Raw genomic sequence first — 82,000 nt, 5'->3', positions numbered from 1 at the left:
CAAGAAGCTGATCTGCAAGGTATTTCTTGAGATCGACAGGAAGGCTAGCCAGTGTTCGCTTGAGGGCTTCGAGGTCTGCTTGTTTCATGGCGTGCACCAGAGGCAAACTGGATATACAGTAGTTTATACAGTACCTTTGGAACACGCCAACAGCAGATACCAACATAGCCATATAAAGACAGCTTTCGGAGGCGTCATGTCACTTCCTGCCCGCCCGTGGTCGGCCATCGTGCGTGCCGCGCCCCTGTCGGGGAACGGTGCCCGCCCCCTGTTGGGCTGCCGGGTGCGGGCCGGCTTACCTAGTCCCGCCGACGATCACCTGGATGTCGACCTCAACCTCCACGACCATGTGGTGCGCCGTCCGGCGTCCACCTACTTCGTGCGCGCCGAGGGCGATTCGATGCAGGGCGACGGTATCCACGACGGCGACCTGCTGGTGGTGGACCGTAGCCTGGAGCCGCTGCCCGGCCGGGTGGTGGTGATCGCCGTGGACGGCGAGCCCACCGTCAAGCGCCTGGCGCAGGAGGGGGGACGAACCCTGCTGGTGGCCAGCAACCCGCGCTTCGCGCCCATTCCGCTGGCGGGGCGCGAATGCCACGTGTGGGGAGTGGTCACCCATGTGGTGCACGCCCTGCCGGGGTTGCCGGGAGCGGGCCCATGATCGCCCTGGTCGATGCCAACAGCTTCTACGTCAGCTGCGAGCGCGTCTTCGCGCCGCACCTGGAGGGGCGGCCGGTGGGGGTGCTCTCCAACAACGGCTGCATCGTCGCCCGCAGTCCCGAACTCAAGGCGCTGGGGGTGGCCATGGGAGCGCCGCTGCACCTGCTGCCGCCAGGCATCCGCCGTCAGGCGGTGCTGCTTTCCAGCAACTACGCGCTGTATGGCGACATGTCGCGACGCGTGAATGCGATCCTCGCCGAGTTCTCGCCGGACGTGGAGGTCTACTCCATCGACGAGAGCTTCGTCGGCCTCGACGGTTTCGACCCGGCGGACATGGAGGCGTATTGCCAGCGGTTGCGCGAGACGGTGCGCCGCGACACCGGCATTCCGGTCGGCGTGGGTCTTGCCCCCACCCGCGTGCTGGCCAAGGTGGCCAACCGCGCCGCCAAGCAGATTCCCGCCTATGAGGGGGTGTGCCGGCTGGACGCCGAGGGGGCGGTCACCCGGGCGCTGCTCGCGCAGCTGCCGGTCACCGAGGTGTGGGGCGTGGCCCGGCGCACCGGCGAGCGGCTGGCGCTGATGGGCATTCACACCGCTTGGCAGCTGCGCGAGGCCGATCCCAAACGCATTCGCCGCGCCTTCTCGGTGGTGCTCGAACGGATCGTATGGGAGCTGCGCGGGTGCCCCGCCATCGAACTCGAGGACCTGGGCGAGTCGCGCCAGCGCCTCATGGTCTCGCGTTCCTTCGGCCGGCTGACCGGCGAGTACGACGAGCTCGCCGCGGCGTTGCGCCAGCACGGCGCCCGGGCGGCCGAGAAGCTGCGTGGCCAGGGCAGCCTCGCCCGGGCGGTGATGGTGTTTCTGCGCACCAACCCCTTCCTGACCCATGAGCCTCAGTACAGCAGCCGCCTGGTGGTGCCCCTGGCGCGACCCAGCGACGATACCCCGAAACTGCTGCGCGTGGTCCGTCGCGCCCTGGCGGCCCTGTATCGCGAGGGGTACCGCTATCAGAAGTGTGGAGTCATGCTGCTCGACCTGGTCGACCGCGAGCGGCGCCAGCTCTCCTTGCTGGAGGTGGCACAGAGCGAGGCGCAGCGACAGCGCAGCACGCGCCTCATGGCGGTGGTGGACCGGCTCAATCGCGAGATGGGGCGCGATACCGTGCGCTTCGGCCTGCCCCGCGACGACAGCGCCTGGCGACTGCGCTGCGAGCGGCTTTCGTCGCGGTATACGACGCGCTGGAACGAGTTGATGCGGGTCAAGGCAAGGTGAAAAGTCACTGAGGGAGCGGCGGGGCTGGTCTACCGCGGTCCGGTGGCCGGCTACACTGGGAGCGACGTATCCCAGCTACCCCTACCCGAGGAGATCGGTCATGCGAATGGAAGGCAAGGTTGTCATCGTTACCGGGGGCGCCAGCGGCATCGGCCTGGCCAGCGTGGAGCGCTGCCTGGCGGAAGGCGCCCGGGTGGTCATCGCCGATATCGAGGCAAGCGACGGGGCCGAGCGGGCCGCCGAGCTCGACGTGCGCTATCCCGGGCGCTGCCGTTTCGAGGCCTGCGATGTGACCGACACCGCCCAGGTGGATCGCCTCTTCGAGGAGACGCTGGCGGCGTTCGGCAGCGTCGATGCGGTCTTCAACAACGCCGGTATCGGGGGTATCGCCCCCTCCGATGAACTGAGCGACGAGGAGTACCTGAAGGTCATCGATATCAACCTCAACGGGGTCTTCCGGGTGGCCCGGGCGGCGCTGCGGGTGATGTATCGCCAGGGGCAGGGCAGCATCGTCAACTGCGCCTCGATTCTCGGCGTCTTCGGCCAGTCGCAGACCGCGGCCTACACCGCGGCCAAGGGCGGGGTGGTCAATCTCACCCGCACCCTGGCCATCGAGGCGGCGCCGAAAGGGGTGCGGGTCAACGCCATCGGCCCGGGCTACATCGACACGCCGCTGCTCGCGGCCCTGGACGACGAGCTGCTCCAAGGGCTGATCGACCTGCACCCGCTGGCGCGCCTGGGGCGCCCCGAGGAGGTGGCCAACGCCTTCCTGTTCCTGGCCAGCGACGAGGCGAGCTTCGTCACCGGTACCCATCTGATGGTCGATGGCGGCTTCACGGCCGGCAAGTCGTGAGGCCTTGCCGACCGTGAATGGCGGGGAATGGCTGCGGCTGCCATCCTGAAGGAACCCCGTCGCGTATAGCGACCGGCATGACTCGTCGCTGCCAAGGAGGTTCCCATGTCACGGTATTGGCGGTCTCGGCGATGGTGCCGGGGAGTGGCCTGGCTTGGCCTGGCGACTCTGGCGATGGCGTTGAGCGGTGCGGCGGCCGCTCGCGAGCTGGCCGTCGACCCCGAGGCGATGGTCGAGGTGGAGGTGGCCACGGTGGGCATGGCCGGGATGAGCGGCCTGCCCGTGGTGCTGCTGCGTGAGCCGGGCGCCCGCGAGGTGGTGCCCATCTTCATTGGCCCCCACGAGGCGGGCGCCATTCTGCGCGGTCTGCACGGTGAACGCTCCCGCCGCCCCCGGACCCACGAACTGCTGGGCGACGTGCTGGCCGGCATCGAGGTCAGCCTGGAGCGCGTCTATGTCGACGCCATCGTCGACAGCACTTTCCTGGGAATGCTGGAGCTGCGCCTGGAGGGTCGCAGCGAGCCGGTGCGCATTGACAGTCGCCCCAGCGACGCCATCGCCCTGGCGCTGAATGCCGGTGCCTCCATCCATGTGGCGCCGCAGGTGCTGGAGGCCGCCCGCGAGATCGAGTATCAGGGGCTGGAGGATCAGGTGGTGGCCGCCCTGGGCATCACCGTGACGCCGCTCGATGAGGACCTGCGCGAGGCGCTGGAGCTGCCCGATGACGAGGGCGTGCTGGTCAGCGAGGCGCGGGGCGCAGCGGCAGAGGCCGGCCTCGCGCCCGGGGCGCTGCTGCTTGAGGTCAACGGCGAGGTGCCCACCACGCCCCTGCGCTTTCTCGAGCTGGTGCGTGACACGCCACGCGGCGAGAAGGCCCGGCTGCGCTACTGGCAGGAGGGCGAGACCCACGACCTGGAGCTCTCCACTGACGTGCCCGACCCGCGTCCCCGGCAGGACCCGAGCGATGAGCCGTCGAGCGGGATTCGCACCTGAGGCGACGCGCGCTCGGGTGGCGTTTGCCGAGTCGTAGAGCCTGCCGGACCGGCGGGCCGAAAAGGAGCGTCGATGATCCAATGCCATGCGGAGAACCGTCACGGCCGGGATTTCGTCGTCGGCGACATCCACGGCGAGTACCGCCTGCTCGAGCAGGCACTGTGCCGGGTCGACTTCCAGGCTGCGCGTGACCGGCTCTTCGCGGTGGGCGATCTGATCGACCGGGGACCGGACTCCTTCGCTTGCCTGGCGCTGGCCCTGGAGCCCTGGTTCTGCGGGGTGCGGGGCAATCACGAGGAGCTCGCGCAAGCGGCCCTGGGCAGCGGAGGCGGCGGCGACTGGGGCCTGTGGTTGATGAACGGGGGCACCTGGGTGCGCCGGCACGACGCGGAGGTGGTGCGACGGCGGCTCGAGGCGGCGCTGGCGCGGTTGCCCCTCGCGCGGGAGGTGGTCGTCGCGGGCAAGCGCCTCGGCATCGTGCATGCCGAACCGCCATCTGACTGGGCGCAGGTCGAGACGGCCGATGCCGACGAGGCGCTGGCGCACCAGTTGGTGTGGGGGCGCCGGCGCATCGCTCGCCAGGACACCACGCCGGTGACCGGGATCGATGCCGTGGCGGTGGGACACACCATCGTCCCGGTGCCGGTGCAGCTGGGAAACGTGCACTACCTCGATACCGGGGCCTTCAACACCGGCCGGCTCACGCTGGTAGAGGCCCGGGAGTTGGTGGAGTGACTGTCTCGAGCCCGCTCGGGCATGCACTGCCGGGGTCATGACGCAAAACCGCCACCCGGCCTCGGCCATGGGTGGCGGTTTCGTGTGTTGGTGCCGCAAAGTGGACTCGAACCACCGACCTACGCATTACGAATGCGTTGCTCTACCAACTGAGCTATTGCGGCAGTGGCGGCATGATAGCGCCGCCGTGGCGGCGCTGCCAAGTTCACTCGCGCATTCGCGTCAGCCCTTCCTGGGCGGTGGAGGCGACCAGGCGCCCCTCGCGGTCGAAGAGACTGCCGCGGGCAAAGCCCCGCGCGCCGCCGGCCCAGGGGCTGTCCATGTCGTAGAGCAGCCAGTCGTTGACGCGCACGTCGCCATGGAACCACAGCGCGTGGTCGAGGCTGGCGATCTGCAGTTTGGAGTCGCCGTAGGTGATGCCGTGGGGGACCAGCGCCGTGGTGAGCAGGTTGAAGTCGGAGCTGTAGGCGAGCAGGTAGCGATGCAGCGCGGGGTCGTCGGGCAGATCGCCGGTGAAGCGGAACCACAGCCGCTTGTGGGCGGGCTGGCCCGGCTCGGCCTCGTCGCCCAGGTGCAGGAACTCGATCGGGTGGCCGGGAAAGCGCTCCAGGCGCGCCTCGGGCGCGTCGATCAGCGCTTCCGGCTGTGTGACATCGGGCATTGCGGCCTGGTGCGAGAGGCTTGTCTCCACGCCGTGGAAGGAGGCGCTGCAGAAGAAGATGGGGCGCCCCTTCTGGATGGCGGTGACCCGGCGCGTGGTGAAGCTGCCGCCGTCGCGTACCGCATCGACCTGATAGACTACCGGGCGGTGCGGGTCGCCGGGGCGCAGGAAGTAGCCGTGCAGTGAGTGGGCGCGGCGCGCCGGGTCCACCGTGTGGGTGGCGGCGGAGAGCGCCTGGCCGAGCACCTGGCCGCCGAACAGCTGGGGCAGGCCGAGGTCCTGGCTGGCGCCGCGAAACAGGTTCTCCTCCAGCTCCTCGAGGCCCAGCAGGGCGACGAGGGCGTTCAGGGCGTCGGTCATGGGGGCTCCTCAGGGAGATCTCATACGGTTGTTTTATATTGATCAGGATACACGGAGTCGGCGCCGATGCGCAGCGACGAATTCTACATGCACCGGGCGCTGGATCAGGCCCGCGAGGGGCTGGCCGCCGGTGAGGTGCCGGTGGGGGCGGTGGTGGTGGACGCCGCCGGCGAGATTCTCGGCGCCGCCTACAACGCCCCGGTGTCGGGCCACGACCCCAGCGCCCATGCGGAGATCCGGGCGCTGCGCGAGGCCGGCCGGCGCCTGGGCAACTACCGCCTGGACGGCTGCACCCTCTACGTGACCCTGGAACCCTGCCTGATGTGCACCGGGGCGGTCATCCACGCGCGCCTCGCCCGGGTGGTCTATGGCGCCGCCGAGCCGCGTACCGGCATGGTGGAGTCGAAAGCCAACCTCTTCGCCCAGCCCTGGTACAACCACCGGGTGGTCGTCGAGGGTGGCGTGCTGGCCGCGCGCACCTCGCGCCTGCTCAGGGCGTTCTTCGCAGACCGGCGAGGTGACTCGGGGCCGGCGACATCCTGAGTCGGCTTGCGGGGTGGGCGGCTACAGAATGGGTGGCACGATCTCGAACTGCTCGGCGCTCACGTTGCCATCCGCGTCGCCGTCGAGATGCAGGAACTGCTGCTGGCTGCGGTCCACGTAGCTGAGGATCTCGTAGTAGCGGCGGATGTTGCGCACGTAGATCACCGGCTCGCCGCCGCGCGCATAGCCGTGGCGAGTCTGGCTGTGCCACTCGCGCTGCTGGAGCAGCGGCAGGGCTTCGCGCACGTGCGCCCAGCGATCGGGATCGCCGCCGCGCATCTCGGCGATGCGGCGCGCATCGTAGAGATGGCCGAGCCCCACGTTGTAGGCGGCCATGGCCATGTACAGCCGGTCTTCTCCCTGTATCGACTCCGGTAGGCGAGACTTTAGCGATAGCAGGTAGCGGGCCCCGCCGTCGATGCTCTGGGCTGGGTCGAGGCGGTCGTCGACGCCCAGCTCGCCGGCGGTGGGCAGGGTGAGCATCATCAATCCACGCACCCCAGTGGGAGAAGTCGCCTCGGGGTCCCAGTGCGACTCCTGGTAGCCCACCGCGGCCAGCAGCTTCCAGTCGAAGCCGGTGTCGCGGGCGGCCTCGCGGAACAGCGCCTCGTACTCGGGCAGCCGTTCGCGGGCGTGCTGAATGAAGGTGCGCGCCCCGACGTACTCGAGGTAGTCGTCGTGGCCGAAGTGGCGCGCGACCAGCTGGTCGAGCAGGCCTTCCTTGCGCATCCGCTCGAGGAAGCGGTTGGCTTCCTGCTGGAGCCCCAGGCCGCCCTCGGCGGGGAAGGCCCAGGCCAGGGAGAGCGGCTTGCCCAGGGGGAAGCCGTCCTCGACGCCGGGAAAGAAGAGGCGATTGATGCGGAACTGGTGCTCGTAGACCACCGCGGCATCCAGGCTGCCGCTCTCCACCTGGCTGAGCAGCTCGGCGACCTCGACCTCCGCGGATTCCCACCAGCTCAGGCCGGGGTGCTCGGCCTGCAGCTCGCGCAGTACGCGATCGGCGCCGGAGCCGCGAATGGTGCCGATCTCCAGACCTTCGAGATCATCCAGCCCGGTGACCGGGGGCAGGTCGCGGCGATAGACGACCAGCGGCTGCAGGTCGAGGATGGGGCGGCTGAAGACCACCCCCTCGCGGTCGAGGTCCAGCGGTAGCGCGGCCGCACCCAGGTCGCCCTCGCCGCGCACCGCCTCGAAGACGCTGTCGATGTGGTGGTCGGCCTCCAGGGTCAGGCTGACGCCGAGGTGGTCGGCGAAGCGCCGCACCAGGTCGTATTCGAAGCCGGTAGGGCCGTGGCGCCCCTCGTAGTAGGTGGTGGGCGTGTTGCGGGTGTGCACGCTGAGGAAATCACGGCTGAGCACCGCCTCCAACTGGCCATCGGGGGGCGAGAGGTGGCGATAGGGGATCAGGCACAGCGCCACGCCCGCCAGCAGGCATGCGGCGCGGCGCAGGCGGCCCGGGGTGACACGGCTCGAGAGTCCAGGCATGCAGGTGATGGTCAGCGATGAGAGCCTCACCTTAACGGCCGCCGCGGCGGCTGTCACCTGCCGCATTTCGCCCGCCCCCCGCTTTCCAGTATCATGTCGGCTTTCCCCGCCGCCTGCGGCGGCCCCCTCCCCTTCGCTTGCTTCAGAGGCTTCAAGACATGCTCGAACTTCGAGGCGCGCCCGCCCTTTCCGCCTTTCGTCACGCCAAGCTGTTGGCTGCCCTGCGCGCGCGAGTTCCCGAGGTTGAGTCGCTGAGTGCCGACTATGTGCACTTCGTGGACCATGACGGCGAGCTGTCGGACGATGCCCGGCACCTGCTCGACCAGCTGCTCGACTATGGTGCCCGCCGCGAGAGCGCCGACGGCGAGGCCCGGGCGCGTCCCGAAGGTCATCTGCTGCTGGTGGTGCCGCGCATCGGCACCCAGTCGCCGTGGTCTTCCAAGGCCACCGACATCGCTCACAACTGCGGCCTGGCCGAGGTGCAGCGCATCGAGCGCGGCATCGCCTACCGGGTGGGGCTCAAGGCGCCGATGTCGGAGGCCGCCTTCACGGCCATCGTGGCCACCCTGCACGACCGCATGACCGAGACGGTCCTCACCGACGCGAGCGACGCGGCGAAGCTCTTCGCCCACCACGCGCCGGCGCCGCTGGGCAGCGTAGAAATCCTCGAGGGTGGCCGCGAGGCGCTGGCGACCGCCAACGGCGAGCTGGGTTTGGCGCTGGCCGACGACGAGATCGACTACCTGTGCGAGGCCTTCCGCGAGCTCGGCCGCAATCCCACCGACGTCGAGCTGATGATGTTCGCGCAGGCGAACTCCGAGCACTGCCGCCACAAGATATTCAACGCCGACTGGGTCATCGACGGCGAGGCGCAGCCGCACTCGCTGTTCGCGATGATCAAGAACACGTATCAAGCCTCGCCCGACGCCATCCTGTCCGCCTACCGCGACAACGCCGCGGTGATCGAGGGCGCCACGGCGCCGCGCTTCTTCCCGGTGCCGCTGACCGGGAAGGCCGGCGAGCGCGCGGCCTACGGCAGCCATCAGGAGCCGATCCACATCCTGATGAAGGTGGAGACCCACAATCACCCCACTGCCATCGCCCCGCACCCCGGGGCGGCCACCGGCGCCGGCGGCGAGATCCGCGACGAAGGCGCCACCGGCATCGGCGGCAAGCCCAAGGCGGGGCTGACCGGTTTCGCCGTCTCCAACCTGCGCATCCCCGAGTTCGTGCAGCCCTGGGAGGCCTTCGACTACGGCAAGCCCGAGCGCATCGAAAGCGCGCTCGACATCATGCTCGCCGGCCCCATCGGCGGTGCCGCTTTCAATAACGAGTTCGGCCGCCCCAACCTGGCCGGCGTCTTCCGCACTTACGAGCAGGACGCCCTGGGCGCGGGCGGCATCGAGCGGCGCGGCTACCACAAGCCGATCATGCTCGCCGGCGGCTACGGCAACATCCGCGCGGGCCACGTGCAGAAGGGCGAGATCCCGGTGGGTGGTCAGCTGATCGTGATGGGCGGCCCGGCCATGCTGATCGGCCTGGGCGGTGGCGCGGCCTCCTCCATGGCCTCGGGTGCGTCGAGCGCCGACCTCGACTTCGCCTCGGTGCAGCGCGACAACCCCGAGCTCGAGCGCCGCGCCCAGGAGGTGGTCGACCGCTGCTGGGCGCTGGGCGAGGCCAACCCCATCCGCTTTATCCACGACGTGGGCGCCGGCGGGCTCTCCAACGCCCTTCCCGAGCTGGTCAAGGATGGCGGCCGGGGCGGGCGCTTCGAACTGCGCGCCGTGCCCAACGCCGAGCCGGGCATGAGCCCGCTGGAGATCTGGTGCAACGAGGCCCAGGAGCGCTACGTGCTGGCCGTGGCCGCCGAGGACCTCGCTACCTTCGACGCCCTCTGCGCCCGCGAGCGCTGCCCCTATGCCGTGGTGGGCGAGGCTACGGAGTCTCACCACCTGGAGGTCCGCGACGGCCACTTCACGAGCCGCCCCGTCGACCTGCCGATGAGCGTGCTGTTCGGCAAGCCGCCCAAGATGACCCGCGAGTTCGAGCGCGAGGAGCGCCTGCTGCCCGGGGTGATGCTCGACAACCTCGACCTGCGCGAGGCCATGGAGCGGGTGCTGCGCCTGCCCGCCGTGGCCTCCAAGAGCTTTCTGATCACCATCGGCGACCGCTCCATCACCGGCCAGGTGGCCCGCGACCAGATGGTCGGCCCCTGGCAGGTACCGGTGGCCGACGTCGCCGTGACCACGGCGAGCTTCGACACCCACGCCGGCGAGGCCATGGCCATGGGCGAGCGGCCGCCGGTGGCGCTGATCGACCCGGCGGCGAGCGCTCGCCTCGCCGTGGCCGAGGCGATCACCAACCTGGCCGCCGCGCCCATCGAGAAGATCGAAGACATCAAGCTCTCCGCCAACTGGATGAGCGCCGCCGACCACCCCGGCGAGAACCAGGCGCTCTTTGATGCCGTGCACGCCGTGGGCATGGAGCTCTGCCCGGCACTGGGTATCGCCATCCCGGTGGGCAAGGACTCCATGTCCATGCGCACCGCCTGGCAGGCGGAAACCGGCTCTGGTGAAAGGCAGGGCGAGGCCGAGGAGAAGAGCGTTACCGCGCCGCTCACGCTGGCGGTCACCGGCTTCGCCCCGGTCAGCGACGCGATGCGCACCCTCACGCCGCAGATCAATCTGGAGCAGGACGAGTCCGACCTGATCCTCATCGACCTGGGCGGTGGCCAGAACCGCCTGGGCGGCTCGGCGCTGGCCCAGGTCTACGGCCAGGTGGGCGATGCCTGCCCCGACCTCGACGACCCGGAGGACCTCAAGGCGTTCTTCGCGGTCATCCAGGGACTCAACGCCGAGGGCCAGCTGCTCGCCTACCACGACCGCAGTGACGGCGGCCTGCTGGTGACCCTGCTGGAGATGGCCTTCGCTGCCCACGCCGGCCTCGAGATCAAGCTCGACTGGCTGATCGACGAGCCGGTGGAGGCGGTGGATGCACTGTTTGCCGAGGAGCTGGGGGCGGTGATCCAGGTCAGCCGCCAGCACACCGAAGCGGTGCTGGCGCAGTTCGCTGCCGCCGGTATCGAGACCTGCGGCGTGATCGCCCGCCCGCGCTACGACGACCAGGTGCGCGTCACGCTGTTCGAGGAGCCGCTGCTCGAGACCACGCGGCTGCTCACCCAGCGCACCTGGGCCGAGACCAGCTACCGGATGCAGGCGCTGCGCGACAATCCCGACTGCGCCAAGAACGAGTTCGACAACCTGCTCGACGACCGCGACCCGGGACTCTCGGCCGCGCCCACCTTCGACGTCGACGAGGACATCGCCGCGCCCTATATCCAGGCACCCCAGCTCAACAAGACCCGCCCGGCGGTGGCGGTGCTGCGCGAGCAGGGCGTCAATGGCCAGGTGGAGATGGCCTGGGCCTTCGACCGCGCCGGCTTCGAGGCCGTGGACGTCCACATGAGCGACCTGCTGCAAGGGCGGGTGTCGCTGTCAGCCTTTCAGGGTCTGGTAGCCTGCGGCGGCTTCTCCTATGGCGATGTCCTGGGCGCCGGCGGCGGCTGGGCCAAGTCGGTGCTCTTCAACTCCCGCGCCCGCGAGCAGTTCGCGGCCTTCTTCGACCGCGACGACAGCTTTGCCCTGGGGGTGTGCAACGGCTGCCAGATGCTCGCCCAGCTGCGCGATCTCATCCCCGGCGCCGAGGCGTGGCCGCGCTTCGTGCGCAACGAGTCGGAGCAGTTCGAGGCGCGCGTGGCCATGGTGCAGGTGGAGAAGAGCCCCTCGATCCTGCTCGCCGGCATGGAGGGCTCGCGCCTGCCGATTGCCGTGGCCCACGGCGAGGGGCGCACCGAGTTCCGCGACAGCGCCCATCTGCGGCGCATGCAGGGCAGTGGCCAGGTGGCCCTGCGCTACGTGGACAACCACGGCCAGGTGACCACGCGCTATCCGGCGAACCCCAACGGCTCGCCCTCCGGCATCACCGGGCTGACTACGCCGGACGGGCGCGTGACCATCATGATGCCGCACCCCGAGCGCGTGGTGCGGGCGGTGACCAACTCCTGGCGTCCGGCCGGCTGGGCCCAGGACGGCGCCTGGCTGCGCCTGTTCCGCAACGCCCGGGTCTGGCTCGGCTGAACGCACGACGCGCCACGGACGGCGGACCGTCCGTGGCGCTCGGCAGCCCCGCTTCAGACCGCCAGCGAGTGGCAGCCGAGCTCGCCGCGCGAGGTGAGCTGCTCCTGCAGCACGGCGTGTTCGCTGCCCTTCTGGCGGAGAATCTTCGCCAGCAGCGAATCCAGCGCGGGCACGGCGCTGGCGGTGCGCAGCTGCGCATAGAAGCGCTGCGAATAGTCGGCGTCGGCCAATGCCTGGTGCAGGCTGTCGAGGGCCATGGCGTGATGGGTGACCAGGCCGAGGGGCAGGTGGTGCTGCCAGGGGCGATAGCGCTCCGTGTGCTCGCCCACAACCTGGGCGACTCCATGCCGTTCGGCCGCTTCACGCAGCGCCTGGAGACGCCGTTCGCACTCGATGCCCAGCGACGCCATCAGGCGGCTGAGGGCCGTGTCGTAGGTGAGAAAACCGAAGGCGAGGCGGCGATAGCGCGCCAGCTCCGCGCGTTCGTGGGTGGCGGCGAGCGTCAACAGCTCGTCCGGCGCCAAGACAAGCCGGGCCGTGGTTGTGGTTGTGGTTGGTGTCGGCATGGCGGCGTCCTCCGTCATGGTGGCGATCGTGGGGGCGGTCAGCTCCGCTGACAGGCGCATCGTGCCCGGCAGGCGATGGCATTTTCATGACGTCGGTCAGATTTCTCCAGCGTTTTATCTTTCATATCAGTGAATTAATGCTTACAGCATGATGAATCTCAGTCGTTCTGAGGTGAGCTTCCCCAGCCTGCGTCCCTATCAGCGGGCCGCGGTGGAGCGTGTGGTGGCCCACTTCCGCGGCTCGAGCGAGCCGGCGGTGGTGGTGCTGCCCACCGGCAGCGGCAAGTCGCTGGTGATCGCCGAGCTGGCTCGCCTGGCCCGTGGCCGCGTGCTGGTGCTGGCTCACGTCCGCGAGCTGGTGGAGCAGAACCACGCCAAGTACCTGGCCTATGGCCTGGAAGCGGATATCTTCAGCGCCGGCCTGGGGCGCAAGGAGAGCGCGCGCCAGGTGGTGTTCGGCTCGGTGCAGTCGGTGGTGAGACACCTCGCGCGCTTCGACGATGACGCCTTCACCTTGCTGGTGATCGACGAGTGCCATCGGGTGTCACCCCAGGAGGACGCCAGCTATCGGCAGGTGATCGACCGGCTGCGCGCGGCCAACCCGCGCCTCAAGGTGCTGGGGCTCACCGCCACCCCCTATCGCCTGGGGCAGGGCTTCATCTATCACCGCCACCATCACGGCATGGTGCGCGGCGACGACGACTGCTTCTTTCGTGACTGCGTCTTCGAGCAGCCGTTGCGACTGATGGTCAAGCAGGGCTACCTCGCCGAGCCGCGGCGCATCGATGCCGCCGTCGCACGCTACGACTTCGCGGCGCTCACCCCGGCCGCGAGCGGGTGGTTTCGCGAGGCGGAGCTCGATCAAGTGGTGGCGGGCAATCGGGCGACGCCGGGCATCGTCGCCGAGGTGGTGGCGCGTGCGCGCGACCGCCAGGGGGTGATGCTCTTCGCCGCCACGGTGGCCCACGCCGAGGAGGTGCTCGCCTGCCTGCCCGCCGGCGAGGCGGCGCTGGTGACCGGCGAGACGCCCGGCCCTAAGCGCGAGCGGCTCATCGCCGCCTTCAAGGCGCGCGAGATCAAGTACCTGGTCAACGTGGCGGTGCTCACCACCGGTTTCGACGCGCCCCACGTCGACCTGATCGCCATCCTGCGGCCCACCGAGTCGGTGAGCCTCTATCAGCAAATCGTCGGCCGCGGCCTGCGCCTCTCGCCGGGCAAGCGCGACTGCCTGATCCTCGACTACGCAGGCAACCCCTGGGACCTCTATGCCCCCGAGGTGGGTTCGCCCCGGCCGGCGGCCGACACCGAACCGGTGCAGGTGGAGTGCCCGGCCTGCGGCCACGCCAACCTCTTCTGGGGGCGGCGCAACGGCGAACTGGTCATCGAGCACTTCGGTCGCCGCTGCCAGGGGCTGGTGGATGCCGAGACCGCTGAGTCGGCCCTGCCCGGCAAGGGAGGGCGTGGCGCGGGGTCGGGCGCCTGTGGACGGCAGCAGTGCGACTTCCGCTTTCGCTTCAAGGTCTGCGACGACTGCGGCGCCGAGAACGACATCGCCGCACGGCGCTGCCACGGCTGCGCACGCCTGCTGGTGGATGCCGACGACAAGCTCAAGGAAGCCCTGCGCCTGCGCGACGCCCGAGTGCTGCGGGTCAGTGGCATGCAGCTCGAGGCGACCGTCAACGGCCGCGGCCTGCCACGGCTCAAGGTCACCTACCATGACGAGGACGGTGTCGCGCTCGCCGAATGGTTCGCCCTGGAGACGCCGGCCCAGCGGCGCGCCTTCGCCGCGGCCTTTCTGCGCGACCATCTGCGTGCGCCGGGTGTGCCGTTCGAGGCCAACACGCCCGAGGCCGTGATTTGCCAGCAGCATCGCCTGCGCCACCCCGACTTCGTGGTGGGCCGCCAGGTGGGCCGCCACTGGCAGGTGCGCGAGAAGCTGTTCGACTACCGCGGGCGCTACCGCCGGGCGGACGCGGCGGGGTAACCATGGGCGGTCTCAGCGAGAGATGCTGGATCAGCCTCGAACGGGCTTTGAGCGCAGCCGCTGGCCTCGGTGCTGTCTCCCCGGGCACCATCTTGCTAGACTGGCCCGTTGATTCCGCCTATCCGGAGAGGCCCGCCGCGTGAGCGCTACGTCCGATACCGCCAGCCCCGAGCCGGCCGCGGCCCAGCAGGCCGAGGCGCTGGGGCGGCTGTTCGACGAGCCGATCACCCAGCTGCCGGAGGATCTATACATTCCCCCGGAGGCGCTCAGGGTGTTCCTCGAGGCCTTCGAGGGGCCGCTGGACCTGCTGCTCTATCTGATCCGGCGCCAGAACTTGGATATCCTGGCCATCGACGTCGCGGCCATCACGCACCAGTACATCGAGTACGTGGAGCTGATGAAGGCGCTGGAGATCGAGCTGGCCGGCGAGTACCTGCTGATGGCGGCGATGCTGGCTGAGATCAAGTCGCGCACCCTCTTGCCGCGCCCGCCCAAGGAGGGGGGCGACGACGAGGAGGAAGACCCGCGCGCCGAGCTGATCCGCCGCCTGCAGGAGTACGAGCAGTTGAAGAGCGCCGCCGAGGCGCTGGCCGAGCTGCCGCGCCTGGGCCGTGACTGGTTCCCGGCCCGCGCTGCCTTGCCGCCGCTGGAGGCGCGGGTGATCCACCCCGAGGTCGAGCTCGGTGAGCTGCTCGGTGCGCTGGCGGGGATTCTCAAGCGCGCCGAGCTCAACCAGGCGCACCAGGTCAGCCGCGAGGTGCTCTCCACCCGCGAGCGCATGCTGGCGGTCATGGAGCGGCTTTCCCATGAGCGCTTCACGCCCTTCGAAGCGCTGTTCACCCTGGAGGAGGGGCGCGCCGGGGTGATCGTCACCTTCATGGCGATCCTCGAGCTGGCCAAGGAGGCGATGATCGAGATCGTGCAGAACTCGCCGCTTTCGCCGATCCATGTGCGGGCGCGGGCGACCACAGAGGCGTCGGAAGACGCCTTCGACACTGAGGCGGCGGAAGAAACTGAGCGTGACGGCGAGAGCCCCTTTGCCGATGATGAGGAAGAGGCGTCGCCATGACGGCCATGGAGTTTCCCGAGGCGCTGGACGAGATCGTCGAGGCGGCCCTGCTCGCCGCTGGTGAGCCGCTCGGTCTCGAGCGGCTCGAGGCGCTCTTCGACGACCACGAGCGCCCACCGCGCCGTGCCCTGCGCGAGGCGCTGTCGCGGCTCTCCCTGCGCCACGAGCGCGGCGCCATGGAGCTGCTGGAGACCGCCTCGGGCTACCAGCTGCGCATCCGGCCGCGGCTCGCCGCCTGGGTGTCACGGCTGTGGGACGAGCGGCCCCAACGCTACTCCCGGGCGCTGCTCGAGACCCTGGCGCTGATCGCCTACCGCCAGCCGGTGACCCGCGGCGACATCGAGGAAGTGCGTGGCGTGACGGTGAGCAGCTCGATCATGCGCACCCTCGCCGAGCGCGGCTGGATTCGCGTGGTGGGTCACCGCGACGTGCCCGGCCGCCCGGCGGTCTATGCCACCACCCGCGCCTTTCTCGACGACTTCGGCTTGAAGACCCTCGACGAGTTGCCACCGATGCATGCGCTCAAGGACTTCGACGACTCGCCCGCTGCCTGGGAGGAGACGCCGCCCCCGCCGCAGAGCGAGCTGCTGGCCCAGGCCGACATAGCGCCGGAAGAGGCTGAGGCGGCTCCCCGGCGTGAGCGAGAGAACGACGAGACCCCGGAGGCGGCGGCCGACGCCGACGCCTCCCCCGCGACGGCCGGGACGGCCGACGCTGACCACGCCGGGAAGGCGTCCAACCGGCCCGGGCTGAGCTTCGCCGATCTCGAGGCTCGCCTGGCCGAACGTGCCCGCTCCAGCGTCGATGAGGACGGCGGAGCGGGGGCGGAATCCACCTCCGATGAGACAAGCAACGACTCATGAGCACCACCACGGAAAAACTGCAGAAGGTCCTGGCTCGCGCCGGACTGGGTTCGCGGCGCGAGATGGAAGCCGCCATCGCCGACGGCCGCGTCAAGGTCAACGGCAAGGTGGCGACCCTGGGCGACCGCATCGCCATGAACGACAAGGTGGCCGTCGACGAGCGACCGGTGACCCTGCGCGGCGCCGAAGAGACGCCGCGTCGCGTGATCATGTACAACAAGCCCGAGGGCGAGCTGTGCACGCGCAAGGACCCGGAGGGGCGGCGCACCGTCTTCGACCGCCTGCCGCGCCTCAAGGGCGAGCGCTGGATCGCCATCGGCCGGCTCGACATCAACACCAGCGGCCTGCTGCTCTTCACCACCGACGGCGAGCTGGCCAACCGCCTGATGCACCCCTCCACCCAGGTCGAGCGCGAGTACGCGGTGCGCGTCATGGGCGAAGTGGCCAAGGAGCAGGTGGTGGCCATGGTCGAGGGGGTGATGCTCGAGGATGGTCCGGCGCGCTTCACCGACGTCCAGGAGTTCGGCGGCGAGGGCATCAACACCTGGTTCCACGTGGTGATCATGGAGGGGCGCAACCGCGAGGTGCGCCGCCTGTGGGAATCCCAGGGGCTCACGGTGAGCCGCCTCAAGCGGGTGCGCTACGGCAACATCTTTCTCGACAAACGCGCCAAGGCCGGCGAGTGGGTGGAACTCACCCAAGAGGAGGTCGACGACCTGGCGGAGGCCGCCGGCCTGGCGCCGCGCAAGGTGCCGGAACTGACCCCCGACGAGAAGAACCGCTGGAGCCGCGACAAGCACAAGCGCAAGCCGGTGCAGACCATGCGCAAGCCGAAAGGGCGCCCGCGGCGCTGACGCCACTGCGACGAAAGGCAAAAAGCGCTTGCCATCACGGGGGTAGATCAGTAGTATCTGCACCCGTTCGGACGGGTCGTTAGCTCAGTTGGTAGAGCAGTTGGCTTTTAACCAATTGGTCGTAGGTTCGAATCCTACACGACCCACCATCCGGACCTGAGCCATGGCCGCTGCGCCATGGGTTACGGGTCGTTAGCTCAGTTGGTAGAGCAGTTGGCTTTTAACCAATTGGTCGTAGGTTCGAATCCTACACGACCCACCAGTCACGATGAAAAGCGCCGTTGCTTCCCGAGAAGCGACGGCGCTTTTTTCGTTGTACTTGGCGTCTCAGAGAGTCGCTAAGACAGGGAGCATCCCCACGAGGAGCCTTGATGCGAGGGATCAGCGATCTTGGAGCCGCACCCGGCCCAAGGTGTAGTCGCCCCCCTGATTGGCCAGCATGAAGCCCTGGAAGCGATCGGGGAGTCCAGCGTCTCTTGCCTGAAGAAGGTGCTGGTCATCCACGTGGACCTGCATCGTTCCGTTCGCGTCGCGGGTCCAGACGATGCGGTGGAACCAGCCGTCCTCGAGGTCCAGCCTGCTCTCGGAGCGGGCAACCACCTCGACGTTTCCGGAGGTCAGTCTGACCAGGCTGAGTCCCGGGCGTGATCCGGGAGAGTAGACCAGTCGATATCCGGTGCCATTGGGCCGGTTGCCCTTGAAGAGTCCCAGTTCCAGACTGCCTGGCCGCTGCTGGGAGGCGAGTTCAAGCTCCAGCCTGAAGGCATTGTCGACGGGAGCATTGACGAAGATGCGTGCCGGTTCCACCGGGGTGGACACCTGGCCCTGCCGGGTGTCACCCGTCTGATCGAGGATCAGCAGGCCAATCTCCTCCGGCCGCTCGGCGCTGAGCGTGCGTGCCTCGCGATCGGTCGTGCGTTGTGTCTCCACGATGCTGCGCAGGCCGCCTTCCTCGACCGTGAAGTTGCCGCTGAGCACCGTCCAGGGAGGATTGCCACGGAAATCGCCGTCGCCGAAGTCGTCCTGCAGGGCGACCCGAGATGCGGCAGTCGGTTCCGGCTCGGAGGGCGCCACGACTTCTTGTTCTTGTCTCCTCGTCTGGCGCAGGCGTGTCAGCAGGCCGGACGTTGCGTGGCCGTCCTGAGCCATGTCCATGTCGGCCTGATAGTCGCGTATCGCATTGCGGGTCCGGCGCCCCATGGTTCCATCCACCGGGCCGGCGTCATAGCCGAGTCGATTGAGCTCGCGCTGTATTTCGGCCACGCCTTGCCGATCCGACAAGGACTCGATGTGGGGCCGCGATGCAGGTTTCGCCCGGGAAGAGGATGCCGCTTTCGGCTGCCAGCCACGCGTTGCCTGCTGCGCCTCGGCGATCTGCCCGGACGTCATGAGATCGGCCAGAGAATCGCGAGCCTCGGCAGCGTTGCGATGACCGCGGGCCGCGGCCAGGTTGTACCACTTGTGGGCCTGCACGAAGTCCTGTGGCGTCCCGTTGCCAGTCTCGTACAGGCGTCCCAGCATGTACTGAGCATCGGCATCACCGGTAGTGGCAAGCCGATCAAACATCTGAAAGGCTTGGCGGTACTCCTGCCGCTCGTAGGTCCGCAGGGCGTCGGCGTAGGTGTCAACGGCACTGGCCTGTGCGATGTGACCGAGCAGGAGGAGCAGGAACACGAATCCTTTGGTGATGATCACGGGGCGTCTCCAGTGAACATGGGCGTCATTCTCAACCTGCCGTTCTGTATCGCACCGTGTTGCCTTGCCGATCGGCTACTTCGCGTGGCGTGGTTCGTTTCAACGAAGACCGAGGACGGAGAGAATCACCAGCACGATGACGATTGCGCCGACGATATAGACGATGTTGTTCATGAAGCTTTCCTCTGCGGCGCATGTTCTGTTTCAAGAATGCTGCGGGATGGTTCGTGTCGTGGTGGCGCCGAAATCCGTGCGACGCCTAGCGTAACTCCCTGTACAGGCGGTTCCCTTTTCCTTGCCAAGCTCATGTTGAATATATGTCATGGCTGTCCTACCGTCTGTGCGCTGTCGTACATAAAGATCATCGTCCCTGGAAGCTGGGTGACACCGTGCGTTGTCAGCGCTTTGCCATGACTCAGAAGTTGTAACCCAGCCCCACCGTATAGGCCCAGGCCCCGTCGTCCTGGAATGCATCGGAAGCATCACTAGTGCTGCTGAAAAAGAATTGGTATTCGGCACGGGCAAGGAAATAAGTGTTCGTCTGCACGTAGTACTTCATACCCGTTTCCACGCCGGCGAAGGCACTGTCCTTGACGCCGTCGCCGTAGATGCCGCCGAGGCTGCCGCCGATGAAAGGCCGCGCGCGATCTTTTAGGAATTGATAGTTGAAATATCCACGGGTCGAGCCGTTCCAGAAATCATCCTTGATATTTTCGCCTTCGATACTAGCGTAATTGATGCTTTGCCGGATGCCGGAAACCATGTCATCGCGCAAGTACCATCCCAGGTCGCCGGTCACGCCGAAGCTGCTGCTATCGAAATTCCGGTCGCTACTGCCGGTTCCGGAGAGGGAGAACTCCCGGCCGCCCTGTTGAGGGCCGAACTCGGAGGATTGTGCGGATGCTGTCATCGGTAGTGCGCCGAGAATACAGATGGCGATTGCCGCAGCGTTGATCGTGTTCATGAGAGGTTCCTTGCTTGCATTCATGCAGATTGCATTTGCGAACTGCGCCATTACCAACTAGGCGCAGACCGTGCTGCGGCGGTAGAGGCCAAGGCAGTCAGCCGGCGTATACGCCCGCTTCAGGATCGTTGTCCGACCGTTCGGCCGTCTGTGCGTAAGCGTACGCAAGACGATGAAAAGGGATTCAGGCGTGGATGCCGGAGCGATGGGAGAGTGGTATAGCGCACGGCTGGGCGGAAGAAGCACGCTTGCGTGCGATAACCAACAGACGCGACTCGACATAAGGGCCAAGATGTGGAGGTGATGGACCGAAGTCTTGCGCCAATGTGTGTCCGTCCCACGGCTCCATGAGTCGGCAGACAAGGCCGAAGGAGAGACAGGTGAACAAAGATACTATCGAAGGTAATTGGAAAGAATTAAAGGGTAGAGTGAAAGAGCATTGGGGCAAGCTGACCGATGATCGACTCGATGAAATCGCTGGAAGACAAGACCAGCTGGCAGGCGAAATTCAGCAGGCCTACGGTATTTCGAGAGAAGAGGCTGAAAAGCAGGTCAGAGAGTTTGAAAAGGCCTCCAAGCACTGATCTTCGCTAGTTTTCGGGGTTCGTCACCTATTGCATACTGCCGGCGACGCTATGTCGCCGGCATTTCATATCGGGTATGGATTGCCTCAAGCCTTGCCTGCCAAGAGCGATACCAGCACCAGCAGGACTACTCCCGTAACACTGCCAGGCATATAACCCCAGTCCATGCTGTGTGGCCATGCGGAAATGGCCTCCACCGTCGCTCGACGATCTCGGGCTCGGCAGTGGAGGTATGCCGTCGGCCCAAGGCGTGAGTCGTCGCCCTGGGACGGATACGGCTACTGATGCGTCATGACAGTGCCTCAGGGGCGGTCGCATTGATGTCATTGCTCATCAGGTCGTCGTCGCCTTCGGCAGCGCGCTTGGGGGGCTCGTCGAGTTTCTCGCCGGGAAGTGTCGCAAGTGGTGCTTCGGGCAAGCGTTGCGGTTTGAAGGGATAGCCATGCTGCTGTTCACTCGTCTCACGGTTGGGCAGGCGCGTGAATTGCTCGAATGCAGGTGAGGGAAGAGTGTCGTGCTGGAGGGAGGATGACATGGTGACCTCGCGTCACTGTCCGGCCTTCACGAGTTCGTGAAGCATCGGTAGCACGATCATGGTGGATCGGTAGGCCGGCGTCGGTGCGCTAGCGTACGTAGAGCGCCGCCAAGCCTCTATACTGGTGACAGCTTGCCGGGAGGACGCGAGTGCCATCCGTTTGGTGACCCACATAGTCCACAGTCCCTGGCGCTGAAGCCCACAAAGGAGAGCTAGGGATGTCGGCACCGCCGTATGACCCTCGGAACCAGCTGCTGGCGCTATTGCCGGAGAACGAACGAGCGCGGCTGCTACCCCACCTCGAGCGAGTGGCCTTGCCGTTGGGGAAGTCGCTGTGCGAATCCGGCGGCGTGATGCAGCACGTCTATTTCCCCCTGGATGCCATCGTGTCGCTGCTCTGCGTGATGGAGAACGGGGCCTCCACGGAAATTGCGGTGGTGGGCAATGAAGGGATCGTGGGCGTGTCATTGTTCATGGGCGGTGAGACGACGCCGAGCCGGGCCATCGTGCAGAGTGCCGGCGAGGCCTATCGCCTCAAGGGGCAGCGCCTCAAGGATGAATTCTATCGTGCCGGTGCGATGCAGCGGCTGCTGCTTCGCTATACCCAGGCGCTGCTGACGCAAATGGCGCAGACGGCGGTCTGCAACCGCCACCACACCGTCGACCAGCAGCTGTGTCGCTGGCTGCTGCTGAGCCTCGACCGCTTGCCGGGTGATCGGTTGATCATGACCCAGGAATTGATCGCGAACATGCTCGGGGTGCGCCGGGAAGGCGTGACCGAATCGGCAGGCAAGCTCCAACGGGCGGGGCTGATCGCCTATCATCGTGGACACATCACCGTGCTCGACCGGCCGGGTCTCGAAGCCAGGGTCTGCGAGTGCTATGCGGTGGTCAAAAGCGAGTACGACCGTCTGCTGGATGGTCGAACGAAGATGTGAGCCCGCATCCCATCCATCCTATGTACGCTAGCGTGCCGACGCGTGTTTTGCCGCATGCTAGTCTGCACCCATATCGCCTGATTGAAGTCTCTCAGGATCTCGGTCTGCAGTCGACATCGAAATCATTCAGTATGTATCCATGCCGCTTGCCAGGTACGTCGACGCCGGAGCAGCCATGCACCCCCGCCCCGCTTTTCCCGCCGCCAACCGGCTGCTTCATGCGCTGCCGGCGACTGAACATGCCGCCTTCATGGCCGCTTGCGAGCCTGCAAGCCTGGTGTTTGGGGAGATTCTGGTCGAGCCGGGCGCGCTCATCGAGCAGGTCTACTTTCCCCTCGACGGTTTCATTTCGCTGATCGTCAGCTTCGATGACGGCGAACGGCTGGAAGTGGCAATGGCGGGGCGCGAGGGCATGATGGGAGTATCGTTGCTCCTCGGCGTCGAGCAATCGCCGCTGTGTGCACTGGTACAAGGCGCCGGCATGGCGCTGCGCATGGATGCCGCTCGGTTTCGCAGTCTGCTGCCCAGTTGTCCCGTGCTGCAACAGCGGCTGCAACGCTACCTTTATGTGGTCATCGGTCAGCTTGCCCGAACGGCTGCCTGCACGCACTTTCACCAGGTCGAGGCCCGGCTGGCGCGCTGGCTACTGATGACCCAGGATCGCGCCGGTTCCGACAGGCTACAGCTGACCCACGAATTTCTGGCGGCGATGCTGGGTGTCCGGCGTGCTGGCATCACTCAGGCGGCAACGGCGCTGCAAGAGCGAGCGTTGATCAGCTATCGTCGCGGTAACATCATCGTGCTCGACCGGGCCGGCCTGATCGAAGCGTCCTGTGGCTGCTATCGTGCCGACCGTTCGCTATACTCGCAGGTGCTGGACGACCACTGCTGATGCATCTTCACGGGTTCGTGAAGCCCGGGGGAGCAATTACGGTGCATCGTGGTCTAGAATGAAGACGGTTGCTGCATTGAGCAGCAGCCAGCGGAGCCCAACCGCGAGAGACGCCACGGGCTCCTTGGCGCATCGCCCGCGCGGAGCGCGCGGTGGCGATGTTCCCGGTCCATGCAGGGGGAGCCCCTGCCGGTCACAGTGGTAGACACGATGACGATCATGACTTCCCGTGCCGATCTGCGTGAGCAGCTCGCACGTACCTACTGCCCCACCCGGATTCCCGCCGAGGACGAGGCGCGCGTTGCCGAGATCAAGCGCCTGCTCGAGGCTCACAACGCCGTCCTGGTGGCCCACTACTACACCGACGACGCCATCCAGCAGCTCGCCGAGGAGACCGGCGGTTGCGTAGCCGACTCCCTGGAGATGGCACGCTTCGGCGCCCGCCACGAGGCCGAGACCCTGGTGGTGGCCGGGGTGCGCTTCATGGGCGAGACGGCCAAGATCCTCTCGCCGGAGAAGCGCGTGCTGATGCCCACCCTGGAGGCCACCTGCTCACTGGACGTGGGCTGCCCGGCCGAGGAATTCAGCGCCTTCTGCGACGCCCATCCCGACCGTACCGTGGTGGTCTACGCCAACACCTCCGCGGCGGTGAAGGCGCGCGCCGACTGGGTGGTGACCTCCTCCATTGCCGTGGACGTGATCGAGCACCTCCAGGCACGCGGCGAGAAGATCCTCTGGGCCCCCGACAAGCACCTGGGCGGTTACATCCAGAAGCAGACCGGTGCCGACATGCTGCTGTGGGACGGCGCCTGCATCGTCCACGAGGAGTTCAAGGCACAGGGCGTCGAGGACCTCAAGGCGCTCTACCCGGAAGCCGCGGTGCTGGTGCACCCCGAGTCGCCGGCTCCGGTGGTGGAACTCGCTGACGTGGCGGGTTCCACCTCGCAGCTGATCAAGGCCGCCAAGTCGCTGCCCAACGACAAGCTGATCGTGGCCACCGACCGCGGCATCTTCTTCAAGATGCAGCAGGCGGTGCCGGACAAGACGCTGTTCGAGGCGCCCACCGCCGGCAACGGCGCCACCTGCAAGAGCTGCGCCCACTGCCCCTGGATGGCAATGAATGCCCTGGACAACCTGGCGGCGAGCCTTCGCGAGCAATCCGGGGAGGTCTTCGTGGATGCCGCGCTGCGCCAGGCGGCGCTCAAGCCCTTGGAGCGGATGCTGAACTTCCAGGCATAAGGTTCGAGGGGCGCGGCTCGAGGCGCTCTTCATCGCGCCTCGCCCCTTGTTCCTCGTTCCTGATCAGAACTTCTCCATCGTCTCCCTATAGTCGATGAAGTCTTCTCGGCGCGTTTCGATGCGGCTGGCGGCGGAGCGGTCACCGTCGCGTTCGGCAACGTCGCTGGCGACGTCGAGCTGGCGGACGGCGCGGTCTATCTCTCCGCTGAGCTGCAGCTGCTCGGCACGTGCCAGGTGACCCCAGGCTTCACGGCCGCTGCGGCCGGCGGCTTCGGCGAGCAGGGCGAAGGCCTGGGGGTGTTCCGGACGGCTTTCGGTGAGCTCGCGCAGCACGCGGTAGGCCTCGTCGGGGTCGCGCTGCAGCAGCGCCTCGCCGAGGATCAGGCGGGTCGGCACATGGCCCGGCATCAGGCGTAGCAGCCGCCGGCTGCGCTGGATGGCCTCGTCGTAACGGCCGGCCTGGAAGGCAGCCTCGGCGGCACTGGCTGGCAGTATCGCCAGGTCGGGAAGGGCGTCGGCCAGCCGGTCGAGTTCGCTCAGGGCCTGGTCGATGTTGCCGCCCTCGGCCGCGATCAGGGCATCCAGGTAGCGCCGGGCGGTGTCGGGGGCCTCGCCCTGGGCGAGCCGGGTGACGGCCTGCTGGGGGGTGCGCTCATGCAGCGCCAGCAGCGCCCGGGCACGTATCAGGTGGTAGGTCGGCGCTTCCCGCTCGGATTTTGCCGCTTCCAGCTGGCTGGCGCGGGAGGCGATGTCGCTGAGTCGTGACTCGGTGAGCGGGTGGGTGAGCAGGAACTCCGGCGGGTTGCCGCCCTGCAGGCTTACCTGGCGCTGCATGGCGCGGAACATGCGCACCATGGCCTGGGGGTCGAAGCCGGCCTGGGTCATGGCCTGCAGGCCGATGCGGTCGGCTTCCTGTTCGAAGCGTCGCGAGTAGGTGAGCTGGTCCTGCAGCAGTGCCGCCTGGGAGCCCATGGCCGCAGCAATGCCGGCATTGCCGGCGCCGCTGGCGGCAATCAGCATGCCGGCCAGCATCGCAGCCATGGCGGGGAGTTGGGTCTGCTCGGCGCGTTCCATGCCGCGGGCATAGTGGCGCTGCGAGAGGTGGCCGAGTTCGTGGGCCACCACCGAGGCGGCAGCGTCTTCCTCCTCGGCGAAGGCGAAGAGCCCGGCGTTGAGCCCGACCACCCCGCCGGGTACGGCAAAGGCGTTGAGGGTGCGGCTCTCCACCAGGGTAACCACCGTGCGCATATCGGTCAGGGCGCTGTGTGGGGTGAGTCTTGCCACCAGCGATTCCACGTATTCCTGGGCGAAAGGATCCTGCCAGAGGGGGGCCTGGGCACGGAACTGGCGCAGCCAGGCACGGCCCAGGCGATACTCCTCGTCGCTGGCGGCCTGGCTGGCACCGGCCAGGCTGGGCAGGCCATAGTCTTCCGTAGCCGCGACCTGGGCGGGCAGCAGGGCAAGCGCCGCGATCAGAGGGCCGGCGGCGAGGCCGGAGCGGAGGTTGCGCAGCATGGCCTTCCTCGTGGTGACGGGGTGGACGAGTCTCCTTCCGACATTGCTTCGACCTGCAAAGTGCCTTTAAATCGCAAGGAATTCGATGGCGCTGGCAAGCGGCATCGCCGTTCATTTTCCCGGGAGACACCATGGCTGTGCAACCAGACGACGTGCTCGATGCCCGTGGCCTTCCCTGCCCGCTGCCGCTACTCAAGGCCAAGCAGGCCCTGTCGCGCCTGGACGCAGGGCAACTGCTCGAGGTGATGGCCACCGATGCCGGCTCGTGGCGCGACTTCGAGACCTTCACCGCGCAGAGCGTGCATGAACTGGTGGCGCGCGAGACGCGCGGAGAAACCTACCACTACTGGCTGCGCAAGGGCGGGGAGCCGACGCCATGACGCTGCGTGCCGTCTTCAAGAGCTGGATTGACCACTACTTCTCCAACGAGGAAGCGGTGATCCTGCTGGTGCTGCTGGCACTGGGGGTCGCCGTGGTGGTGCTGCTTGGCCGCATGCTGGCGCCCTTTCTCACCGCCCTGGTGATCGCCTTTTTGCTGCAGGGCGTCGTGAGTTGGCTGGAGCGGCAGGGCGCCCCGCACCTGCTGGCGGTATTGATGGTGTTCCTGGCCTTCATCGGTGTGCTGCTGGCGATGGCCTTCATTCTGATGCCGCTGATCTGGAATCAGCTGGTGGGGCTGGTGCAGGAGACGCCACGCATGTTCGCCAGCGGCCAGCAACTGCTCGATGACCTGCAGGCGCGCTACCCCAACCTGATCACTCCCGACCAGATCCAGAACTGGATCGCCGCCGCCGGGCGCGAGATGACCCAGTTCGGCCAGCGTGCCCTGACGTTGTCGCTGGCCTCGCTGGGCAACGTCGTGGCGCTGATCGTCTACCTCGTGCTGGTGCCGATCCTGGTCTTCTTCATGCTCAAGGATCGCGATCGGCTGGTGGGCTTCACGCTGTCGCTGCTGCCCCAGCAGCGCGGCCTGATGACGCGCATCTGGCAGGAGATGGACGACCAGATCGCCAACTTCGTGCGTGGCAAGTTCATCGAGATCGTCATCGTCGGCACCGTGTCCTTTCTCACCTTCGCCTTCTTCGGGCTGCCCTATGCGGCGCTGCTCGCCGTGCTGGTGGGCCTCTCGGTGCTGGTGCCCTACATCGGTGCGGCCGTGGCCACACTGCCCGTGGCGGCGGTGGCCGGCTTCCACTTCGGCATGACCGACGAGTTCGTCTACGTGCTGATCGCCTACGGCATCATCCAGGCGCTCGACGGCAACGTTCTAGTGCCGATCCTATTTTCCGAGGCGGTCAACCTGCACCCGGTGTCGATCATCTTGGCGGTGCTCTTCTTCGGTGGTATCTGGGGCTTCTGGGGAATTTTCTTCGCCATTCCGCTGGCCACGCTGATCAAGGCGCTGGTCTACGCCTGGCCGCGGGGCATCCAGTCCCGCCAGGCCGAAGCGGCGCAGCGGGAGCTGGTCGAGGAGTGAGGGCGCGGCCGCGTTAGCGGCCCCCGTGCAGCGCCTCAGCGGCCTCCAGCACTTCCTGGGCATGGCCCTTGATCTTGACCCCGCGCCACTCGCGCGCCAGCTTGCCCTCGGCGTCGATCAGGAAGGTGCTGCGCTCGATGCCCAGGTGCTCCTTGCCGTAGAGCTTCTTGAGTTTGATAACGTCGAACAGCTGGCAGAGGGCTTCGTCCTTGTCGGAGATGAGGTCGAAGTTGAAGCCCTGCTTGGCCTTGAAGTTCTCCTGGGCGCGGATGCCGTCGCGGGAGACGCCGAGGATCACGGTGTTGGCGGCGTCGAAGTCCGCCTTGCGGTCGCGGAAGTCGCCCCCCTCGGTGGTGCAGCCCGGGGTGCTCGCCTTGGGGTAGAAGTAGACGACCACCTGCCGCCCGCGCAGGTCGGCAAGACTGACGGCGGCATCGCCGGTGGCGGTGGCGGTGAAGTCGGGAACGGGCTGGCCGATGGCAAGGGTCATAAAGGCTCCTGGTCTGTGCTGGCGGGGTCAGGGTCAGTGCTGATTACACGCAACTGCCGTGGCGCTGTCAAAAGCCGCGGCCGGCGCGCTGTACAGCCCTCGGCCGCCTGAGTAACATTGACCCTTTGGCAGCTGGCTACAGCGGCAGCCCCGGGACGCAAGCGCGGCTAGAGCAAGAGGTAGGACATGATCACAGGCAGCATCGTCGCCCTGGCGACACCCATGAAGGTCAATGGCGACATCGACTGGGAGGCCCTGCGTCGCCTGGTGAATTTCCATCTCGACAACGGCACCGATGCCATCGTCGCCGCCGGGACCACCGGCGAGCCCACCACCATGTCGTTCGCCGAGCATTTCGACGTCATCCGTGCGGTGGTGGAGGAGGTGGCCGGTCGCATCCCGGTCATCGCCGGCACCGGGGCCAACGCCACCTCCGAGGCGGTGGAACTGGCGCGCTATGCCAGCGAGGTGGGCGCCGACTACTGTCTCTCGGTGTGCCCCTACTATAACAAGCCCACCCAGGAGGGGCTCTACCAGCACTTCAAGGCAGTGGCCGAGGGCAGCCGCCTACCGGTGATCCTCTACAACGTGCCGGGTCGCACCTGCTCGGACCTCTACAACGAGACCGTGCTGCGCCTCGCCGAGGTCGACAACATCATCGGCCTCAAGGACGCCACCGGGAACCTGGAGCGCGCCGAGGACCTCATCGCGCGTCTCAAGGGCAGCGGCTTCATGCTCTACTCCGGCGACGACGGCACGGCCTGCGACTTCATGCTGATGGGCGGCCACGGTGACATCTCGGTGACCGCCAACGTGGCGCCCCGGGCCATGCACGACCTGTGCGCCGCCGCCGTGGCCGGCGACACCGAGCGCGCGCACCAGATCAATACGCGCCTGATGCCGCTGCACACCAACCTGGGAATCGAGGCGAACCCGATTCCCGTCAAGTGGGCCCTCAATCGCATGGGTCTGATCGAGCCGGGCATTCGCCTACCGCTGACCTGGCTCTCTGACAAGTACCACGCGACCGTGGACGAGGCCCTGCAGCTGGCCGGCGTGATCGACGACTGAGCGGTGCACGCCCGAACCCGGTGACCGCTGCCCCGACAACCCGATGCAAGGTGGATGCATGAATTCTGCGCTGAAATGGATGCCGCTGGTGGCGGTCGCTGCCCTGGCCACTGCCGGCTGTGCCCGTGAGGGCTTCTACGACGACCGCAATCTCGACTACGTGGAGGCCCAGCGCAGCGCCCCGCTCGTGCTGCCGGAAAGTCGCAACCCGCAGCGCTACCAGGATGCCATGCCGGTGCCCCGTGCCGCCGGCTCGCGTCCCAATCGTGGTGAGCCCGCCGAGACGCCGATGCCGTCGCGTCTCGCCGCCGGGCGTGCCGTGGAGCGCGACTTCGTCGAGCGCCGCGAGATCGCCGACGACCGCTGGCTGGTGGTGGGCGCCGACCCGGGCATGGTGTGGCCGCAGCTGCAGGATTTCGTCAACTCGCGCGGCCTGGCCGTGCAGCGCATGGACAACGAGCGCGGCGAGATCGTCACCGCCCAGGGGCGCCTGAGCGTGCGCCAGGGCCTGCGCGCCGGCGACAGCGAGGTGCGCTGCGAACAGGGCGGGCGCCCGGTGGCGAACTGCCTGGACGCCCTCGAGCAGCATTTCAGCGCGCGCAGCGCCACGGCCAGCGCCGCCTCGTTGAGTGGCCAGCGCCTGGCCAGCGAGGATCGCCTGCGCTTCACCCAGCGTGACAGCGGCGAGTGGGTGGTCGAGATTCCGCTTGAGGTCGACCGCGTCTGGGCCGAGCTCAGCCATCAGCTGGAAGCCGACTTCACCGTGGAGGGGCGTCGCCAGCTGCTCGAGCAGAATCCCGCGAGCCACGACTTCCTGATCGAGTACATGACCGCCTCGGAGCGCGAGCGCGGCTTCGTCTCCATCGTGCTCAGCCCCGACGTGCGCCAGATGCCGCAGACCATTCGCCTGGCTCTGGAGCCGGCCGGGGCCGAGCGCACGGTGCTGCGCGCCATCAACGAGAGCGAGCGGCGCTTCACCGAGGCGGATGCCCGTGAGCTGCTGGAGCGGGTGGCGGGCCTGCTGCGCTGATGGCGGGCGGGCGGCTCGCCGCGGCAGCGCCGCCGGGACGGCTGCGCTTCGCCTCCCTGGGCAGCGGCAGCAAGGGCAATGCCACCCTGGTCAGCGACGGCGAGACCTGGCTGCTGGTCGATTGCGGCTTCGGCCTGCGCGAGACGGAGCGGCGCCTGGCGCGGCTTGGTGTGCACCCTCGCCAGCTCGACGCCGTGCTGGTCACCCATGAACACGGTGACCACCTGCGCGGGGTGGGGCCGCTGGCGCGTCGCTACGGCGTGCCGGTCCATCTCACGCCGGGCACCTGGCTCGCCGGCCGCCTGGGGGAGGTGCCATGCCACCACTGGATCACGCCGCAGTCGCCCTTTGCCATCGGCGGTATTCGCGTCGCACCGGTCACCGTGCCCCACGATGCCCGCGAGCCGGTGCAGTTCCGTTTCACCGCCGGCGCGCGTTGCCTGGGCGTGCTCACCGACCTTGGCCATGCGAGCGATCACGTGGCGGAGGCCTTTGCCGGCTGCGATGCGCTGGTGCTGGAGTGCAACCACGACGTGCAGATGCTCGCTGAAGGACCCTACCCGCCGCGGCTCAAGCGCCGCGTGGGCGGCCGCTGGGGCCATCTGGCCAACGCTCAGGCGGCGGGCCTCTTGCCGCGGCTCGGGCTCGACCGTCTGCAGCGCATCGTCTGCTCGCACCTCTCCGAACACAACAACCGTCCCGAGCGGGTGCTGGAGACCCTGGTCCCGCTCCTCGACGGCGATGACTCGCGGCTGATCGTGGCCGCCCAGGCCGATGGCATGGCCTGGCAGTGCATCGACTGACCCCTTTTCTTCTCGTATCCGCGCCCGGAGGCACCCATGGAACAGCGTCAAGAACTCTATGCCGGCAAGGCGAAGTCGGTCTTTGCCACCGACGACCCCGACCACCTGATCCTGCACTTTCGCGACGACACCAGCGCCTTCGACGGCGAGCGCATGGAGTCGCTGGCGCGCAAGGGCAAGGTCAACAACTGCTTCAACGCCTACATCATGGAGCAGCTCGCCGCGGCGGGCATTCCCACCCATTTCGTGCAGCGTCTCTCCGATACCGAGAGCGTGGTCAAGAAGCTCGACATGATCCCGGTGGAGTGCGTGGTACGTAATCTCGCCGCCGGCGGGCTGGTCAAGCGCCTCGGCGTGGAGGAGGGCCAGGCGCTCAACCCGCCCACCTTCGAGCTGTTCCTCAAGAACGACGCCCTGCACGACCCCATGATCAACGAGTCGCTGGCCGAGACCTTCGGCTGGGCAACCCCCGCACAGCTCGCCGAGATGAAGGCGCTGACGTTCCGCGTCAACGACGTCCTGAAGCAGCTGTTCGCCGACGGCGGGCTGCTGCTGGTGGACTACAAGCTGGAATTCGGCCTCTTCCAGGGTGAGATCGTGCTGGGCGACGAGTTCTCGCCGGACGGCTGCCGGCTGTGGGACGCCAAGACTCGCGAGAAGCTCGACAAGGATCGCTTCCGCCAGGGGCTCGGCGGGGTGATCGAGGCCTATGAGGAAGTGGGACGGCGCATCGGCGTGCGTTTCGACTGACGGCTGCTGGACCGCTCACGAAGGGCCCTGCGGGGCCCTTCGGCGTATTCGGGAGGGAATCAGGCCGGCACGATCTCGACCACGCGCAGCAGGGGCATCCCCGTCTCGTCATCCGGGGCGTGAAAGCGCACGTCCACGTCGCGCAGCCTGACGCCGTAGATCCGTGCCTCGCTCCCATTGCGGTAGGCGGGGCGCGGGTCCTGGGCCAGCACCTGTTCGATCAGGGCGCGCAGCGAATCGCCATCGGAGCGGGCGGTCAGGGTCGCATTCGCGGCGGCCGAGAAGCCGACGGCCAGATGCTGAGGCGCCGCACTGGCATAGCCGCTGCGCGCGTCGGGGTGCGACTCCGTCCAGGGCAGGTAGGGCTTGATGTCGAGCACCGGCGTGCCGCTCACCAGGTCGGCGCCGCCCAGCAGCAGACGAACCCCGCGCCGGGTGTCGATCTCCAGCAGTTCCACCAGCGACAGCCCCAGGCGATTGGGGCGGTGGGTGCTGCGACTGGCGAAGACCCCCACCTTAGCGTTGCCGCCCAGGCGCGGCGGGCGCACCAGCGGCGTCCAGCGTGGCGGGCTCTGGTGAAAGACAAAGGTCAGCCAGAGGTGGCTGAAGGCGTCCAGGCCGCGCACGGCCAGCGGGTCGGCGTAGGGCGGGGCGAGCCTCAGCACCGCCCGCGCGGCCGGGGCCAGGCCCGGCTGGCGGGGAATGCCGAACTTGTCGGGAAAGTCGCTCTCGATGTGGCCGATGGCCTCCATCGCGAAGCGCTCTGGGTGTGTCTCCGTCATGGCGCCGATTATGCCCGGCCGGGCGGGTGCGAGCGAGCCCATTGGCGCCCGGGGCCGGGCTTGTGTACTCTCCTCGCAGGTTTCTTGGCGCAGGGCATGACATGACGCAACCGGTGAGTCCCGGCGCGGCGCGGGCGACGCCGCGCATCCTCTATCGGCTGGCGAAGGCTAAGGATGCCGCCGACCAGGCCGAGGTCTTCCACCATGCCGTGATGCAGGGCGCCGCCGCGCACTACAGCGTCATCCAGCGCGAGGCCTGGGCCAGCGTGCTGCCGCGCGAAGCCAGCGCCTGGATGGCGCGCCAGGCGCTCTACACCACGCTGGTCGCGACCTGCGACGGGCGCTGCGTGGGCTTTGCCGAGCTGGACATACCTGCCGGCCGCATCGTCACCCTCTATGTCTGGCCCTCGCTGGCCCGGCGCGGCATCGGCAGCACCCTGCTGGTGCATGCCGAGCGGCTGTTTCTGGAGCACGGCGTCAGCCGGGTGACCATCGAGGCCAGCCTGATGCTCGCCGACGCCCTGGTGCGCCGGGGCTGGCAGGACCACGGCGAGGAGTGGGTGGAGCGTGGCGGCGAACGGCTGTGCCGCCGGCGCCTGGAGAAGCGCCTGGTCGCCGTAGAGACCTAGGCGGTGCTGCCGTTTCTTCTCGTCGTTCAGCCCTGCTCGATGAAGCGCATCGACAGGTCGACGGCCCGGACGTCCTTGGTCAAGGCGCCGCTGGAGATGCAGTCCACGCCGGTCTCGGCGATGGCGCGCAGGGTCGACTCGTCGACGTTGCCGGAAGCCTCGAGGGTGGCGCGACCGGCCGTGCGCCGTACCGCCTCGCGCATGTCGTCGAGCGAGAAGTTGTCGAGCATCACCACATCGGCGCCGGCATCGAGGGCCTGATCCAGTTCGTCGAAGGTCTCCACTTCCACCTCCACCGGCGCGTCCCTGGCGATCTTGCGTGCTTCCTTCACGGCCGCGGCGATGCCGCCGCAGGCCGCGATGTGGTTCTCCTTGATCAGGAAGGCGTCGTACAGTCCGATGCGGTGGTTGTAGCCGCCGCCGCAGGTGACGGCGTACTTCTGGGCGAGGCGCAGGCCGGGCAGCGTCTTGCGGGTGTCGAGCAGGCGCACGCCGGTGCCCTCGAGCAGGTCGAGGTAGTGGCGGGTGCGCGTGGCGGTCGCCGACAGGGTCTGCAGCAGATTCAGCGCCGCGCGCTCGCCGGTCAGCAGGCTGCGTGCCGGCCCCTCGAGCTCGAGCAGGGTGGCACCCGCTTCGAGGCGGTCGCCGTCGGCGGCGGCCCAGCGCAGCACCACGCTGGCATCGAGGCGGCGGAAGAGTTCGTCGACCCAGGCCACGCCGCACAGCACCGACGGCTCGCGGGTGATGACCCGGGCCCGCGCCCACTGCGCATCGGGGATCAACTGGGCGGTGATGTCGCCGGGGCCGACGTCCTCGGCCAGCAAGTGGGCGGCGCTGGCGCGAATCTCCTCGGCAAGGGCGTCCTGATAGTGCATGGTGGCTCCGGTGCAGTGGGTGTAGCGACTGGGCCATCATTATAGAGGAAAGCCCGTGTACGGCGTCAGGGGAGTGAGATGGAGATCGACAACGACTGGCTCAAGGGAGTGCGGCGCGTGCCGTCGCCGAATCAGGACGCGCGCCCGACAGACGAGGTCTCGGCCGTGGTGCTGCACTCGATCAGTCTGCCCCCCGGGGTTTTCGGCGGCGATGCCGTGGAGCGGCTGTTCACCAACCACCTCGACCCTGAGGCGCACCCCTTCTTTGCCGCGATCGCCGACCTGCGCGTCTCAGCGCACCTTCTGATTCGCCGCGACGGCGAGTGCGTGCAGTTCGTGCCCTTCCATCGGCGGGCCTGGCATGCCGGGCGCTCGCGCTGGCAGGACGGCAACCGGCTTCGTTGCGCCCTCAACGACTTTACCCTGGGAATCGAGCTCGAGGGCGACGAGGTGTCGCCCTATCGCGACGCCCAGTACCGTGCCCTGGCTGCCGTGTTGAAGGGGCTGATGGCGGCCTATCCGGCCATCACGCCGGCGCGTATCACCAGTCATGCCCGGGTGGCGCCGCTGCGCAAGACGGACCCGGGCCCCGCCTTCGACTGGGCCTACCTTCGCGCCTGCCTGGCCAAGCGGGAGGGGCATCGTTAATCATACGGTAGTTTTATTACATCCCGTGCGGACCCCTGTCAGCGGTTGACCAATGGTTGCGTAAGAGCTTGTGTTGCAATGCAATGTAGCTTTGATGGAAAAAGATTCCATTATGTTTGAATTGGCAGGGCGTGCGCTTTACGGTATGTTCTGCGACATTGGTGGTATGTGCCGCTGTCCCGTTATGTAAAACCACTACAACATTGCCGCCTGGCGGCCCGGTTTCCCCTGATTGTCAGCAACGACAAGGCCCCGTCGCAAAGAAGCGGGGCATACTGACATCAAATTGTCACTCGGAGAGACGTCTATGAGTCTGGAGGCAAGAGAAGATCTCGATCCGGTCGAAACCACGGAATGGATGGAATCCCTGGAATCGGTTCTGGATCGTGAGGGCGAGGATCGTGCCCGGTACCTGCTGACCCGCCTGGCCGATCGGCTGCGCCGCGATGGCATGCAGGCCCCCTTCTCGGTGACGACCCCGCATCGCAACACCATTCCGGTGCATCGCGAAGCCCCGATGCCGGGTGATCTGTTCATGGAGCGGCGCATTCGCTCGCTGGTCCGCTACAACGCCATTGCCCAGGTGATCCGCAACAACCGCGCCAACCCGGGGCTGGGCGGTCACATTGCCAGCTTCATGTCCGCGGCGACCCTCTACGACGTGGGCTTCAACCACTTCTTCCGCGCCGCCAACGGCGACTTCGAGGGTGACCTGGTCTACATCCAGGGGCATGTGGCGCCGGGCGTCTATGCGCGCGCCTACCTGGAAGGGCGTCTCACCGAGGCGCAGATGGACAGCTATCGCCAGGAGGTGGACGGCAACGGGCTCTCCTCCTACCCCCACCCTTGGCTGATGCCGGAGTTCTGGCAGTTCCCCACGGTTTCCATGGGGCTGGGGCCGATCCAGGCCATCTACCAGGCCCATGTGATGAAGTACCTCGACTCGCGCGAGCTCAAGGAGATGCAGGATCGCAAGATCTGGTGCTTTTTGGGCGACGGCGAGTGCGACGAGCCGGAGTCGCTGGGCGCCATCCACCTGGCCAGCCGCGAGAAGCTCGACAACCTGATCTTCGTGATCAACTGTAACCTGCAGCGCCTCGACGGCCCCGTGCGCGGCAACTCGCGCATCATCGACGAGCTCGAGGGCGTCTTCCGCGGTGCGGGCTGGAACGTGCTCAAGGTGGTCTGGGGCCGCCTGTGGGACCCGCTGTTCGAGAAGGACACCAAGGGCATCCTGCAGAAGCGCATGGACGAGGCGGTCGACGGCGAGTACCAGAACTACAAGGCGCTCGGCGGCGCCTATACCCGCGAGCACTTCTTCGGCAAGTACCCGGAGACCGCCGAGCTGGTCAAGGACATGTCCGACGAGGACATCTGGAAGCTCAACCGCGGCGGCCACGACCCCTTCAAGGTCTATGCGGCCTACCACGAGGCGACCAACAACGCCAACGGCCGGCCCACCGTGATCCTGGCGCACACCGTCAAGGGCTACGGCATGGGCAGCGGCGAGGGCGAGGCGGCCATGGAGGCCCACCAGGTCAAGACCATGGAATACGAGGCGCTGCGCAAGTTCCGCGACCGCTTCGGCATTCCGCTCACCGACGAGCAGCTCAAGGAGGTGCCGTACTACAAGCCGGAGGACGACTCCCCCGAGCTCAAGTACATGCACCTGCAGCGCGAGCGCCTGGGCGGTTACCTGCCGAACCGGCGCAGCGACTTCGAGGCGCTGCCGATCCCCGATCTCGACGACAAGACCTTCGCCTCCCAGACCGGCGGTTCCAAGGGCCGCGAGGTGTCCACCACCATGGCCTTCGTGCGCATCCTGACCGGCCTGGTCAAGGACAAGCAGATCGGCAAGCGGGTGGTGCCCATCGTGCCTGACGAGGCGCGCACCTTCGGCATGGAGGGGATGTTCCGCCAGCTCGGCATCTACACCTCCGGGGGGCAGAAGTACGAGCCCGTCGACAAGGGCCAGATCATGTTCTATCGCGAGGACAAGCAGGGCCAGATCCTCGAGGAGGGCATCTCGGAGGCGGGCGCCATGTCGGCGTGGATCGCCGCGGCCACCTCCTACAGCAACAACAACACCACGCTTCTGCCGTTCTACATCTACTATTCGATGTTCGGCTTCCAGCGCATCGGCGATCTGGCCTGGGCAGCCGGTGACATGCAGGCGCGGGGCTTTCTGGTCGGCGGCACCGCCGGTCGCACCACGCTCAACGGCGAGGGCCTGCAGCACCAGGACGGCCACAGCCACCTGCAAGCCTCGATGATTCCCAACTGCCGTAGCTACGATCCCACCTACGCCCACGAGGTGGCGGTGATCGTTCAGGACGGCCTGAAGCGCATGTTCGCCGACAAGGAGAACTGCTTCTACTACCTGACGGTGATGAACGAGAACTACGAGCACCCGGCGCTCGAGGAGATTCCCGCCGAGGACATCATCAAGGGCATGTATCGCCTCAGCGGCACCCAGGGCCAGAAGGGCCACGTCCAGCTGCTGGGCTGCGGCACCATCCTGCGCGAGGTGGAGCAGGCCGCCGAGCTGCTCAAGGCCGACTGGGACGTGGGCGCCGACATCTGGAGCGTGACCAGCTTCAACGAGCTGCGCCGCGAGGCGCTGGAGATCGACCGTCAGGCCTTCCTGCACCCCGAGGACGAGCGCGGCAAGCCGCACGTCACGGCCTCCCTGGAGGGCATGAAGGGTCCGGCCATCGCCTCCACCGACTACATGAAGCTGTTCGCCGACCAGGTCCGCGCCTGGGTGCCGACCGACTACCATGTACTGGGGACCGATGGCTTTGGCCGCTCGGATACCCGCGAGAAGCTGCGCCACTTCTTCGAGGTGGATCGCTACTACGTGACCGTGGCCGCGCTCAAGGCGCTGGCCGACCGTGGCGAGCTGGATCGCAAGGTCGTCTCCGAGGCGATCGCGAAGTACGGCATCGATCCCAACAAGCCCAATCCGCTGACCAGCTGATCCCGGTGGCCGGGCGGGGCGACCCGCCCGTTCCAGGCACGATTTGGAAGGAGCGCGACCTTGAGTAGCGAAATCATCAAAGTTCCCGACATCGGCGGCAGCGAAGATGTCGAAATCATCGAAGTGGCGGTGACGGAAGGTGACGTCATCGACGCCGAAGACACCCTGATCACCCTGGAGTCCGACAAGGCGAGCATGGACGTCCCCGCGCCCAAGGGCGGCAAGGTCGTCCGCGTGCTGGTGAAGGAGGGCGACACCGTCTCCGAGGGCGACGACATCCTCGAACTGGAGGCGGAAGGCGGCGGCGATGCCTCGGCGGACGACAAGGCCGAAGCGCCCGCACCGGCCGAACAGGCGCCGGCCGAGCCGGAGAAGCCCGCGGCTCGGTCCGGCGGTGGCGGCAAGCGCACCGTCGAGGTCAAGGTGCCCGACCTGGGCGGCTCGGAGGACGTCGAGATCATCGAGGTAGCGGTGTCCGAGGGCGACGAGGTCGCCGAGGAGGACACCCTGATCACCCTGGAGTCGGACAAGGCCAGCATGGACGTGCCGAGCCCTCATGCCGGCAAGCTGGTGTCCCTGGCCGTCAAGGAGGGCGACACCGTCTCCGAGGGCGATGTCATCGGCACCATGGAGATCGCCGACGCGAGTAGCGGGGAAGGCAGTGACGAGGCGCCGGCAGAGGCGCCCGCGGCCTCCAGCGAGCCCGCCGCCGAGCCCGAGCCACAGCAGGAGACCGCAGCGGCCGCGGGTGAGCCGCAGCGCCAGGAGATCCGCGTGCCCGACCTCTCCGGCTCGTCCGACGTGCCGATCATCGAGATCGCCGTCAGCGCCGGTGACGAGGTCGACGAGGAGGACCCGCTGATCACCCTGGAGTCCGACAAGGCCTCCATGGACGTGCCGAGTCCCTACAAGGGCAAACTGCTCGAGCTCACCGTCCAGGAGGGCGACACCGTCTCCGAGGGCGACCTGATCGGCTATATCGAGGTGGCCGGCGCTCCGGCGGCCGCCAAGCCCGCGCCGGCGAAGCAGCCCGAGCAGCCGGCCGAGGCGCCCAAGGCCGAGAAGGCCGCGCCCACCCCGGCCGGCCGCCCCAGCCCCGAGGCGCAGATGGCTGCCGAGAAGCCGCGCTCCGGCAAGCTGGTGCACGCCGGGCCGGCGGTGCGCATGCTGGCGCGCGAGCTGGGCGTCGACCTGGCCCTGGTCACGCCGTCCGGCCCCAAGGAGCGCGTGCTCAAGGAGGACGTCCACGCCTACGTCAAGCAGGTGATGGCGGGCAAGGCGCAGGCCCCTGCCCAGGCCGCCGCTCCCGCCGCAGGTGGCAGCGGCATTCCGCCGATCCCCGACCAGGACTTCAGCCAGTTCGGCGAGGTGGAAGAGAAGCCCATGGGGCGCCTGATGAAGATGGGCGCCACCAACCTGCACCGCAGCTGGGTCAACCTGCCCCACGTCACCCAGTTCGACGAGGCGGACATCACCGAACTGGAGGCCTTCCGCAAGTCCATGAAGGCGGAGGCCGAGGCCCAGGGCGCCAAGCTCACGCCGCTGCCCTTCCTGATCAAGGCGTGCGCTTTTGCGCTGAGGAAGTTCCCGCAGTTCAACGTCAGCCTCAAGGCCGACGGCGAGACGGTGGTGTGGAAGAAGTACGTCCACATCGGCGTGGCCGTGGACACCCCGGACGGCCTGATGGTGCCGGTGATCCGCGATGCCGACAAGAAGTCGCTGATCGAGCTGGCCAAGGAGAGCGTGGAGCTGGCCGGCAAGGCCCAGGCCAAGAAGCTCAAGCGCGAGGAAATGAGCGGCGGCTGCTTCACCATCTCGAGCCTGGGCTCCATCGGCGGCACCGCCTTCACGCCCATCGTCAACGCCCCGGAGGTCGCCATCCTCGGTATCTCCAAGGCGCAGATGAAGCCGGTGTGGGACGGGGCCGACTTCGCCCCGCGGTTGATGATGCCGCTGTGCCTCTCCTACGACCACCGGGCGGTCAACGGGGCCGATGCGGCGCGCTTCACGGCCTTCCTGGCTGCCGCGCTCAGCGACATTCGGCGGCTGTTGATGTAAGCGCCGCCCGAGCCGCGTGCGTCGACGGCGTCCCTGCCCGGGGCGCCGTCCGCATTTGTGGCCGTGGGGAATACCAAAGTGCAACTGGCCGGTTAATTGCCTGAAAACCGGTCATCTTTGGGCGGTTGGGCCGTGCCGGCCGTGACGCTTCTAGTTGTCTGGCCGACACGCCGCGGGTAAGGTTTCCTGCCAACGCTTTTCCATCAAGAATTTCAACCATAAGTTTCACCACTCATTCAAGGAGCACACCGATGCGTTTGATCCTGTTGGGCGCCCCGGGGGCCGGCAAGGGTACCCAGGCCCAGTTCATCTGCGAGCGGTTCAACATCCCGCAGATTTCCACCGGCGACATGCTGCGCGCCGCGGTCAAGGAGGGCAGCGAGCTCGGCCTCAAGGTCCAGGAGATCATGACCACCGGCGGGCTGGTTTCCGACGACATCATCATCGCCCTGGTCAAGGAGCGCATCAGCCAGCCCGACTGCGAGAACGGCTTCCTGTTCGACGGCTTTCCGCGCACCATTCCCCAGGCCGAGGCGATGAAGGAAGCGGGCGTGAAGATCGACCACGTGCTGGAGATCGCCGTGGACGACGAGGAGATCGTCAAGCGCCTGGCCGGCCGTCGTGTGCACCCCGGCTCCGGCCGCGTCTATCACGTCGAGTACAATCCGCCCAAGGAGCCCGGCAAGGACGACGTCACCGGTGAGGCGCTGATCCAGCGCGACGACGACCGCGAGTCCACGGTGCGCAACCGCCTCTCGGTCTACCATGAGCAGACCGCGCCGCTGGTCGACTACTACCAGCAGTGGGCCAAGGAAGACCCCGAGGCGGCGCCGGTCTATCACCGGGTGAAAGGCGTGGGCAGCGTCGACGAGATTACCGCACAGGTGCTCAAGGCCCTGGAAGGCTGAGGCCCGCTCCCACTCGGCGCATGAAGGCCCGCGCAAGCGGGCCTTCGTCGTTGTGGGCCGGGTTGCGTATAATGCGCCCCTACACTGACCTGCGATGACCCGAGACCATGCCGACCCTGCTGGCCCTGGATGCCTCCTCGCGCGCCTGCTCCGCCGCCCTGCTGATCCGCCGCCCCGGCGAGGCGGACACCCTGATCGCGCGCTTTGCCCACACCCCCCGCGAGCACACCTACCGCCTGTTGCCCATGATCGATGAGGTGCTGGCCGAGGCGGGCCTCGCCCCCGCGGCCCTGGACGCCGTGGCCTACGGTCGCGGCCCCGGTTCCTTCACCGGCCTGCGCATCGCCGCGGGCGTCGCCCAGGGGCTCGCCTTCGGCCTGGATCGGCCGCTGCTTGGCGTTTCCACCCTGGAGGCACTGGCGCTGGGCGCCCACCGACGTCATCACTTCCGGCACATCGTCACGGCGTTGGATGCGCGCATGGGAGAGATCTACGTGGCGGCCTGGCGCTGTCGTGACGGGGTTGTCGAAGCGCTCAGCGCGGAGGCGGTGCTGCCGCCCGAGCGCCTGCGTCTGCCAGAGGAGAGCGACCAGTTCGACTGGGTGGGCGTGGGCTCCGGCTGGGCGCTGTGGGAGGCCATGCCCGCCACGGTTCAGGCGAGTCTCGGCCAGTGCCTGGTCGAGCCGGAACCCGCCGCCGAAGAGATGGCGTTGCTCGCCGCGCGTGACCTGGCGGCGGGGGGCGGACAGCCGGCCCAGGCGGTGCAGCCGGTCTACCTGCGCGACCGGGTCGCCTGGCAGAAGGGGCGATGAACGAGTCCGGGTCGACGGTCGTGGTGCCGGATGCCGCCCTGGCGCAGCGGCTGGGGCTGCCCCGGGGCGCGCCCGACGAGGGGGAGCTGGTACTGCGCCGCGAAGGGGGCCGCCTGGTGCTGGCCGGCGACCCGCGACGCTTCGGCGCCCCCCTGGCGGTGGATTTCGTCGCCGGCCGCAGCGCTCATCGGCGGCGCTTCGGCGGCGGGCGCGGCCAGCTGATCGCCCGCGCCTGCGGCCTGACCGGCGGCGTCACGCCGAGCGTGGTCGATGCCACGGCGGGGCTCGGGCGCGACGCCTTCGTGCTGGCGAGCCTGGGCGCCGAGGTGCTGCTGGTCGAGCGGGTGGCGGCGATCGCCGCGCTGCTCGAGGATGGCCTGGCCCGGGCGCTGGCCGACCCGGACACCGCGGCGATCGCTGCGCGCATGACGCTCGCCCGCGGTGATGCCACCCGCGAGCTCGACGCCCTGGTGGCGGGCAGCGGCGTGGCGCCCGAGGTGATCCACCTCGACCCCATGTTTCCCCACCGCACCAAGTCGGCGCTGGTCAAGAAGGAGATGCGCCTTTTCCGCGCCCTGGCCGGTGACGACATGGATGCGCCGCGCCTGCTCGAGGCAGCGCTGGACGTGGCCAGCCATCGGGTGGCGGTCAAGCGGCCGCGCCAGGCGGCCCCCCTGGCCGGGCCGCCGCCGCGCCATGTCCTCGAAGGCAAGACCAGTCGCTATGACCTCTACGTCCATCGCTCCCTGAAAGGATGAGCCGTGGCTCAGTCGCGGGTGACCAGCTGCAGGCGGTGGCGCAGCGCCGGGTCGAAGAGCGCCCGGGTGCGCTGCGCCGCTTCCGGTAAGGCTGTCGTGTAGCACAGGCGGTCCTCTTGCCGATAAATCCAGCCTTCGGCTTCCAGGCTGTCGATCAGCCGGGCGAACAGGCTGCGGTCGAAGAATTCCGGGGCGTCGCGGCCCGAGAGCAGGGCCAGGCGCTCGGCCATCTGCTGGCTGTGCGACACCAGGCCCTCGCGGTCGTGGCTGCCGGATGGCGCCGCCAGCAGCAGCGACAGCAGCAGGTAGCCGCGCTCCAGCGAAGGCTGCATCAACCGGCCCAGCAGGCGCAGCTGCTCGCTCGCCTCCAGCGCCTCGGCGCGTTGCCAGCCGTCGCCGTCGGCGACCAGCAGCCCGGCATTGCTCAGGGCCTCGAGCAGGGTGGGCAGCGCCCGGTCGAGCGCCGTATTCGGCAGGAAGAACTCCCGGGCCAGTATCGGCCAGGCCGGGTCGAGGCGCTCGTGCAGGCTCGCCAGGCTGTGGCGTGGCTCGTGCTGGAAGGCGAAGGCGACCAGCCCCGCCGCGGCGAAGAGGTGCAGGACGTTGTTGCGGTACCAGGCGAGCAGCTCGGTCTGCTCCGGCGTGGCGACCAGGATGTCGCCCAGGGCATGGGCGCGACGCCGGATCATGCCCAGCGCGAGGGTGTGGGCGATCCAGTCGCGCGGCTCGCCGGCAGGCAGGCTGGCGTCCACGCCGCCGGGACAGCGCCGCTGCAGGGCGGCGAGCAGCGCCAGCTGGCGTGCCATCAGGCTCTCCTCGATGGCGTGGTGGGGCGTGGCGAGTAGCACCAGGGCGACCAGGTTGACCGGATTGAGCGCCGCCGCGGCGTTGATGCGCTGGGCCAGCTCACGCCCCAGCCGGGGCAGTGCGGTTGCCAGCCAGGCGGCGCGCGGCGTCGCCTCGCTTTCGCGCCAGCCCGGTACGCGGGCGTCGAGGAAGGGCCCCAGGACAAGCGGTTCGCCGATGTTCACGGCCACCCGGCCGAAGGGCTGGCGCAGTCGCCCGAGCACGCGCAGCAGCGTCAGCGGTGTCTCCCGGCGCTTGCCCGCACCGCGCAGCTCGCGCTGGTAGCTGCCCCCCTCGAGGATGCGCTCGTAGCCGATGTACACCGGCACGAAGGCGAGTCGGTGGCGTTCGTCGTCGGTGGCCAGGCGGTGGAAGGAGCGCAGCGTCATCGCCAGCATTCCGGGGCGCGGGGTGAGCATCCGCCCGCTGCGCGAGCGGCCGCCCTCCATGAAGTATTCCAGGGGGTGGCCAGCGGCCAGCAGGCGGTGCAGGTACTCGGTGAACACGGCCGTGTAGAGCGGGTTGCCGCGGAAGCTGCGGCGCAGGAAGAAGGCGCCGCCGCGACGCAGCAGGGGGCCGATCAGCGGCATGTCGAGGTTGCGCCCGGCGGCGACGTGCGGCGGCATCAGGCCGTCGCGGTAGAGTACGTAGGAGAGCAGCAGGTAGTCGATGTGGCTGCGGTGGCAGGGCACATAGACCAGAGTGTGGTCGCCGGCCAGCGCCTTGACCCGCTCGAGGCCGCGCACGTCGACCCCGTCGTAGAGTCGGTTCCACAGCCGGCGCAGCATGCCGTCGAGGAAGCGCAGCACCGGGTAGGTCATGTTGGAGGCGATCTCGTGACCGTAGCGCCGTGCGCGGCGGGCCAGGCGGGCCCGCGGCCGCCCCTCGATGTCGGCCTGTTCGGCAATGGCCTGGCGCACTCTGGAGCTGGCCACCAGGCCCTGGATCAGCGTGCGGCGATGGGAGAGATCGGGTCCCAGCACCCGGGTGCGCATGCGGCGGAAGTGCACGCGCAGTAGGCGCGCCGCCTTGCGCTCCGCCACGGCCGGGCCGCGCTCGTCGAGCAGCTCGCGCAGGCGCAGCGGGGCGCCGAGGTGCACTTCCACGCTGCGCCCGTTGACCAGCACCGACAGCGCCCGGCGCAGGCGACCGGTGAGCGGCCAGCTGTCGGCGGCCAGCAGGCGCCACAGCCCGAAGCGCTTGCCGGGGGCACGGCCCCAGAAGATGCTCACCGGGACCAGCTGGATCTCGCGGTCGGGATGCGCGGCGAGCAGGGCAACGGCGTCGTGCAGGGCGTGGCGGCGGTAGCGCCGTCGTGGCCGGGGCAGGGCGAGGGTGGCCGGCAGGCGCTGCCCGGCCACCCGGTGGCGACCGGTGGCGGCCGGCAGGCCGTGGCGGCGGCACAGGCACTCCAGCAGCAGGGCGTCGGAGAGCGCGGGGCGCGGTAGCACGTAGAGGGTGAGCGCCTGGGGGTCCAGGGCCAGCGAGGCCGGGTCGGGCTCCAGGTGGCGTACCGACACCCAGCCGCTGAGCAGGCGCTTCAGCAGGGCGCGCAGGGGGTGGGGCAGGGAGCGTGCAGCGGCCATCCGTTTGCCTGTCCGGTAAGCGAGGGCCCAGTATAGCCCGCGACGCGGCATGGGTCAGGCGAGCGGCTTTTCCTTGTGTCGTAATCGTGCGTCAATCCACCAGAGTCGAGGCGCGTCAACAAAGGAGAGGGGCCATGCATGGCGTTTGGCGGGAGGGCAATCGCTTTCGACTGCTGGCGGAGTCGTCGCGGTTTCTGCCGGCGGTGTTCGAGGCCATCGACGCGGCGCGCCACTCGGTGCTGGTGGAGCTGTACCTGATGGAGTCGGGCCGCCTGGCCACGGCGCTGATCGATGCCCTGACGCGGGCCGCGGGGCGCGGCGTGACGGTGGCGCTGATGCTGGACGGTTACGGCGCTATGGGACTTTCGGCGGCGGATCGGCGGCGCCTGGAAGAGGGAGGCGTGGCGCTGCGTCTGTTCAATCCGCTGGGATTTCACTCGCTGGCGCGCAACCTTACCCGCGACCATCGCAAGCTGGTGGTGGTGGACGGTCGACGCGCTTTCACCGGCGGCTTCGGGGCCGTGGACGAGTTCCTCGAGGCCTGGTACGAGGTGGCAGTGGCCATCGAAGGGCCGGTGGTGGCGGACTGGGTGCGTCTCTTCTGCCGGTTGTGGGACTCGCCTATGACGCGCGGTGCCGGTACCCCGGCGCTGGTCCACCGGCTCGCCGTGGCCGAGCAGCGCCGCGAGGACTACCACGGCATGCGCGGTCGCGTGGTGTGGGGGCAGGGCTACCGCTACCAGGCCATCCGCCACTCGCTGCATGGGCGCGTTTCCACCGCCCAGCAGCGCATCTGGCTGTGCACGCCCTATTTCGTGCCGACGCTGACGCTGCGGATGCGGCTGGCCCGGGCGGCGCGGCGCGGCGTCGATGTCCGCCTGCTGCTGCCGGGCAAGAACCATGACGTGCCCGGGGTGCGCTACGCGGGGCAGCGCTTCTACCGGCGCCTGCTGCGCTCGGGGGTGCGCATCTACGAGTTCCAGCCGAGTTTCATCCACGCCAAGTTCGCCCTGGTGGACCGCTGGACGAGCCTCGGGTCGTGCAACTTCGACCACTGGAGCCTGCACTGGAACCTGGAGGCCAACCAGGAGGTGGACGACGCCCGCTTCGCCGGCGAAGTGGCGGCGCTGTTCGAGCGCAATTTCGCCGCCAGTCGCGAGATTCAGTACCGTGAGTGGGTGCAGCGCCCCTGGTGGCATCGCGCCCGGGAGTGGTGCTTCGGCACGCTGGATGCCTGGCTGACGCGGCTGCGTTAGCGGTCGCGTTTGCCGCGGCCCGCCGGCTTCTTCCTGCGGGGGCTGGGCTTGGGTGTCTCCGGCGGCACGCGAAAATGCAGGTAGAGGTCGAGCACCAGCTCGGGCAGTTGGCTGACCAGCGACTCGAGGCGGGCGGTGTCGGCGGTGAGCTCGGCCATGTCCGGCTCGTCGTCGAACAGTCCGGAGAGCGCCATGAAGGGCAGCAGCAGGGTGGCGATGCGCTCTTCATCCTCGGCGAACCAAGCCGCCTCGTCGAGGAAGACGCCTTCCATGAACCCCGCGCACCAGTCGCCGATGGGCGTCTCCTCCGGGGGCAGGCCGTCCAGCGTCGCCTCGAAGGGCAGCTCGGGCAGCCCGCCCTGCTCCAGGATCTCGATGGCGTTGCTGCGCAGCCGCTCGAGCAGGCCGAGGATCTCGCCGCGTTCCGCGGCATCGGCGAAAGACGGCTCGCCGTGGAAGAGCTCGGCAACCCATACCGCCGGTGCCACGTCGCGGGGGGCGACGGCCAGCGCTACCAGAAAGCCGTGGGCGGCGATCAGGTCGAGGGCATCGGGGTCCACTTGCTCGGAGTCGAGAAAGTCGTCGAGGCGCTCGAGTTCGTCGTCGTCGAGCAGCGGCTGGGGCAGGGGCGTATCGGACATCGGTGCTCTCGCAAGGGTTCGTGCTCAAGGGGTCGTGAGCGGACAGCCGTCAGCCTGGGCTGGACGCCGCCGTGACGGAGCGTCATTCTAGCACCCCATGAACCGTCCAGCCCTTCCCGAGCCCGGTGCCGAATGGCTCAACGCCCTCGACGAGTCGGCGCTACACGCTGCCCTGCGCGAGCGGGTAGCGGCGGCCTTCCAGCTGTGTCGCGAGATGCATCCCGGCCTGCCGAGCCCGGCGGTCTGGCTCGACCTGCGTGGCCAGTGCGCCGGTCAGGCCCACTTCGGGCGTGGCGGGCTGCGCTTCAATCCGGTGCTGCTGGCCGAGAACCGCCGCGAGTTTTTCGTCGAGGTGGTACCCCACGAGATGGCGCACTGGCTGGTTCATCACCTCGAGGAGGGCCACCGGATACGCCCCCACGGCCACGAATGGCGTACCGTGATGCGGCGCCTGTTCGGCCTGGCGCCGCGCGTCACCCACCGTTTCGACACCGCCCGGGCGAGTCCGGCGCCCCACCGCTACCGCTGCGCCTGCCGCGAGCACGCCTTCACTTCTCGCCGCCATGCCCTGGCAAGCCAGGGGCGCGTCTATCGCTGTCGCCACTGCGCTGAGACCTTGGTCTATCAGCCTTTTGCAGGGGATGAAAATCCAACACAAGTTCATGAAATTAAAAAGAAAATAGCTGATACCAATGTCTAAGTGGAAGGCTGCACCCTGGGGTATATGCTGAAGGGTACATCCCGGTTCCGGCCCACCAACAACAAGGGGTCGGTGACATACACTGAGAGGGTGCATCTCCTGGAAGAGGCCAATCAATGACCGAACAGCATAAAGACGTCTATCCGGTACGCGACGATTTTGCCGCCAATGCCTGGGCCGACAAGGCCAAGTATGAGGCCATGTACCAGCAGTCCGTGGATGACCCCGAGGGCTTCTGGGCCGAGCAAGCCAAGCGCCTCGACTGGTTCAAGGCACCGACGAAGATCAAGCATACCTCCTTCGATTCCCACAACGTCGACATCCGCTGGTTCGAGGATGGCAGCCTCAATGCCAGCGTGAACTGCCTCGACCGCCACCTCGAGACCCGCGGCGACCAGACCGCCATCGTCTGGGAAGGCGACGACCCCAAGGATTCCAAGCGCATCACCTATCGCGAGCTCTTCGAGCGCACCTGCCAGTTGGCCAACGGCCTCAAGGAGCTGGGCGTCAAGAAGGGCGACGTGGTCACGCTCTACATGCCGATGATTCCCGAGGCCGCCATGGCCATGCTGGCCTGCGCACGCATCGGCGCCGTGCACTCGGTGGTGTTCGGTGGATTCTCCCCGGATGCCTTGGCCCAGCGCGTGGTCAATGCCGACTCCAAACTGGTGATCACCGCCGACGAGTCCGTGCGTGGCGGCAAGCAGGTGCCGCTCAAGGACAACGTCGACGCCGCCCTGACTCGCGACGGCACCGAGGTGTGCGAGAAGGTGCTGGTGGTCAAGCGCACCGGTGGCGAGATCGACTGGAAGGAGGGGCGCGACGTCTGGTACCACGAGCTGGTCGATAAGCAGGCCACCGACTGCCCGGCCGAGGAGATGAATGCCGAGGACCCGCTGTTCATCCTCTACACCTCCGGCTCCACCGGGGCGCCCAAGGGCCTCAAGCACACCACCGGCGGCTACCTGCTGCACGCCGCCATGACCCACCAGTACGTCTTCGACTACCAGGACGGCGAGGTCTACTGGTGCACCGCTGACGTGGGCTGGGTCACCGGTCACAGCTACATCGTCTACGGACCGCTGGCCAACGGCGCCATCACCCTGATGTTCGAGGGCGTGCCGAGCTACCCCACCAGCGGGCGCATGGGCGAGATCGTCGACAAGCACCAGGTCAACATCCTCTACACCGCGCCCACCGCGGTGCGCGCCCTGATGGCCCATGGCGACAGCGTCATGGATTCCAGCCAGCGCGACAGCCTGCGTCTGCTCGGCTCCGTGGGCGAGCCCATCAACCCCGAGGCCTGGGAGTGGTTCTACCGGGTGATCGGCAACGAGAAGTGCCCCATCGTCGACACCTGGTGGCAGACCGAGACCGGCGGCATCATGATCGCGCCGCTGCCGGGCGCCATCGATCTCAAACCGGGCTCCGCCACCCTGCCGTTCTTCGGGGTGATGCCGGCGCTGGTGGACAACGAAGGCAACCTGTTGGAGGGCGCCACCGACGGCAATCTGGTGATCCTCGACTCCTGGCCGGGGCAGGCGCGCTCCATCTGGGGCAACCACGAGCGCTTCGTCCAGACCTACTTCTCCGCCTATCAGGGCATGTACTTCACCGGTGACGGCTGCCGTCGCGACGAGGACGGCTACTACTGGATCACCGGTCGCGTCGACGACGTGCTCAACGTCTCCGGCCACCGCATGGGTACCGCGGAGATCGAATCCTCGCTGGTCGCCCACGATGCCGTGGCCGAGGCCGCCGTGGTGGGCTTCCCTCACGACATCAAGGGGCAGGGCATCTACATCTACGTGACCCTCGCCGATGGTGTGGAAGCCACCGACGCGCTCAAGAAGGAACTCACCCAGTGGGTGCGCAAGGACATCGGGCCGATCGCCTCGCCGGACGTCATCCAGTGGGCGCCGGGGCTGCCCAAGACCCGCTCGGGCAAGATCATGCGCCGCATCCTGCGCAAGATCGCTGCCAACGAGACGGAGGGGCTCGGTGACACCAGTACCCTGGCCGACCCCAGCGTGGTCGAGGAGCTCATCGAGCATCGCGCCAATCGCTGAGGGGCTGTCCCCCTTCCACTTGACCTCTTTGCCGGCCCTCGGGCCGGCTTTTTGCGGGCCCTAGTCAAGGAAAGGCGCGATGCCGGTGTGAGCGCTTGGGAAACGCTTTGGCCATGGGGTAACATGCCGTGATTGAATGTCTTGATCGATGGTCCTGATCGACCCTGCAGATCGAAAGTGCCAGCGCCGTGGCAGTCGGCTCGCCACTGCTCGAGGAACCGGAGGAGAATCCATGGCCTTTGCCCAGAAATTCATCGTCGCCGATGATCATCCGCTGTTCCGTGCAGCCCTGACCCAGGCGCTGCGTCAGCTGGCGCCCCAGGCCGAAATCGTCGAGTCCGACACCATGGAGGCCACCACCGAGGTGGTCACCCGCCACCCCGATGCCGATCTGATCCTGCTCGACCTGCACATGCCGGGCGCGCACGGCTTCTCCGGGCTGATCCAGCTGCGCGGCCAGACACCCGACATTCCCGTGGCAGTGGTGTCGGGCAGCGATGAGCCGCATGTGGTGCGCCGGGCCATCGATTACGGTGCCTCGGGGTTCATTCCCAAGTCGTCGTCGCTGGCGCTGATCGCCGAGGCGGTGGGCGAGATTCTCGACGGCGAGGTGTGGCTGCCCCAGGAGCTGGCCGACACCTTGGGCGATGCCGACGAGGAGGAGTCGCGTTTCGCCGAGGCCATCGCCTCGCTCACCCCGCAGCAGTTCCGCGTGCTCAACATGCTCACCGAAGGGCTGCTCAACAAGCAGATCGCCTACGAGCTCAACGTCAGCGAGGCGACCATCAAGGCCCACGTCACCGCCATCCTGCGCAAGCTCGGCGTGCACTCGCGCACCCAGGCAGTGATTGCCGCCCAGAAGCTCGAGGTGGAGCCGCCGAAGGTGGAGTCTTAGGTTCGAGGTTCGAGGTTCGAGGTTCGAGGTTCGAGGTTCGAGGTTCGAGGTTCGAGGTTCAAGCGAAAAGCCCGTGACCAAGGTCACGGGCTTTTCGCTTTCGAGCCTCCAATTGCCTGCAGCTCGCCGTTAGGCCTTGGCCGCGCGGCTGGCCTGCAGGGTCCGGGTGAGTAGGGCGCGCAGGGCGGCGGGGCGGACCGGCTTCTGCAGGAGGTGGTAGCCGGCACGCTTCACCTCCTCGGCGACCTCCTCGGTGCGGTCGGCAGTGATCACGATGCCCGGTACCGCATCCTCGTGGCGCTCGGCCAGCGCTTCCAGGGCCATCAGGCCGGTGACCTCGTTGTCCAGGTGGTAGTCGGCAAGAATCGCGTCGGGGTCGCCGTCCAGGTGGCGCAGCACCGACTTGGCGCCGCCGATGCTGGTGGCGGTGAACACCTCGCAGCCCCAGCCGGAGAGCATCGCCTTCATTCCCTCGAGGATCAGCGTCTCGTTGTCGATGCACAGGATGCGGGTGCCGGCGAGCTTGTTGCCGGCGCGTCGTGTCGGCGGCTGAGCGCTCCGGCTTGCCTGTGGCTGGGCGGCCACGGTCGGTACGCTGACCGAAAAGACGGTGCCGAAGCCCTCCCAGGAGCGCACGCGCAGCGGGTGGTCCAGCACGCGGCTCATGCGGTCGGCGATGGAGAGGCCTAGCCCCAGGCCCTTCTCGCTCTCCTTGTGGCGCGAGACCTGATCGAGGCGGCGGAACTCCTGGAAGATCTCGCACTGCTTGGACTCGGGGATGCCCGGGCCCGAGTCCCACACCTCGATGGTCAGTCGCTCGCCGTGGCGGCGACAGCCCAGCAGCACCCGGCCCTCCTGGGTGTAGCGGATGGCGTTGGAGAGGAAGTTCTGCACGATGCGGCGCAGCATCTGGGGGTCGCTGTCGACCCATCGCCGCGTGGGCACCACCACCAGGTCGAGGCCGCGCTCCTCGGCCATCAGTTCGAACTCGGCCCTCAGCGGCTGGATGATGTCGGCCAGGGCGAAGTGGCTGCGGCGTGGCGTGAGGGCGCCGGCGTCGAGCTTGGAGATGTCGAGCAGGGTGCCGAGCAGCTCCTCGGCGGCCTGCAGCGAGTTGTCGATGTGGCCAATGGTGCGACGTAATTCATTCGCCTCGACCTCCGGGGAGAGCGCCGAGGTGAACAGCCGCGCCGCGTTGAGCGGCTGCAACAGATCGTGGCTCGCCGCGGCGAGGAAGCGGGTCTTGGAGGCATTGGCGTCCTCGGCTACCTGCTTGGCCTGGCGCAGGGCCTGCTCGGCCTCGGCGCGAACGCGGTTCTCCTGGCGCAGGGCGGCGTTGGCCTCCGAGAGCGCCTGGGTGCGCTCGCGGACGCGCTCCTCCAGGGTCTCGTTGGTCTCCTTGAGGGCAATCTCGGCCAGGCGGCGCTCGGTGATGTCCTGGTAAAGGGCGAAGAAGCCGAGTATCGCGCCGCTGTCGCCGAAGTGCGGCGTGTAGGTGACCAGCATGTAGCGAATGGCGTCGCCGCTGCCCATGGAGACCTCGAAGCTCACGCGCTCGCCGGCCAGGGCGCGACGGATCCAGGGCGCACGCTCGCGGGCCATCTCGCCGGTGATTACCGTGTCCACGTGCTTGCCGATCACCTCGTTGCGGTCGATGCCGAAGGCCTGCTCGTAGGCGCGGTTGGTGAAGAGGTAGCGGCACTCCTTGTCGAAGTAGGCGATCAGCGCCGGCACGTTGTCCGTGTAGATGCGGATGTTGTTCTCCGAGCGGATCAGCGCCTCCTCGATGCGCTTCTGCTGGGTGATGTCGAGGTAGGTGTAGACGAAGCCGCCGCCGGGCATGGGGTTGCCCTGCACCTCCAGCACGCTGCCGTCCTGGCGGTAGCGCACGTAGCGGTGGGGCTGGCCATCGCGAATGTTGTCGATCAGCAGGCGCACATGTTCCTCGGGGTCGCCGGGACCGTACTCGCCGTTGTGGGCGTTGTAGCGGAAGATCTTGTCGATGGGCGCGCCCACGCGGATCAGGTGGTCGGGGAAGCGGAACAGCTCCAAGTAGCGCTGGTTCCACACCACCAGGCGCAGGTTCTGGTCGACCACGCTGATGCCCTGGCTGATGTTCTCGATGGTGGCCTGGAGCAGGGCGCGGTTGAACTCCAGCACTTGGGAGGCCTCGTCGACGATGGAGATGACGTCGGAGATGCCGATGCCCCGGCCCTGCAGCGCCGAGTTGACCACGATGCGCGCCGAGGAGGCGCCGAGCACCGAGGCGAGGAAGCGCTCGGTGAACTGGATGACGTCGATGGAGGCGCGGGCGCTCTCGTCGAGGTGCTGGCCGCTGCGCCGGGCGTAGTCCTCGAAGGCCCGCGCCACCTGGCCAGCGCCCAGGAAGCGCTCGCACAGCACCTTCAGGTCGCCCACCGTGGTGGCCCCGGTCCAGGGGCGGTTCACCGAGGTCTGGCGGGTCTCCACGCTGTCGACGAACAGCGACGCCTGGATGCGCTCCACGACGCGCTGGGCGGTGAGCTGGGAGACGAAGATGTAGCAGAAGAGGTTGAGCCCCAGCGACAGCATCACCCCGTGGGTGAAGGAGTCGCCGATGTTGAGGCCGAACAGGGCGGTGGGCGTGAGCCAGGTCACGCCGAAAGGACCGCCATCCAGCCATGTCGCCGGCAGGACCCCGGCATTGACCATCGCCGGCATCAGCAGGCTGTAGGCCCAGATGGCAAAGCCGGCATTCATGCCGGCGACCACGCCCATGCGGTTGCCGCGCTTCCAGTAGAGACCGCCGATCAGCGCCGGGGCGAACTGCGCCGCGGCGGCGAAGGAGAGCATGCCGATGGAGGCCAGCGAGCCGAATTCGGCCACCATCTGATAGAAGCCGTACGCCAGCCCGAGAATCACGCCGATGGTGATGCGCCGCGCGCGCAGTACCAGGCGCCCGTAATCGCGGGGCCGGGCATCCAGCCAGCGCAGGCGGAACAGCGCCGGAATCACGATCTCGTTGGAGATCATGATCGACACCGCCACGGTGGCCACGATCACCATGCCGGTGGCTGCCGAGAAGCCGCCGATGAAGGTGAGCAGGGTAAGCCACTCGTTGCCCGAGGCCATGGGAATGGCCAGTACGAAGGTGTCGGGCTCAACGCTGCCATCGGGAAACAGCGCCAGGCCCGCAGCTGCCAGCGGCACGACGAAGAAGGCGAAGGCCAGCAGGTAGAGCGGAAATAGCCAGCGCGCCTTGGTGGCATCGTCGCGATGAGTGTTCTCCACCACGGCCACATGAAACTGTCGCGGCAGGCAGAGAATGGCCAGCATGGCGAGCAGGGTCTGTGCCCAGAAGCTCTGGCCGAAATCCTGGTCGGCGAGCTGGCGCTGCAGTTCTAGCTGGGATTCAGCCCGCCCCAGCAGGTCGCCCATGCCGTCGAACATGCCCCAGGTGACGAAAGCCCCCAGCAGCAGGAAGGAGAGGAGCTTGATGAGGGACTCGAAAGCCACGGCGTGGATCAGCCCCTCGTGGTGTTCGGTGGCATCGGTATGACGCGTGCCGAAGAGGATGGCGAAGGCGGCCATCACCAGCGCCACGAAGAAGGCGGTATCGCCGAACAGCGGCGTGCTGGGTGCCTCCGAGGAGGTAGCGGTGAGGATGTCGAAGGAGACCGCCACGGCCTTCAGCTGCAGGGCGATGTAGGGTAGCGTGCCGATCAGCGCGACCAGGCTGGCGAAGGCCGCCAGCGACTGTGCCTTGCCATAGCGCGAGGCGATGAAATCGGCGATGGAGGTGATGTTCTGGCGCTTGGCGACGCGGATCATCTTGGCCAGCACCGGCCAGAACAGCAAAAAGGTGAGGATGGGGCCGACGTAGATGCTGGCGAAGGACCAGCCGGCGGTGGCGGCCTGGCCCACGGCGCCATAGAAGGTCCAGGAGGTGCAGTAGATGGCCAGCGCCAGGCTGTAGACCACCGGTCGGCGCTGGCTGGCGCCGTGCTCCCGGGCATGGCGATCGCCGCGCCAAGCGATGGCGAACAGCACGGCGATATAGAGCAGTGAAACGGCAATCAGCAGCCAGCCAGCGAACATGTGGACTCCCCCTGTGTCTGCGCCCATTCTAGGGCATGGCGGGGGGCGACGGCATCAGGCCGCTGTTAGCCAGGCGCAAGCCGAGCCGGAAATCAGGAGAAGTCGCACACCGCGTTCAGCAGCTTGGCACCGTCACTGAGGCGCTGCATCCGCTCCGTACGGGGTTCCCGGGACTCTTCCGCCAGCGGGATGAGCTCTCGCGTGGTGCAGTTCATCAGGTAGGCCTGGTGGGAGAAGCGTTCGACGTACTCCCGCTCGAAGCGGTAGAGAATGAACTCGACCAGCCGTTGCTCATCGGCTTCGCTCGGGGTGCGCACCAGGCTCTGCTCGTCGACCACCGTGAAGGCCGTGGTCAGGGGCACGAGGTAGGTCCAGGGGCGCCAGAAGGCGGCGCTCTGCTCGGTGGTCACCACCCGCGCTGTGTCGGGCAGCTGGGCGCGCTTGTGCTCGAACCAGGTGTATTCGTGGTGGATCTGGTAACCGAGTATGCCGAGGCCGGCGCAGACTGGGACGATCCAGCGCGGCAGCCGCCTGGCGGAGAGGGTGCGGAGCAAGAGGCCGACCCCCGCGGCGCCCAGTCCGGCGAATACCGCTGCAATCAAATGCCAAATCATGATGGGAGCTTCCTGACGGCCATCGGGCTTCCCGAGGGAAGCCCGATGGAAGGTTGGGTCCGGCGCCGTTGTGGCGCCGGGGTGGGATTATGGCTTAGTGGTCGACCGCCATGCCAGCTCCCTTGGGATAGCGGACGCTCTCCACCAGGTCCTGGATTTCCTGGGGCGGCTCCGCGGTCACCTTGGAGATGCCGAAGGCCACGATGAAGTTGATGAGGGCACCGACCGCACCGATGGACAGCGGCGAGATGCCCAGCACCCAGTTCTCCGGCGTGTCGGGCAGGTTGTTGGTGCCCGGGATGAAGAGCCAGCCCTTGTAGACGAAGATGTAGACCAGCGTGAAGCCCAGGCCGCTGAGCATGCCGGCGACGGCACCCACGTTGTTCACCCGCTTGGAGAAGATGCCCATCATCAGTGCCGGGAACAGTGAAGCGGCGGCGATACCGAAGGCCAGTGCCACCACCTGGGCGGCGAAGCCCGGGGGGTTGGCGCCCAGATAGGTGGCCACGATGATGGCGACGGTCATGGAGATCCGTGCCGCCAACAGTTCGCCCTTCTCGGAGATGTTGGGGTTGATCGAGCCCTTGATGAGGTCGTGACTGATGGCCGAGGAAATGGCCAGCAGCAGGCCCGCGGCCGTCGACAGGGCCGCCGCCAGGCCGCCGGCGGCGATCAGGCCGATGACCCAGCCGGGCAGATTGGCGATCTCCGGGTTGGCCAGCACCAGGATGTCGTTGTTGACGGACAGCTCGTTGCCTTCCCAGCCGCGGTCGGAGAAGTCAGCCGAATTGTTGTAGAACTGGATGCGGCCGTCGTCGTTCCTGTCCTCGAAGGTGATCAGTCCCGTCTCCTCCCAGGTACGCACCCACTCGGGACGGTTCTCGTAGAGGATGGGGTTGGTGGCCGCCTCCTCGACGTTCTCGACCTGACCGGCCATGTCCGGATAGATAGTGGTTGCCAGGTTGAGGCGTGCCATGGAGGCCACGGCCGGAGCGGTCAGATAGAGCAGGCCGATGAATACCAGGGCCCAGCCGGCGGACCAGCGGGCGTCGGCCACCTTGGGCACCGTGAAGAAGCGGATGATGACGTGGGGCAGGCCGGCGGTACCGATCATCAGCGACAGGGTGAACAGCACCATGTTGAGCTTGTTGTCCACGTCCGCCGTGTACTCGTTGAAGCCCAGTGCGGTGACCACCTCGTTGAGCTTGGCCAGCAGCGGCATGCCGGACTCGCCGTGTTCGGAGAACAGCCCCAGAGGCGGCACAGGGTTGCCGGTCAGCTCCAGGGAGATGAAGATCGCCGGGATGGTGTAGGCGATGATCAGCACGATGTACTGGGCCACCTGGGTATAGGTGATGCCTTTCATGCCCCCCAGCACCGAGTAGAAGAACACCACCACCGCGGCGATGATCAGGCCGGTGGTCGCGTCGACCTCCAGGAAGCGCGAGAAGGCCACCCCGGCGCCCGCCATCTGGCCGATGACGTAGGTCACCGAGGCCACGATCAGACAGATCACCGCCACGAGCCGGGCTTGCTTGCTGTAGAAGCGGTCACCGATGAATTCGGGGACGGTGAACTTGCCGAACTTGCGCAGGTAGGGGGCCAGCAGCATGGCCAGCAGCACGTAGCCGCCCGTCCAGCCCATGAGGAAGGTGGAGTTGGCATAGCCCCCGGCGGCGATCAGGCCCGCCATGGAGATGAAGGAGGCCGCCGACATCCAGTCGGCGCCGATCGCCATGCCGTTGGTGATGGGATGCACCCCGCCGCCGGCGACGTAGAAGTCTTTGGTCGAACCGGCCTTCGCCCAGATGGCAATGCCGATATAGATGGCGAAGGAGGCGCCCACGAAGAGGACGTTAATGGCAAATTGACTCATGCTGACTTACTCCCCGAGCCCGAATTTCTTGTCCAGCTGATTCATCTTCCAGGCGTAGAAGAAGATCAGGCCGATGAAGGTCAGGATGGAGCCCTGCTGGGCGAACCAGAAGCCCAGGTCGGTCCCGCCCACGGGAATGCCCGATAGCAGCGGGCGCAGTAGAATGGCACAGCCATAGGAGACGGCTGCCCAGACGACCAGGCAACCGGCGATCAGGCGGAGGTTTGCCCGCCAGTAAGCCTCGGCATTGGATTTATCTTCTGCCATGTTGTTGCTCTCCACTTGTTGTTGAGATCGAGAAGAAGCGGCTCTGAGAGTTGGCATCGATCATCGGAGTCGCTCGGCAGGGTGGCGATGCCACACAGGTGTGTGAGCTGGTGGTGTTGCCGTACAAGACTGACCGTGCGTCGCATGGTTCTTGCTGTTAGAGACGCTTGTCGACGAGCGAAAGCCCCGTATGACTCACCGGCAATAGTGGTCAATGAGCGCAGAAAAAAAATCCCAGACTTTGGTATCATGAACGAATGACGATGAAAGTCACTTTTCAATAATAATTAAAAATCAATGGCTTGAATGCATGATGGGAGGGGCGGTGTGCGATGCTCTACCGGGTATGGGACGATGGTATAGTCCGCGCCGGGAGCACGCTTGATGGCGACAGTGCCGTGCTTGAGACGTTGGTATAACGCCGAAAAGCTAGGACGATTGTCTAGCTATTACCCGTCAATTCCCCTTTGCTATCCTGCCGAAGGAGTTGCTCGGCAGGCCGCCCTGGCGAGGCACTGCATCGTCCCGCCAGCTGGCGGGTGCAGGGTTTCCCCCAGCCAACGGAGGGCGTAGGCGGCAGCGCGACCGAGTGATCGACGACCAACAACAAGACTGGCGGCAGCGGTGGCTCGACCCGGCCAGGCGTGCGGCCGCCGCCTCTCGAGGATAGCGCCATGGTGGACATCGATTTATCCCAGCCGCCTTTCACGCTGCTCGACGATGCCGGTCGCGATCGTGTGCGCAACGGCATCGACCTGGCGTATTTCGATCGCGACGAGATCATCCTGGAAGCGGGCCAGCCGGGCGAATACGTCTTCCTGATCCACAAGGGCGAGATCGCCGAGCTGGACACCACGCTGCCGGGGGCACGCGAGCGCATCGGCCACTACACCCAGGGCGATCTGTTCGGCGCCATCAGCATTCTCAACGGCAAGAGCCGCTACCGTTTCCGCGCCGAGCAGGAGAGCCTCTGCTATCTGCTGCCCAAGTCGCTGTTTCTGGCGCTGTGCGACGACTATCCCCCTTTTGCCGAGTTCTTTCGTCAGACGCTGGCCCACAAGACGCGGTTGCTGACCGAGCAGCGAGCCGAGGGCGGCGTAACCATGGCCGGTTTCATGCTGGCCAGGGTCGGCGAATGCATGCGCGAGCCGCTTTGCGTGGGTCCCGAGGCGAGCATCGCCGATGCCGTGACCACGCTGCGCGACAGCCACGCCGACAGCCTGCTGGTACGCAGTGACCAGGGCGCCGGCATGGTGACCAAGACCGACCTGCTCAACGCCCTGGTGCTGGAGGGAAAGTCCCAGGGGCAGCCGGTGCTCGACGTGGCCCATTTCGAGCTGATCACGGTCACCCCGGCGCAGTACCTCTTCGAGGCGCTGGTGATCATGACTCGCCACAAGGTGGAGCGCGTGGTGGTCATGGAAGCCGATCAGCCCAGCGGCGTGGTCGAGCTGACCGACGTGCTCAGCTTCTTCTCCAGCCGCAGCTACGTGGTCAGCCTGCAGGTGGAGCAGGCGACCACCCTCGAGGCGCTGACCCGGGCCAGCCACCGCACGCCGGAGTTGGTCAAGGCGCTGATGGCCCAGGGCGTCAAGCTTCGCTTTGCCATGGAGCTGCTGGCCGCGCTCAATGGCCGCATCATGTCCAAGGCGTGGAGTTTTCTCATCGACGAGCGCTACCACGCCCACAGCTGTTTGATGGTCATGGGCAGCGAGGGGCGCGGCGAGCAGATTCTCAAGACCGACCAGGACAACGGCCTGATCCTCGAGGATGACTTGGAGTGGCCCGACCTGAGCGAGCGCATGCAGGCGCTCACCGACACGCTCATCGAGCTGGGCTATCCCCCCTGTCCCGGCAACATCATGGTCTCCAACCCCGACTGGGTTGGCACTGAGTCGCAGTGGCGTCGTCGCATCGCCAAGTGGGCGGAGGCACGTGACGGCGACAGCCTGATGAAGCTGGCCATCATCCTCGACAGTCATGCCGTGGCCGGCAACCCGGCGCTGCTCGACCGCCTGCGCGAGGCGCTGTTCGCGCAGTGCTCGGGCGACGAACTGCTGCTCTCCTACTTCGCCCGGGCGGCGCTGCGCTTCTCCACGCCGCTGACTCTGTTCGGCTCGCTGAAGAAGCCGCAGCACGGCATCGACATCAAGAAGGGCGGCATCTTTCCCATCGTCCACGGGGTGCGAACCATGGCGCTGGAGCGGCGCATCAAGCCCACCTCGACCCTAGAACGTCTCGATGCCCTGGCGGCGGATGGCCGGCTCGACGAGCGCACCGCGGAGAACCTCGGCGAGGCGCTGTCACTGTTCACCGAGCTGCGCCTCAAGCAGCAGCTGGCGCGTCTCGACGGCGAGCTGGCGGGGCAGGATGCCAACCGGGTGGTGGTGCAGGAGCTGTCGTCCCTGGAGCGCGACCTGCTGCGCGAGGCGCTGCACATCGTCAAGGAGTTCAAGCAGCACCTCTCGCACCGCTACCACCTCGAGTACAGCTGAGCGGGGCGCTTTCGCCTCCCGTCACCACAGACAACAACACCGGCAACGATCCGGAGGAGAGCCTTTCCATGCTGCGAGTCCTGCGCCGCGCCAGTGATCGCCGCCGCCATGCCGGCGGCGAATACGGCTGGCTGTTCCATCCCTACACCGGGGACGAACTGGTCGCCATCGACTGCGAGACCACAGGGGTGGATACACGCACCGCGGAACCCGTGGCCATTGCCGCGGTGAAGGTGCGGGGCGAACGGGTGCTGACCAGCGAGTCCCTGGACCTGCGCCTGCAGCGCCCGGCGACGCTGACGGGCGACTCGATTCGTATCCACGGCCTGCGCGGCGTCGACCTGGACGACGGCGAGAGCCCCGAGCGGGCGCTGGCGCGCCTGATCGACTTCATCGGCAACCGGCCGCTGCTCGGCTGGCACCTGGACTTCATCCGCGCCGTGCTCGACCGCCAGCTGCGCCCCCGCTTCGGCTTCGACCTGCCCAACAGCGGCATAGACGTCTCCCAGCTCTATTTCCGCCAGCTGCGCCGCAGCCATCTGGAAGCCGATGCGGCGGGGCTGCGCTTCGAGAGCGTGGCCCAGGCGCTGGGGGTGCCGGTGATGGGGCGCCATACCGCGCTCGGCGATGCCGTGACCACGGCGCTGATGTACCTGCGCCTCGAGCGTGGCGCCGTCGCTCAGCGCCGGGAAGCCTGAGGCCGCCGGACCACAGGTGCCAGGCGGGAGCGGCGGTGGTAGCATGGCGGGCCTCATCCACCCAACCCTGGCAGTGCCGTGACCATGCAAGACGTCGTGACCTTCGACCCGCACGCCCCTGATGCCGCCACCCCCGCTTCGCCGGTCGAGCCCACCTTGGGCGCGTCGTCCCTGGCGGGCCTCGATGCCAAGGGGCGACGCGAATTCAACAAGCTGCAGAAGCGCCTGCGGCGCCAGGTGGGCAATGCCATCATCGACTACGGCATGATCCACGAGGGCGACAAGGTGATGGTGTGCCTGTCCGGTGGCAAGGACAGCTACACCCTGCTGGAGATTCTGCGCAACCTGCAGCGCAATGCGCCGGTGAGCTTCTCGATCACGGCCGTGAACCTCGACCAGAAGCAGCCGGGCTTTCCCGAGCACGTGCTGCCGGAATACCTGGAATCGACCGGCGTCGACTACCATATCCTCGAGCGCGACACCTATTCGGTGGTCAAGGAGAAAACCCCCGAGGGCAAGACCACCTGCGCGCTCTGCTCGCGGCTGCGGCGAGGCTCGCTCTACGGCTTCGCCGAGCAGATCGGTGCCACCAAGGTGGCGCTGGGCCATCACCGGGAGGACATCCTCGAGACGCTGTTTCTCAACATGTTCTTCGGCGGCAGCCTCAAGGCGATGCCGCCCAAGCTGCTCTCCGATGACGGCAAGAACATCCTGATCCGCCCGCTGGCCTACTGCCGCGAGGCGGACATCGCCGAGTTCGCCCGGCTGATGGACTTTCCGATCATCCCCTGCAACCTGTGCGGCTCCCAGCCCAACCTGCAGCGCCAGGTGGTCAAGGAGATGCTCGCCGAGTGGGAGGCCAAGCACCCCGGGCGCCTGGAGAGCCTTTTCAAGGCGGTCACCAACGTGGCGCCGTCGCAGCTTGCTGACCGGGATCTCTTCGACTTTGCGGGCCTGGAAGCGAAGCAGGCGCACCTGCAGTGCAGTCGTATCGATATCCTGAACGAGTCCTGAGTCCCGCGTATCGGGCCGCATAAGCAGCACCCCCGGTGGTACTCCACCGGGGGTGCCTTGTTTGAGGTTGCTCCCTGTAGTGTGCGAACGGCACGCTTCAGTGCTCTTCCTGGGCCTGTTCCTGCAGCGCCTCGAGGTTGAGGATGTTTACTTCGCGCCCCGAGACTTCCACCAGTTTCTGTTGCTGGAAGCGCCCCAGGATGCGGCTGACGGTTTCCACGGCCAGCCCCAGGTAGTTGCCGATGTCGGCCCGCGACATGGAAAGACGGAAGCTGTAGGGCGAATAGCCGCGCCGGCGGAAGCGGTCGGAGAGGCTGGTGAAGAAGCTCGCCAGGCGCTGGTCGGCGGTCTTGCGCGAGAGCAGGCGCATCATGCGCCGGTCGTCGCGCAGCTCCTTGCTCATGCTGCGATAGAGCTGGCCGCGCAGCTCGGGAAGCCGTTCGGAAAGCGAGTCGAGGCGGTCGAAGGGAATCTCGCAGACGGTGGTGGTCTCCAGGGCGATCACGCTGCCGGGATAGGCCTGTTCGTCGATGCCGTCGAGTCCCACCAGCTCGCTGGGCAGGAAGAAGTTGGTGACCTGATCCTCGCCCGAGCCTTCGGTGGTAATCTGCTTGAGGCTGCCGGAGCGTACCGCGTAGACGCTGTTGAAGGGACTGCCCTGGCGGAACAGTGACTCGCCTTTCTTGAGCGGGGCGCGACGGCGAATGATCGCGTCGAACTGCTCCATATCCTCGACTTCAAGTGCCAACGGCAGGCACAGGGAACTCAGGCTGCAGTTCTGGCAACGGGTCTCGTGCAACAGCGAGCGCCGCTTGCTGGCCGCATTGACAGCCATGGCCACCTCCTCATCGTGAGCATGGCGTCATTATGGAGCATTCTGCAGCGCGGGAAAATGGAGGTTGCGACGATTGGACGCAGACCGCTCGGGAACCCGTGGTGCACCACCCTGCTGCTAGGCGCTGCGATCCGGCGGGGCGAGAGGTGCCGCGAAGGCGCGGGCCAGGTGCTGGGCGCGCAGCCGCCCCAGTGGCGTGACCAGCAGCCGGCTGCCGTGGCGCTCCAGCAGGCCGTCGTGCCGTGGCCCTTCGAGCCCGCGCAGCGTCTCGGCGAAGTAGCGCTCGGCATCCAGGCCGAAGCGCTCGCCGAGGGCGTCGAGGTCGAGCGCCATGTCGCACAGCAGGCGCTCGATGGCGTGGCGGCGCACCCGGTCGTCGAAAGTAAGGCGCATCCCCCGGGCGATCGGCAGGTGGCTGGCGTCGAGGGCCGCCTCGTAGGCGGCCAGCTTCTCGGGGTTACGGCTATAGACGTCGTCGATGCGCGAGAATGCCGAGACCCCGAGCCCCAGCAGGTCGCCCTGAGGCTGGTGGCTGGTGTAGCCCTGGAAGCGGCGCGACAGCCGCCCCTGGTGCTGGGCCACGGCGAGGCTGTCGTCGGGCCGCGCGAACTGGTCCAGGCCGATGTGTACGTACCCCGCGGCAGTCAGCTGGGCGAGGGTGGTGCGCAGGATGGCGTGCCGTTCGGCGGCGTCGGGCAGTGTCTCGGCCTGGATGCGGCGCTGGACGGGGACGCGCTGCGGCTGGTGCTCATAGTCGATCACCCGCAGGCGCGGCGGCGCCATGGCGATGACCTGCTCCAGGGTGGCGGCGAAGCTGTCGCGGGTCTGGCCGGGCAGGCCCGCGATCAGGTCGAGGTTGAGCGAGCGGAAGCCCAGGCGATCGGCCTCGTCGATCAACGCCTCGGTGAGGATGCGTGGCTGGACGCGATTGACGGCGCGCTGCACCTGCGGGTCGAGGTCCTGCACGCCCAGGCTAAGGCGATTGAACCCCAGCGCCTGGAGGTGGCGCAGAGTGAAGACGTCGGCCTCCCGCGGGTCGACCTCGATGCTGTAGTCGCGCTCCCGACTGCCCGACAGGCCGAAGCGCGCATCGAGCCGGTCGATGAGGTCGCTCATCTGGTCGAGGGTGAGGAAGGTGGGCGTGCCACCGCCCCAGTGCAGCTGGGTGACTTCGCGGGCGGTGTCCAGGTGACGGCGGGCGAGCACCATCTCGCGGTCGAGGCGCGAGATATAGGGGTCGGCCTGACGCGTGAGCTTGGTGGCGACCGTGGCGCGGTTGCAATAGAAGCAGATCTTGCGACAGAACGGCAGGTGGACGTAGAGCGCCAGGGTGCGCGCCCGGCGGTTGCTGCGTGCGAGTGCCGCCTGGAGGTCGCCTTCGGTGAAGTCGTCGCGCCAGGCCCCGGGGGGCGGATAGCAGAGATAGGGGTCGCCGCCGCTGGGGTAACGATCCAGGCTGGCGTCGTCCCAGGCGGGTGGGTCGGGCATCTCTTGATGGGCAGACGTCGCGGAGACGAGCATCGGGGGCTCCGGCATGGCGAGAAGTCTCTTCATGCTAGCGGGCCCCCGTCCGAGGCGGATTGAGCTGCGTCAAACGAAGTGCATTGGCGGGGCGTTCGGGGCTCAGTGGGCCATGGGAGCGCTGGCCGACGGCAGCAGCAGCCACAGCTGCCACAGGGCGAAGGCGATGATCGACAGGGCCGCCAGGCTGCGCGTGGCGGGATGGCGGACCAGCACACCGAGCTGGCGCGCGGCCAGGCCGGTGACCAGCAGTGCGGGCAGGGTGCCGAGGCCGAAGGCACCCATCAACGCCGCACCACGCCAGGGATCGGCCACGGCCAGGCTCCAGGCCAGCATCGAGTAGACCAGCCCGCAGGGCAGCCAGCCCCAGACGATGCCCAGGCCCACCGCCTGGGGCACCCGGACCACCGGCATCAGACGCCGGCCGAGCGGCTCGAGGTGGCGCCACAGGCGACGGCCCAGCGCCTCCACCCGGAGTAGTCCCTTCCACCAGTCGGCGATGTAGAGTGCCATCAGGATCAGCATGACGGCGGCAAAGCCCTGCAGCGCCAGGCGCAGTTCGGCGCTCAGGGCGAGCAGGGTCCCGAGCCCCGCCACCAGAGCCCCGGCGGTCATGTAGCTGGCAATGCGCCCAGCGTTGTAGCCGAGCAGCAGGCCGGAGAGCCGGGTGGGTGAGCGCATGCTGGGAGGCACGGCAAAGGTCAGCGCGCTCATGATGCCGCCGCACATGCCGATGCAGTGGGCGCCACCCAGCAGGCCGAAGACGAAGGCCGCGGCATAGGGGGGCAGGTCGAGGCCGGTGGGGTCCATCAGCGCTTGTCGTGCCCTCCCGAGCGGTCGGTGCGGGCCTGGCGGCGGCGCTCCCGCTCCTCGGGCGTGAAGTCGTTCTCGTCCTCGTCGAACAGGATGCGGTGCGCGGGGCCCTCGAGGTCCTCGAACTGATCGTGCTTCACCGCCCAGAAGAAGGCCCAGACGGCGAGTCCCAGCAGGATCAGCGACAGCGGTATCAGCAGGTAGAGGATGGTCATGCGGTCACCGGGCTTGCGGTAGGCGCTGCGTCGCGCGCGGCAGTGCTGCGGAAGCGGCTGAGGCGCAGGGCGTTGCCGACCACCACCAGCGAGCTGGTCGACATGCCCAGCGCCGCGACCCAAGGGGGCACGATGCCCAGGGCGGCGAGGGGCAGCGCCGAGAAGTTGTAGCACACCGACCAGATCATGTTCTGGCGCATGACGCGCCGGGTGGCCTGGGCGATCTCGATGGCCTCGACGATACGCCCGAGGTGCGGGCTGAGCAAGACGGCATCGGCGCTGGTGCGCGCCAGGTCGGTGGCGCCGTTCATGGCCAGCGAGACATCGGCCCCGGCCAGCACCGGCACGTCGTTGATGCCGTCGCCGACCATCGCCACCGTCTCGCCCGCGGCTTGGCGCTTGCGGATGTGGTCGAGCTTCTCCTCGGGGCTGGCGCCGGCGCGCCAGGTGGCGATGTCGAGCTGGCTGGCGAGCGAGGCGACCGCGGCGCGGGTGTCGCCGGAGAGCAGCTCGACGGCGATACCGCGCTCGGTGAGGGCGGCGATCGTCGCGGCGGCGTCATCGCGCAGGCGGTCGTGCAGGGCGAACCAGGCGCGCGGCTCGCCGGCTTCGGCGAGCAGCAGCCAGGCGCCGTCGTCGGGGGGCGTCAGGTTGCGCCCGGGGGCCGCGAAGGCAGGCTTGCCAAGGCGCCAGGGCGTGCCCGCGATCTGGCCGGAAACCCCCTGCCCGGTGCGGCTGCTGCGCGCCTCGACGGCCAGGGTGGCATCCCGCCAGGGACGGAAGGCCTGGGCGATGGGGTGCTCGGAGTGTGCCTCCAGGGCGGCGGCGATGGCCCGGGCGTGCGCCGCGGGCAGAGCGCCGAGCGGGCGGGTCTCGATCAGTTGCATCTCGCCGCGGGTCAGGGTGCCGGTCTTGTCGAAGATCACGCGGTCCACCTGGGAGAGCGACTCGATGGCGTCGGCCCGGGTGACCAGGATGCCGCGGCGGCGCAGCTGACCGTGGCCGGCGGTGAGCGCCGTGGGGGTGGCCAGCGCCAGGGCGCAGGGACAGGTCACCACCAGCACGGAAAGGGTCACCCAGAGCACCCGATCAGGGTCGATGAACCACCAGGCGGTGGCCACGCAGGCGGTGACCACGAGCAGGCGCAGCACGAAGAGGTGCGCCATGCGCGCCGCCAGCTGGGCGAGGCGCGGGCGGCTGGCGAAGGCGCGGTCGGTGAGGTCGACGATGCGTGCCACCCGGGCGTCGCGGCCGGCGCGGGTGACGTGCACGGTGAGCGGGCCCTCGATGTTCAGGCTGCCGCCGGTGACGGTGTCGCCGACACGGCGGGTGACCGGCTGGTACTCGCCGGTGAGCATGGATTCGTCGAGGCTCGATTCGCCCTCCTCGATCACCCCGTCGGCGGGGACGCCGTGGCCGGGCTTGACCAGCACACGGTCACCGGCGGCGAGCTCGCTGGCCGGGAGGATGCGCTCCTCGCCCGCCTCGGTGAGGCGGATCGCCGAGAGGGGCAGGGCGCCGGCCAGGGCGTTGCCGGTATGGCCGCTGCGGCGCCGGGCCCGCGCCTCCACGTAACGGCCGAAGAGCAGGAAGAAGGTGAACATGGCCACCGAGTCGAAGTACACCTCGCCGGTGCCGGTGAGCACCGCATAGCCGCTGGCGAAGTAGGCCCCGCCGACGGCCAGCGAAACCGGCACGTCCATGCCCAGGGTGCGGGTGCGCAGGTCGCGGGCGGCATTGCGAAAGAAGGGCCGGGCCGAGAAGAACACCACCGGCGTGGCCAGGGCGAAGGAGAGCCAGTGGAAGAGCGCCAGGAAGTCCGCGCTGATCCCCCCGGGGCCCGAGACGTAGATGGGAATGGAGAACATCATCACCTGGGCCATGCCCACGGCGGCCACGATCAGGCGGCGCACCGTCATGCGCTCTTCGCGGTGGAGCCGCTGCTGCGCGGCGTCCGGCTCGTAGGGCTGGGCGCTGTAGCCGATGGCGGCGAGCTCGGCGAGGATCCGTGACAGGCGGAGCCGTTCGGGGTCCCAGGTGATGCGCACGCGGTGATGGCTGAGGTTGACGGCGCTGGCGCTCACGCCGGCCAGGGCATTCAGGCGGTGCTCGATCAACCAGGCGCAGGCGGCGCAGGTGATGCCGTCCACCGCCAGGGTGGCATGAACCTCGCCGCTCTCCCCTTCGGGATGGACGAACTGGCGCTGCAGGCCCGGGTCGTCGAACACGGCCCAGGTCTCGGCCTTCACGGCCTGGCGCTCGTCGGGGCGCTCGGGCAGCTCGGTGCGAAAGCGGTAGTAGCTTTCCAGGCCACCGTCGACGATGGCGTGGGCCACCGCCTCGCAGCCCGGACAGCACAGCGGATGACGCGATTCGTCGAGGGTGATCGCCCAGGGTGCGTCCGCCGGCACGGGGCTGCCGCAGTGGTAGCAGTCGGCGGCGGCCTCGGAAGAGGTGGCAGTGGCGCTCATGGCAGCCTGACTCGGGGGCGACACAGGTTGGCCATCAGCTGCGGTCGGGCAGGCCCGGCGTCAGGGCGAAGCCGCCTTCGCTGGGGAAGTGGCCCTCGCCGATCAGGCGCCAGTCGGGCGACTCCTGGCTGGGGTGCAGCTGCAGGTACCAGCGGTAGCGCAGGTTGTCGGGGGCCTGGCCCAGATAGCGGCCGTTGCGGACATGCTCGAGGACCAGCTCTTGGTCGCGGTCGTCGCGGGTCGGGAAGATCAGCTTGAGGTAGAGGCGCTCGGGCCGTGCTTCGCCGGTCAGGTCCACCACGATGTCGCTGGTCAGCGGGTCGATGCGCAGGTCGGCGGCGAGCGAGAGTTCCGCCGCTTGGCGCTGCTTGGCCAGCACCATGTTGATGGCGGTGCCGTGCTTGTAGTAATCCTCCTGCACCATGCCGTCGAAGGAGCGCACCGACAGCACGGCGAAGGTGGTGCTGACGCTGATGGCGGAGAGCAGCAGGCCGATCAAAAACCACGGCCAGAACTGCTTGTACCAGGGGGGAATGGCGTGCTGATCCATGGTCATCTCCGGACGTCACCCAGAAAGCGCGTTTCGCTCTCCAGGCTGATGCTGTCGTTCTGTTGGGACTGCAGGTGCAGCTGGATGGCGTGACTGGGCTGGTCGAGCACCTCGGGGTCGGCGGTGATCTCGATCACTTCCAGGCGCGACTCGCCAGCCGGCACGCTCAGGGTCTGGGTGTCGAGGCTGAGCCCCGGCAGGCCGCTGACGGCAAGGCGATAGTCGTGATCCTGGCGGTCGAGGTTGCGCACTCTCAGGGTGTAGACGTTGCTTACCCGACCCTCCTGGGTCATTTGGTAAAGTTGGCCGCGTTCGCGCTCGATGTCGAGGCCCACCAGGCTGCGGTCGGCCACCGCCCAGGCGAACAGGCCGATCATCATCAGCAGGGCAGTCAGGTAGCCGAGCAGGCGCGGCCGCAGGATATGGGTCGGCTTGCCCTCCAGGGCGTTCTCGGTGGTGTAGCGGATGAGCCCGCGGGGGTAGCCCATCTTGTCCATGACGCTGTCGCAGGCGTCGATGCAGGCGGCACAAGTGATGCATTCGTACTGCAGGCCCTCGCGGATATCGATGCCGGTGGGGCAGACCTGCACGCACAGGTCGCAGTCGATGCAGTCGCCGTAGCCCGCCGTGCGGGCCGCTTCATGGCTCAAGCTGCGCTTGCGCGGCCCGCGGGGTTCGCCGCGCGCGGCGTCGTAGGAGACGATCAGGGTGTCGTCATCGAACATAACCGACTGGAAGCGCGCATAGGGGCACATGTAGATGCACACCTGCTCGCGCAGCCAGCCGGCATTGAGATAGGTGAAGAGGGTGAAGAAGCCCACCCAGAAGTAGGACCAGCCGTGGGCCTCGAGCGTGGGCAGATCCACGACCAGCTCACGGATCGGCGTGAAGTAGCCGACGAAGGTGATGCCCGTGGCGGCGGCGATGGCCAGCCAGATGACGTGCTTGCCCGTCTTGCGCCACGCCTTGTCGGCGCTCAGGGGGGCGCGGTCGAGCTTGATACGGCGGTTGCGCGGCCCTTCCAGGCGGTGTTCCACCCAGATGTAGAGGAAGGTCCAGACGCTCTGCGGGCAGGTATAGCCGCACCACACGCGCCCGGCGAAGACGGTGATGAAGAACAGGCCGAAGGCGCAGATGATCAGCAGCCACGACAGCAGCATGAACTCCTGCGGATAGAAGGTCGCGGCAAAGAGGTGAAACTCGCGCGAGGGTAGGTCGAACCAGATCAGCGGCCGGTCGCCCCACTGCACCCAGGGCAAGCCGAAGAAGGCCAGCATCAGCAGCCAGTTGGTGCTGCGCCTCAGGCGCTGGAAGAGCCCCTTGATCTCGCGCACGTAGATGTGACGCCGGCGCGCGTACATCTCCTGCGTGGCTGGCTCGTGCGGCGCTTTGCCACGGCGGGCATCGTGCCCCTGGGAGTTCGGGGTCACGTCTCGGGTCGGGATCTTGTCACTCATGGCGGACTCGCGGCGGGTGCCTGGCTCAGGCAAGCGATGACAGTCGCCTCATTGTACCGGGGCAGGGGCATCGCGCGGCGGGGTGCGACGGGAGACCGCACCCCGCCGCGCGATGGTGGGGCTCAGTCCTGCAGGCGCAGGCTGTAGACGTAGGCGGCGACCAGGTGGACGCGCTCCTCGCCGATGTAGGCCTCCTGGGCTGGCATGTGGCCGTTGCGGCCGTTGCGCAGGGTCTGGCGAACCGAGTCGGCGACGTTCTGACCGGGTGCCTGGTAGAGCCAGGCATTGTCGGTCAGGTCGGGGGCCCCCAGGGCCTGGTTGCCGGTGCCGTTGGGCCCGTGGCAGGCGGCACACACCGAGGCGTAGGTGGCAGCACCACTCTCGGCGCGCTCGGCATCATGCTCGAGGCCGGAGAGGGAGAGCACGAACTGGGTCACGTTCTCGATGTTCTGCGCGCCGAGCTGCTGCCAGGAGGGCATCAGGCCGTTCCGTCCCTGCACCAGGCTGGTCACGATCTGCTCCGGCTCGCCGCCGTACAGCCAGGCGTCGTCGGTGAGGTTGGGGAAGCCGTAGCCGCCCTGGGCGTTGGCGCCGTGGCACACCGCACAGTTGTTCTGGTAGATGCGCTCGGCGACCTGCATGGCCTCCTCATCCTCGGCCAGTTCGGGAATCGGCACCTCCTGGTACTGGGCGAAGATCGGCGTGAAGCGCTCCTCGGCGCGGGCCACTTCCTCCTCCCACTGCTTTTCCTGGGTCCAGCCCAGCAGCCCGGCGAAGTTGCCCAGCCCCGGGTAGAGCAGCAGGTAGCCCAGCGAGAAGACGATGGTGGCGACGTAGAGCTGGAACCACCAGCGCGGCAGCGGGTTGTCGTACTCCTCGATCTCGTCGGCGGCGTGACCGGTGGTCTCGACGTTGCCCTCGGTGTCCGGCGTCTTCTCCGTCTTGCGGTTGGCGTACAGCAACCAGAAGGCAAACACGATGGAGCCCAGCGTGATGACGATGATCCAGGCACTCCAGAACCCGGAGAGGGAGTCGTCCCAAAGATTGTTCATGCGTTCCTGTCTCCCCTGTCTTGGCGGGAATCGGCGGGTCGGGAATCGGCCTCGCTCGACGACTCGTCGCGGCGAGTGGCGACGTGGCTGTCACGGTTGGTTGGTTCATCCTCGTCGGCGAACGGCAGGTTCTTGGCCTCGTCGAAATCCTTCTTGCGCCGCCGCGAGTAGGCCCAGGCGGTGATCCCCAGGAAGGCGAGAATCAGCAGGCCGGTGATGATGCCGCGAAAGGTCCCGGTATCCATGATCAACGCGTGCCCTCGAGCACGGTACCCAGTTGTTGCAGATAGGCGATCAGGGCGGTGATCTCCTGCTCGCCGCGGACTTCGCTGGTGGCGTTAGCGATCTGCTCGTCGGTGTAGGGCACGCCCAGCGCCCGCAGGGCGCGCATCTTCTTGGGCGTGTCCTCGCCATCCAGGGTGTTCTCGAACAGCCAGGGGTAGGCGGGCATGATCGACTCCGGCACCACGTCGCGCGGGTTGTACATGTGGGCGCGGTGCCAGTCATCGCTGTAGCGGCCGCCGACGCGCGCCAGGTCGGGCCCGGTGCGCTTGGAGCCCCACAGGAAGTTGTGGTCGTAGATGAACTCCCCGGCGACGCTGTAGTGGCCGTAGCGCTCGGTTTCGGCGCGGAAGGGGCGGATCATCTGCGAATGGCAGCCGACGCAGCCCTCGCGACGATAGATTCCGCGACCTTCCAGTTCCAGGGCGGAGAGCGGGCGCAGGCCATCAACCGGTTCCGTGGTCTGTTTCTGGAAGAACAGCGGCACGATCTCGGCCAGGCCGCCGAAGCTGATCACCACCAGGATCAGCACGGCCAGCAGGCCCACGTTCTTTTCGACGATCTCGTGTCTCATTGGTCTTGGTATCCCCGGTTGCTCAGGCAGTCTGCGGAATCGGCTGACGGATGGCTTCACTGCGCTTGACCGTCATGAAGAGGTTGTAGGCCATGATCAGCATGCCCACGACCCAGAAGACGCCGCCGATCAGGCGCACGATGTAGCCGGGAGCGCTGGCCTCGACCGCCTCGATGAAGGTGTACATCAGGGTGCCGTCGGGGTTGATGGCGCGCCACATCAGGCCCTGCAGGATGCCGTTGACCCACATGGAGGCGATGTAGAGCACGGTGCCGATGGTCGCCAGCCAGAAGTGCACCCCGATCAGGCCCACGGAGTACATCTCGGTGCGGCCGAACAGGCGCGGAATCAGGTGGTACATGGAGCCGATGGTGATCATCGCCACCCAGCCCAGGGCGCCGGCGTGCACGTGGCCGATGGTCCAGTCGGTGTAGTGGGAGAGCGCGTTGACGGTCTTCACCGCCATCATCGGCCCCTCGAAGGTGGACATGCCGTAGAACGACAGGGCGACCACCAGAAAGCGCAGAGTCGGGTCGGTGCGCAGCTTATGCCAGGCGCCGGAGAGGGTCATCATGCCGTTGATCATGCCGCCCCAGGAGGGGGCCAGCAGGATGATCGACATGATCATGCCCAGCGACTGCGCCCAGTCGGGCAGCGCGGTGTAGTGCAGGTGGTGCGGGCCGGCCCACATGTAGACCATGATCAGCGCCCAGAAGTGGACGATGGAGAGGCGATAGGAGTAGACGGGGCGTTCCGCCTGCTTGGGCACGAAGTAGTACATCATCCCCAGGAAGCCGGCGGTGAGGAAGAAGCCAACGGCATTGTGGCCATACCACCACTGCACCATGGCGTCGATGGTGCCGGCATAGATCGAGGAGGAGTACATGAACGTGACCGGCAGCTCCGCGCTGTTGACGACGTGCAGCACCGCCACGGTGAGGATGAAGGCGGCGAAGAACCAGTTGGCCACGTAGATGTGCGAGGTCTTGCGCAGCTTGATGGTGCCGAGGAAGACGATGGCGTAGCTGACCCAGACCAGGGTGATCAGGATGTCGATGGGCCACTCCAGCTCGGCATACTCCTTGGTGGTGGTGTAGCCCAGCGGCAGCGTGATCACCGCCGAGAGGATCACCGCCTGCCAGCCCCAGAAGGTGAAGGCGGCGAGCTTGTCGGCGAACAGGCGCGTCTGGCAGGTGCGCTGCACGACGTAATAGGAGGTGGCGAAGAGAGCCGAGCCGCCGAAGGCGAAGATCACGGCATTGGTGTGCAGCGGCCGCAGGCGGCCGAAGCTGGTCCAGGGTAGGTCGAGGTTGAGTTGCGGCCATACTAGCTGTGCGGCAAGGATGACACCGAGGAGCATGCCCACGATGCCCCACACCACTGTCATGATCGCAAACTGCCGAACTACCTTGTAATTGTAGGTCGGGTGCTCTAGTGCTGTGCTCATGTCAGATTCCCATCGAACGCGGTAACGAGAGCCAACCGTGGCAGAGTGCCGCAGCCGACGCCCCCGGTAGGGTAATGCAGGTCAAAACAGGGCGAATTCTAGCGCAGCCGGCTCGTTCACTGAAACACGACCTAGGGGAAAAACCCGGCCGAGAGTTTGACGCGGGTCGACTTTTCCAGCACTTGCCGGTGGTTGGGGCGCGCCCGGCGGGGCCTTGGCCACAGCCGGTGTCCGAAATGACGGGGCGTGCGGGGGCTGGGTGCGACATTGCGCCACAGGTCGGTGGCGAGCCGGTTCCTGCGTCTGGGCGGTGGCGAGTGTCGGCATTTTCCGAGCGATTTGCGACCAGGGTGGCGGGACGATGGCCGGTCGGCCAGCCCGGCGCGGAAAGGCGTTGACAACCGGCGGCGGCCCTGTAGAATGCAGCGCCACGTGACCGGGGGTGGTTAGCTCAGCTGGGAGAGCACCAGCCTTACAAGCTGGGGGTCACAGGTTCGAACCCTGTACCACCCACCATCAGCGCCATCGGCGTTGACGTTCACGTGAAGCGCATGCAGCGGACCGGTAGTTCAGTCGGTTAGAATGCCGGCCTGTCACGCCGGAGGTCGCGGGTTCGAGTCCCGTCCGGTCCGCCACGGCAGCAGTGGCAGCATCAACAAGCGGTATCCTGTGGGTGATTAGCTCAGTTGGTTAGAGCACCAGCCTCACATGCTGGGGGTCACTGGTTCGAGTCCGGTATCACCCACCACGCGGACCGGTAGTTCAGTCGGTTAGAATGCCGGCCTGTCACGCCGGAGGTCGCGGGTTCGAGTCCCGTCCGGTCCGCCATTGCGAATGTCGACCCCGAGCCCTGCGGCTCGGGGTCTTTCGCGTCCGTGCCTGCCTGAGCGCTTTCTCTGGCCTGTTCTCTCTTTTTCTCCTTGTTCCTTCCCTCGTGGGCTCGTCGCGACCATCCTCTGGGTGAGGCGCGGGTTGTCGGGTCGAGTCGACGGGCTTTGCGCGTCGCGCTCATCTATCATACAGTTGTTTGAATTCTGGCCGTCTGGCTGGCCATGACTCAATCAGCAGGAGGACCCGGCGTGCGCTATCCGCATCTCTTTCGCCCCCTTGAGGTGGGCCACCTGACGCTGCCCAACCGGGTGCTGATGGGCTCGATGCACACCAACCTGGAGGAGGCACCGGGCGGTTTCGCGCGCCTGGCCGCCTTCTATGCCGAGCGGGCCCGTCAGGGGGTCGGGCTGATCGTCACCGGCGGTATCGCCCCCAATCCCGAGGGAGCGGTCTTCCCCGGGGCGGCGACCCTGGTGCATGGCGACCAGCTGGACGAGCATCGGCATCTGGTGGAGGCGGTGCACGCCGAGGGAGGCCGGCTCTGCCTGCAGATTCTCCATGCCGGGCGCTACGCCTACTCGCCCGACCTGGTGGCGCCCTCGCCGATACCGGCGCCGATCAACCGCTTCACCCCACGTGAGCTGAGCAGCGACGAAGTGGAGCGTCAGATCGACGACTATGTGTGCTGCGCCACGCTGGCGCGCGAAGCCGGCTATGACGGCGTGGAGGTGATGGGGTCGGAGGGGTATCTGATCAACCAGTTCCTGTGTCGTCGCACCAACCGGCGCGCGGACCACTGGGGAGGGGCCTTCGAAAACCGGATCCGCTTTCCGGTCGAGATCGTCACCCGTATCCGCGAGGCCGTGGGCGAAGATTTCCTGATCATCTTCCGCCTGTCGATGATCGACCTGGTGGAGGAGGGCAGCACCCATGATGAGGTGGTGACCCTGGGGCGTGCCGTCGAGGCGGCCGGGGCGAGCTTGATCAACACCGGCATCGGTTGGCACGAGGCGCGGGTGCCGACCATCGTCACCAGCGTGCCGCGCGCGGCCTTCACCGAGGTCACCCGGCGCCTCAAGGTCGAGCTCGGGGTGCCGCTGATCACCACGAACCGCATCAACATGCCCGAAGTGGCGGAGCGGGTGCTGGCCGAGGGGCATGCCGACATGGTCTCCATGGCGCGCCCCTTCCTGGCCGACCCCGCCTGGGTGAGCAAGGCAGCCGAGGCGCGCAGCGAGGAGATCAATACCTGCATCGCCTGCAACCAGGCCTGCCTGGACCACACCTTCCAGGGCAAGCTGACCTCCTGCCTGGTCAATCCCCAGGCCTGCCACGAAACGGAGCTGGTCATCCTGCCGGTCGAGAGACCGCGGGACATCGCTGTGGTCGGCGGTGGCCCGGCGGGGCTTGCCGCGGCACTCACCGCGGCGCGGCGCGGGCATCGGGTGACGCTCTTCGAGCGCACGGGGGAGCTGGGTGGCCAGTTCAACCTGGCGCAGCGCATTCCCGGCAAGGAGGAGTTCGCCGAGACGCTGCGCTACTTCCGGGTGATGCTCGACAAGCACGGCGTGCAGGTGCGCCTGCACAGCGAGCCCGATGCGCAGGCGCTGCAGGCGTTCGAGGCGGTCATTGTGGCCACCGGGGTGCGCCCTCGCGACCTCGACCTGCCGGGTATTGACCACCCCAAGGTGCTCAGCTATCCCCTGGCGATCCGCCACCCGGAACGGGTGGGGCCGCGCGTGGCAATCATCGGGGCCGGGGGCATCGGCTTCGACGTGGCCGAGCTGCTGACTCACGCCGGCCACCCCGCGCTCGACCGCGACGCCTGGTGCGCCGAGTGGGGCGTTGATCTCAGTGTGGCTACCCCCGGGGGTGTCACCGCGCCGCAGCCGCCGGTGGTGCCGCGCCAGGTCACCCTGCTGCAGCGCAAGAGCTCCAAGCCGGGCAAGGGGCTCGGCAAGACCACCGGCTGGGTGCACCGTGCCTCGCTCCGGCACCGCGGGGTCGAAGCACTGGTCGGCTGCGAGTACGTCGGCATCGATGGCGCGGGGCTGCACGTGCGGGTCGACGGCGAGCCGCGGTGTCTCGAGGTCGACAGCGTGGTGGTCTGTGCCGGCCAGGAGCCGGTGCGCGAACTGATCGACGCGCTCACGGCGGCCGGCATCGAGACGCACCTGATCGGCGGTGCTGACAAGGCGGCCGAGCTGGACGCCAAGCGCGCCATCGACCAGGGCACTCGGGTGGCCGCGACGCTGTGAATCGCGCCGGCGTCACGCTCAGCGAGCCGAAGAGAAGCGGCGTTCACAGCGTCCTTGCAGCGTTTAAAGGTCTCGCCTGCCGGCCATCGAACCCTGAGCTTCCCCTGCGTTCTCATGGATAGCGTCCACTGCGTTGACACTGCGCGGACTGCCTGAGCCGCAAAGCTGTCTAGGCTGATGGACAACCCGGAGCCGTTCATCTTGAGGGCTCGAGGGTGGGCAAACAGGAGGCTTCGATGAGCATCTTCGATCATGTGCAGAATCGCTTCGAGCGTGTCCAGCAGGAAGAGATGACCCTGCAGGAGTACCTGGAGCTGTGTCGCGAGGACCCCATGGCCTATGCCAGCGCCGCTGAGCGTATCCTCAAGGCCATCGGCGAGCCCGAGGTGATCGACACGGCCAAGGATTCGCGGCTCTCGAGGATCTTCTCCAACAAGGTGATTCGCCGCTATCCCGCCTTTTCCGAGTTCTACGGCATGGAGGAGGCGATCGAGCAGATCGTTGCCTACTTCCGCCATGCCGCCCAGGGCCTGGAGGAGCGCAAGCAGATCCTCTACCTGCTGGGGCCGGTGGGGGGCGGCAAGTCGTCGCTGGCCGAGCGGCTCAAGCTGCTGATGGAGCGTGTACCCTTCTACGCCATCAAGGGCTCGCCGGTGTACGAGTCGCCGCTGGGGCTCTTCTCGCCGGAGGAGGATGGCGAGCTGCTCGAGAAGGAGTACGGTATCCCGCAGCGCTACCTGAAAAGCGTGATGTCGCCCTGGGCGGCCAAGCGCCTCAAGGAGTACGGCGGTGACATTTCGGAGTTCCGGGTGGTGCGCCTGTATCCGTCGCGCCTCAACCAGATCGCCATCGCCAAGACCGAGCCCGGTGACGAGAACAACCAGGACATCTCTTCGTTGGTGGGCAAGGTGGACATCCGCAAGCTCGAGATGTACGCCCAGGACGACCCCGATGCCTACAGCTTCTCCGGCGGGCTGTGCAAGGCCAACCAGGGGTTGATGGAATTCATCGAGATGTTCAAGGCCCCCATCAAGGTGCTGCACCCCCTGCTGACGGCAACGCAAGAGGGCAACTACAACCCCACCGAGGGCATGGGGGCGATCCCGTTTGAGGGCATCGTGCTGGCGCACTCCAACGAGAGCGAGTGGCAGACCTTCCGCAACAACCGCAACAACGAGGCCTTCCTCGATCGCGTCTATATCGTCAAGGTGCCCTACTGCCTGCGCGTCACCGAGGAGATCAACATCTACAAGAAGCTGCTCGAGCACTCCTCGCTGGCCGAGGCCCCCTGTGCACCGGACACCCTGCGCATGCTGGCGCAGTTCTCGGTGCTCTCGCGGCTCAAGGAGCCGGAGAACTCCAGCATCTACTCCAAGATGCGCGTCTACGACGGCGAGAACCTCAAGGATACCGATCCCAAGGCCAAGTCGATCCAAGAGTACCGCGATGCCGCCGGGGTGGACGAGGGCATGGAAGGGCTTTCGACCCGTTTCGCCTTCAAGATCCTCTCCAAGGTGTTCAATTTCGACAACCACGAGGTGGCGGCCAACCCGGTGCACCTGCTTTATGTACTTGAGCAGCGCCTCGAACAGGAGCAGCTGCCGCGCGAGACCTTCGAGCGCTACCTGCGCTTCATCAAGGAGTTCCTGGCGCCGCGCTACGTGGACTTCATCGGCAAGGAGATCCAGACCGCCTATCTCGAATCCTACTCCGAGTACGGCCAGAATATCTTCGACCGCTATGTCACCTACGCCGACTTCTGGATCCAGGATCAGGAGTATCGCGACCCCGAGACCGGCGAGTTCCTCGACCGCCAGGCCTTGAACGAGGAGCTGGAGAAGATCGAGAAGCCGGCGGGCATCTCCAACCCCAAGGACTTCCGTCACGAGGTGGTCAACTTCGTGCTGCGGGCGCGAGCCCAGAACAACGGCATGAACCCGAGCTGGCAGTCCTACGAGAAGCTGCGCGGGGTGATCGAGCACAAGATGTTCGCCAACACCGAGGAGCTGCTGCCGGTGATTTCCTTCAACGCCAAGGCCTCCACGGCGGACCAGAATAAGCACGAGGACTTCGTGGCGCGCATGAAGGAACGGGGCTACACCGAAAAGCAGGTGCGTCTGCTCTCCGAGTGGTACCTGCGGGTGCGCAAATCGCAGTAGCGGGTGACCCGCTATGCGCCAAGCGAGCCATGGGCAGCCGGTGCAGGGGTTCCTCGCCGGCTGCTGAGACCGGCGTGCAGAGGAGGTCGCCATGACCTATTTCATTGATCGTCGCGCCAATGCCAAGAACAAGAGCGCCGTCAACCGCCAGCGCTTTCTCGACCGCTACCGCACGCACATCAAGCGCTCGGTGGAGGAGGCGGTGAATCGCCGCTCGATCACCGACATGGAGCGCGGCGAGAAGGTCTCGATTCCCACGCGGGACATCTCGGAGCCGGTGTTCCAGCACGGTCCCGGCGGCAAGCGCACCATCGTCAGCCCCGGCAACAAGGAGTTCGTGGAGGGGGATCGCCTGCGCCGTCCGAGCGGCGGCGGTGGCGGGGGAGGCGCCGGCGAGGGCGGCGCCTCCAACCAGGGCGAGGGCATGGACGAGTTCGCCTTCACCCTGACCCGCGAGGAGTTTCTCGACTTCGTCTTCGATGGCCTGGAGCTGCCACACCTGGAGCGCAAGAACCTGGTCGACCTCGACGAAGTGCGCCCGGTGCGCGCCGGCTTCTCCCGCGATGGCGTTCCCTCGCGGATCAATATCGTGCGCTCCATGCGCGAGGCGCATGCGCGGCGCATCGCCATGCGCGCGCCCATCCGCCGCGCCCTGCGCGAGGCGCGCCAGGCCCTGGAGGAAGAGGAGAGCAAGGACCCGGTGCTGCGCAATCCGGCGCGCATCGCCGAGCTCAAGGCGGAGATCGAGCGGCTCGAGCAGCGGCTCGAGGCGGTGCCCTTCATCGACACTTACGACCTGCGCTACAACAACCTGATCAACCAGCCGCAGCCCTCCAGCAAGGCGGTGATGTTCTGCGTGATGGACGTCTCCGGCTCCATGACCCAGGCGCACAAGGACATCGCCAAGCGCTTCTTCCTGCTGCTCTATCTCTTCCTCGAGCGAAGCTACGAGAAGGTCGAGCTGGTCTTCGTGCGCCACCACACCGCCGCCAAGGAGGTCGACGAGGAAGAGTTCTTCTATTCGCGGGAGACCGGCGGCACCATCGTCTCCAGCGCGCTCTCCCTGGTCGATGAGATCGTCGCCGATCGCTACCCGCCGTCGCAGTGGAACCTCTACGTCGCTCAGGCCTCGGACGGCGACAACTGGGACGACGACTCGCTGACCTGTCGCGACCTGCTGGTGAAAAGCCTGATGCCGCGGGTGCAGTACTTCACCTACGTGGAGATCACCCCCCATGCCCATCAGGCGCTATGGGAGGAGTACGAGACGGTGGCCGACGAGTTCCCCGACCAGTTTGCCATGCGCCAGATCGTCGAGGCCGGGGATATCTACCCGGTGTTCCGCGAGCTGTTCAAGCGCCGCGCCGTCCAGTAGCCGGCCGAGGAGGCACCATGAATCGCCGTACGCCGATTGCCACGGGATCCGACTGGAACTTCGAGGTGCTCGAGGCCTACGAACAGGAGCTGGCTCGCCTGGCCGACGAGTATCGCCTCGACACCTACCCCAACCAGATCGAGATCATTACCACCGAGCAGATGATGGACGCTTACGCCAGCGTGGGGATGCCGGTGGGCTACCATCACTGGTCCTACGGCAAGCAGTTCCTCGCCGTGGAGCAGGCCTACCGGCGCGGCCAGATGGGCCTGGCCTACGAGCTGGTGATCAACTCCAATCCCTGCATCGCCTACCTCATGGAGGAGAACACCCTGATGATGCAGGTGCTGGTCATGGCCCACGCCTGCTATGGCCACAACTCCTTCTTCAAGGGCAACTACCTGTTCCGCACCTGGACGGATGCGGGCTCGATCGTCGACTACCTGGTGTTTGCCCGCAAGTACGTCGCCGAGTGCGAGGAGCGCCACGGCGTCACCGCGGTGGAGCAGCTGCTGGACGCCTGCCATGCGCTGCAGAACTACGGGGTCGACCGCTACAAGCGCCCCTCGCCGATCTCCGCCGAGGAGGAGGCGCGGCGCCAGAAGGAGCGCGAGGAGTACCTGCAGGCCCAGGTCAACACCCTGTGGCGCACCATCCCCGGCCGTCACGACGGCGACAGCTTGCCCGGCAGCCTCGCCGAGGAGGAGGACCCGCTGGGCCTGCACAGCGGCGAGCGCTACCCGCCCGAGCCTCAGGAGAACCTGCTCTACTTCATCGAGAAGAACGCCCCGCTGCTGGCGCCCTGGCAGCGCGAGATCGTGCGCATCGTGCGCAAACTCGCCCAGTACTTCTATCCGCAGCGCCAGACCCAGGTAATGAACGAGGGCTGGGCCTCGTTCTGGCACTACACCCTGATGAACCGCCTCTACGACGAGGGCCTGGTCGACGAGGGCTTGATGCTGGAATTCCTGCAGTCGCACACCGCCGTGGTCAGCCAGCCCGGCTTCGACAGCCCCTACTACAGCGGCATCAATCCCTATGCGCTGGGATTCGCCATCTTCAGCGACATCAAGCGCATGTGCCAGGAGCCCACCGAGGAGGACCGCGAGTGGTTCCCCGACACCGCCGGCAGCGACTGGCTGGATACCATCCACTTCGCCATGAAGAACTTCAAGGACGAATCCTTCATCCAGCAGTTCCTGTCACCCAAGGTGATTCGCGACCTCAAGCTGTTCACGGTGGTGGATGACGACCAGGAGGAGCTGCTGGAGGTGGCGGCGATTCACGACGAGCGTGGCTATCGGCGGGTGCGCGAGATGCTGGCCACCCAGTATGCGCTGGCCGTGCGCGAACCCAATATCCAGGTCTACTCGGCCGACATCCGCGGCGATCGCTCGCTGACCCTGCACCATATCCAGGACAATCGGCGGCCGCTGGCGCGCAGCGTCTACCCGGTGATGCGCCACCTCCACCAGTTGTGGGGCTTCCCCGTCAAGCTGGAGTCGCTGCACGACGACGGCAGCGTGGCGCGCCGCTACCACTGGCCGCTGCCCGACGAGGAGGGCGATTCGCGCTGAGCGCTGCGGCGAGGCAAGCCGCTGCCCCGATGTCGTGCCGGGCTCAGTTGGCCGGCGCCCAGGACTGGCACCACCCGCCCGGCGCCACGCGGTTCTGCGGGAATAGCTGGCAGCCCTGGCTGTCGGCCTCGAAGAACAGGCAGTTGCGGCACGTCTCGCCCGCACTGTAGGCGGGGTGGTCGCTGGCGTCGCTGGCATTCTCGACATAGTTGAGGGCGCGCGCCGCTTCGGAAGCGGGGTCGAGGCGCGGCAGTTCCTGGGCCAGCCCGCGCCGGGTCAGCAGGCCCGCACCCAGCGGCAGGGCGGCCAGGCCCAGCAGGCCCTGGCGCAGGAAGTCACGACGACGCTTGTCAGCCATGGTTTCTCCTTGTCGTCACGTCACGGTGGTCAACATCTTATCCGGATTGGCGGCCCCGTGCGCGAGTCGGCCGCTCACCCTGAGACTCTGCGGGCAGCCCGGGGTTCGGGGTGGGCCGGGGCGATTCTGCCGCTGCGCCGGGCCTGCTATACTCGCGCCAGGTCGCGGCGAGCCTCGCCGCGGGATTCACCGAGCGGGAGGATGCCCGATGCAGAATGCCGTGATCCTGATCAACACCGACAAGGGCCAGGTCAAGGCCGTGGCCGAGCGGCTCGCCGACGTGGAGGGCATCAGCGAGGTCTATTCCACCTGCGGTCGCTATGACCTGGTGGCCATCGCCCGCACCCGGGATTTCGAGAGCCTCGCCGAGCTCGTCACCGAGCGGCTCAACGCCGTGGAAGGGATCCGCGACACCGAGACGCTCAACGCCATGCAGGTGCATTCGCGGCATGATCTGGAGACCATGTTTTCCCTCGGCTGGTAAGCCGCACCACCCAGCCCTCATCAGGAGCCCCTAGGTTCACGGATGACACGCCGCCGCAAGTCCCCCCTTCGTGCCCGCTGGCGCCGCCCGCTGCGCCGCTTCGCCGTCACCCTGCTCTTCGTGTTGGTGGGCAGCGGCCTGTGGTACAGCCAGGAGCAGGCCTACCGTGACAGCCTGAGCTGGATGGGCGTGCCCACCTGGGAGCGCGTCTCGCCGCTGAGTCTGCACCGGGTGCTGCGCAACGACGGCTTCCTCGTCGGCTGGTCGGACGTCCGCGTCAATCCGCTGTGGGTCAGCTACCTGCTGCACGAGGTGGATGACGCCGGCATCGGTGCGCGGCCGGGCTTTCGCCGCGACTGGCGCACCCTCTGGCCCATCGACCCGGAGAGCTATTTCGGCAGCGGCCACGACCGCGGCCACCTGGCGCCCAACTACGCCATCGCCACCGTGCACGGGCGGGGGGCGCAGCACGACACCTTCCTGATGAGCAACATCACCCCGCAGCGGCCGGCGCTCAATCGCCGGCTCTGGCAGCGCCTGGAGGAGGTGGTGATCGACCATTTCGTGCCGCGCTTCGGCGGCGTCCAGGTCATCACCGGGCCGGTGTTCGCCGAACGCTTCCTCGACGGTGCGCGGCGCCGCGTGGGGCTGGTGGAGGTGCCGGAGGCCTTCTACAAGATTGTCGTGGTGCCGGGCGAAACGCCCCGCGCGCTGGCCTTTCTCATGCCCCAGGCGGTGCGCGGCGACGAGTCGCTCGACGACTTCCTGGTGAGCATCGACGAGGTGGAGGCGCGCACCGGACTCGACTTCTTCCCGCAGTTGCCGCCGGCGGTGGCCGACAGCCTGGAAGGGAAGGTGGCGAGGGCCGGCTGGGGGTTGGAAGCGGTGGCGCGGTTGCCCGGTCGGTTCCAGTGACTGCTGGGTGGCGAGCCGGGGCGAAGAGCGGGCACAAAAAAACCGCGATTCGTCGCGGTTCCTGGATGATTCTTGGTTTGCCCTGGCAATCATCAGCCTGCATGACGCGATGTGCTTGTGAAAAGCGGTGGTGCCCAGGAGAGGACTTGAACCTCCACGTCCGTAAGGACACTAGCACCTGAAGCTAGCGCGTCTACCAATTCCGCCACCTGGGCGAACACGAGCGAGTCGGGCTGACAAAGAGCGTGGGAGCGAACTCCCGGCGACCTCTACCTACCAGTACCAGTATCTACCTCTACTAGGGGTAGGGGTCATGGTGCCCAGA

Annotated in this window: 70 protein-coding genes and 9 tRNA genes (1 of these 79 running past the window's edge); 47 read left to right on the top strand and 32 right to left on the bottom strand. The window is 67.4% G+C overall.

Annotated features, from left to right (window positions below):
• The first annotated feature begins 196 nt into the window (after positions 1–196).
• The 5 genes from umuD to FEF15_RS08000 all read left to right on the top strand — a co-directional run bounded on the left by umuD (position 197) and on the right by FEF15_RS08000 (position 4,513).
• Positions 197–661, top strand: coding sequence for a translesion error-prone DNA polymerase V autoproteolytic subunit (gene umuD, locus FEF15_RS08020; protein WP_163558626.1), 465 nt, complete (start codon positions 197–199; stop codon positions 659–661).
• The gene (locus FEF15_RS08015) at positions 658–1,932 is read left to right on the top strand and encodes a Y-family DNA polymerase (protein WP_163558625.1); all 1,275 of its coding nucleotides are present in this window, start codon (positions 658–660) and stop codon (positions 1,930–1,932) included. The genes umuD and FEF15_RS08015 overlap by 4 nt, the downstream gene beginning before the upstream one ends.
• A 100-nt stretch (positions 1,933–2,032) precedes the next feature.
• Positions 2,033–2,785, top strand: a complete 753-nt coding sequence (locus FEF15_RS08010) for an SDR family NAD(P)-dependent oxidoreductase (protein WP_163558624.1) — start codon at positions 2,033–2,035, stop codon at positions 2,783–2,785.
• A 105-nt stretch (positions 2,786–2,890) separates the two neighbouring features.
• The gene (locus FEF15_RS08005) at positions 2,891–3,778 is read left to right on the top strand and encodes a bifunctional nuclease domain-containing protein (protein WP_163558623.1); all 888 of its coding nucleotides are present in this window, start codon (positions 2,891–2,893) and stop codon (positions 3,776–3,778) included.
• A gap of 72 nt (positions 3,779–3,850) precedes the next feature.
• Positions 3,851–4,513: a metallophosphoesterase gene (locus FEF15_RS08000; RefSeq protein WP_163558622.1), complete on the top strand. Its 663-nt coding sequence runs from the start codon at positions 3,851–3,853 to the stop codon at positions 4,511–4,513.
• Positions 4,514–4,601: 88 nt separating this feature from the next.
• Here FEF15_RS08000 and FEF15_RS07995 read toward each other — a convergent pair.
• Positions 4,602–4,677: transfer RNA gene (locus FEF15_RS07995), tRNA-Thr, on the bottom strand.
• Positions 4,678–4,718: 41 nt separating this feature from the next.
• The gene (locus FEF15_RS07990; RefSeq protein WP_163558621.1) at positions 4,719–5,534 is read right to left on the bottom strand and encodes an acyl-CoA thioesterase II; all 816 of its coding nucleotides are present in this window, start codon (positions 5,532–5,534) and stop codon (positions 4,719–4,721) included.
• Between the two features lie 66 nt (positions 5,535–5,600).
• Here FEF15_RS07990 and tadA point away from each other — a divergent pair, with 66 nt between their 5' ends.
• Positions 5,601–6,077, top strand: coding sequence for a tRNA adenosine(34) deaminase TadA (gene tadA / locus FEF15_RS07985; RefSeq protein WP_163558620.1), 477 nt, complete (start codon positions 5,601–5,603; stop codon positions 6,075–6,077).
• A gap of 21 nt (positions 6,078–6,098) precedes the next feature.
• Here tadA and mltF read toward each other — a convergent pair whose 3' ends face one another.
• Positions 6,099–7,562: a membrane-bound lytic murein transglycosylase MltF gene (gene mltF / locus FEF15_RS07980; protein WP_163558619.1), complete on the bottom strand. Its 1,464-nt coding sequence runs from the start codon at positions 7,560–7,562 to the stop codon at positions 6,099–6,101.
• A gap of 158 nt (positions 7,563–7,720) precedes the next feature.
• On the opposite strand from mltF, the gene purL reads away from it, so the two are divergent.
• Positions 7,721–11,698: a phosphoribosylformylglycinamidine synthase gene (gene purL / locus FEF15_RS07975; protein ID WP_163558618.1), complete on the top strand. Its 3,978-nt coding sequence runs from the start codon at positions 7,721–7,723 to the stop codon at positions 11,696–11,698.
• A 53-nt stretch (positions 11,699–11,751) separates the two neighbouring features.
• On the opposite strand, the gene FEF15_RS07970 is transcribed toward purL, so the two are convergent.
• Positions 11,752–12,264, bottom strand: a complete 513-nt coding sequence (locus FEF15_RS07970; RefSeq protein WP_163558617.1) for a hypothetical protein — start codon at positions 12,262–12,264, stop codon at positions 11,752–11,754.
• Between the two features lie 151 nt (positions 12,265–12,415).
• On the opposite strand from FEF15_RS07970, the gene FEF15_RS07965 reads away from it, so the two are divergent.
• From FEF15_RS07965 to FEF15_RS07940, 6 genes are all read left to right on the top strand, one after another.
• On the top strand, positions 12,416–14,248 hold the full coding sequence (locus FEF15_RS07965) for a DEAD/DEAH box helicase (protein ID WP_163558638.1): 1,833 nt from the start codon (positions 12,416–12,418) through the stop codon (positions 14,246–14,248).
• A 199-nt stretch (positions 14,249–14,447) separates the two neighbouring features.
• Positions 14,448–15,317: a ScpA family protein gene (locus tag FEF15_RS07960; RefSeq protein WP_240454110.1), complete on the top strand. Its 870-nt coding sequence runs from the start codon at positions 14,448–14,450 to the stop codon at positions 15,315–15,317.
• Positions 15,314–16,180 carry an SMC-Scp complex subunit ScpB gene (gene scpB / locus FEF15_RS07955; protein WP_163558615.1) on the top strand — a complete coding sequence of 289 codons (867 nt, stop codon included), beginning with the start codon at positions 15,314–15,316 and terminating at the stop codon, positions 16,178–16,180. Before FEF15_RS07960 ends, scpB begins: the two co-directional genes overlap by 4 nt.
• Entirely contained in the window at positions 16,177–17,034 is an 858-nt protein-coding gene (gene rluB, locus FEF15_RS07950) for a 23S rRNA pseudouridine(2605) synthase RluB (protein WP_163558614.1), read from the top strand. The genes scpB and rluB overlap by 4 nt, the downstream gene beginning before the upstream one ends.
• Positions 17,035–17,107: 73 nt before the next feature.
• Positions 17,108–17,183, top strand: a tRNA-Lys gene (locus FEF15_RS07945).
• Between the two features lie 37 nt (positions 17,184–17,220).
• Positions 17,221–17,296: transfer RNA gene (locus tag FEF15_RS07940), tRNA-Lys, on the top strand.
• A gap of 119 nt (positions 17,297–17,415) precedes the next feature.
• Here the strand turns inward: FEF15_RS07940 and FEF15_RS07935 are convergent.
• Together FEF15_RS07935 and FEF15_RS07930 are read right to left on the bottom strand one after the other, a co-directional pair.
• On the bottom strand, positions 17,416–18,729 hold the full coding sequence (locus tag FEF15_RS07935) for an SEL1-like repeat protein (protein ID WP_163558613.1): 1,314 nt from the start codon (positions 18,727–18,729) through the stop codon (positions 17,416–17,418).
• Positions 18,730–19,144: 415 nt separating this feature from the next.
• Complete coding sequence (locus FEF15_RS07930) at positions 19,145–19,693, bottom strand: outer membrane beta-barrel protein (protein WP_163558612.1); 549 nt, start codon at positions 19,691–19,693, stop codon at positions 19,145–19,147.
• Positions 19,694–20,073: 380 nt separating this feature from the next.
• On the opposite strand from FEF15_RS07930, the gene FEF15_RS07925 reads away from it, so the two are divergent.
• A complete protein-coding gene (locus FEF15_RS07925) occupies positions 20,074–20,277 on the top strand; it encodes a CsbD family protein (protein WP_163558611.1) in 204 nt (67 codons plus the stop codon).
• Positions 20,278–20,363: 86 nt separating this feature from the next.
• On the opposite strand, the gene FEF15_RS19620 is transcribed toward FEF15_RS07925, so the two are convergent.
• Both FEF15_RS19620 and FEF15_RS07915 read right to left on the bottom strand, forming a co-directional pair.
• The gene (locus FEF15_RS19620; protein ID WP_276208204.1) at positions 20,364–20,474 is read right to left on the bottom strand and encodes a DUF3309 family protein; all 111 of its coding nucleotides are present in this window, start codon (positions 20,472–20,474) and stop codon (positions 20,364–20,366) included.
• A gap of 92 nt (positions 20,475–20,566) precedes the next feature.
• Complete coding sequence (locus FEF15_RS07915) at positions 20,567–20,812, bottom strand: hypothetical protein (protein WP_163558610.1); 246 nt, start codon at positions 20,810–20,812, stop codon at positions 20,567–20,569.
• A gap of 218 nt (positions 20,813–21,030) precedes the next feature.
• Here FEF15_RS07915 and FEF15_RS07910 point away from each other — a divergent pair, with 218 nt between their 5' ends.
• The 3 genes from FEF15_RS07910 (at position 21,031) to nadA (ending at position 23,881) form a co-directional block, all read left to right on the top strand.
• Positions 21,031–21,750, top strand: coding sequence for a Crp/Fnr family transcriptional regulator (locus FEF15_RS07910; RefSeq protein ID WP_163558609.1), 720 nt, complete (start codon positions 21,031–21,033; stop codon positions 21,748–21,750).
• Between the two features lie 175 nt (positions 21,751–21,925).
• Positions 21,926–22,642, top strand: coding sequence for a Crp/Fnr family transcriptional regulator (locus tag FEF15_RS07905; RefSeq protein WP_163558608.1), 717 nt, complete (start codon positions 21,926–21,928; stop codon positions 22,640–22,642).
• A 210-nt stretch (positions 22,643–22,852) separates the two neighbouring features.
• Entirely contained in the window at positions 22,853–23,881 is a 1,029-nt protein-coding gene (gene nadA / locus FEF15_RS07900; RefSeq protein WP_163558607.1) for a quinolinate synthase NadA, read from the top strand.
• 63 nt (positions 23,882–23,944) lie between these two features.
• Here the strand turns inward: nadA and FEF15_RS07895 are convergent, their stop codons facing one another.
• Positions 23,945–25,396: a M48 family metalloprotease gene (locus FEF15_RS07895; RefSeq protein WP_163558606.1), complete on the bottom strand. Its 1,452-nt coding sequence runs from the start codon at positions 25,394–25,396 to the stop codon at positions 23,945–23,947.
• 131 nt (positions 25,397–25,527) lie between these two features.
• On the opposite strand from FEF15_RS07895, the gene FEF15_RS07890 reads away from it, so the two are divergent.
• Positions 25,528–25,776, top strand: coding sequence for a sulfurtransferase TusA family protein (locus FEF15_RS07890; protein ID WP_163558605.1), 249 nt, complete (start codon positions 25,528–25,530; stop codon positions 25,774–25,776).
• The gene (locus FEF15_RS07885; RefSeq protein ID WP_163558604.1) at positions 25,773–26,873 is read left to right on the top strand and encodes an AI-2E family transporter; all 1,101 of its coding nucleotides are present in this window, start codon (positions 25,773–25,775) and stop codon (positions 26,871–26,873) included. The genes FEF15_RS07890 and FEF15_RS07885 overlap by 4 nt, the downstream gene beginning before the upstream one ends.
• 13 nt (positions 26,874–26,886) lie before the next feature.
• Here the strand turns inward: FEF15_RS07885 and FEF15_RS07880 are convergent, their stop codons facing one another.
• Entirely contained in the window at positions 26,887–27,363 is a 477-nt protein-coding gene (locus FEF15_RS07880) for a peroxiredoxin (protein WP_163558603.1), read from the bottom strand.
• 186 nt (positions 27,364–27,549) lie between these two features.
• On the opposite strand from FEF15_RS07880, the gene dapA reads away from it, so the two are divergent.
• Genes dapA through purC form a run of 4 tightly spaced genes read left to right on the top strand, consistent with a single transcriptional unit; the run spans position 27,550 to position 31,017 of the window.
• Complete coding sequence (gene dapA / locus FEF15_RS07875) at positions 27,550–28,434, top strand: 4-hydroxy-tetrahydrodipicolinate synthase (protein WP_163558602.1); 885 nt, start codon at positions 27,550–27,552, stop codon at positions 28,432–28,434.
• Positions 28,435–28,492: 58 nt separating this feature from the next.
• Entirely contained in the window at positions 28,493–29,464 is a 972-nt protein-coding gene (locus FEF15_RS07870) for a lipoprotein, NlpB (RefSeq protein WP_240454108.1), read from the top strand.
• Positions 29,464–30,267 (top strand): MBL fold metallo-hydrolase, encoded by an 804-nt coding sequence (locus FEF15_RS07865; RefSeq protein ID WP_163558601.1) that lies wholly within the window; start codon positions 29,464–29,466, stop codon positions 30,265–30,267. The genes FEF15_RS07870 and FEF15_RS07865 overlap by 1 nt, the downstream gene beginning before the upstream one ends.
• 36 nt (positions 30,268–30,303) lie before the next feature.
• Positions 30,304–31,017 carry a phosphoribosylaminoimidazolesuccinocarboxamide synthase gene (purC, locus tag FEF15_RS07860; protein WP_163558600.1) on the top strand — a complete coding sequence of 238 codons (714 nt, stop codon included), beginning with the start codon at positions 30,304–30,306 and terminating at the stop codon, positions 31,015–31,017.
• 59 nt (positions 31,018–31,076) lie between these two features.
• Here purC and tsaA read toward each other — a convergent pair whose 3' ends face one another.
• Positions 31,077–31,799, bottom strand: a complete 723-nt coding sequence (gene tsaA / locus FEF15_RS07855; RefSeq protein ID WP_240454107.1) for a tRNA (N6-threonylcarbamoyladenosine(37)-N6)-methyltransferase TrmO — start codon at positions 31,797–31,799, stop codon at positions 31,077–31,079.
• A 101-nt stretch (positions 31,800–31,900) separates the two neighbouring features.
• Between tsaA and FEF15_RS07850 the strand changes: the two genes are divergently transcribed.
• Positions 31,901–32,428: a GNAT family N-acetyltransferase gene (locus tag FEF15_RS07850; protein ID WP_163558599.1), complete on the top strand. Its 528-nt coding sequence runs from the start codon at positions 31,901–31,903 to the stop codon at positions 32,426–32,428.
• A 26-nt stretch (positions 32,429–32,454) separates the two neighbouring features.
• Here the strand turns inward: FEF15_RS07850 and nadC are convergent, their stop codons facing one another.
• A complete protein-coding gene (nadC, locus tag FEF15_RS07845) occupies positions 32,455–33,303 on the bottom strand; it encodes a carboxylating nicotinate-nucleotide diphosphorylase (RefSeq protein WP_163558598.1) in 849 nt (282 codons plus the stop codon).
• A 78-nt stretch (positions 33,304–33,381) separates the two neighbouring features.
• Between nadC and ampD the strand changes: the two genes are divergently transcribed.
• From ampD to FEF15_RS07815, 6 genes are all read left to right on the top strand, one after another.
• Positions 33,382–33,951, top strand: a complete 570-nt coding sequence (gene ampD, locus FEF15_RS07840; RefSeq protein ID WP_163558597.1) for a 1,6-anhydro-N-acetylmuramyl-L-alanine amidase AmpD — start codon at positions 33,382–33,384, stop codon at positions 33,949–33,951.
• A gap of 307 nt (positions 33,952–34,258) precedes the next feature.
• Positions 34,259–36,931: a pyruvate dehydrogenase (acetyl-transferring), homodimeric type gene (gene aceE, locus FEF15_RS07835; protein ID WP_163558596.1), complete on the top strand. Its 2,673-nt coding sequence runs from the start codon at positions 34,259–34,261 to the stop codon at positions 36,929–36,931.
• A gap of 60 nt (positions 36,932–36,991) precedes the next feature.
• Positions 36,992–38,989, top strand: a complete 1,998-nt coding sequence (gene aceF, locus FEF15_RS07830) for a pyruvate dehydrogenase complex dihydrolipoyllysine-residue acetyltransferase (RefSeq protein WP_163558595.1) — start codon at positions 36,992–36,994, stop codon at positions 38,987–38,989.
• 251 nt (positions 38,990–39,240) lie between these two features.
• Positions 39,241–39,897 carry an adenylate kinase gene (adk, locus tag FEF15_RS07825; protein ID WP_163558594.1) on the top strand — a complete coding sequence of 219 codons (657 nt, stop codon included), beginning with the start codon at positions 39,241–39,243 and terminating at the stop codon, positions 39,895–39,897.
• A 107-nt stretch (positions 39,898–40,004) separates the two neighbouring features.
• On the top strand, positions 40,005–40,709 hold the full coding sequence (gene tsaB / locus FEF15_RS07820) for a tRNA (adenosine(37)-N6)-threonylcarbamoyltransferase complex dimerization subunit type 1 TsaB (RefSeq protein ID WP_163558593.1): 705 nt from the start codon (positions 40,005–40,007) through the stop codon (positions 40,707–40,709).
• Positions 40,706–41,467, top strand: a complete 762-nt coding sequence (locus FEF15_RS07815; RefSeq protein WP_163558592.1) for a class I SAM-dependent methyltransferase — start codon at positions 40,706–40,708, stop codon at positions 41,465–41,467. The genes tsaB and FEF15_RS07815 overlap by 4 nt, the downstream gene beginning before the upstream one ends.
• Positions 41,468–41,475: 8 nt before the next feature.
• On the opposite strand, the gene plsB is transcribed toward FEF15_RS07815, so the two are convergent.
• Positions 41,476–43,899: a glycerol-3-phosphate 1-O-acyltransferase PlsB gene (plsB, locus tag FEF15_RS07810; protein WP_163558591.1), complete on the bottom strand. Its 2,424-nt coding sequence runs from the start codon at positions 43,897–43,899 to the stop codon at positions 41,476–41,478.
• A gap of 134 nt (positions 43,900–44,033) precedes the next feature.
• On the opposite strand from plsB, the gene FEF15_RS07805 reads away from it, so the two are divergent.
• Positions 44,034–45,155, top strand: a complete 1,122-nt coding sequence (locus FEF15_RS07805; protein WP_163558590.1) for a phospholipase D-like domain-containing protein — start codon at positions 44,034–44,036, stop codon at positions 45,153–45,155.
• On the opposite strand, the gene FEF15_RS07800 is transcribed toward FEF15_RS07805, so the two are convergent.
• A complete protein-coding gene (locus FEF15_RS07800) occupies positions 45,152–45,796 on the bottom strand; it encodes a YecA family protein (RefSeq protein ID WP_163558589.1) in 645 nt (214 codons plus the stop codon). The genes FEF15_RS07805 and FEF15_RS07800 overlap by 4 nt on opposite strands.
• A 97-nt stretch (positions 45,797–45,893) precedes the next feature.
• On the opposite strand from FEF15_RS07800, the gene FEF15_RS07795 reads away from it, so the two are divergent.
• The 3 genes from FEF15_RS07795 (at position 45,894) to FEF15_RS07785 (ending at position 49,460) form a co-directional block, all read left to right on the top strand.
• On the top strand, positions 45,894–46,496 hold the full coding sequence (locus FEF15_RS07795; RefSeq protein ID WP_163558588.1) for a SprT-like domain-containing protein: 603 nt from the start codon (positions 45,894–45,896) through the stop codon (positions 46,494–46,496).
• 116 nt (positions 46,497–46,612) lie between these two features.
• Positions 46,613–48,565: an acetate--CoA ligase gene (acs, locus tag FEF15_RS07790; RefSeq protein ID WP_163558587.1), complete on the top strand. Its 1,953-nt coding sequence runs from the start codon at positions 46,613–46,615 to the stop codon at positions 48,563–48,565.
• A gap of 232 nt (positions 48,566–48,797) precedes the next feature.
• Positions 48,798–49,460 carry a response regulator transcription factor gene (locus tag FEF15_RS07785; RefSeq protein ID WP_163558586.1) on the top strand — a complete coding sequence of 221 codons (663 nt, stop codon included), beginning with the start codon at positions 48,798–48,800 and terminating at the stop codon, positions 49,458–49,460.
• A 129-nt stretch (positions 49,461–49,589) separates the two neighbouring features.
• On the opposite strand, the gene FEF15_RS07780 is transcribed toward FEF15_RS07785, so the two are convergent.
• The 4 genes from FEF15_RS07780 to FEF15_RS07765 all read right to left on the bottom strand — a co-directional run bounded on the left by FEF15_RS07780 (position 49,590) and on the right by FEF15_RS07765 (position 56,294).
• On the bottom strand, positions 49,590–53,537 hold the full coding sequence (locus FEF15_RS07780; protein ID WP_163558585.1) for a NahK/ErcS family hybrid sensor histidine kinase/response regulator: 3,948 nt from the start codon (positions 53,535–53,537) through the stop codon (positions 49,590–49,592).
• 92 nt (positions 53,538–53,629) lie between these two features.
• Positions 53,630–54,151, bottom strand: a complete 522-nt coding sequence (locus FEF15_RS07775) for a hypothetical protein (RefSeq protein WP_163558584.1) — start codon at positions 54,149–54,151, stop codon at positions 53,630–53,632.
• A 94-nt stretch (positions 54,152–54,245) separates the two neighbouring features.
• Positions 54,246–56,027, bottom strand: coding sequence for a sodium:solute symporter family protein (locus tag FEF15_RS07770; protein WP_163558583.1), 1,782 nt, complete (start codon positions 56,025–56,027; stop codon positions 54,246–54,248).
• A gap of 6 nt (positions 56,028–56,033) precedes the next feature.
• Positions 56,034–56,294: a DUF4212 domain-containing protein gene (locus FEF15_RS07765; RefSeq protein WP_163558582.1), complete on the bottom strand. Its 261-nt coding sequence runs from the start codon at positions 56,292–56,294 to the stop codon at positions 56,034–56,036.
• A 674-nt stretch (positions 56,295–56,968) separates the two neighbouring features.
• Here FEF15_RS07765 and FEF15_RS07760 point away from each other — a divergent pair.
• The 3 genes from FEF15_RS07760 (at position 56,969) to ttcA (ending at position 60,501) form a co-directional block, all read left to right on the top strand.
• Entirely contained in the window at positions 56,969–58,789 is a 1,821-nt protein-coding gene (locus FEF15_RS07760; protein WP_163558581.1) for a DUF294 nucleotidyltransferase-like domain-containing protein, read from the top strand.
• A gap of 68 nt (positions 58,790–58,857) precedes the next feature.
• Positions 58,858–59,487: a 3'-5' exonuclease gene (locus FEF15_RS07755; protein ID WP_163558580.1), complete on the top strand. Its 630-nt coding sequence runs from the start codon at positions 58,858–58,860 to the stop codon at positions 59,485–59,487.
• Between the two features lie 84 nt (positions 59,488–59,571).
• Positions 59,572–60,501: a tRNA 2-thiocytidine(32) synthetase TtcA gene (ttcA, locus tag FEF15_RS07750; RefSeq protein WP_163558579.1), complete on the top strand. Its 930-nt coding sequence runs from the start codon at positions 59,572–59,574 to the stop codon at positions 60,499–60,501.
• Positions 60,502–60,598: 97 nt separating this feature from the next.
• Here the strand turns inward: ttcA and fnr are convergent, their stop codons facing one another.
• From fnr to ccoN, 11 genes are all read right to left on the bottom strand, one after another.
• Complete coding sequence (gene fnr / locus FEF15_RS07745; protein WP_163558578.1) at positions 60,599–61,336, bottom strand: fumarate/nitrate reduction transcriptional regulator Fnr; 738 nt, start codon at positions 61,334–61,336, stop codon at positions 60,599–60,601.
• A gap of 117 nt (positions 61,337–61,453) precedes the next feature.
• On the bottom strand, positions 61,454–62,890 hold the full coding sequence (gene hemN, locus FEF15_RS07740; protein WP_346427856.1) for an oxygen-independent coproporphyrinogen III oxidase: 1,437 nt from the start codon (positions 62,888–62,890) through the stop codon (positions 61,454–61,456).
• 69 nt (positions 62,891–62,959) lie between these two features.
• Entirely contained in the window at positions 62,960–63,667 is a 708-nt protein-coding gene (locus FEF15_RS07735; protein ID WP_163558577.1) for a sulfite exporter TauE/SafE family protein, read from the bottom strand.
• The gene (gene ccoS / locus FEF15_RS07730; RefSeq protein WP_163558576.1) at positions 63,667–63,885 is read right to left on the bottom strand and encodes a cbb3-type cytochrome oxidase assembly protein CcoS; all 219 of its coding nucleotides are present in this window, start codon (positions 63,883–63,885) and stop codon (positions 63,667–63,669) included. The genes FEF15_RS07735 and ccoS overlap by 1 nt, the downstream gene beginning before the upstream one ends.
• Complete coding sequence (locus FEF15_RS07725; protein WP_163558575.1) at positions 63,882–66,356, bottom strand: heavy metal translocating P-type ATPase; 2,475 nt, start codon at positions 66,354–66,356, stop codon at positions 63,882–63,884. Before FEF15_RS07725 ends, ccoS begins: the two co-directional genes overlap by 4 nt.
• 34 nt (positions 66,357–66,390) lie before the next feature.
• Complete coding sequence (locus tag FEF15_RS07720; RefSeq protein WP_163558574.1) at positions 66,391–66,906, bottom strand: FixH family protein; 516 nt, start codon at positions 66,904–66,906, stop codon at positions 66,391–66,393.
• A gap of 2 nt (positions 66,907–66,908) precedes the next feature.
• Complete coding sequence (gene ccoG / locus FEF15_RS07715; protein ID WP_163558573.1) at positions 66,909–68,363, bottom strand: cytochrome c oxidase accessory protein CcoG; 1,455 nt, start codon at positions 68,361–68,363, stop codon at positions 66,909–66,911.
• Between the two features lie 122 nt (positions 68,364–68,485).
• Positions 68,486–69,415 carry a cytochrome-c oxidase, cbb3-type subunit III gene (gene ccoP / locus FEF15_RS07710; RefSeq protein ID WP_163558572.1) on the bottom strand — a complete coding sequence of 310 codons (930 nt, stop codon included), beginning with the start codon at positions 69,413–69,415 and terminating at the stop codon, positions 68,486–68,488.
• The gene (locus tag FEF15_RS07705) at positions 69,412–69,660 is read right to left on the bottom strand and encodes a cbb3-type cytochrome c oxidase subunit 3 (protein ID WP_163558571.1); all 249 of its coding nucleotides are present in this window, start codon (positions 69,658–69,660) and stop codon (positions 69,412–69,414) included. The genes ccoP and FEF15_RS07705 overlap by 4 nt, the downstream gene beginning before the upstream one ends.
• Before the next feature lie 2 nt (positions 69,661–69,662).
• Positions 69,663–70,271, bottom strand: a complete 609-nt coding sequence (ccoO, locus tag FEF15_RS07700; RefSeq protein WP_163558570.1) for a cytochrome-c oxidase, cbb3-type subunit II — start codon at positions 70,269–70,271, stop codon at positions 69,663–69,665.
• 22 nt (positions 70,272–70,293) lie between these two features.
• The gene (gene ccoN, locus FEF15_RS07695) at positions 70,294–71,718 is read right to left on the bottom strand and encodes a cytochrome-c oxidase, cbb3-type subunit I (protein WP_163558569.1); all 1,425 of its coding nucleotides are present in this window, start codon (positions 71,716–71,718) and stop codon (positions 70,294–70,296) included.
• A 440-nt stretch (positions 71,719–72,158) separates the two neighbouring features.
• Here ccoN and FEF15_RS07690 point away from each other — a divergent pair.
• From FEF15_RS07690 to FEF15_RS07655, 8 genes are all read left to right on the top strand, one after another.
• Positions 72,159–72,234 (top strand) — tRNA-Val (locus FEF15_RS07690).
• Between the two features lie 42 nt (positions 72,235–72,276).
• Positions 72,277–72,353, top strand: a tRNA-Asp gene (locus tag FEF15_RS07685).
• A gap of 36 nt (positions 72,354–72,389) precedes the next feature.
• Positions 72,390–72,466 (top strand) — tRNA-Val (locus FEF15_RS07680).
• A gap of 3 nt (positions 72,467–72,469) precedes the next feature.
• Positions 72,470–72,546, top strand: a tRNA-Asp gene (locus FEF15_RS07675).
• A gap of 224 nt (positions 72,547–72,770) precedes the next feature.
• A complete protein-coding gene (locus FEF15_RS07670; RefSeq protein WP_276208203.1) occupies positions 72,771–74,807 on the top strand; it encodes an NADPH-dependent 2,4-dienoyl-CoA reductase in 2,037 nt (678 codons plus the stop codon).
• A 236-nt stretch (positions 74,808–75,043) separates the two neighbouring features.
• A complete protein-coding gene (locus FEF15_RS07665) occupies positions 75,044–76,966 on the top strand; it encodes a PrkA family serine protein kinase (protein ID WP_163558567.1) in 1,923 nt (640 codons plus the stop codon).
• 91 nt (positions 76,967–77,057) lie between these two features.
• A complete protein-coding gene (locus FEF15_RS07660) occupies positions 77,058–78,341 on the top strand; it encodes a YeaH/YhbH family protein (protein ID WP_163558566.1) in 1,284 nt (427 codons plus the stop codon).
• Between the two features lie 17 nt (positions 78,342–78,358).
• Positions 78,359–79,918, top strand: coding sequence for a SpoVR family protein (locus FEF15_RS07655; RefSeq protein WP_163558565.1), 1,560 nt, complete (start codon positions 78,359–78,361; stop codon positions 79,916–79,918).
• A gap of 43 nt (positions 79,919–79,961) precedes the next feature.
• Here FEF15_RS07655 and FEF15_RS07650 read toward each other — a convergent pair whose 3' ends face one another.
• Complete coding sequence (locus FEF15_RS07650; protein WP_163558564.1) at positions 79,962–80,276, bottom strand: high-potential iron-sulfur protein; 315 nt, start codon at positions 80,274–80,276, stop codon at positions 79,962–79,964.
• A gap of 208 nt (positions 80,277–80,484) precedes the next feature.
• Between FEF15_RS07650 and FEF15_RS07645 the strand changes: the two genes are divergently transcribed.
• Together FEF15_RS07645 and FEF15_RS07640 are read left to right on the top strand one after the other, a co-directional pair.
• Positions 80,485–80,760 carry an Lrp/AsnC ligand binding domain-containing protein gene (locus tag FEF15_RS07645; RefSeq protein ID WP_043510462.1) on the top strand — a complete coding sequence of 92 codons (276 nt, stop codon included), beginning with the start codon at positions 80,485–80,487 and terminating at the stop codon, positions 80,758–80,760.
• Positions 80,761–80,802: 42 nt separating this feature from the next.
• Positions 80,803–81,675 (top strand): DNA/RNA non-specific endonuclease, encoded by an 873-nt coding sequence (locus tag FEF15_RS07640; protein ID WP_163558563.1) that lies wholly within the window; start codon positions 80,803–80,805, stop codon positions 81,673–81,675.
• 128 nt (positions 81,676–81,803) lie between these two features.
• Here the strand turns inward: FEF15_RS07640 and FEF15_RS07635 are convergent.
• Both FEF15_RS07635 and FEF15_RS07630 read right to left on the bottom strand, forming a co-directional pair.
• Positions 81,804–81,890, bottom strand: a tRNA-Leu gene (locus FEF15_RS07635).
• A 99-nt stretch (positions 81,891–81,989) separates the two neighbouring features.
• Positions 81,990–82,000, bottom strand: a tRNA-Leu gene (locus tag FEF15_RS07630); it runs 77 nt beyond the window's last position.

Origin of the sequence: Halomonas sp. NO4, assembly GCF_010994375.1 — a bacterium.
Taxonomy (GTDB): Bacteria; Pseudomonadota; Gammaproteobacteria; order Pseudomonadales; family Halomonadaceae; genus Halomonas.
The sequence above is the reverse complement of the archived record's forward strand: the minus strand, read 5'-3'. Positions and strand labels throughout refer to the sequence as shown.

What these genes read in the sequence shown, in the direction of transcription:
- umuD (WP_163558626.1), top strand. Translation starts at nt 197, where the DNA reads ATGTCACTTCCTGCCCGCCCGTGGTCGGCCATCGTGCGTGCCGCGCCC.
- FEF15_RS08015 (WP_163558625.1), top strand. Translation starts at nt 658, where the DNA reads ATGATCGCCCTGGTCGATGCCAACAGCTTCTACGTCAGCTGCGAGCGC.
- FEF15_RS08010 (WP_163558624.1), top strand. Translation starts at nt 2,033, where the DNA reads ATGCGAATGGAAGGCAAGGTTGTCATCGTTACCGGGGGCGCCAGCGGC.
- FEF15_RS08005 (WP_163558623.1), top strand. Translation starts at nt 2,891, where the DNA reads ATGTCACGGTATTGGCGGTCTCGGCGATGGTGCCGGGGAGTGGCCTGG.
- FEF15_RS08000 (WP_163558622.1), top strand. Translation starts at nt 3,851, where the DNA reads ATGATCCAATGCCATGCGGAGAACCGTCACGGCCGGGATTTCGTCGTC.
- FEF15_RS07990 (WP_163558621.1), bottom strand. Translation starts at nt 5,534, where the DNA reads ATGACCGACGCCCTGAACGCCCTCGTCGCCCTGCTGGGCCTCGAGGAG.
- tadA (WP_163558620.1), top strand. Translation starts at nt 5,601, where the DNA reads ATGCGCAGCGACGAATTCTACATGCACCGGGCGCTGGATCAGGCCCGC.
- mltF (WP_163558619.1), bottom strand. Translation starts at nt 7,562, where the DNA reads ATGCCTGGACTCTCGAGCCGTGTCACCCCGGGCCGCCTGCGCCGCGCC.
- purL (WP_163558618.1), top strand. Translation starts at nt 7,721, where the DNA reads ATGCTCGAACTTCGAGGCGCGCCCGCCCTTTCCGCCTTTCGTCACGCC.
- FEF15_RS07970 (WP_163558617.1), bottom strand. Translation starts at nt 12,264, where the DNA reads ATGCCGACACCAACCACAACCACAACCACGGCCCGGCTTGTCTTGGCG.
- FEF15_RS07965 (WP_163558638.1), top strand. Translation starts at nt 12,416, where the DNA reads ATGAATCTCAGTCGTTCTGAGGTGAGCTTCCCCAGCCTGCGTCCCTAT.
- scpB (WP_163558615.1), top strand. Translation starts at nt 15,314, where the DNA reads ATGACGGCCATGGAGTTTCCCGAGGCGCTGGACGAGATCGTCGAGGCG.
- rluB (WP_163558614.1), top strand. Translation starts at nt 16,177, where the DNA reads ATGAGCACCACCACGGAAAAACTGCAGAAGGTCCTGGCTCGCGCCGGA.
- FEF15_RS07930 (WP_163558612.1), bottom strand. Translation starts at nt 19,693, where the DNA reads ATGAACACGATCAACGCTGCGGCAATCGCCATCTGTATTCTCGGCGCA.
- FEF15_RS07915 (WP_163558610.1), bottom strand. Translation starts at nt 20,812, where the DNA reads ATGTCATCCTCCCTCCAGCACGACACTCTTCCCTCACCTGCATTCGAG.
- FEF15_RS07910 (WP_163558609.1), top strand. Translation starts at nt 21,031, where the DNA reads ATGTCGGCACCGCCGTATGACCCTCGGAACCAGCTGCTGGCGCTATTG.
- FEF15_RS07905 (WP_163558608.1), top strand. Translation starts at nt 21,926, where the DNA reads ATGCACCCCCGCCCCGCTTTTCCCGCCGCCAACCGGCTGCTTCATGCG.
- nadA (WP_163558607.1), top strand. Translation starts at nt 22,853, where the DNA reads ATGACGATCATGACTTCCCGTGCCGATCTGCGTGAGCAGCTCGCACGT.
- FEF15_RS07895 (WP_163558606.1), bottom strand. Translation starts at nt 25,396, where the DNA reads ATGCTGCGCAACCTCCGCTCCGGCCTCGCCGCCGGCCCTCTGATCGCG.
- FEF15_RS07890 (WP_163558605.1), top strand. Translation starts at nt 25,528, where the DNA reads ATGGCTGTGCAACCAGACGACGTGCTCGATGCCCGTGGCCTTCCCTGC.
- FEF15_RS07885 (WP_163558604.1), top strand. Translation starts at nt 25,773, where the DNA reads ATGACGCTGCGTGCCGTCTTCAAGAGCTGGATTGACCACTACTTCTCC.
- FEF15_RS07880 (WP_163558603.1), bottom strand. Translation starts at nt 27,363, where the DNA reads ATGACCCTTGCCATCGGCCAGCCCGTTCCCGACTTCACCGCCACCGCC.
- dapA (WP_163558602.1), top strand. Translation starts at nt 27,550, where the DNA reads ATGATCACAGGCAGCATCGTCGCCCTGGCGACACCCATGAAGGTCAAT.
- FEF15_RS07870 (WP_240454108.1), top strand. Translation starts at nt 28,493, where the DNA reads ATGAATTCTGCGCTGAAATGGATGCCGCTGGTGGCGGTCGCTGCCCTG.
- FEF15_RS07865 (WP_163558601.1), top strand. Translation starts at nt 29,464, where the DNA reads ATGGCGGGCGGGCGGCTCGCCGCGGCAGCGCCGCCGGGACGGCTGCGC.
- purC (WP_163558600.1), top strand. Translation starts at nt 30,304, where the DNA reads ATGGAACAGCGTCAAGAACTCTATGCCGGCAAGGCGAAGTCGGTCTTT.
- tsaA (WP_240454107.1), bottom strand. Translation starts at nt 31,799, where the DNA reads ATGACGGAGACACACCCAGAGCGCTTCGCGATGGAGGCCATCGGCCAC.
- FEF15_RS07850 (WP_163558599.1), top strand. Translation starts at nt 31,901, where the DNA reads ATGACGCAACCGGTGAGTCCCGGCGCGGCGCGGGCGACGCCGCGCATC.
- nadC (WP_163558598.1), bottom strand. Translation starts at nt 33,303, where the DNA reads ATGCACTATCAGGACGCCCTTGCCGAGGAGATTCGCGCCAGCGCCGCC.
- ampD (WP_163558597.1), top strand. Translation starts at nt 33,382, where the DNA reads ATGGAGATCGACAACGACTGGCTCAAGGGAGTGCGGCGCGTGCCGTCG.
- aceE (WP_163558596.1), top strand. Translation starts at nt 34,259, where the DNA reads ATGAGTCTGGAGGCAAGAGAAGATCTCGATCCGGTCGAAACCACGGAA.
- adk (WP_163558594.1), top strand. Translation starts at nt 39,241, where the DNA reads ATGCGTTTGATCCTGTTGGGCGCCCCGGGGGCCGGCAAGGGTACCCAG.
- tsaB (WP_163558593.1), top strand. Translation starts at nt 40,005, where the DNA reads ATGCCGACCCTGCTGGCCCTGGATGCCTCCTCGCGCGCCTGCTCCGCC.
- FEF15_RS07815 (WP_163558592.1), top strand. Translation starts at nt 40,706, where the DNA reads ATGAACGAGTCCGGGTCGACGGTCGTGGTGCCGGATGCCGCCCTGGCG.
- plsB (WP_163558591.1), bottom strand. Translation starts at nt 43,899, where the DNA reads ATGGCCGCTGCACGCTCCCTGCCCCACCCCCTGCGCGCCCTGCTGAAG.
- FEF15_RS07805 (WP_163558590.1), top strand. Translation starts at nt 44,034, where the DNA reads ATGCATGGCGTTTGGCGGGAGGGCAATCGCTTTCGACTGCTGGCGGAG.
- FEF15_RS07800 (WP_163558589.1), bottom strand. Translation starts at nt 45,796, where the DNA reads ATGTCCGATACGCCCCTGCCCCAGCCGCTGCTCGACGACGACGAACTC.
- FEF15_RS07795 (WP_163558588.1), top strand. Translation starts at nt 45,894, where the DNA reads ATGAACCGTCCAGCCCTTCCCGAGCCCGGTGCCGAATGGCTCAACGCC.
- acs (WP_163558587.1), top strand. Translation starts at nt 46,613, where the DNA reads ATGACCGAACAGCATAAAGACGTCTATCCGGTACGCGACGATTTTGCC.
- FEF15_RS07785 (WP_163558586.1), top strand. Translation starts at nt 48,798, where the DNA reads ATGGCCTTTGCCCAGAAATTCATCGTCGCCGATGATCATCCGCTGTTC.
- FEF15_RS07780 (WP_163558585.1), bottom strand. Translation starts at nt 53,537, where the DNA reads ATGTTCGCTGGCTGGCTGCTGATTGCCGTTTCACTGCTCTATATCGCC.
- FEF15_RS07775 (WP_163558584.1), bottom strand. Translation starts at nt 54,151, where the DNA reads ATGATTTGGCATTTGATTGCAGCGGTATTCGCCGGACTGGGCGCCGCG.
- FEF15_RS07770 (WP_163558583.1), bottom strand. Translation starts at nt 56,027, where the DNA reads ATGAGTCAATTTGCCATTAACGTCCTCTTCGTGGGCGCCTCCTTCGCC.
- FEF15_RS07765 (WP_163558582.1), bottom strand. Translation starts at nt 56,294, where the DNA reads ATGGCAGAAGATAAATCCAATGCCGAGGCTTACTGGCGGGCAAACCTC.
- FEF15_RS07760 (WP_163558581.1), top strand. Translation starts at nt 56,969, where the DNA reads ATGGTGGACATCGATTTATCCCAGCCGCCTTTCACGCTGCTCGACGAT.
- FEF15_RS07755 (WP_163558580.1), top strand. Translation starts at nt 58,858, where the DNA reads ATGCTGCGAGTCCTGCGCCGCGCCAGTGATCGCCGCCGCCATGCCGGC.
- ttcA (WP_163558579.1), top strand. Translation starts at nt 59,572, where the DNA reads ATGCAAGACGTCGTGACCTTCGACCCGCACGCCCCTGATGCCGCCACC.
- fnr (WP_163558578.1), bottom strand. Translation starts at nt 61,336, where the DNA reads ATGGCTGTCAATGCGGCCAGCAAGCGGCGCTCGCTGTTGCACGAGACC.
- hemN (WP_346427856.1), bottom strand. Translation starts at nt 62,890, where the DNA reads ATGAAGAGACTTCTCGCCATGCCGGAGCCCCCGATGCTCGTCTCCGCG.
- FEF15_RS07735 (WP_163558577.1), bottom strand. Translation starts at nt 63,667, where the DNA reads ATGGACCCCACCGGCCTCGACCTGCCCCCCTATGCCGCGGCCTTCGTC.
- ccoS (WP_163558576.1), bottom strand. Translation starts at nt 63,885, where the DNA reads ATGACCATCCTCTACCTGCTGATACCGCTGTCGCTGATCCTGCTGGGA.
- FEF15_RS07725 (WP_163558575.1), bottom strand. Translation starts at nt 66,356, where the DNA reads ATGAGCGCCACTGCCACCTCTTCCGAGGCCGCCGCCGACTGCTACCAC.
- FEF15_RS07720 (WP_163558574.1), bottom strand. Translation starts at nt 66,906, where the DNA reads ATGGATCAGCACGCCATTCCCCCCTGGTACAAGCAGTTCTGGCCGTGG.
- ccoG (WP_163558573.1), bottom strand. Translation starts at nt 68,363, where the DNA reads ATGAGTGACAAGATCCCGACCCGAGACGTGACCCCGAACTCCCAGGGG.
- ccoP (WP_163558572.1), bottom strand. Translation starts at nt 69,415, where the DNA reads ATGAACAATCTTTGGGACGACTCCCTCTCCGGGTTCTGGAGTGCCTGG.
- FEF15_RS07705 (WP_163558571.1), bottom strand. Translation starts at nt 69,660, where the DNA reads ATGGATACCGGGACCTTTCGCGGCATCATCACCGGCCTGCTGATTCTC.
- ccoO (WP_163558570.1), bottom strand. Translation starts at nt 70,271, where the DNA reads ATGAGACACGAGATCGTCGAAAAGAACGTGGGCCTGCTGGCCGTGCTG.
- ccoN (WP_163558569.1), bottom strand. Translation starts at nt 71,718, where the DNA reads ATGAGCACAGCACTAGAGCACCCGACCTACAATTACAAGGTAGTTCGG.
- FEF15_RS07670 (WP_276208203.1), top strand. Translation starts at nt 72,771, where the DNA reads ATGACTCAATCAGCAGGAGGACCCGGCGTGCGCTATCCGCATCTCTTT.
- FEF15_RS07665 (WP_163558567.1), top strand. Translation starts at nt 75,044, where the DNA reads ATGAGCATCTTCGATCATGTGCAGAATCGCTTCGAGCGTGTCCAGCAG.
- FEF15_RS07660 (WP_163558566.1), top strand. Translation starts at nt 77,058, where the DNA reads ATGACCTATTTCATTGATCGTCGCGCCAATGCCAAGAACAAGAGCGCC.
- FEF15_RS07655 (WP_163558565.1), top strand. Translation starts at nt 78,359, where the DNA reads ATGAATCGCCGTACGCCGATTGCCACGGGATCCGACTGGAACTTCGAG.
- FEF15_RS07650 (WP_163558564.1), bottom strand. Translation starts at nt 80,276, where the DNA reads ATGGCTGACAAGCGTCGTCGTGACTTCCTGCGCCAGGGCCTGCTGGGC.
- FEF15_RS07645 (WP_043510462.1), top strand. Translation starts at nt 80,485, where the DNA reads ATGCAGAATGCCGTGATCCTGATCAACACCGACAAGGGCCAGGTCAAG.
- FEF15_RS07640 (WP_163558563.1), top strand. Translation starts at nt 80,803, where the DNA reads ATGACACGCCGCCGCAAGTCCCCCCTTCGTGCCCGCTGGCGCCGCCCG.